The sequence below is a fragment of the Niastella yeongjuensis genome (genome assembly GCF_900110245.1).
GTDB lineage: Bacteria > Bacteroidota > Bacteroidia > Chitinophagales > Chitinophagaceae > Niastella > Niastella yeongjuensis.
In genome coordinates this window covers 173,014-288,356 of sequence record NZ_FOCZ01000008.1, presented here as the reverse complement: position 1 = coordinate 288,356, position 115,343 = coordinate 173,014, and the positions used below count along the sequence as shown (strand labels likewise).

Here is a 115,343-nt window from a genome sequence, read left to right as displayed (position 1 = left end):
AAATATGCATAGCGCCGGTTGAGTCTTTGGATGCTGAAGCAGAGATAGCCGGTAACTTTTCATTTCCCACCACGTAATTATTGCACTTAATAGTCAAAGGTACCAGTTTAGCATCCTGGTGCACATTATACATTTCCATCACGTGATAGGTTGGCGTCAGGATCATCTTTTCTTCATTGGTCAGCAGAACGGCCTGCAGTACGTTGATGGTTTGCGCCAGGTTGGCCATGCGTACCCGGTCGCTGTGGTTATGGAAAATATTCAGGGTAGCGCCGGCAATCATGGCATCGCGCATGGTGTTTTGCTGATACAGAAAACCCGGATTGGTACCTGGTTCCACATCGTACCAGCCGCCCCATTCATCCACTACCAGGGCTACCCGTTTTTCAGGATCGTATTTATCCATAATGGCGGAGTGCTTTGTTACCAGCGAATCCATAAACAGGGCCGATTGCATGGTCTCGAAATATTGTTGTTCGCTGAAATCAACAGCTGGTCCTTTTTTACGCCATTCTATTACTGAATAGTGATGCAGGGCAAGTCCACCCAGCATATTGAGCGGGATCTTTTTCATGAGCACTTCCGTCCAGTTATAATCTTTTGAATTGGCGCCCGAAGCTATCCGGAATATTTTGGTCTCGTTCGACCAGCCGGTCATAAAAGTGGCATACTGACGATATACGTCGGCGTAATGTTCTGGCGTCATATTTCCGCCACATCCCCAGGCTTCATTGCCCACACCCCAGTACGTTACATGCCAGGGCTTTTCCCGGCCATTCTGCTGACGCAGGTCACTCATGGGGCTTTTTCCGTTGAAGTTTACATACTGTACCCAATCGGTAAGGTCCTGCACGGTGCCACTGCCTACATTACCTGCGAGGTAGGGTTCTGTGCCGATCAGTTCGCACATATTTAAAAAATCGTGGGTACCGAAGCTGTTGTCTTCCGTAACACCACCCCACCAGGCATTGACCATACCGGGCCGCTTGTTTTTGGGGCCTATCCCATCTTTCCAATGATAGGTATCGGCAAAGCAGCCACCCGGCCAGCGCAGGTTGGCAATCTTCAATTTTTTCAATGCGTCTATAACATCATTGCGTACCCCATTGGTGTTGGGAATTTTGGTATTTCCTTCTCCCACATAAAAACCACCATAAATACAATGGCCCAGGTGCTCGGCAAAATGGCCATAGATCTGTTTGCTAATAGTAGTTTTAGCAGCATCTACATTAAAAACCAGGTTGTTTTGAGCATGTGTGTTAAAAGCGATCAGTGTTGTACAGGCAATAAGCAAACGTTTCATGTAAGCGCTTTAAGATGAATAATTAATGAATGTAAAGTATTGGTAGCGTATAGAAAGGATGACAGCAGTCAGCATAGCAATCGTTTTTTTTAGCACTGTGAAACTAAGACAAAACAGCATATCTGTCAATTGAACACTTATATTTTTTTGGGCAGAAGGCAGAGGGCAGAAGGCAGAAATTTGTTCGCGGCAGCTTTTGAGTGGTGTAAACGTTTTCAGTCCGAGTTCGTTAGTTATTTAGTTATTAAGTTCGTAGGTTATTGGGGTCTGGGTTATTGGTTATTGAGTTCTGGGTTATTTAGTTGTTAGGTTCATTGTTCTGAATACTTTGACGCGGTTACCGCGATGGCGGATGCCGTGTGGCAGTGCTTATGGCTGTTTCCTCTCTGCCTTCTGCCCTTTGCCTTCTGCCCATTGCCTTTCCCCTACTGCCCACTGCCCACTGCCCATTGCCTTTCCCCTACTGCCCTTTTTCTTAACTTTGCTACATGCAACCATCAGTGGCCCATATTAAAATAAAAAAGATCAATGCCGGTGAACAAACAGAGGTGGAGGATGAACTGGCCGTGGAAGAACCACTTGAAATACAGTTGGGCTGGCACCAATCTACCGGGTATGCACAAAAAAATATTTCCGTTACTATGCGTACCCCGGGTAATGATGCCGAACTGGCGGCCGGTTTCCTGTTTACGGAAGGTATTGTTCAACACATCGATCAAATACAACATATTCTGCCGCAGCAAAACAGCGTACTGGTTACCCTGAAACCCGGCGAAGTACCACAATTACAACAGGCCGAACGGAATTTCTTTACTACCTCCAGTTGTGGGGTTTGTGGTAAAACGGGCATCGATGCTATTAAGACGGCACCCGTATTTACCCAACCGCGGCCTGAACTGGTAGTACCTGCCTCTTTGTTTTATGGCCTGCAACATACCCTGCAACAAAAACAGGTGGTATTTGAAACCACAGGCGGATTACATGCTGCCGGTCTGTTCAATGTAAACGGCGATTGTGTATTGCTGCGTGAAGATGTTGGCCGTCATAATGCCGTTGATAAAGTAATCGGCGCGGCCATGCAACCTGGACTACTGCCTTTACACCAATATATTTTATTACTAAGCGGTCGTGCAGGTTTTGAGCTGATACAAAAAGCAGTGATGGCCGGCATACCTGTTATAGCTGCTGTTGGTGCGCCTTCCAGTATGGCCGTTCAAATGGCCATCGAGCACGATGTCACTTTGATTGGTTTTCTTCGTACTGATAGGTTTAATGTATATAGTGGTGGGGAGCGAATAAACTTAGATCCTCAAAAAATCGTTATTAAAGCAGAACCACGTTAGAATAACATGAGCGACAATAAAAACACGCCTGGTGCCGAAAATCCAGAACATTTCACCGGATTACACCTGGGGCATATCAAGAAATCTGCTGCCGGTATACCGGCGATTGTGGAAGCGCTAAAACAGGTAGTGGGTGAAGCTGGTGTTGCCCGTGGTTTAAAGGCGTTGAACCATATGAACCAGAAAGGCGGGTTCGATTGTCCCAGTTGTGCATGGCCCGATCCCGATGATGACCGTTCTACCCTGGGCGAATATTGCGAAAATGGCGCCAAAGCTGTTGCGGACGAAGCTACACTCAAAAAATTAACGCCCGAATTCTTTGCCCAAAACAGTGTACAGGAACTGGCGGCTTTAACGGATTATGAAATAGGCCGGAAAGGCCGTATTGCCCAACCCATGTTCCTGCCGCATGGCGGCACACACTATCAACCCATCACCTGGGACGATGCCTTTCATAAAATAGGCACCGCTCTAAATAAGTTATCCAGTCCTGATGAGGCCATCTTTTACACCTCGGGACGTACCAGCAACGAAGCCGCTTTTCTATACCAGCTTTTTGTACGGGCTTATGGCACCAACAACCTGCCCGATTGCAGTAACATGTGTCATGAAAGCAGTGGTGTAGCCCTGGGTGAATCACTGGGTATAGGCAAGGGTTCGGTAAAACTCGAAGACCTGTATGAAGCGGAAGTGATCATTATACTCGGACAAAACCCGGGCACCAACCATCCCCGCATGCTCACCGCTTTACAAAAAGCCAAGGCAAACGGGGCGCGCATTATTGCGGTTAATCCATTGCCCGAAACCGGACTGATGGGTTTCAACAACCCACAATCCGTAAAAGGATTACTGGGTATGGATACGCACCTCACCGATATTTTTCTACCGGTGATCATCAACGGTGATATGGCCCTGCTGAAAGCCATTGAATACCTGTTATGGCAATATGAGCAACGCGAACCTGGTAAAGTGTTCGATCGTTCTTTCATCGAGCATAATACCGCAGGCTTTACCGATTTCGTCAATGACCTGCAACAACAAAACCCCGAACAACTGGCACAGGCCTGCGGTATCTCCCTGACCCAGATCCAGGAAGTGGCTGACCTGCTTAAATATAAAACAAAGATCATCGCCTGCTGGGCCATGGGGCTTACACAACATGTAAATGCGGTTGATACCATCAAGGAAATAGTAAACCTGTTGCTGCTCAAAGGCAGCATAGGCAAACCCGGCGCCGGTACCTGTCCGGTACGGGGGCACAGCAATGTTCAGGGCGACCGCACCATGGGTATTTATGAAAAACCTTCGCAACAATTCCTGGATAACATTGCTGCCAACTTCCATTTCACACCTCCCAACAAACACGGGTACGATGTGGTGGAAGCCATCAAAGCCATGCATGGCGGCAAAGCATCCGTATTTATTGCCATGGGTGGTAATTTTCTATCCGCCACCCCTGATACCTTGTATACCGCTACCGCCCTGCGCAAATGTTCACTGACTGTACAAGTATCTACCAAGCTTAACCGAAGCCACCTCGTGCATGGTCATGAAGCACTGATACTGCCCTGCCTGGGCCGCAGCGATAAAGACCTGCTGAATGGGGAGGAACAAATTGTTTCGTGTGAGAATTCCATGGGAGTTATTCAATTATCGAAAGGCGTATTGACGCCGGTAAGCGATCAGTTGTTGAGTGAGCCGGTTATCGTTTGCCGGCTGGCCAAAGCCACGCTGGGGAACCACAGTCCGGTAAACTGGGATACATACTTACAACATTACGATCATATAAGAACAGATATCGAGCGCACCATCCCCGGGTTCGGTGATTATAACAAACGGTTGCGTGATCCGGGTGGATTTTACTTACCTAATTGCAACCGGGATGGCGCCTTTAATACGATATCGAAGAAAGCGCATTTTAATATCGCGCCTCTTCATACCATTCACCTGCACGAAGGTGAGTTGCTGATGATGACCATCCGCAGCCACGATCAGTTCAATACTACCATCTATGGGCTGAACGACCGGTACCGGGGTATTTATAACGAACGGCGGGTAATATTGATGAACCAGGGAGATATGAACAAGCGTACTTTAAAACAAGGGGATGTAGTTGATATTTTCAATCATCATGGGGGCGTAGAACGGGTAGCGCGCCAATTCATTGTAGTGCCCTATCCTATTCCGCCTTCCTGTACGGCTACCTATTTTCCAGAAACCAATGTGCTGGTACCGGTAAATAGTGTGGCGAAGAAGAGTAATACGCCGGTTTCCAAGGCGGTGGTGGTTACAGTGAGGAAAGTTAATTAAACAGGCTCTGTGACTCACGACCTTGCAAGGAAGTTTCCCACTCTACCAGCATATCCAGGGTGGCTTCCATATTAATGATCATCTTTTCGGTGCAGGTGATGAGGGTATCGAGGTAATAAGCGATGTGCGACATCACCTGAATACGGCTTTTACTTTTATCCTGTTCAGATTCCTTTTGCAACAACAGGTGAAAGTACTGATAGAATTCACCCACCTGGTTCAGGTAATCTTCAATAATACGGTGCATGGTAGCTACTTCTTCACTGTCTACCGACTGGTTAACGGCAAAGCTGTCGTTAAAATAACAGGCGTTCAAATTGCCAAGCAATAATTCCTGGCCATTGGTATCGTACTCATTTACCAGGTCCTGGAACGATTTCAGCAACTCCAGCAGGTGTTTGTAGTATTGCGCCGTAAAAGGTTCTGCACTGGCGTGGTGGCGACATTCCTGGTGAGTCTCTTTAATAAAAGCCAACAGGCGTTGTGCGTCCCGGCTGTCTTTTTGGGTAAGTTTCGTTAACAGGCGATGGATGATGGCATTGTCGAACAACTGTTCGTTCAGTGCACTGCCCAGTACATTCATTTCGGCATCACTCATGCGGTTGTAAGTACTGATAACGACTTGCTCGTATGTTTTTTCTTCAGCGCAAAAGGTAACAGGTTGCTCTTGCCTGAATTGCCTGGAGAAGCTGGTGTTGAAAGGAAAGCTGGACATAACAGTGATTTTTTAGTGAGCGAATGAAACCACATCACAATAATACAACGGCTACACAGCGGTTTGCAAGTATATAAACCTGTAATACATTTCGTTACTGGTTAATATACCAGCCTCTAATCATTATTATGTATGACGTAGGGGCTTTGTGGAAGTTTAATGGTGGGTATTTGTACACTTATAACGACAGAGTTTAAAAAGATATTGAGTAACCTTTCAAAATTGTTATAGCTAATTGATTTGCAACAAAAGGAATACCCAATCACCTTTAACGGTAATCACCTCAATGTAGTGATCATCGTCATTGTTAAAGTTTACAGGCCATAATATATTTGAAAAAAGGATAAAGAGACCAACCCGGTGACGTTTGAACAACTATATCAAAAGTATAGCCATGAAAATATCTCCTTTCAAAATTTCAACCAGATCGACCTTTCGCGATATAACCGCTTTACAGGTTTCAAGCCCGGAGTTTGAGCCCCATGGGTTTATTCCACCCCGGTTTACCTGCGACGGCGCCAATGTGAATCCTCCATTAGATATTGTTGATATTCCAGCAGTTACAAAATGCCTGGCGGTGATCATGGAAGACCCTGATGCGCCCATAAGGCCCTGGGTTCACTGGCTGGCCTGGAATATGCCGGTTACGCACCATATAAAGGAGGACAGTCCATTTAAAGAGCAGGGAATCAATGATTTCAGGGAGAACCGATACGGCGGTCCGTGTCCACCCTATGGGGTGCATCGCTACTTTTTTAAAGTATATGCCCTCGATACACAATTAACCCTTTCGCCCAGAACTGACAGGAAGGAACTGGAACGGGCTATGAGTGGACATGTGTTGGGATATGGGGAGTTAATTGGGAGGTATATGAGGAGGTAGTTTGCTAGTTTTAAGTTCAAAGTTTTAAGTTCAAAGTTTAAAGTTTTAAGTTTAAAGTTCCTGGTTATTAGTTCTCCTGTATTGGCTTACAGCTTGTGGCTTGAAGCTGTATTGCGGCTTATAGCTTGTAATTCCCCTTCCATCACCCTTGAAACCAAATGCATTCTAACATAACTTTTACCGACACCAGTAAACGCACAAAACTCCTCTACGGTAATTGATTCGCTTTTTGCTTTCCCCAAAAAGCTGCGTAAGTTCGTCATTACCTGCCGGGCTTCGGCATAACTGATCGTCATGATACGGGTGACATCAATGGCATGAATGAACCATTGTTTAAAAAATGGCTTTGTTGCATTGGGAATAGTACAAAAACAGGGAAGTTCTTTTGAGCGTAGACGCGTTTTTAAAACAGCAACGGGTGCCGTTACGGATAATTTCAAAACAAAGGGCATGCGGCGGTGTACGTTTATATAGTTTCGCCAATAACGGCTTTGCGCTTACAAATCAGAATGCCAGCCAGAACCTTTATTACAACCTTTACCGATACCTGAATGGTAAAGGCTAACACTAATTTACAACTTTTAGGTATATGCGGTGCAAAACCTATAGAACAATTGATAATAATCAATTCAGGCTAATGCTATTCTTGCCTCCCCCGGCCCCTCCGGTGGAGGGGAGAGTTGTTAATAATGATTTATCGCCTTAAGTTCTGGCATAATAATTATGTGATTTAACAGATACATACTTGGCGAAAAATGGAACCTACAAAACACGTTTTCAACGAAAAATTGCATTGGTATAAAGACGCCATTATTTACGAACTACACATCAAAGCATTTTGCGACAGCAATGGCGATGGCATTGGTGACTTTGGCGGCCTGATGCAAAAACTTGACTATTTACAGGAATTGGGTGTAAATGCGATCTGGTTATTACCTTTTTACCCTTCGCCCCTGCGCGATGATGGGTATGATATTGCAGATTATTACAACATCAACCAATCGTATGGCAATATTGCCCAGCTAAAAACCCTTTTACAGGAAGCTCACCAGCGTAACCTGAAAATTATTACCGAGCTGGTCATTAACCACACTTCTGACCAGCATCCCTGGTTTCAGCGGGCACGTTCAGCACCAAAAGGTTCTCCTGAAAGAAATTATTATGTCTGGACTGATGACCCTTCCCAATATAAAGATGTACGCATCATCTTCCAGGATTTTGAGGCCAGCAACTGGACCTGGGACCCCGTAGCGGAACAATATTACTGGCATCGCTTTTTTCATCACCAGCCCGATCTCAATTACGACAATCCGCTGGTGCAACAGGAAGTGTTCAACCTCATCGATTTCTGGTGCAATATGGGAGCAGATGGTTTCCGGTTAGACGCCGTGCCTTATCTGTACGAACGCGAAGGCACCAATGGGGAGAACCTGCCCGAAACCCATGCCTTCCTAAAACGGTTACGGGCACATGTTGACGCTAAATTCCCCGGCACCGTTTTACTGGCGGAAGCCAATATGTGGCCCGAAGATTCCGCCTCCTATTTTGGGGATGGCGATGAATGCCAAATGAACTATCACTTCCCGGTAATGCCCCGCATGTTTATGGCGCTGCAAATGGAAGACCGCTACCCCATTACCGATATATTTGATCAAACCCCCGCTATACCGGCCACCTGTCAATGGGCCATCTTTTTGCGTAACCACGACGAGCTTACGCTGGAAATGGTGACCGACGAAGAACGGGACTATATGTACAAAGTGTACGCAAAGGACCCCAAGGCACGTATCAACCTCGGCATCAGGCACCGGTTAGCGCCTTTGATGGAAAACAACAGAGAAAAAATTGAGTTGCTCAATTCGCTGCTGTTCTCCCTGCCCGGCACCCCGGTGATCTATTATGGCGATGAAATTGGAATGGGTGATAATTTTTACCTGGGTGACCGCGACGGTGTACGTACGCCCATGCAATGGTCGCCCGACCGCAATGCGGGTTTTTCGCATGCCAACCCACACCAATTGTATTTGCCCCTGATACTGGACCCGGAATACCATTACGAGTCGGTTAATGTGGAAATGCAACGCCGCAATACCTCCTCGCTTTTCTGGTTCATGAAACGCATGATCAACATGCGTAAAAAACACAAGGCTTTTGGACGGGGCGATCTCACTTTCCTGAATGTCGACAATCCCAAAGTGCTGTCCTTTTTGCGGAAGTATGAAGACGAAACGCTTTTAATAGTGGTGAACCTGTCGAAGTTTGCACAGGTAGCGGAAGTACCATTGGAAGGATATAAAGGCTTTGCCTTAATTGAATTGATGAGCCGGAATAAATTCCCGGCCATCGGCAAAGCGGAAACCTATTTCTTTACCCTGGCCCCACATACCTGGCTGTGGTTCTCGCTGGAAAAAGCACACCCTGAAATCGATCATCATAAAGTCATTCCTTTAATTCAGGTAAATCAGTTCAAAGACCTTGTCAATAAAGGCCCGAAGGCAGAAATGGAGAATGCTATTCTGCCGGGCTACCTTAAACAATCCAAATGGTTTACCGGCCGGTCGAAAGCCCTGTACAATGTAGAGATCATTAACCAGATGTTTGTACCCTCCTCGCCGGAGGCCCTGTTATTATTGATAGAAGTTACTTATGAAAGCGGCTTGCCGGAATTGTATCGGTTGACAGTAACTTTTGTTCAGAATGCCGTAGCAAAAAAACTGGAGAACAGTTTTCCGTATTCCATTATTGCCCATATGCATATAGGTGGGCAGCAAGGTATTTTATGCGATGCGGTGTATGTAACCACCTACCAGCAATGGCTTTTTCATTACCTGGTCAACAATGAAACACTGGCCGCCAAAGAAAACAACCAGATAAAGTTTTACAACAACGGAACCCTTGCTGCCTATGCAGCACAACACGATGATATAAAACCAAAAATATACGAAGGCAACCGCTATCAAAGCGCCATCACCTATGATAACAGTTTCTTTTTCACACTATACAGGCGGGTTGACTATTACATAAACCCCGATGCAGAAATAACCCACTTCCTCAGCGAACACGCGAAATTTGCGTACGTTCCGCCATTCCTGGGTGCTACCGAGTGGATCACTGATAAAGGCATGATCACCATAGGTATGATGCAGGTGATGATGGAGAACCATGGTAATGGCTACAGCTTTATGCAGGAACGCGTGTACAATTATATTGAAAGAATACTGGCGCTGAACCAGGAGCACCTGCCTACGTGGGAATCACTGGGAAACCTCACCGACCCGGTGGCCTATGATCAATTGCCACCCGCCCTGAAAGAACTGTTGAGCAGCCGAGCAGCTGAACAGGCACGCCTGATAGGCATGCGCACGGGTGAAATGCACCTGGCGCTGGCATCGGGCACTAACCTGAAAGATTTCAGGCCCGAAGAATTCTCCCTGCATTATCAACGGTCATTGTATTCGGCCATGGTATCGCTGGTGCGGGAAGTTTTTCAAAACCTGAAAAGAAATATTGGCCGCCTGCCAACCTCACTACAACCCGAAGCAGAAGAACTGCTTAAACACCGGGATGATGTGCTGAATGTTTTTAAAAAGATCTATAGTAAAAAGCTGGACGTACTGAAGATCCGCATCCACGGCTTTTACAACCTGAGCCAGGTATTACTGACCGGGAAAGATATTGCCATCCAGGGATATGGCGGCGATCCGCTTCGCCCTTATAGTGAAAGAAGACTGAAACGGTCACCCCTGCACGATGTGGCCACTATGCTGCGCTCCTTTCATAATGTAGTCTTTGAAGGGTTTCATGCAAACCATCATATCCAGGACAATATGCCTAAATATGTTCCCTTCCTGCGCATGTGGGCGCATTACATGGGTGGCTTTTTTATGAAAGCATATCTTGACACAGTAAAAGGACAAAAGTTTGTACCGGCAGATACCGCTGATTTCAGAGTAATGCTGCAAACTTATTTGTTGGAAAAATCATTGCTCGAATTGAATCATTCATTGAACGACGGACTGCATTCGATAATAATGCCGATGAGAACGATTAGGATAATCATTAAAGAAAGGCTATAGGGAGAGGGCAGAAGGCAGAGGGCAGAGGGCAGAGATGAAGGGCAGGCAACGGGCAATGGTGAATGGGCAATGGGGAAAGGCAGAGAGCAGAGATGAAAGCCACAGGTTATCACAAAATACAACAAAAGGGCGAGCCTCTCGACTCGCCCCCATCTAACGTTGGTAGCTTGCAGTTAATTAAAACCTATTATGCTATCAGCGTTTGCTTAACCAATCAGGTTTTCGCGTTAAGATAACAGTATTCTGTTTTTCCGGCAGTTAGTTTCTGTCCCGTTCTTGCCTCTAAATTTTCAAACAATACCGCAACAGTTTTACTAGCTTCCTCACTTAACGGATCTCCATCTGGTAATTCAGGTATGAATTTACAACATAAAAAAAGTTAAACCAATGACGGTGGTCATTGCTAAATATTCGAAATTAACTTATCATTTCAATGATTCTAGTCAAGATCACAGTACTTCTTTAATTTGTATCTGCTTAATCTACATTTAATTGTATTTTCTTGTCAACCAACTGGCCAGTAAAATCGTTATTAGCATAGTTGACTTACAAATAATCGGTAAATTACTGGTAAAATCCACTCGGTTTTGACGAAATTTTATGACAACATTCTGGACTGAAGATAGTATCCTTACCAATCAAAGCGAACACACTCCGCCCGCTGAGATATTCGATGCCTTTTGTCAGGCTATAGGATTTTATTATCAACAGAAAGGTTATAAGTATACAAAGAGCCGGCCAAAAGTAAAGATTGAATCGAAGGATCTTTTCGTTGAAATCAATTTCTGGAGCTCAAGAAGCAATATGGCGGGTAGCAGTGTTGGCCTCGAGATATTGCCTTACGTGGGTTCCAAAAAATTAAAAAAATGGATCAAGACCAATAAGACCGGACGCAACGAATACATTTACGGACCTACCAAATATGATTTCCGCCAACAGAATATCTATGGCGCCTCCGTTGATTTCTTTCTCGATCTCATTCTAAAAATTGATAAATACATTGCTGCCAACCTGAATATCGAAGACAATAAAAAGTTCATCGATAAACTGCTTGCTGAAAACAACGGTGAAATGATCATCGATAATGTTGCCTGCTATCTCACCATGACCAACGACCCTCGCTTATCTTCTTTTATTGAAGAACATGTGGATGGGCTTGGTACGGAGTTGGTGAGTAAACTAAAAGATATTGAAGCATCAAGACAACCGGGCAACGAGTTGATCAGTTAACTCAGAACTTCACATTTGTCCACTGGCTTTCATTCCCTGTTCTATCTACAGCTGTTATTCCCAGTCCCGTTAATTTATTTCTTCCTATTGTGTACGTACGATCGTGGCGATTGAGGATGGTGTAATTCCATTTGCCGGCGTACTGATAATATACCACATATCGAAACACATCCAGTTCGTTCGCATGCGTCCAGTTAATTCTAAGTGAATCACCTTCGAGGGATGTAGTAGCCTGTGGTGCATCGGGAGCTGTAGCATCGAGCCAGGGACTGGCAGGAACCAATGCCTGTTTTTTATAAGGCCCTTCCACTATCGCTTTTGCCAGGTTTGAATCCTTTGTTAATGATCCAATGCTCCAGTGTACTTCGCCACTGCTTTTGGGCAGGATGCCCCGCGTAACCATGATCTCGTTCATTATTTCGGTAGCATTGGCCTGGGTAGTATCGCGGCCTACACTCATACCCGGCCACAGGTGCCGGTCTTTTTTATTTTCACCCGACCACCAGCCTAATAAAACAGGATAGCTTACCGTAGGACTGTTGATCTTCCAATATAATTGTGGCGTAAAATAATCTATCCAGCCTTCGTTCAACCATAAACGGGCATCCGCATATAACTGGTTATACTGATCAAAACCTTCAACAATGGAAGGATAACCCGGGCGCCAGGTACCAAACGGACTGAGCCCAAACTTCACATATGGCTTTTCGGCCTTGATGTTTTTGTATAAGCTTTCAATAAAGCTGTTTACGCTGTTGCGGCGCCAATCACCCAGGCTAAGGGGACCGCCTTTGTCAACATATTCTTTATAACTGCCTGAATCGGGGAAGTCGGCATTGCCATTATAAGTTGGATAAGGATAAAAATAATCATCGAAGTGCACACCATCTATATCGTAGCGTTTTACGATATCCATCACTACGGCCATACCATGTTCCTGCGTACCTTTCTTTGATGGATCGAACCACCAGTGGCCGTCTTTCAACTTCACTACCAGCTCTGGCTTTTTCTTTACCAATGAAGTGTTACTCACTTCGCCACCAGCGGGAGAATGAGCCCGGTAAGGATTCAACCATACATGTAATTCCAGTCCGCGGTCATGGGCAGCTTCTATCCAGAATTGTAAAGGATCGTAGTAAGGATCAGGAGCCTTGCCCTGTTTACCGGTTAAAAAATATGACCAGGGCTCCAGGTTGCTTTGGTACAAAGCATCGGCCTGCGGCCTTACCTGAAAGATCACTGCATTGAAATTATGTGATTGTAAAAAATCGAGTAATTGAATGGCTTCCCGTTGTTGCTCTTCGGTGGTCAATCCGCGCCGGCTGGGCCAGTTAATATTGGAAACGGTGGCTACCCAGGCTGCTCTGAACTCCGACTGGGACTGGGAAGGTTGAGATATTTGGGATGATTGGGATTTTTGGGATGGCTGGGGTTGTTGGGTTGTTTGAGATGCCGGTTGTTGCGGGGCATCAGTTGTTTTGGTTGTTTTTTTGGATGAAGAACAGGCACTAATCAGAACTATCATCAGATAGCTCGTTACTAATAGGGTTACTTTATTAAACATAGTCGGCTCGCGGTTGAAAAAATTACCGGAGCGCTAAAAATAGAATAAAAAAGAATACAAGACCCAAGAAACAAGGCACAAGAAAAACAAATTAGAAGAACGCTTGCACCTTGCCTCCCGGACCCTGAACCTTTACTTTGTTTCTGGCAACACTTGTACCTGAATATTTTTATAGTATACTTTACTGTTGGGATCATGACCTTGTAAAGCAAAGGTGCCATGGGACAGTACACGGCCTTTCATATCGGCAGGGCGTTCTACATTATCCGGTTCAGTATATTCTACAGTTGTTTTACCATTTACTTTAATGGTCACTTTTTTTCCCTGCACAATGATCTCTTCGGTAAACCATACGTTGTCCTTCACCAATTGTTCTTTAACATCCTGTATGGCATACAAACCTCCGGTCCTGCGCCAGTCGGTATGGGAGTTATTTACCTGTACTTCATATCCTTTCGATGGCCAGCCTGATTCCTGGTAAGTGGTATGAAAATAGATACCGGAATTGGAGCCGGGTGTAGTTTTTACTTCAGCCTTAAAGTGAAAATTTTTGAAATCGTGGTTCTGCACATTTCCGTTATAAAACAGGTGGGCTACATTTCCGTGGGCAATGATCATTCCACTGTCAACCGTAAAAGTACCTGCATTATCTCCTACTTTCCAATCGGTAAGCGATTTGCCGTCAAAGAGGGAGATCCACCCTTTCGATTGCTTTTGCGCAAAGCCGCCAAAGGTGAATAAACAACAGGCAAGCGTTAAGCTATAAGATAAATTTCTCATTGTTATCGTTTGAATGAAGGTAAGTGTTTAGCAAAATAAAAAAGTCATCCCGATACTATCGGAATGACCTTTGTGTACCGGCTTTACGCCTTATGGTTTCTTTTTATTCTCTTTATACCGCTTGTCGGCCGTACCATCTTTTTTCAGATGTTTGGTAGTATCAGCGGCAGCATTCTTATTTGCCTTATAACGCATGTCGGGCGAGCCATCCTTTTTTGTAGGGGCAGCCTCTTTTTTAGCGGTCTGTTCTTTTTTAGCGCCTTCTTTTTTTGCAGGAGCTGTTTGGGCAAAGTTCATTCCTACGCAGGCGAGTAAGAAGCAAACAACAAAAACGAGTTTTTTCATGATGATTAATTTTTAAAGTGAAAGGACCAAATGATATGCATCAAAAATAAATCCAATTGACCAACCAAAAATTGCATTAACTTCCTATTAAAAAAATAACCTTGTCATCGGTAGCCGAACGTATACAAGACTTTAACAGTAACCGCCTGCCTTTTTATACAGGTCTGAAATACCAGGCCATGGCAAAGGACCCCTTTTACTTTTTCAGGGGTACCGCCCACCTGTTTTACGAGGACCTGGCCAGTGCCAATACTTTGCCAGCCGGGCCCCTTACCTGGGTATGCGGCGACCTCCACCTGGAGAACTTTGGCAGTTATAAAGGTGATAACCGGCTGGTGTACTTCGATCTGAACGATTTTGACGAAGCAGCCCTGGCGCCTGCTGCCTGGGAGCTGGCCCGTATGACGACCAGTATTTTTGTTGGCCTGAACACGATGGGTGTAGGAGCTCCCGAAGCCAAAAACATGGCCCTGCTTTTTCTGAAGTCCTATGCCCTGGTATTAAGCAGGGGCCGGTCGCGGTACATTGAACCACAAACCGCCAAAGGCATTGTACAATCTTTTCTTTTAAAAGTGGGGGAACGCAAACAAAAAGACCTGGTAAAAGAACGCACCATCCGAAAGAACGGGGATATCGGCCTGCTGGTAGATCGTAAGCGCCTGTTCCCCATCGATGATGAGGCGCTTACCAAAAGATTGTCGGAGTTTGTTGATGGCTGGATGGTGAATGTGCACCACCACCGCTTTCAGGTAATTGATGCTGGTTTTCGAATAGCCGGAACTGGCAGCCTGGGTGTAAAACGTTATCTTTTTTTACTGGAGCGTTTACATGGCGAACGGAAATACCTGTTGCTGGATATGAAACTATCCCTGCCCTCGTGTATGTATGTGCATTTCAAAAACCAGCAGCCTGCCTGGCAATCGGAGGCTGCCCGGGTGGTAGCAGTGCAGGAACGGATGCAGAATATTTCACCCGCCCTGTTACGACCGGTGCTTTTCAATAACGAATCGTATGTTATAAAAGAAATGCAGCCAACGGCTGATAAAATAAACTTTGCGACCTTGGAAAACAGGTTCGATGATATGAAGGAGGTGCTGGAAAATATGGCCCTGCTCACTGCTTCTGCCCAGTTAAGAAGTTCGGGCCGGCAGGGTTCGGCCATTGCTGATGAGCTGATGGCTTTTGCCCGCGACGAGGCCTGGATACCCGTTATTCTTGAATATGGCAGGCAATATGCCAACCAGGTTAAGGCCGATTACAACCAATACCTGGCGGCTTATACTGCCGGCTTTTTTGGAAAAATTGGTTAGCGATTGCCTACCCAGTGTGGGTAAATGGGCGTTTGCTCACTCACCGCATCCAATTGCAATACATGTTCCGGAGACAGGCTCCAGCCGATTGCATTCAGGTTTTCCAACAATTGGGTTTCATTGCGGGCGCCAATTACAATATTTGAAACGGTGGGTTTATTCAGCAGCCAGTTGATGGCCACCTGCGACACCGATTTGCCTGTTTCTCCAGCTATCTTGTCCAATACATCGATCACATTATACAGGTGTTCCTCTGCCACAGGCGGCGCTCCGGCCAGGCCACCGGCTTTAACACGTCCTTCCGGCAACGGATTGTTCCGTCTGATCTTTCCGGTTAAACGTCCCCAGCCCAGCGGGCTCCAAACCATCAGCCCCAATCCCTGGTCTTGTAACAAAGGCATCAATTCCTGTTCATAATCGCGCCCAATGAGGGAATAATAACCCTGGTAGATCACGTATTTCTCCAGGTTATGGCGTTCGGCTACCGACAATGATTTCATCAGTTGCCAGGCAGTAAAGTTGGAGGCACCAATGTATCTTACTTTTCCACTGGTAACGAGGTGGTCTAAAGTGCGCAGTGTTTCTTCAATTGGCGTTTCCTTATCAAAAGCATGTAAAAAATATACATCTATGTAATCGGTACCCAACCGTTTGAGGCTGTCTTCTGCTGCTTTTATCAGATGGTAACGGGATGAACTTCTATCGTTGGGTCCTTCGCCCATATTGAAGTGTCCCTTGGTAGCGAGGATCACGTTATTGCGGCGGCCCTTTATTGCCGCGCCTAAAATTTCTTCGGAAGCTCCCTGCGAGTAAACATTGGCGGTATCAAAAAAATTCATACCCCGTTCAATGCTGAGGTCCGCCAGGCGCGTTGCTTCCCGGATATCTGTTTCGCCCCAGGCTTTAAAGAATTCATTGGTACCACCAAATGTTGCTGTTCCCAAACTTAATACGGGTACTTTTAATCCCGACCGGCCTAAATTTCTGTATTCCATGTTTTGTGCTTTTAATTACTATCACAAAATTCAATACAGGACTGCCGGGAGTAAAGGACATTTATCACTAATATGGTGTGACAATTATCACGCGCTGGCGAGGCGGCTTAGGGTTTCGCGGGACACTCCCAGAAACGAGGCGATCAATGATTTAGGAACGCGTTGAAAAAGGCTGGGATAATTCGTGATCAGGTGTTCATACTGATCTTTAACGCTGCAACTGATCAAACATAATATGCGGCGTTGCATTTGAATATATTGATCTGTTGTTTTCTTTCTGAAGAAGTGTTCCATTTTCTGTAACTCGCGACAAAGCTTTTCGCGGTTTTGTAAAGTAATGAACAGGGTATCGCAGTCCTCCAGGCAATCTACCTGCAACGTGGCGGTTGTTTGGTTGTGGTAGGCCTGCGGGTCGGTGATCCAGCAGTGCTCCATCCCGAACTGAATGATGTGCTCTTTGCCTTCCGCATCTACATGGCATACTTTCATCAGCCCGCTGATGAGGTAATAATCATTGTGCACATACTCCCCTTCCCGGATGATGATCTGGTGTTTTTTGAATTTTTTGGAGGTGAAGTGTGACAGCACCAATGCAAACTCCTCATCGGTCAATGGTGCAAACTCTTCGATATGTTGGCGTAAAATGTTGCTCATAACCTGTAATTATTGGGTCTTTATCTGTTACTTCTTCTGATCACCAAAAAGTTAACCAGCACCTGAAAGACAATAAGCCCTATCATAAATGCCTCGAACACGGTGGCAGTGGAGGGGTTGTCTGTAAAGGCCAGCCAGATAGCCACTAATCCAAATACAGCCATAGCAATGGTATACAACATGATGGCGTTATACTTCGATGGCATGAACATCATGCCACAAAGGACCATCATGGCAAACCCATAGCCGCCTAAAACAATGTATTTATCCAGGTTTGAGTATAAGAACATACCTATACCCGTAAGTAAAATAACCAGGGCCACTGCTACAAAATTGGCGCTCATTTTCTCCTGTTTGTTCAACAGGAACTTGCCGTAGGCATTGAAACGGAGGAATAAATTACTGATGGGTTTTATGATCCAGGTTGAAAAGGCAAAGATGGCCAGCAATATGATCAGCGGGACAAGCACTGGCCGTAAGGCCGGGTTTTTATCAGCCAGCTGGTTCAGGGCCTGGTTGCCAAACCAAAATCCCAATAGAAAGAACCATTGGTATTTCGCTCCCATATTCCCCATCCAGAATGCATACTTCAGGAACAACCTGTATACCGGATTGGTTGCTTTCAGCGCTTCGATCATGCCTCTTTGTGCATAGTCGAAACCGGGATCGTTCTTCAAAGCTTCCTTGAAATGTTTCAACGCCTTTTTATGATCGCCTTTCTCCAGCAATCCCCAGCCGTAATTGGCATGGGTATAGGCGTTGTTGGGATCATTTCTCAATGCGCCTTCTATAGTGGCAAATGATTCTTCTTTTCTATTCAGCTTTATTAATACGGTACTTCTTACATTCAACGCCAGCAGGTCTTCTGGATCAATTTCCAGGGCCTGATTGGCCAGTCGCAACGATTCTTCATATTGCTTGCGGGCCAGTTTTATATTGGCGAACCAGGCAAAATAATCTGCCGTATAGGGATCGAGGGAGATAGCCTGTTGAATGCTTTTCTCCCCGTCGTCATACTTATCTTTTTGTATATCGATGCGCGATTTAATAAAGTATAAATGCGCCGTATCTGGTGAAAGTCCAATGGCATCTTCAATAATACTGGCCGACTCCTCTACTTTTTCCTGCGCCAGGTTCAACTCTGACAACAACGCCAGGTATTGAATATTGGTAGGTTCCTGTGCCAGTAGTTGTCTCAGGATCTTTTCTGCCGCGTCATATTTTCTTTGTTGAATCAGGATACCAACCTTCGAAAGACTATGCTCCGTCATGTCACTTTTTTATTTTTAAATAGGATAGGATATCATCGTACAAACCGGAATCATTGGCAAACATGGCAAAATTCTTGGCGGTCATGAACCATTCCTGGGTACTTGCTTTGTGTTTTTTAACGGCACTCAGGAGGTCTTTTGTTTCAATTGGTTTTACCACCCCATCGGTAAAGGAAGATTCCAGTTTGAGTTCTATGGCTATGTCAATGATGGCATCGATGTCGGCGCCGGAATAGTGTTCGGTCTTTTTCGCCAGCTGGACATAGTCGATGGAATCGATTGGTTTATTTTTAAGTTTTAACTGCAAGATAGATCCCCTGGTGGTTTCATCTGGCGGTGGTACAAATACAATACGATCGAAACGGCCGGGTCTTCTAAACGCGGGGTCCAGGTTCCAGGGTGTATTGGTAGCGCCAATGATCAGCACGCCTTCGTTGCTGGTATCGATGCCATCCAGCTCCTGTAAAAACTGGTTGATGAGGTGGCGGCCTGCTGATTGTTTCATATCGCTTCTACTGGCGCCCAGGGCGTCAATTTCATCGATAAACAAAATACAGGGGGTATTGTACCGGGCCAGTTCAAAGATCTCATGCAGGTTTTTCTCACTGTTGCCGATCCACATATCAAGGATATCATTCAATCCTACGCTGATGAATTTGGCATTTACCTGTCCGGCAGTTGCTTTTGCCAGGAAGGTCTTTCCGCATCCGGGCGGGCCGTATAATAAAATTCCACCGCCGATCTTTTTGCCATAGGCTTTATACAGATCTGGGTGCATCAATGGTTTTATGATCTTCAGTTCAATCTCTTTTTTTACGGCATCCATGCCGCCCACGTCACTGAAATTGATGGATGGCTTTTGTAAAAAACGGCTGTCGTACATTTCTTCTTCCTCTTCTGCATCTGGTTCCTGGCGGCCGCCCTTCACCCGTAACTGGCTATCCAGTTCTTCATCGAAGAAATTGGGGTCGAGGGCCAATACTTTTTTATAGGTTTCGACCGCCCGAGCAATGGAGTTTTCTTTTAGCAGCCCTTTAGCATACCAGGTCAGTGCCTCTATGTCATCGTGGCCGCTTTCAATAAATTCTTCCAGAATCACATTACAGGCGGAATAATTGCCTTTTTTATAGAAAACTTTGGCTAAGCCAATGGTAGCTTTTGTATCGCGACGTGATGATTTCAGGATCAGGGTGTATTCTGCTTCCGCTTCTTCCAGGTGGTTCAGCCCCAGCAATGTATCGGCCAGCAACAACCTCAATGGGGTGTTGTTGGGCGAATGCCGCAACGCTTCCCGCAAACTTTCAATAGTATTCTCGTTCATTATGCAATTTGTATTACAGTCGACGTATATATTATTAATAGAACGTTAAAACGGGCGAAATATACAAAATAGGCGGTTACGACTGTTATTTTACGGTGTAATAATGCTTAATTCTCCGGCAACGAATACCAGCGGCGGTACACCTTATTGAGGTAGGTAGCCAGTAGCACCAGCAACAATACCGCCCCGCCAATTTCTGCATACGCGAAATATTGCTCTACTTCTGCTCCATAATAGCTCCCATGTTGTCGATAATTTTGCTCTTTCTTTAATTCATAGATCAGATCCACCACCAGCAGGGGCAATACCGGTATCATAAAAATGAACAGATTGATCAGGATGCCATTCACTTTACTTCTTTTAGCAAGCGAGAACGTAAAGATGGTGCCCACAAAAAACAGGAGCGCGTAGCCAATCATTGAACCAATAAACATTTCAAAACCACCATTGGCCAATGACTCAATAAGCACCGTAAAAATAGTCAGCAATACACCAGTCAGCAGGGACAGGAAAAACGTACGCACGGTAGTATGTCTGAAAATAAAGACCAATAAAGAGATCACTAATGTAAAATAGTAAAACGACCGAATGATCAGCCCCAGGCTCGTATCAGAAAACGTGTCTTTTTTATTTGCGATGTTATATACACTGGTACTGATGTCAGCTATATGGTATTTCTTCCGTATTAATCCATTAGTGGTTTCTCCGGGTTCAACTTCTTCTCCATAACCAGGGTAGTATGAATTTGATTTGTTGAGGTATTTGTTTTGTAATTGCAACAATTCTTTGGCTATAGCAGTATTTTCACCAGATGCCGGTGGATTTCTGATCGACCGGTTATAGATCTCAAATGAAGATAAGAGCTTTTCTCTCGTATCACCATCCTCCATCCTATAAGCAGACACAAATAGCAGGTCGGGCGTTTGATAATCGAGGTACATGGTGTCATTTAATTTAACTACGCTATCTGCGTGCACCAGCCTGTCCTGAAAGGTAGCCGTATCCAGCTTATAAGATCCATGTGCAGGTATTACTGCCGGCTCTACAGGAGCCACTATCGTGTCATAATCCACTTCACGTGGGAGGCTGTCGGCTTTAACTTTTATATCTTTTACTGGAGCCACCGTATCATATTTCCAGGGTGTATTCAGGCGCTTATGCTCCAGCTGGCATATCCGGATATTCATGGTATTGATGTCATGTACCAATTCCTCATCGCCAAAAGCCACATTGGCCCGTATACATTCAACGGCCGGATAAACAAACGCCGATAAAACGATGATCCCCACACTAATAAAATACATCAGAAATGTTACCAGTGCGTGAAGCGGTTTGATATTCCCATACTTCTTGAACACATTGAACCGAAGCAGGTAAATGAGCCATACCGTCAATCCGATGATGTCAATGATAACTATAAAACCTATCCAGTAAGGCGCATGTGAATAGCCTGTAAGATCTATTGGCGCTACGAAACAAAGACCGGCCAGCAATAAATTATATAAAATCCCATAGTATAATACCAAATGCACCCGCGTGCTCCAGATAAGGGGTTTATTGAGTAATAATTTTTGTTCAGCTCTTTTTAGGAACCCTGGCATCAGGGGTCTGTTTATGTTCATGGGGAATAGTATTAAATAAAGCGTTTGGTTGAATGGGTAATGTCGCGGAAATAGGTAATGGGAATGTTACCTGTTACCAGCTTTGTTAAGATCTGCTGCGCCTGTAATTCTTTTGAAGTGATGGTGTAAAAACCGCCATTGAATTGCAGCTCACCGTTGCCGTTCAGGATGTTCAGCAAGGCTTCTCTATTGGCGGTAGTTTCCAATTCAATCACAAAAGCAGCGGCTGTTTTTTCCTGCTCACCTGTTCTGAATAAACAGGACCCATTTTTTATAAGCAGTACCGTATCGGCAATTTTTTCCACTTCATGCAACTGCTGTGAGCTGAGCAGAATACCCATAGGGTTGTGTACCGATTTGGCCATGAATCGCAGGTCGGTAAGAATGCTTTGCTGTGCATTGATATCGAGGTTGGCCAGCGGTTCATCGAGGATGAGTAAGCGCGGTTTTTGTAATAAGATGCGGGCTATTTCAAACCGGGTGCGGTAACCACTGCTGATCTGTGTCCAGGTAAGGTGCGCATAGGGCGTAAGATCCAGTCGCTCCAACATAAAATCGACCATGATCCTATTCTCCTCGCCGGTAATACCCGAAATAGCGGCCGCAAAATGCAGATTGTCTTTCAATAACCCATACCACCGGGGAATGCGTTGGGGAATAAACGCCAGGTGGTGTTTTATGTCGTAATGATCGGGATGTTCCAACAGTGGGAATTCGAGGTTTCCGCCATCCAATGCCAGTTGCCCGGCCATACAACGCAACAGGGTGGTTTTACCGTTCCCGTTCTCCCCTACCACGCCCAATACATCACCGGTATTTATCTGTATGCTGATGGGTTGCAGGCTAAAGTTTCCTGAACCGTATGTTTTGCTGATGTCCCGCGCCGTTACCAACCGGGTCGATTGATAAGCAAACCGCTCCGTAACGGTATTGATCTTATTCAACAGCTGTTGGGCTGATTCAAAAAATGATGCGGGTAATTCGCCCTGTTTATATTGCCGGTAAGACTGGCTTACCCGGATGGCTTCCTGTAACAATGCCCCGTCGGCGGTGTCGAGCGAGGCATCGAGTATTCTTCTTACAGCCAGGGAATGATCATTGTGCCGGAGGTACGATTGAATTTCTGCAATTCTTGTATGCATGGGGTTATTTGGTTGGCATAAAGATGCAAGAAATTGGTCAAATGTGCAAGCAGGCCCCCCACCAACCTCTCCGCCAGCTGGCGGAGAGGCAAGGAGGCGCTTGCTACTAATCAAGCCATAGCTCCGTTTATGCCAATGGTTTGTCCACTGATCCATTTGGCATCATCACTGGCCAGGAAAACGATCACTTTGGCTATATCATCTACTTCACCGAGGCGGTTAAACGCATTGAGCGAAGCCAGCCGATCGATCATTTCCTGTGTTTTTCCTTTTATAAATAATTCGGTATTGGTGGGACCGGGCAATACTGCATTTACGGTTATACCTCTGGCGCCCATTTCTTTGGCAAATACACGTGTTAGTTGTTCAACAGCACCTTTGGTGGCCACATAAGTTGCGTAAGTGGGGATCATGGCCCGGGTCAATGTGGTGGAAGTATTTATAATAGTTCCCCCATTGGCCAGTTTGGTGGCGGCTTCGCGCAGCGTATTGAAAGTGCCGCGTACATTCACTTCAAACTGACGGTTAAAATCTTCGTCGGTAGTGTCTTTCAACAGCTTTGTGATCATAATACCTGCATTGTTGATGAGCACGTCAATTCTGCCATAATGCGCAATGGCAGCATCGAACAGCGCGGTTACTTCGGCAGCCTTACTCACATCTGCTTTCAGGGCAATGGCATCGCCGCCCATGTCTTTTAACTCTTTTACTGTTTGGTCGGCTTCGGCCTGGTTGCCGGCATAATTGATAATTACTTTGGCGCCCTGACCGACTAATTTTTTGGCTACTGCGGCGCCAATACCTCTTGAAGCGCCGGTCACTAAAATTACTTTATTGCTTAACGAGTTCATAACTATGTAGTTTTTGTTTGTTGTTGTTTTGATTGTTGTTTATGATAAAGTGCAACTGCTGCTATTGATTAGCGCCGCCGTTCACCAGCAGGTGCTGACCATTTACAAAAGAAGACAGCGGGCTGGCAAAGAACTCAGCGATGTTGGCTACGTCTTCTACTTCAGCGAGGCGCCCCATGGGACAGCTATCGAGCAGTGATTTTCTCAGCTCGGGATAACTATTTGGATCAGCGAAGATACCGGAATGGTCTACGGCGAAAGGAATAATGGAATTAACTGTTACACCCCGATGGCCAATTTCTTGTGACAATACATTCACCAGGTAGCGGGGAACGGTTTTGCTGCCGCCGTATACGGCCATACCTTTTACCGGGAAGGCGGTGGTGCTGGAGGCTACGTAAATGATACGGCCATTGTCTTCTACGTTGAGTGCTGCCTGTTGCATAGTGAAGTAAGAGCCTTTTGAGTTGATGGAGAACAGGCGGTCAAACTGTTCTTCGGTAAATTCGGTAACCGGTGTTTCCACCATTTCAATACCGGCATTGGCAACGACGATATCAATTTTACCAAAGGCTTTTTTTGCTTCCTCAAACAGGCGTTTGATCTCCGCTACCTTGCTTACATCGGCCTGAATGGCAATAACCTGAACGCCCAGGGCTTTGATGTTCTTCACTACTTCTTCGGCCGAAGCCTTGTCGCGGGAATAGTTGATAACAATGTCGGCGCCTAAGGAGGCATAACGTTCTGCAATGGCTTTACCTAAACCTCTGGCTGATCCGGTAATTAAGGCAACTTTGTTTTTTAATGAAGTGCTCATAAGAAATGTTTTAAATGTTTGTATTTGTGTTTTGATTGTGTACGATTGATGACACAAAGTTGGCGCAGGAACGCCCCTTCACACGTACAAGGATTTAAGCAAGAGTTGCAAATATCTAAGGCCGGAAAAAATAAAGCGGGAAAAAAGTTCCCGACGATCCCGATAGAGATCGGTACGCCGGGACTTGAAAACGTCGGGATTTTATAGCTCTGATGTTACGTCTTCGCTACCTTTTGCTACCATCGACCGTTTTTATATGAGACCACCCGATGAAATATCTTATTAGTAACCTGGTGTTTGTGCCAGGTTCGGATTTGCCAGTATATCTGTTTTGGGTATTGGCCAGTATTGCATGAAAGGTAACCAGGCGCTTCCTTTCTGCGGTGCTACCGCAGCCATCAACCCATCGATGGCATCGGTGCGTTTCAGATCAAAAAAGCGGTGGCCCATTTCCGTAAAGAACTCCACCCTTCGTTCTTTCATAATGGCATTCAGCATGGCTGGTTTGTCTGAAGCAGTCGTTGTTGACAAGCCTGCCCGGTTACGGATCACATTTACATCGCTCTCCGCACTGTTGCCGCCTGTTATTTTATCCTGCCGGGCCCTTGCTTCGGCCCTGATCAGGTATTGTTCGGCCAGGCGAAAGACCGCCAGGTATTCATTAGCCGTAGTGCCGGCCCTTATTTTATATTTTGCCGGATAATAATAATCCATCGCCGGCGTACCAGATGTTGCCTTACCTACCCAGTTGGTATATCGCACATCATTGGTTTCAAAACTGTTCACCAGTAATGTCGACAACGTAGCATTGATCGCATGTGCGCCCGGTACCCAGTCGGGTTCCATCAAAAAATCCGGAGCATCGCTGACTGCGAAATTAACAGGCGCCAATCCCCAGATCATTTCCCGGCTGTGCTGACCAAACACCGCCGCCGGCGCTTCCAGTTGAAAGGTTACACCGCTGTTGATGATGGCACTTGCCTGCGCTTCCGCATTGGCCCAGTCTTTTGTATACAGGTAAACACGCGCCAGTAATGCGGTAACTGCATATTTATTCGGCCGGCCCCTGTCTAACGTTATATTGCCATTTGCATCCCGGTACTCTACCGGTAACAAAGTCTGTGCTTCTTTCAGGTCTTTTAGGATCTGGCTGTACACTTCATTTTGCGGGCTTCGTACCAATTGATTATTGAGGTGGTAATCCGAACTAATAGCGAGCGCCGCCTTCCCAAACAAATTCGTTAGATAGAAATACATAAAGCCCCGCAGAAACAACGCTTCTCCCAACCATTGATCACGCCTGAACAGGTTTGTATTATTCCTGATATTTTCGATAGCCACGTTGGCTACATAGATCTGTGAATAAAGTTGCGACCAGTACCAGCCACTGATACTTTCGTTCAGGGCATTGGTATAAAACGCCTGCTGAAAGTCCGTTGACCCTACCAGCCCTTTTACCGCAACCATGTCATCGGTGTACAGCGATGTACAACAGGGTATACCATACGACCCTTCGAAGAAGCGGGCATTCACAAACCTCGAATATATACCGCTTATTACCCCCGATGCTGCATTGTCATTGGCATAAGCCGCCGAACCGGTTATTTTATCTGTGGGCAATGGTACCTGCATATATTTCTTGCACCCTGTGCATACCACTACGCCCAGCAAAACGAGATATGTAAATCGACCGGACTTCATATTCATTTCATTTAAAGGCTAATGTTGATGCCACCAGTTAATACCTTCAATGGCGCCATAGCCGAATAGGACAGGTTTTCCGGATCAAGGTCTTTATACTTCGATATAGTGAGCAGGTTTTCGCCCTGCATATATATGGTCAGGCCAGACAGCCCTGCTTTTTTTTTCAACCAGTCCCGGTCAACCTTGTATGCCAGGTACAGGTTGCGCAACCGGGCGTATGCTGCGGGCTCATAAGCACCGGTGCTGGCCCTGTAAGTCAGTGTGCTTATACGACTAAGTATGGTTTGAGAAGCTTTTGCTACGTCTGTGACATCACCTTTCTTTTGCCAGCGTCTGAGCGCCGCTACCGGAAAGTTATTGTCGAAGGCTCCCGGCATTCCTATTTGCTGTGCCTGAAAATTAAGGCCCAGCCGGTTTATAAAAGTGAAAAGGAATTCGAGTGTAAACCGCTTCCAGGAAATACTGTTCCGCAAACCACCAATGTACTTCGGTGCCAGGTCCAGGTTTTCCGTTTTATCTTCATCCGTCAGTTGCTGTGGACTAAAGAAAGGCAAAAACTCACCCTGCTCACCTTTTGCATTGATAAAATTATGCGATCCTGTTTCGGGGTTCACCCCGGCATATTTATACAATCGTTTATTCCCCAGTGATTTTCCTACAACCAGGTTGCCATCAAACTCGTTCAATGCGTCGTTGCTGCCCGGAAACGAAATCAGTTTGTTGTTGTTCCAGGAAATATTGAACATTGTTTTCCACGTAAAATCTTTTGTATCGATGTTCCTGGTGGTGAGCATTATTTCCAACCCACGGTTCTGGACCAGCGCCGGTGAATTCAACCGGATGAGATTAAACCCTGTAACCGACGACAACTGCTGTGCCACCAGCTGATTGGTGCATTTATTATTATAGGCACTTATTTCCAGTACTATCCTTCCTTTAAAAAATCCCAGTTCAAGTCCCAGCTCTTTTTTCCGGTTCAACTCCCATTCCAGATCGGGATTAGGCAGAGCCAGTGGAAAAGCGATGGTACTCCCCTGGTATTGATTGGGCAACAGCTGATAGCGGTCCAGGTACTGGTAATCTGCTATGCCATCTCCCCCTGTGACGCCGATGCTTCCGCGCAGTTTGCCAAAACTGAGGAACCGCAGGTGCTGTTTAATAAATCCCTCCTCACTAAATATCCAGGCGGCACCTATGGAACCAAAATTCCCGAATGGTTTGTTTGGCCCAAACCGGGAAGAACCATCCCGGGTACCATTTAAATTAAGGATGTATTTCTGGTCCCACATATAATTGATGCGGGCAAAAAAACCAACCTGTTTATTAAGTGTTCTTACATATGTAGTAGTCACCTTATTCCCTGCTGCAGGATTTTCCAACAAGGCATCGGAAAAAAAACCGGTGCCGGTAATCGTGCTGCTATTCTGCAATCCATCCTGAACCCGCGCGCCGCCGGTAAGGGTGATGGTACCTTTCGGAAAGAGAGTCCCCGTATAAGAAATATAGGGATCCGCATTTACTATCCGGTTCGAAAACTGTTCCAGCGAACTGGTTGTTTGCGCGGCCGGCATATCGTTAGGATTAAAATAAGCTGTTGGCTTGGCCAGTAATTCCCGGCCCGAGATATGGTTGTATCCTAATGACAGATTAATATTAAATCCTTTGAACGGATTGTACTTAAGCATTGTGTTGGTCAGCAGGGTATTCACTACTGTTTTATCGGTCATATACAGGGGTGCTGCCGCACCGCCGCCTTCATCCCAGTTCAACTTTCCATCGGCGGTAAATAAGGGTGGCGCATTGGGCGCCTGTACCACCATCAGGTCGGTTGAAAAATCATACGGCACCATGTCGTTTACACTGGTAGAATAATTACTGGTCATACTCACCGTGAATTTCTGATTGGCAGTGCCGGTATTTAAATTGAAATTTAGTCCGCCATTTTGTAACGCGCCCTGCACGTGGTGAATACCGTATTGTTTGTTATAACCGGCCCCAATCATATAATTGGTATTGCCACTGCCGCCAGAAAAATTCACATCTGTTTTGGTTGTAAAAGCTTGCCGGCCCATCACTTCATCTAACCAGTTTGTATAGCGGGTAGTATCCCAGTTGCCGTTTATATCGTAATCGAATGCACCGGGTGTTGCTCCATCGTTCTTAAATGCTTCCCTTCGCAACATCAGGTAATCCTGGGTGTTCATCAGCTTTGGCGATACTCCTCTTACGCTTACCCCCGCATATGAATTTACTTCCAGGTGCGGCGTACCTGCTTTGCCTTTACGGGTGGTGATCAGTACTACACCATAAGCACCGCGGGAACCATAGATGGCAGTAGCGTCTGCATCTTTCAACACTTCCACACTTTCAATGATCGCCGGGTCAATATAATTCAGTGGATTGCCGCCAAACAATGCCATATTCAACAAGGGCAACCGCGCGCCGGCGGGATAGGTAACCCCATCGATCACAAACAAAGGCTGGTTCTCGTTGAATCCGCTTTGGCCTCTTACCTGTACGGTGAATGAACCGCCCGGCATACCGGTGTTTTGAGTAATAAACAAACCCGGCACCAGTCCCTGCAAAGCCTGTAATACGTTCGTTACCGGGTGTGTTTTAATATCCGCCGCTTTAACCGTTGTTACGTTACCTGTATTAAATCGTTTACTTACTTTCCCATAGGCAATCACCTGTGCTTCATCGAGCCGGGTGTCGTTTTCCTTCAAGGTGATCTGTAAAGCATTGCGCCCGCTCACGTCTACCGCTGTGTGTTCATATCCGGCATAGGATATATCCAGCCGGGCATTCCGCGGTATACTTCGTAATTCAAATGATCCTTTGGCATCGGTAGTGGTACCGCGGGTAGTATTGTTCAACACTACCGAAGCGCCCACCAGGGCTTCTCCCCGGCCCCGTACCGTTCCTCTCAGGTCCATCAACCCATCGTCTTCCGGCGGCGTTATGATCATTGCTGCCGGATAGGTCAATGGCTTTCGCTTTATTACAATGATATTCGAGATCATTGTATAGGTCACTGGCTGATCCTTGAAAACAATGCGCAGTACCTCCTGCAAGGGCGCATTGTTTACATGGATATTCACTGGCTTTGCATCACGCAACAATTCGTTAGTAAATATGAAATTGATCCCCGTCTGTTTTCTAATTGATAAAAAGACCTTGCTCAAAGGCATAGCCCTGCCCGTAAGCGTAACTGTTTGTGAGAAACCTGTTGCACTGATCATCAGACATACCGCGAGTAATATGATAGCTATGCGTTTCATGTTACCTGCTTACACTCACCTTTTTTCCGTTAATGGTAAAATGTATGCCCCCTGACTCTTCCATCACTTTTAGTAAAGTTGAAATGGGTACATTTTTAGGCAGTGTGCCGGTAATATGCTTGTCTATTTTGCCCACAAATACTATGTCCACATCATACCACCGGCTTACCTGCCTCATGACCGTCTCCATGTCCGTATTTTCAAACCAGAATAGGTTGTTTTTCCAGGCAATTATTTCGTCTGTCTGAACCGGGATGGGTTGGGATAGGTGGGATGACTGGGAGAGGGATACCTGTTCGCCAGGTCTCAGCATTTCCCATTCGCCATTCATCATCGACGACATTTTCACCTTTCCTTCCAGCAGCGTTGTTTTTATAACAGCCTCATCTTCGTACGCGTTAATGTTGAAATGCGTACCTAATACTTCCACCTCGCCCCCATTGACCAGTTTAACTTTGAATGGTTTGGTTGCGTTCTTCGCTACTTCGAAATAAGCTTCTCCCGTTAACTCCACCTTTCTTTCTTCGCCGGTAAATGTTACCGGATATTTCAAAGTGGATAAGGCATTTAACCACACCTTTGTTCCATCATTCAATTGTATACTTATTTTACCGCCCTTTGCTGTAGCCAGGGTGTTGTATAAAATGTTCCCGGTATTTTTCTTTACTGAATTATAGATCAACTCATCACCTGCAGCCTTACTAATATTGGCGCTGCCTTCTTCTGCCAGCTTTCCGTTTTGTGCATTGTCTACTATGATCTCCGATCCGTTCGTCAGTTTTAGAATGGTATGGGTACCTGTTGGGGCAGGAACATCTTCTTTCGATTGTTTGGCTACCGCAGGTTGACTGGTTGTTTTGCCTGCCGGTATCAGATAATAATATACTGCCATTGACAAACCGATCACGACAATTGCTGCTGCGGCAAACTTCATCCAACTGCCAAACCGCACTACCCTGCCGGCTTTTTGCAATGGATACAAATGCGCCCATTCGCCGGATGTTTCTGCCGAACCATTTGCCACGTCCCATTCTTCCTGCAACCATTCCTGAATAATGTCATTCTCTGCCGCCTGCTCAAAATAGCCAATGCATTCATTAAACTCCTCGTACGTACAGGTGTTAGCTGCGTACTTTTCCAACAAATACCTCAGTCTGGAGCGGTCGGGTTGCATGTGCTTTAATTAGGATACATTACAAGGACGCAGCAGCGGAAAGAAAGGACTGCCTGTTTGTAATATTTTTTTACTTTTTTAGAAAATGCATGATAACCAACATAATAGCCGTATCTGTATGGCGTTGGAGAAATTCTTTTATGTGGCGAAGTGTTTCAACCAGGTGATTTTTGACCGTGCTTTTTGATAATCCCAGCTTTTCGGCTATTTCTTCATGAGTAAGTCCTTCGTACCGGCTTAACTGAAAAATAGTCTGTTTCTGTGTAGACAATTGTTCAATAGCTGCCGACACCAGTCTGCGGCTTTCACTGGCGTCTATATGTTCTTCGGTACTGTTTTGGCTTTCGCTGATGTTTTTCCAAACCGCATGCTTCACTTTTGCTTCGGTGGTCATGCGCCGAAAATGGTCCATGACCTTGTTGCGGGCGATAATAAATAAGTAGCCGCCGAAATCTTCTACGTTAGCCATGGATGCCCGGTTGGTCCAGATCTTCAGAAAACTATCCTGTACCAGTTCTTCTGCCTGCGTTTGCGATTTGGTCATGCCAATTACAAATGCCAGCAATTTGGGTGTGTACCATTCAAACAACACCCTGAATGCTTCCTCGTCACCCGACGAAAGCCGTTGAACCAATGCTGCCTCTTGCTGTAATGTGTGATTGGACATGTGGGTGAAATGATTGGGCGCACAAAATACATGATTAATTTATTATACATATCTAATCCGCAACCCTATTTTCCCCGTCCTGTACTGTCTGCTAAAACATTCTACGTTGTATCTTCAATGTCTAATCAAATTGATCATGATAATCACCTCAAAGAAATTGGCATTGCTTGCTTTATGGTATGGCTGTAGCTTAACAGGAAACGCTCAAAACAATCGTTCTTCAGATACCAGTATTATAGCCGATGGCGCTGCTCCGCGCCTCATCTCCCGGCAATTCAGTTTTACTGAAGGCCCGGCCACCGACAGCAAAGGAAATATTTACTTTACCGATCAGCCCAATAACAAAATATGGAAATACAGCATCGACGGCAACCTGTCTGTTTTCCTCGACAGCGCCGGCCGTTCGAATGGCATGTATTTCGACAGAAAGGGCAACCTGATCTCCTGCGCCGATGAACAGAACCAGCTTTGGTCAATTGACCGGAATAAAAAAATTACCGTGCTCATCAATGACCTGAATGGGCAAAAGCTGAATGGCCCCAATGATGTGTGGGTATCGCCGGGCGGCAATATTTATTTCACCGATCCCTATTATCAGCGAAGCTGGTGGACGAGGACCAAACCCGACATGGAGGCCGAGAAGGTATATGTGCTGATGCGTGGAAGCAAAAACCCGCAACCATTAATTGACAGTATGAAACGCCCCAATGGCATTGTGGGCACACTCGATGGAAAGCAATTATACGTGTCAGACCTCAATGGAAATAAAACTTACCGTTATACCATCAATAAAGATGGTTCCTTAAGCGACGGCCAACTGTTTGCGAATATTGGCTCTGACGGCATGACGATCGATAACAAGGGGAATGTTTACCTCACCGGTAATGGCGTTACGGTGTTCAACAACCAGGGACAACAAATCGCGCATATCAATATCCCCGAAAAATGGACAGCCAATGTTGCATTTTACGGTAAACAACGAAACAAATTATTTATCACTGCATCCGAAGCTATTTATGAATTGGATATGAAAGTAAAAGGGGTTGAGTAACCGCTACATTATGACCACGATCATTACAGAAAGCATTCATCTGAATGCTTTTTTTTATTTAAATTTAAACTACCATTCATTACCAAAACTTTAAGCCAGTGCTATTCAATTCGCTTGCCTTTCTGGTGTTCCTGCCCATTGTTTTTGGCTTATACTGGTTTGTATTTAATAAGCGCCTGTCGTGGCAAAACGGGTTGTTGCTTATTGCCAGTTATTTCTTTTATGGCTGGTGGAGCTGGCAGTTTATGGCGCTGCTTGCCCTAAGCACCTTCCTTGATTATGTTTATGGCTTTTCTGTTGCCTCGCTTAACCGAAAAAGGGCCCGCCTTTTTTTATGGCTGAGCATTATCAATAACCTCGGTATTCTGGCCGTATTCAAGTATTACAACTTCTTTGCGCTGCAATTTCAACAGGGGTTTGACACGCTGGGACTACATATACACCCCACTTTACTGGAAGTAGCGCTGCCGATCGGCATTTCCTTTTACACCTTTCATGGCATGTCGTATGTATTTGACATTTATAGAGGCAGACAAAAACCTGTTACCAATTTTATTGAGTATGCGGTCTTTGTTTCCTTTTTTCCATTACTGGTAGCAGGGCCTATTGAACGGGCCACGCACCTGCTGCCCCAGATCCAGCAAAGGCGCAGCTTCAGTTACCGGCAGGCCGCCGAAGGATGCCGGTTGATCTTATGGGGCATGTTCAAAAAGGTAGTAGTGGCCGACAGTCTTGCCGGTATAGCCGATGGCATTTTTAATAATTACACGGAACATAACGGTCTTACCCTAATACTGGGCGCCATCGCTTTCTCCTTTCAGATCTATGGTGATTTCAGCGGGTATTCAGACATTGCCCTGGGTACTGCCAAATTATTCGGGTTTGAATTGTTGAGTAATTTCAAGTTCCCTTACTTTTCAAGAGACATCGCTGAGTTCTGGCGCCGGTGGCATATCTCCCTCTCTTCGTGGTTCAGGGATTACCTGTACATTCCTTTGGGTGGTTCAAAAGGCGGCAAACTCAAAGCGGTAAAAAATACCTTTATCATCTTTCTGGTCAGCGGGTTTTGGCATGGTGCCAGCTGGAATTTTATTGCCTGGGGTTTTATTCATGCCTGTGGGTTCCTGCCCCTTTTATTGATGAACCGAAACCGGACACACGTTAATGAAGTGGTGGCAGCCGACCGCCTGTTTCCCAATGGTAAAGAGCTGCTGCAAATGTTTACTACCTTTTGTTTTGTAACCTTTGCCTGGATCTTCTTCCGCATACACGATATCGCTGCGGCTTTAGATTACACAAAAAGCATTTTTACCAATTTCCATAACCAGGCTGAGGCGCTCTCGTACCTGTCTATTTTCCTTTATATAATACCACTGCTGGTGATAGACTGGCAGTTCAGAAGAAATGAAAGAAGATTGGAGATCAGAAAGCGGAACATCTTTATTGCCCTAAGCTCGAGGGTAGTGTTGTATGCTATCTATACATTGACGGCTATGTTCCTGCTGAATTCGATCATTCAAAAAGAAAATGTTTCATTCATTTATTTCCAGTTCTAATGAAGCAACTTATCATAAAAATAGTGAAGCTGTCTATTATCCCGGTGCTGGTGCTGTTGCTGATTGGAGTTCGCCAGGAACAGGACCGGATAGTGACTTATAAAAGGCAATTATTTGAGCAGAACAAGGGAAGTGTGCAATGCCTGGTAACAGGTACCAGCCATACGTTGAATGGAATAAATCCCACCTTAATGCCCATTAAAACCCTGAATCTTGCCGAAGAGGGCAAACCTATTGAACTGGACATGGAAATAATTGAGCAGAACCTGGACCAGTTGCCTCATTTAAAATACGTGATCTTCCCAATTGACTATTTCACTTTTTACTTTACCGGAATGCGGGAAGAGTCTGCCCCCAAACTGTATCACCACTGGAACCTGAAGAATGGATTTATAAAATCATATAAGTTAAAAAGATTTCACGCCCTTACCTGTGGTTTTTTGCTAAATGAACACAACACGAACGATCAAAATGATACCATTATGGGCTACCGGGCCGAATTTGCCGACCTGTCGAAAGCAGACCCTGATTACCGGTTACACAAGTACAAGCGAAAATTAATTGATTGGAACACCTACTGGATAGATACCAGCAGCGCCGGAAGGATCTATAAAAGGTTCGAAGCTTTTATTACCAAACTTCAACAAAAACAAATTCAAACCATACTGGTGACCATGCCGGTTTGCCGGCAGTTCTATCCTTACTTCGATACCAACCTGGTAAAAAAGAGCAATCAGTTGATAACCGACTTACTTCATAACACGAAGGCCAAATACATCAATCTGCAAAACGCGCCTTCCCTGTCAGCGGACAGCCTGTTCTTCGACATCGATCATTTAAACGACAAAGGTGCTACTATTGCCACTGCCATCATTAAAGATTCCATACTCAAAGTTTTTTCACCTGGATATCGCGAAACGCAATTCGCATCGGCGGGCCCACATGCACCTGAACGCCCAGATAACCGGAAAAGCGCCTATTGATGGTATCGTTGTCCGTTACATCGCTCATAAGCACGCCATTGATGTAATGCTGCAAATGATTGCCTTTTACCACAATGCGGTATTGGTTCCAGTCATCCACTTTGATCGCCGCTTTCAACTCCGCCGGGTTACCCAATGTTTCCACTACCTGTTTAGGTATCCATTGGTTGTTTTTGATCTGCGATTGTAAAGAATCAGGATTGATCTGTATGGTTGGAATGATTGTTTTCTCACCTTGAGAGGCCAGCGTGGTGCGTTTTCGTTCTTCATAATTGCTGCCGGTATAGGTATTGGGACCGTTCAGATCGGCCTGGTAACCACGCAGGGCATTGGGGGCGTCCGTCATTTTTTCACTGCGGTAATTGATGCCGCTGTTTCCCTTGGCAGATACTTTGTATTCACAGGTGAGCTCAAAATCATCGGGCATATTGCCCTGGTAGATGATAAAGCTATTCCTTTTCAACAACGTTTCCGGGGTTACCACGCCCACCAGGCAGCCACTATCAACCCGCCAGTAGGTGGGGTCCCCTACCCAATTGGTCAGCGTTTTTCCGTCGAAGATGCGAACAAAACCATCGTTGTTTTTTCCTGTAGCCTGTTTTGAGGTATGGCAACTAACTAATACTACAATTCCCAGGGCGAAGCTTATTATTTTGTGCATGGCTTAAAATTAAGCATTAAACCTGTTTATCAGTTCATCCTTGTATGTTAATCCTATAGGAATGGAGGTTCCATCAACCATTAACTGGTTTCCTTCTATATACCGGATGGCTTTAATGGAAACGATGTACGATTTATGTGTTCGGATAAACAAGGCAGCGGGCAGGTTCATTTCAATATTGCGAAGGGTTTCATTGGTAATGATCACCTTCCCCTGTTTTGTAAAGACCTTTACATAATCGCCCACGGAAGTAAAATAGCTGATCTCGGCAAAGTCGAGCTTGTACAGTTTTTTATCGGCCTTTATTACGATGAAGTCCTGGTCGTTATGGGTTTGTTTTCCCAGTTTGTCCCGTACTTTGTTAACCGCTTTTACAAACCGCTCAAAAGAGAACGGCTTTACGAGGTAATCGATCGCATCCAGATCGAACCCATCGATGGCGTATTCTGCATAGGCACTCGTAAAGATGACAGCGGGCGGCGCGGTGAGCGTTTTCAGCATATTTATACCCGAGAGCATGGGCATGTTGATATCGAGGAAGATCAACCTGATGTCGTGCTGTTTTAATGCCTCCAATGCTTCCAGGGCATTGTTACAGGTTTTTACCAGTTCAATCACCGGCAGGTCTTTGCAATAGGTTTCAATAATTTCCTGCGACAGTGGTTCATCATCCACTATCAATGATCTTATTTTCATTGGCTACTCGTTTTTTGCAGGGGAAGCTGTAATACTGCCCTGTATTTTTCTTTGGTATCGTTTATGGTCAGTTCATATTTTCCCCGGTACAATAATTCCAGTCTTCGTTTTACATTCTCCAGGCCCAGTCCCCGGAAGTTGTCATTCTCCACTTCATCTATCACGCCCTTGCTGTTCTCTACGGTCATCTGCAACAGATCCTCACTTATATTTATCAGTATGTGCACGAACGATTCATGAATGGTGGCCTTTATGCCATGTTTAAAACCGTTCTCGATAAATACCAGCAGCACCAACGGTGCTATGTAGCTGTTTGCGGCCTCACCGGTGACTGTACAAACAATCGAGGCATTATCCCGTGTACGCAGTCTTTGTAAATCTATGTAATTATTGATGTAATCAAGTTCTTTTTGCAGGGGCACCGCGTTCTCATTGCTTTCATAGATCATGTACCGCATTACTTCGGCCAGCTTCAGGATGCTATTGGGTGCCATGGTATCTTTTTTCAGCGCCAGCGAATAAATATTGTTTAAGCTGTTGAATAAGAAATGCGGATTGAGCTGCATTTTCAGGAACAGCAATTCGGTACTGGCTTTTTCTCTTTCCAGTTCAATAAGGCGAAACCAGGCCCGCGATAATTTTAATAAAGTGGTTATCGCCAGGTATACAAATCCAAACTGTACCAGCTGCCAAAATCCGAAGTTTGACACAAAGAAATAGTTGGGCAAAAAGAAATCGATCGCATGGCTATAGATGAAAATGTTCAATTGTGCTGTTCCCGCCAATAACGCCAGCACACACACGGCATACAGTCCATACTTGTTCCGGGCAAGCAGGCGGGGAATTAATACAAACCCATTGACGTACACGGCCAGTACAATGGTGATATGGAACACAGCCGTATAGATGTAATCAATGGTCTCGATGTTATTGGTGATAGAAAACGAATGAATGAGGTCATAATAGCTGACACTCCAAAACAGGATATGTTGTAACATCCTGTTTTGAAAAAGGTTATTTATGAATGGCCGCAATTTTCCCACCTGGTTAAGCTTTTTTGGTTAAGAACGCCGCATCATTGAACAGGTCCCTGCGATTGGCGTATTTCTTTATAAACTTCTGCAATTCTTCGGTAGAAGCGGTGATTACTTTATAGTTATTCAACTTCTCGTATTTAATCCTGATGGTATTTTGCTCTAATAACTTATCCATCAAATCTGTATTTAAAAAATATAATTCGAACCGGTTGCCGGTTATCTTAACTTTTGCATAGGTATGAACCGGCACAAACTGGGTCTCGAAAAAACTATTCTTTAAATTTAAATCATCCGGGAAGATATCTAAAAACAGGTTATCATCGAGCTGCGTTAAATGGGCCTGCATTTTCCGGGCTTCCCCATTTTCTGTACAGGTTAACAGATATGTTTTTTTGTTAATCAATTGCCCCTTTATTATCTCCTGTTTCTCCCTTTCCGGTTTGTTTTTATAAGGCGCCATTTCATGTTGCATCAGGTTTTCGAATTTCCAGGTATTTTTTGAGGTATCACCCCATACGCCTTCCAGGTTGTTATCGTAAACCAGGTCGTTTTCGGTATACAGGGGGTATAGAGAAAAAACACATCCGGGCAGAATAAACGCTCCTATCAGGAGCAGGATCAAAGCAATTTTTGTTTTCATTGTTTAATTTTTTTGTTACCCTAAAATAAAAACGAAGGCGCGGGGTGGTAAAATAAATCCGGCAAACAACAAAAAACGGGGGGTGAACTAATAAAAAAAGCCCCGACTGTATCGTCGGGGCTTCCATGATTATTTTTACTACAAACCTTGCAGGGTGCCATTGGGGCCTACCACCAGGGCTGGTTTGCGTAAGGCAATATGAACGGGCAGTTCTTCCAGCGGGTAAACGTCATCAGGATCGGCACGCGACAGATTTTCCACTTTTACATAACTGGTATCCAGGGCAAATGATTTTTCTCCCAATAAATTATATACGGCGGTAGAAGCCATTTGTAAAAAGGGATATTCATTTTCCTCCGTACACAAAGGATGATATACAATGACCCCTTTATCTTCCGGATCGTCACTTTCAAATGAAAAGCTGCACTCACTGGGATGAATACCTAATGCTTCAATTTTTTCTTCCAGAAAAAAGTCAATGGCCCGGGGTTCTTCCAGTGCCTGAATGTTCCAGCCTGGGATTTCCGGTGCCGTAGCTACCAGTTTTTCCACTTTGTCGAAGTGCATTGCTTTGCCATGGACCGTAATGGTAAATACGGGGGTATCTCCATTATTTGGCAGCACCAGTGTGTATTCAAAGAACTTGTAATAAGCGCGTAAATGCGTATTCAATTCATTCAGCCAGTAGGTGGCTTCTTTTTTAGATTTATTATTTAGGTCGAGGTATTCCTTATTGTTACGTGTGAACCACTCCCAAAAATGCCGCTTCGATAACCTGCTCATATCTTTTATTTATAATTGAAGGAAAGAGAATTCGGTCCCGGCCAGGCCGGAACCGAATTCTTACCCATTACAAAGATACGTCCAATATTCCTTCATTGCCCGGAACATCGGTCGCAATGGCAGTGATCTTAGTACCAGCCAGTTGGGTGTTCGCCTGGGTGGTGGTGTAGGTTCAATCAATACCATTGGAGTCTTGTACCGCATCTCCAGCTTCCAGCAGCGTGCCGCCGGCTGCGTCTATTTCAACCCGTAGACTCATATTCCTATTTCACGGACCTTATACCAAAAGGTGCTGGAGCAGTTGAATGTGATTGAGTGAATGAACACATCCAAATAAAAAAACCCCGTCCCAGTTAAGCCGGGATCGGGGTCGCTTGCACAAACAGAAACAGTTTAGAAAGCCCCTATCTCTGATAAAAATGTTGAATTGGCTACACCCCAAACAGTTGTAACAGTTATCCTGAAATACCTTGCGGCCATGGGTGTGGCAAACAAAAAGAATTGTTTTGGATTTACGGATGCCAGTTCATAAGTACCTGCCGGCTTCCAGTTGCTGCCGTCGGTACTTACATCTACATTGAATGCTTTGGGCGAACCATTGGTTACGTTTTGTCTGCGGGTTATTATCACTCCATTCAAGGTAATAGTAGTATGCATGTCGATAGAGACATGATGCGGCAACGGCGGTTCAAACCCATCCCACTGGCTTGTCCAGAAGGTAGTGGTATTGCCATCCAACACAAAGATGGCACGTCCGTTGTTTGGCCCTTCACCGGACGCTTCCTGGGAATCGAATTCGTTAATGGTCCAGTTGGTACGGTCAAGCGAAGGATCTTCAGCTTTCACTACAAAAAAAGCCGTGCTTTTCGAGGTGTTTATCGCATACCCATTGCCAACGCTTGCAATACCCAGCGGGATCATATAGTTATGATCTTTCTGTATTCTTTTCGAACTGATCTTAAAGGAAATGTTTTCACTGATGTTGCTGCCGTTCTTTATTACTGCAGTGGTAGCAGGGAATGAAAATACACTGTCGGGTATTTTCTCAAACAGCGGGAGCCCGGCCGTTTGTCGTGCAGCATTGATGGAATCCCATTTGGAATAATCCAGTTGAAAGGTTACGGGCACATCACCTGGAGCATGTGCGTAACCGGAGCCACCGAAGTAAGCATTTACATCAAACGAAAACAGGCTATCGGCCTGCCCCGTTGCCCGTTGAATAACAGAAATGGTGGTGTAGCCATTATCATCGGCTGTATTGCTCACTGCCTGTGACATATAAATTTTTACATCGCCGCCTTCTTCTGAAAAGGCTTTATCTTTTTTGCAACTGCCTATAACCAGCAGGAGGCAGCAGCTTAAAGATGGTATAATTAGTTTTTTCATTGGTTCTCTTTTTAATAAGCATTACAGTTTAGTGTCTTTACCATATATATTACCAACCTGGATTCTGCGGCGCCAATGCGGGGTTAAGCGTCAGCTGATCGATTGGCAATGGACGCAGGTAGAGTTTATCATACCAGGTCCTTGCTGTAATATCGGTATATACCCTGATGTAGTTATTGGCATCTACCTGAATGCTGCTGATCTGTGCAGCCGGATATTGCGCCCGGATGGCAGGTACCAGTTTCATCCCCAAAATGGTTTCGGGGTTCTCCAACAATTTACCTGCTTTCCAGCGTACCAGGTCATCGTAACGGAATCCTTCCCCTACCAGTTCAATCCTTCTTTCTCTTCTTATTTCATCTAACAACACGGGCACTCCGGGAAAATCTGATCTGGGGTCTTTCACTAATGAACCAACGACCATCGGGGTCATGCCAACGCGGTCACGGATCTTATTGATGGTATTATCGATCACGGTTTGATCGGCCTCACCCAGCTCTGCTTTAGCTTCGGCATAAATGAGTAACGTTTCTGCATAGCGGAAGATAAACAGGTCGAGGGTCGACTGGTTACTATTCCATTGTGCCGGATCAGGACTATAAGCTTTAACAGCACCATAACCTGTTACTATCGAAGGAATACGGGGCAGCGTCATCAGATCTTTTGAACCATCGGCATTGTTCTTGAAAGAAAAACCCCGGGTGGCAATGATCTGGGTGAACCGGGGATCTCGGTTTAATTGTTCCTGGTCTAATGAATCATCTCCTTTATACAAAGGACTTAACGAAGTTGGCAGGCCATCTGTACATAAAAATGAACGTACAAAGTTTTTGCTCAGTGCGGGCCATACGTTCGAGATATCGCGCGTGGTATTTTGCATATTCACGTCTTTGATATACCGCCGGGCCAGGATGGCTTCTTTGTTTCCTTTTAATTCTTCCTGAATGAATAAATTGTAATAGTCTGTTGATGGGTTGCCGGTTTTATAAATAGCGTAACGGCCGCTGTTTATTAATGCTTCCGATGCCGTAGCCGCTTCACGCAACCAGCTCTGTTCGCCGCCCAGTGCCCAGTATCTGCGATACGTACCTTCCCATAAACAGATGCGTGCTTTTAATGCCTGGGCCACGTCTTTGGTAACACGGCCGGCAAATTGTGTATTGGTAGCTTCGGCGACATTGGCTACTGCAAAGTTGAGATCGGCCAGTATAGAATCCATCACTACCGTATGCGGCTGACGAGGGCCGTACAATTGTGCTGTAGATGTATCGGTAAGGTCATTCGACAACCAGGGAACGGCGCCGAACAGTTTTACTTTTTGCCAGTATAAGATCGCTCTGAAAAAATGGGCCTCACCGGCGTAATATCCTTTTATCGTATTATCGGCTTCGGCCTTGTTATAGCGTTGTAAAAAATAATTTACGTTGCGAATAGCCGACCAGGTTGTCTGCGTCCAGCCACCACCGCTTGCCGGTATGGTAAGCTGGTTGGCCAGGAACTGGTCAATTTTTGCCTGTGCAAAATTATCTGAATTAAAATCATTGTACGCACTCTGGAAGCCCGGGTTTTGCGCCGGCAATGAATCATAAAACTGATTCAGGAACAACTTCAGGTCGTTCTCATTTTTAAAATAAGTAGGCTCGCTGATGGAGTCCTGTGGAAACCTGTCGAGGAAATCCTCCTTTTTACAGGCGCTGAAGGCTATTATAGAAACTACTATTATTGAAATGATCTTTTTCATTCTCCCTTGATGTTTGTTTTAAGAAATTACAGTCCCAACTGCAGTCCAAATGTTACAGCCCGGCTTAACGGATAAGCCGTAGCGCTCAGCAATTCCGGATCAAATCCTTCATGCAGTTTGGTGAACTCAAAAAGGTTCTGCCCGGTAACATACACTCTGGCGCGGTCCATTTTGAACTTCTTCAGGAAAGTAGATGGCACTGAATATCCGATGGTAGCCTGTTTCAGGCGGGTATACGCAGCATTCTGCAAATACTTTGTCTGCTGCTGATGATCGAACCCGGCGCCAAACTGCGTAAGCGGATAATATGCATTCGGGTTCTGCGGCGTCCAGCTATCCAATTGTGATTTTACCGGAACTCCCCATTCGTCATCGGCAAAGGCCCAGAAGTAAGTACCGCTTAACCAGTAATCTCTTTTAAGCACACCCTGGAAGAAAACAGTTACATCAAATCCTTTATAGTCGGCTGACAGGTTCAAACCAAAACGGTAACGCGGCGTATTGTTACCAATAATGCGCTGGTCACCAGGATCGGTCACAGTGTTTTTACCTACATCAATTTTACCATCGCCATTCAGGTCGTGGTATTTAATATCACCAGCTACCCAGCGGCTATAACCAAGACCGTTTTGAGAAGGGGATTTCTGCACCTCTTCCTGCGATTGGAAAAAGCCATCGGTTGTAAATCCCCAGATCTCACCAAACTTCATACCCTGATAAAAAACACCATTTCCTATAACCCCGGTTGGGTTAAGATCATATTTGGTAACGGTACTGCGGTAATCGGCCATATTAAACGCTACACTGTAATGCAGGTCGTGCATGGCTTTATCGCGCCAAACCAGGTTCAACTCCCAGCCTTTTGTTTTTAATTCAGCTGCATTGCGCGATGGTGGTGGCGTACCTAAGATTGCCGGCAATGGGAAGGAACCCACCAGCATGTCGCTGGTAGTACGGGTATAGCGATCGAAGGTGATATTGAGCCTGCTATCGAGCAGCGAGGCATCGGCACCGAGGTTGAAAGTGGTTACCTTTTCCCAGGTAAAATTGGCATTTACCAAACCGGGCGCCCCTACATAAGGACTGGTAAGATTGTTATCGAACACATATCCTGTTTGCCCAACCGGCATGGTAGCAATATACGGGTATGGCTTGGTGGTAGCCTGGTTGCCAAGCGTACCATAAGATGCCCGCACCTTTAATTGATCAACATATTTTGTAAGCGGGGCGAAGAATTTTTCTTCAGAGACCCGCCAGCCTCCTGATACGGAAGGTGCAAAAATATAGCGGTTGCCGCGTGGGAAACGTGACGTACCATCGTAGCGGCCATTCACCTCCAACAGGTATTTATTATCGAAGAAGTAGTTCACCCGGAAAAAGGAACCACTAACGGCCCACTGGTTCTGAGCCCCTCCTATTACCGGCGACGGATCGTAATTGGGTACCAAGCTGGGCATGGTAGGATCTATCAGGTTTTTGGCGGTTACATTAAAACCCTTGTTTTGTTTCAACTCCTCGTTATAACCGGCCATTGCCTTTACATAATGTTTTTTCGCAAACGTATTCTCATATTCAATATATCCATTCAAAGCATAATAGGTATCGGTACTATCGGTTTGATATAACCGGCTGGGGCTTGTCCAGGGATATGTACCCAGCAATACGCCATTTACGCCGTACTCATTAAATGCTTTATAATGTTGTGTTCTGTTGTTATTATAAAAATTCCAGGTGTAGTCGGCCACAATCCTTACATGGTTTACCGGTTTTATTACCACACCGCCAGACAGCCAGAGATCATTGATAGAATATTTCTGCCGGCCATTCAACGCCATTAAGGCAAACTGATTGGTAAAACTTCCCTGTCCGGAAAAGTGACCATCGGGATGATAGATGGGCATTATTGGTTTAAGGTCGGTAGGAATGAACCCGCTGGTCAGGGAACTGGTATCATTGAACTTGGTACCGTTAGGGGTATTGAGATCGGAATGGTTGAGCGCGGTTTTAAAGTTCAACTCCAGCCAGCTGGTTGCTTTTGTATTCACTTTCAGCGTGGCGTTATACCGGTTATATTCCTGGTGCGCTTCCTTTAACAACCCTTTCTGGTTATAATATCCCAGGCTTGCCATATAGGTTGTTTTGCCTTCTCCGCCAGATACCGACAGGTTATGATTCGTCATGGGTTGCCAGCCGGGATATAATTCTTTTATCCAGTCGGTATTGCCTACATACCTGTAAAAACTGGGATTAGCCGGGTCAACGTATACATTTGGATTATTAGCCGGATCTTTATAATAAGCCAGCGCCATGATAGAATCCTGGTCGGTAAAGTTTTGATAAGTACCGCCGGAAGAATTTCTTTGTGCGGCCCTGAACATATTGATGTATTCCGGACCAGTGAGGTATTCGGGCATGCGTGTAGGACGCGATATGGTGTAGTTACCCGAGTAGCTCATCTTCATGCCTGCATTGGGTCTTCCTTTTTTTGTAGTGATGAGGATTACGCCATAGGCAGCACGGCCTCCATAAATGGCAGCAGAGGCAGCATCTTTCAACACCGTTACATCTGCCACATCATCGGGACTGATAAGATTGGGGTCCATTACCACGCCATCCACCAACACCAGCGGCGCTGCATTGGTAGGATCTAATGAACCGTTTCCGCGAATGCTGAACGACCCACCCTGTCCTGGTGCTCCGTTATTCAAATCCACATTCAAACCGGGAACGGTACCCTGCAGGCCCTGCGCCAGGTTCACCAGTGGCCGGCTTTCGAGTTGTTTTGAACTAACATTGGAAATGGCGCCGGTAAGGTTACCGACTTTCTGGGTACCATATCCTATCACCACCACTTCATTCAAATTCTTCTTCGATAATTCCAGGGTAATGTTAAAGGTTTCTTCCTTGCCTACCGGTATTTCTACGGTTACATAACTCACGGCAGAGATCACCAGTACATCCTTTTCTTCTGCCGGGAGGGTAAATTGTCCGGTAGCATTGGTGGTGGTACCAATGGTAGAATTCTTTATAGTTATATTAACGCCGGCGAGCGGATTCCCTTCGGCATCTTTCACTGTACCTTTCACGGGTTTTGCCAACCGGTCAGCGGTTGGCGGTTTTGGCGCTTTCAACTCAATGATCACATGCTTCTCAACAATGCTGTATACCAATGGCTGGTTCGCCAAACATTTGTCGAGCGCTACATTCAACGGTGCGTTCTTTACATCGATGTCTACCTTGCCGGTATTCTCCAGCAGTTCGAGCGTGTAAAAGAAACGGTATCCCGTTTGTTTTTGTATTTCCCTGAAAACGGAAGCCAACGGTGCCTGCTTTTTCGTAAGCGTTACCGTTTGGGATATTCCGTTTGCACTTACCTGCATAAAGCCGGCAAACAATAAAAAGGCGGTTAGTTTCATGAGCCGCAACGTTTTGGTTAGGTACCCGCTGCCCATTGGCATGGGTTTAAATAGATCCCTAAAAAGCATAGCTTTGTTCAGTTTTGGGTTAAACAATGTTTACTCAATCTCCCCCGATCTATCGGGGGAGTCATCTTGCAGTTCTGCTATGAGTTGTACATGGTTGACCCAGGCTATTCGCCGGGTTCCGCTCCACCGGAATCCGGTTTTTGTTGGGTCAACACTATCTTACCGGAGCCATTAAGGCGCCACAATTACTTTTTTTCCTGTTATAGAAGTTTTGATACCGCCTGCTTTTTCCAGCATCTCCAGTACCTGTGAAATATTTACATTACGGGAGATAGCGCCAGCAAAATGGAGGGAGATCTTTCCTTTGTATTCAACCTCTACATCGTACCAGCGACTGATCTGTCGCATCACGGTCTCTATAGTAGCTCCATTAAACTGAAAGGAACCGTTTTTCCAGGCCATTACTTCTTCCAGGTCAGCTGTTAGAACCGGGATGTTGTTGGATGATTGGGATACGGATGCCTGTTCCCCGGGTTTTATTATAGCTGACTCAGCTTTTTTGGTGATTTTAACAGCCCCTTCCAGCAAGGTTGTTTTGATAGTTTCCTCATCATCATAGGCGTTTATATTAAATTGAGTGCCCAGTACTTTCACAGCGGTCCCATTATTCATTTTTACCGTGAATGGCATAGCGGCATTTTTCTTTACTTCAAAATAGGCCTCACCGGTTATCTCTACATTTCTTTCATTGCCGGTAAACGCAGTGGGGAAACGGATGGAAGAGGCTGCATTCAGCCAAACGGTGCTTCCATCGGGCAGCACCAGTTGATATTGTCCGCCACGGGGAGTGCTTAGGGTGTTATAGGTGAGTGGGGGTGTTCCGCTTTTGGCAGCTTCATTATACAACAACTGTCCGTCATTCAGTTTTACTACCCGGGTATTTCCCTGTTGTGTCAGGGTTCCGGGATGGGCACTGTCGAGAATAATAGTGGTGCCGTTTCCAAGAGTAAGCAGGGCTTTGTTGCCACCGGGAAGCACATCGTTCTTTAACTCGTTTTTCGGCTGCTCCTGCACTACCGGCGGTTTTGGCGGAATTGTCGAACGGTTCAACCACATAAATGTACCGGTGCCCAACAACAGCAGTACCGCCGCTGCAGCCAGCCAGCTCCTGTTACGGCGGAAGTTATGGGTTGGTTTAGCTGGTACGGCCGGCGTTTCCGTTTCCAGGATCGACTGTAACCGCAGCGACAACCGTTCATTGAGCGCGCCGTCAACCGGACGAACAGCATCTTTTTGGACAGCCAGCTGCCGCCCGATCATTTCATCTGCCTGTTCTTTGTAGGCCTCGTCTTTTAACAGGTCCATCAGCTGGTCCACCTCTGCTGGCGAGCAGTTATTATCCAGGTATTTCCGGAACAGCGTGGCAAATAACAGGGAGTTGTCCAAAATATAATTTTAATAAAGACGCACGGCCGGAAAAAAGTATCGGCTGGAAAGTAATTTTTTTTTAACAAAAGCTTTACGCTGGAGTAATATTGATTGGTGGCGCTATTGGCGGTTCCAAAGATAAAACAGGGCTACGCTGATGGTGGTTATTTCATAATGTTTGGATACATACGACCGGATGGCCTCGCGGGCATTGGCCATATGGTCTTTAAGCGTAGAAAGTGAAATACCCATGATTTCGCTGGCCTCTTTATAAGAACAGCCTTCTATTTTGCACAGCTCAAAAGCGCGGCGGCGCTGCTGGGGAAGCGATTTGATGGCTTTTTGGAGAATGTCGGCATTTTCGCGGTCAAGCAGGGCCTCCTCAATATAACTGTATTCGTACGAAGCGGCAGCCTTGATAGCGGCATACAGCGCATGATCCCGGTCGAGTTTTCGAAAAAAATCGTACACCCGGTTACGGCTTGCAGCAAACAGATATCCGCCAAAACTGGTGTCGATCCGGATGGTTTCACGCTTTTGCCAGATACTGGAAAAGACATCCTGCACCAGCTCTTCCGCCGTTAATCCGTCTTTTACCAGGGCGAGGATATTATAATACAACCGCTCCGCATACGCCTGGTACAAAAGCGTAAATGCCGCTTCACTACCGGCCTGTAATTGCACCAGCAAGGCGCTCTCATCATATGGTATGTTGGGTTCCAAGGTTATCAAGAATCGTTTTCAATAAGTCAAATGTAATAAAAGGTGACAAAGTTGTAGATTTTGTAACTATCGGCCACTCAGGAATATAATATTTTGTTGCAACACAGCATTTTACAAATGTACTTTTCACATTATTAAAAAGAAATGTTTCAAGTTCAGGGTTGCCGCGACGCGGTGTATTGCTTGCTCCGCCAACTGGCGGATGCCGCTTTTAACTGTTTTCTCCATAGTTTTGTAAGGCAATATACATATATGAGTTCGCTGCTTAAAGACCTATACTCCCCCGCATTTTATGACCGGTTGTCCGGTTCATTCAGCCATACCCTGGATGGGTTTGATAAAAAGAAATTCAAACGTTCCCTGTTTACGGATGCTTTCGAGTCGATGGAATTGAAAGAACGGATGAAACATACCGCCCGGTGTATGCACCAATTTATGCCCGGTACATTCGGTAAGGCCTCCCTTACCATTATCAATAAGGTCCTGGACCGCTGGAAAAGCCATGAATTTCCGAAGGGTGGTCTGGAGCACATGTTCTTACCTGATTATATTGAAACATATGGGTTGAATGACTATAACAACTCCGTAAAGGCGCTGGAACAGGTTACCCAGTACATCAGCTGTGAGTTTGCGGTAAGACCATTCCTGCTTAATTATTACGAACCCATGCTTGCGCAAATGGTGCGGTGGTCAACCCATAAAAACGAAACGGTACGCCGGCTGGCGAGTGAAGGTTCCCGTCCGCGTTTGCCCTGGGCCATGAGCATACCTGACTTGAAGAAAGATCCCCGTGTAGTGCTGCCCATTTTCGAGAACCTGAAAAACGATCCTTCCGAAACGGTTCGCCGCAGTGTGGCCAACAGCCTCAATGATATTGCCAAGGACCATCCCGACCTGGTTATTACCATCGCCGGTAAATGGAAAGGCATCAGTGCAGAAGTAGATGCAGTGATCAAACATGGCAGCCGGACCCTGCTAAAAAAAGGACATGCAGGCATTTTATCACATTACGGACTGGAAAGTAAACAGCTTGCGCTGTCGCAACTGAAAGTACAAACACCCACGGTGTCGATAGGCGACTCTTTACGCTTTCAGTTCACTGTTAAAAATAATGGCAAGGCGGTTCAAACCGTGCGGCTTGAATATGGGATTTATTACCTGAAAGCAAATGGGACCCTGGCCCGGAAAGTTTTCAAGATCAGCGAACGCCTGTTTCAACCAGGTGAATCGATGACCATCGATCGCAGCCAGTCGTTTAAACTGATAACAACAAGGGTTTTCTATCCCGGCGCCCACCAGGTATCGGTAATTGTTAATGGTGAAGAAAAAGCTGCGGCTGATTTTGTATTGAAGCAATGAATTACTGTTGTCCATTCAGGATCTGCATGATCTCCTGCATATGCATAACCAATTCTTTTTGTTTTGTGATGGCCAAAGGAGTTATCAGGGTATCTACCTGGTTGTTAGACGCCTGGTTTAAGGTATGGAACACCTTAAGACCTTTTTCCGACAACGCCAGCAGGGAAACCCGGGCGTCGGTAGAAAAGTTCTCTTTGCTAATAAGGCCATCCTTTTCAAACTTCTTTAAAATACGGCTGACATAGCCTTTATCCATACTTAAGGTGGAAACAATTTGAGAGGCGCTTATTTGTCTTCCGGTATAGATCTCATAGAGTATGCGTGCTTCTGCAAGCGAATAATTGCTATCCAGCAGATGCCCATCCAGTAAACCGATCAACCGGGTATAGAACCGGTTAAACTCACGGATATCCTGTATCAATTTAGTTTTGTCTTTCATATACTGGTTGACATTGTCAATCAATTATTTTCCTTCTTTAGGCAGGTGCAGGTCATAACGTCTTTCGGTGAGGGGTTTGCCAAAAGACCGGGAAGGTTTTTCTTCTGTTAGTTTAAACCCAAAGCGGGTGTACAGGCTAATAGCGGCAAGTTGTTCATCGGTAGTCCATAGATAGGCGTGACTTACACCGCACTGTTTCATGAAATCGATAAATCCAGTCATCAGTTTCTTACCCAGACCGACGCCTCTATACTCGGGTAAAAAGATAAAGTAGCGAAGTTGCACCGCGGCTGGCCGATGTTGTGCCAATAGAAAACCTACTTTTTTGCCTTCATGTTCACACATCCAGATGCGGTCTTTCCCGGGATCATAGTCGTGGCCAAATTCGCCCAGGCCGCTCAACACATACGATTCAAAGCTCAATCCGTACCCGTTCTCTTTGGTATACAAATCGCCATGCAGATAGGCTACGTAACCAAGGTCACCCGGCAGTAATTGAGTTCTGATAGTAATGTCATCCAATGCAATTGTCTTCATAATATTTCCCTTTTCTCCATACAAAGGAAATAAAATAAGTTGACAATGGCAACTATTTTTAACCAAGGGTTAAATAGAAAAAGGCTGACCGATTAAGCGGACAGCCCTTTTTTATGTGAAGGCTAACTATCAATAATTTGGATTCTGCGCCAGATTAGGGTTCAGATCGCGTTGTGTTTGTGGAATGGGCCACCAATAATCTCTGGCTGCATTGAACTTGCGGGTTTCAATGGCGGCTCCTTTATAATTATAAATGGTTGCATTTAAAGCCACTTCCGCAGTTTTCCATCTTCTCAGATCATTATAGTATAAAGCTTCGCCTGCAAATTCGATCCGGCGTTCGTGTCTGATGATCTCCCGTAACTGGTCTTTGGTAAAACCGGAAACAATATTAGGCATACCGGCTCTTTTACGTACTTTGTTGATGGCATCATACACGGTGGCATCAGGACCGGCAAATTCATTCTGCGCTTCTGCATACATCAACAAAATATCAGCATAACGTAAGATGATGAAATTGGTTTCCGACTGGCCATCTTTCAAATCTGACATACCTGCAGGTGGCGTTCCATTATCGTAGATGCTATACTTCTTCATGCCGTATCCGGTAATGGCAAAACGGCTGTCTGTAACCTTTACGCCCATATAAACATCACCCGGGTAAACGATCGTTGCGTACAAACGCGGGTCGCGGTTGTCGTATGGTTTTGTAGGATCATACCCCGAAGCAGGATCTGTAATAGGTAACCCGCTCTTCATTTCATAAGCATTGGCCAGATCGAGCAGAGGTGCATTGGAGTTATACTGGCGGCAAATAAGGTCAAATGAATTGCCCTGATCGGGGTACATGTATTGTACATCGAACATTACTTCCTGATTGTTTTCATAGGCGGGTAAAAACAATTCGCGGTAACCAGGGTATAAAGCGTATCCTGCAGCAGATGCCATGTCCATTACAGCCTTTGCAGCATTGGCGGCATTCTTCCATTTGTTATTATCACTGCCCGTATTAAGTAAAGGACTGGCTTCAAAAAGCAATACCCTTGCTTTCAGCCCTAACGCGGCCCCTTTTGTTGCTTTTCCTATGTCGGCGGAGGCGTTTTTAGCAGGCAAAACCAACGCCGCACTGTCAAGATCACTTAGGATCTGGGCAACAACCTGTGCGCGGGGAGTGCGTTCCAAACTGGCCTGGGTAACAGGATCGGGTGGATCGAGGATCAAAGGCACATCACCATAGTGCACCTGTAACATGTAATAATATAATGCCCTTAAAAATTGTACTTCGCCCCGCATACGTTTCTTTAAAGCTTCGTCCATGTTCACCGGGCCTGATTTTACCAGGAAGGTATTGCAACGGCCAATTCCTCCATAACAACTGGCCCAGCGGTTTGTAATGATCCCGCCCGTAGTGGGTGATTGCTGCCCTTTGGCAATAGAATTAAATCCCTGGTCATTTCCATAGGTATACGCATTGGGTGAAGCAGCTTCTTCAAATAACGGAATAGCCGTGCTGCCATACAGGCCTGCTCCCCGCATGGAGGAATAACAGGCAGTAAGACCCGCGGTTACTGCTTCGGGTGTAGTCCAGAAGGTACTTTCAACATAACGGTCGGTTGGTTTTGTATCCAGCAGTGACTTGTTGCAACCAGCCAGTATATATCCGGTTATAGTAATTATTAAAACAAACTTTTTCATATCAGCAATATTTTAATTCAGGTTATTAAAAAGTAACATTCACCCCGCCGCTTAATGTCTTCAGCATTGGATAATGATACAAAGTAGAAGCGTTCACAACAGACTCGATATCGAAATCTTTGTACTTCGTAAACGTTAACCAGTTCTCTGCATTGACAAATACATTTACCCTGTTGATCTTTACTTTTGATAACCATTTGGCTGGCACGGCATAACTGAGTTGGATATTTTTCATCCGCAGGTAAGAACCATCACGCAACCAGAAAGTAGATGATTGGAAATTGTCCTGGTTACCGGTGCTTTCAGTAACGATGGGCAGGCGCGCATTGGGGTTATCGGGTGTCCATGCATCAGTAGCCCATTCCCAGGTAGCATTGGCACCATTGTTAAATGGAAAAGCAAGGTTGGCAGTGGGATAAATTTTGATCCCCGCTACACCCTGGAAAAATCCACTGAGTGAAAATCCTTTATAGCCTACATTAAAGCCAAAGCCAAATGTATACTTAGGCATGATAGAGGAATTTTTAACCACAATGCGGTCATCACCATTGATGATATTGTTTTTATCCTGGTCCTTGTATTTAATATAACCGGCTTTGGTAGCGTTGCTTTGAAAAGCGCTGGCTGCCACCTCGGCATCGCTTTGGAAAATGCCATCCGCTTCCAGCAAATAATAGGCATTCATTTGCGTGCCCGCTTTGGTGATGGTAGATAAGTTGGTGCCATCATTATATAGGATCTGGCCACCCAGGTCAACTACGCTGTTTTTATTATAGGCAATGTTACCGTTCACTTCATAATCTACCTGACCTATTTTATCGTGGTAACCCAGGGTTACTTCAATACCGCTGTTATCAACGGAACCTACATTCTTTTGCGGACCATTCAGGTTACCCACCTGGGCAGGCAGGTTCACCTGTCGCAGAATTCCATTGGTACGCTTCTTATACCAGTCAAGCGTAAGATTGATACGGTTGTTCCACAGAGCAAGATCGGTACCTACATCATAGGTAGTGGTAGACTCCCAGCTAATGGTAGGGTCGGCATAACCAATTACAGCTGCGCCAGACGACAACACCTTGTTATAACTGTAATCCTGCGACAGCAGCACTGATGGTTCATAGCTGTACAATGGAACGGCCTGGTTACCTAACTTGCCGGCAGATACCCGCAGTTTCAACAGATCGATGAACTTCGACTGAAAGAATGATTCCCGGTCAATGCGCCAGCCTGCAGAAGCAGCCGGATAAAAACCCCAGCGACGGCCGTCTGCAAAACGGGAAGAGCCATCATTCCGGAAGGACACTTCAAACAGATATTTTCCATCATAATCATAATTGAGCCGGCCGAAGTAAGATTCCAGTACATCTTTTGTATCATGTCCCCCAATGGCATTCCGTATAGTGCCCGCATCGAGCGCCGTCAACGTGCCATCCAGGTAGCCGACCATGGTAGCAGAATACGTATCGGTGCTAAAGTTGTCATAGCTGGCGCCCACCATTACCGACAAATTGTGCAGCTCTTTAAATTTATGCTGCCAGTTCAACGTATTGTAAAAGTGGATGTTCATGTCGTTATAATCCGTTTTGGCCGAACGGGGGGCAGTCGTTGGACTGTTCCAGTTGGTGGCAGCCAGTGTTTTTGGATTAAAGGTTTGCATGCGGGGCGTAAACTGATCGAGCAAACCATCATATTTATCTACACCAAACTTGATATTGTATTTGATATCGAAAGGCAGTTTGTATTCGGCAAATACGGTTGACAGGAACCGCTGGATCTTTTTATTACTTAATCCATTAAAAGAAAGCATCCGGGGATGTTCCCAGTTATTACGGCCGGGTGTACGCAGCCACGAGTTGCCATACCTACCATCGGCCAGCTGATCGGTAAGGATGGGCAGCGTGCGGAATAAATATTGCCAGATGCTGTTGTATAACGGTTCGGTGTAATTGCGGTAATAACCATCGAGGGTCAATCCTACCTTCAGTTTACTGTTTACATTGAAAGAAGTATTGAGTCCCAGCGAATATTTATTTTCATGATTACCCGGTCCGAACAGGATGCCATCTCTGTCTAAATAGCCTAAAGAAAGTCGGTATTGCCCTTTATCTGAGCTACCTGAAATGTTCAGATCGTGTTTTTGAATAGTACCGTTGCCCAGGGCAATATCGAACCAGTTATTGGAAGGATAGGTAATAGGGTCGCCCGCCATACCGGCTTCATATTCTGCGATCTCGGCATCGGAATAATCAGGTGTTTGTTTGCCACCGTTCTTTACCGCCTGATTTTTCAATTTCATATAAGCAATAGGGTCCCAGATGGCATCAGGTAAATACGTTGCCTTTTGCAACCCGTTATAATAACTATAATTCACCCGCGAGGCTCCTTTACCGGTTTTAGTGGTAACCAGTATAACGCCATTGGCGGCCCTTGATCCATAAATGGCGGCAGACGCATCTTTTAATACGGTGATTGATTCGATATCATTGGGATTGAGTTCATCCATTGAATATTCAATACCATCTACCAGTACCAGCGGATCATTTTCATTAAGGGTACCCACACCACGGATGCGAATGGTTGAACGGTCTACCCCCGGCTGGCTGTTACCAAGATTTACATACAGGCCCGGCATACCTTTCAATGCATTACTAACGTTGGTAATAGGTTGTCCTTCTTTATCGGCCATATTTAGCGTGGTGATGGCACCCGTAAGATTTACTTTCTTTTGGGTACCATACCCTACCACTACAACCGAATTCAGGGCTTTACTATCTTCTTCGAGTTTTATTATACCAGCATTGGCCCCGCTTACGGTTATCTCTTTATCAAGATATCCTATATAAGAAATAACAAGTTTGCTGCCGGCGTTGGCACGAATGGTAAAAGAGCCGTCTGTGTTGGTAGAGACTCCCTGCCCTGTTCCGGCAACCTGAATAGTTACCCCCGGCATAGGTGTTCCGTCTTTGGCTGAGGTTATTTTTCCGGAGATGGTTTGTTGCTGGGCCTGTAGCGAGCAGGTTGTTGAGAGTAGTACGGCAATACAAAGCAAAGCAGTAGCTAGTCGTCTTACGACGAGCAATCGTTGAAAGTCAGTCATTTCCTTAGGTTTTTATTAATTCGTATACACAGGAAGCAGGATCCCGTTATTCAGGTTAATTTATCAAGCGTATTACGGTTTCGTATACTCTTAGTTCCTTTCCATTACTTAATCTTTCGTTTTGGTTTCATTTTGTTTACTGAGCAATAATAATGAAACATTTTGAAACTTAAGATTAGAATATTCGAAATAGAAAGAAATATCTCCGGAAATGCATGAGCAAACGATTGCGTAAAATAAAAAAAGCCTTTCCGATTTAACCGGAAAGGCCCTGGCTGGAATGGGTTACTTTACTTATTGCTTTTTTTCATTGATACCATATAAGCCCTGTAATATGCAGGAATCATTTTTTGTTCTTATACGGCTGCCATACGCTTCTAATTTATTGGATACAAGGGTCAGGTCTTTTGTTTTAAGGTTTCCTTTATAAGACATTCGAATACCTGCTTTTTTATTGGCAAATAAGGTGAACTGAACAAGGATCTCCCCCGTGTCTTTTACTGCAGCCAATTGTTTTATTACCACATCATCGGCGCCTTTAATAAAGTCGGCCAACGTATCGATATTGATCATGGCCGGAATTTTGTTTTGATCGGTCAACAAAATAATCTGGAGAGGCTGTACAGGGCCATCATACTTTTTATATTCATCCGGATGGTATTCTTTGAATTCCCCTTCTGTTTGATACGTTTTATTATCAACGGGGTTTACATAGGCCTTCTTTCCTATCAGGCTGTCAGGATTGTCTGTTGCGATGATTTGTTTGGTTGATTCAGTTTCTTTGGTTGATTTGTTCTCTTTGCAGGAAGTCAAAATAACCAATATGGTTGCAAGTGCTAACGACGCTTTTTTCATCAGGGTTTGTTTTTACCGGCTCAAAATAGTCCTTTTCGCATTCCCGTTTGCGTTTTATTGTAAACTTATCATTACATCTGCTCTATTAGTAACTCAGATACGCAATGGAACTGTGCAGATGATTTCATACTGACTTCCAGAAAAAATAATTCTTTACTTATATCGCTGAATACCAATCGCTCTTTTAAAAAATCAGAAATAATATTTCACTGCGCAGGTTGTCTGCGCTACTGTTCATTTAATTGCAGGCTGGAGTGATAGAGTATTTGAAGTGATGGATGCCATTGAAGCCGGAACAAACGCCATCAATGCAATTAAGAATATAACATTATAAAAACTAAAAGAATTGTAAGTGTCGTTAGAATAGAGTTACTTCGACTTCCAATCGCAAACCGAACTTTATTCGCCTTTTACCTTACAATTTTTTACCTGATCACTTTAATGAAATTGAGCCGTTTCGGTACTATTGCTCATGGCAACTGTAGATGATATACCCTGTTGAATAATATTCTGCACGGTATCAAAATAACCGGTACCTACGAAGCTCTGGTGTTTTACTGCTTTAAATCCTTCTGCCTGAAGTGCAAACTCTTTTTGCTGCAATTCAGAAAAACCTGCCATTCCCTTTTCTTTATACGACCTCGATAATTCGAACATGGAGGTATTCAATGCATGAAAACCGGCCAGGGTTATAAACTGGAACCTGAAACCCAGGGCAGCCAGTTCCTCGCGGAAAGTTTCCATTTCTTCCACACTTAAGTGCTCCCGCCAGTTAAAGGACGGAGAGCAATTGTATGCCAGTAGCTTTCCGGGAAAGCGTTCATGAATACCCTGCGCAAATTCTTTTGCCATGCCAAGATCCGGATGCGATGTTTCCATCCAGAGCAGATCAGCATACGGCGCATAAGCAATGCCGCGTGCTATGCATTGTTGCAACCCATTTCGTACATAATAAAAGCCTTCACCGGTTCTTTTGCCGGTAACAAAGGGCTGGTCCCTTTCATCAATATCACAAGTCAATAAATTGGCCGCTTCCGCATCTGTTCTTGCTATCACAAGGGTTGAAGCATTCATTACATCTGCTGCCAGGCGTGCCGCCACCAGCTTGTTAATGGCTTCCTGGGTCGGCACCAGTACTTTACCACCAAGATGCCCGCATTTTTTTACACTCGACAGCTGGTCTTCAAAATGAACCCCGGAGGCACCGGCTTCAATCATAGCCTTCATTAATTCAAATGCATTCAGATTGCCGCCAAAACCAGCTTCGGCATCTGCTACGATCGGGCACATCCAATCGGTAGTTGTTATACCATTTACTGAATCTACCTGTTCACAACGAAGCAATGCATTATTAATACGCTTAACAACATCAGGAACCGAATTTACAGGATATAAAGATTGATCGGGATACATAGTCCCCGCTGCATTGGCATCTGCAGCTACCTGCCAGCCGCTTAAATAAATGGCATCTAAACCAGCGGCTACTTCCTGTATAGCCTGATTTCCCGTTAGTGCCCCCAGCGCCGCCACATATGGTTGTGTATGTAATAAATTCCAAAGCTTTTGGGCACCCTGGCTGGCCAGGGAATATTCAATGTTTATTCTGCCTCTCAGTTTTAAAACTTCCGCAGCAGTGTAAGGACGCTCAATTCCAATCCATCTTGGGTGATTTTCCCATTCGCTTGTCATTTGCAATATTTGTTGATCCTTCGACATAAACTGAATTTTATTAAGTGATGATGTAATGCAGTTCTGTTCAGGCATACTTATAGGCAGCAGGCTTCTCTTCCAGCTCTTCTATATTGTTAAGCTGTACCTGGCAGGCTTTATCTTCCCTGTTTAAAAGAATGGCATCATAAGCCGACAAAGTGAGAAACTCCTCAAACGTGTCACTTACTACCTGCCTGTTGAATAAACAGATCGCCTGCACAAATTGCCCCTGCTGGTATTGTAATGAACCGACCATTTGTTTTATTTTTTCAATTTCTTCATCCCGCCAGCGTTCATATAAGTCCTGGCTGAATACCCGTCCATCGACAAGCGTGGTATGATTTTGTAACCATTGCCACAGCTGTGTTCTCGATATTTCGGCTGTTGCCGCATCTTCCATACAATTATAAATGGCGGCTGCACCATTGCCACGCAACCAGCTTTCCAGGTACAGAATACCAATGGATATATTGGTACGGATACCTTCTTCTGTTACAGTTCCTGCCGGCACCTGCAGCAGGTCTGCTTCGGTGCAACTAAAATCCTCCCTCTTCCGATGTAACTGGTTGGCAGCTGGCATGTGGGCATTAAATATTTCCAACGCAACAGGCACCAAACCCGGATGCGCTACCCAGGTACCGTCGTGCCCGTCGTTAACTTCCCGAAGTTTATCGGCCTTTACTTTTTCAAAGGCCATTTCATTGGCAGTAACATCATTCCTGACGGGTATTTGTGCAGCCATGCCACCAATTGCATGCGCCTGTCTTTTATGGCAGGTTTGTATTACCAGCTGTGTATACATCCGCATACAAGGAACCGTCATGGTTACCTGTGCCCGGTCAGGAAAAACATAGCCTTGTCTGTTCCTGAATTTTTTAATGAAGGAAAAGATATAATCCCACCGGCCACAGTTCATACCGGCTGAATGCTCCTTTAGTTCCCATAATATTTCATGAAGCTGAAACACTGCCAGGATGGTTTCTACCAGCACCGTAGCTTTGATAGTTCCCTGCGGGATACCGCAATAATCCTGGGCAAATTCAAACACCTTATTCCACAGCCGGGCCTCTTTATAACTTTCCAGTTTGGGTAAATAGAAATAAGGACCGGTGCCACTTTGAAGCAGCGTTCTCGCATTGTGATAGAAGTACAGGCCAAAATCAACCAGGCTGGCGCTAACTGGTTCGCCATCGATCAGTATATGTTTTTCTTCCAAATGCCAGCCCCTGGGGCGCACCATCATCGTGGCTGTCTTTTCATTTAACCGGTATTCCTTCCCATTTTCATTAACATAACTAATGGTTCTGTTAATGGCGTCTTTCAGATTGATCTGCCCATGAATGGTATTATCCCAGGCTGGGGTATTACTGTCTTCAAAATCGGCCATAAATATACTGGCGCCTGAGTTCAGCGCATTAATGATCATCTTTCTTTCCACCGGGCCCGTTATCTCCACTCTTCTATCCAACAAATCTGCAGGTACTTCAGCAATGGTCCAGTCGCCTTCCCTGATAGCTGCCGTTTCATTGTGAAAATGAGGTTTCCATCCATGGTTGAGTTGATGCTGGATGGTGGTTCTTTCCATTAATAAAATTTTACGGGCCTGGTTGAAGCGTCGTTGCAGTTCTACTAAAAACTGTAATGCATCATTGGTAAGTATGTTTTCGTAAGCACCGGGTAAAGGCGCTGCAATTTTCCAGGCGGTACCGAGATCATGCGAGGGTTGTTTTGAAAGATTTCTCATACGCCTAATTTTATACTAATATAGAAAAATATATCGAAAGCGAAATTTTCGCTAATAAATTTATTTTCGGCATTTTTAGTTTTTGGCTTATTTTGCCAGTATGATCTCAGAAAACGAAAGCATCCGCCTCATCTTTGGTTTAAAGGTAAAAGCACTCCGGCAGGAAAAAGGACTGTCGTACCAGCAACTGGCCGATAAAACCGGGTTGTCGCTCTCTTATGTGCATGATATAGAAACCGGAAAAAAATTTCCCAAGTCTGACAAGATCATTGTGCTGGCAAAAACATTGGGCGTTGATTACGATTACCTTGTTTCCTTGCGTGCCAGTAAAAAACTACAGCCGATCATCGACCTGATCAATTCAGATTTTATCAACGCCATTCCCTGGGAGCATTTTGGTTTAACACCTGCCGCTTTACTCGATCTTTTTTCCAATACACCCGATAAGGTCACGGCATTCATCAGCACGTTGTTACAAATTTCAAGAAGCTATCAACTGTCAAAAGAGAGCTTTTATAAAGCGGCACTGAGATCGTACCAGCATTTGAGGGATAATTATTTTGAGGAAATAGAAGAAGCCGTACAAAAATTCAGGACCCAGTTTGAACTGGAAGATATGATCCCCCTGGAAGAGGACCGGCTTGTATCTATACTACAACGTTTTGACATAAAGATCAATAAAAAGAAGATGGGGAATATGGAAGCGCTGAATAAACTGCGCTCGTATTATTCCTTAAAAACAAAAACGCTGTTCCTGAATAAAGGCCTAAGTAAAGCACAGGAATTATTTTTAATAGCGAGGGAGCTGGGTTTCCAGTTTCAGCAACTTACCGACCGGCCATATGATACGGTGAATAACCACAGTTCTTCATTTGATACCATGCTGAATAATTTCAAAGCATCGTATTTCGCCGTAGCCCTGTTAATGCCTGAAGAACTTTTTACAGAAGATATTAAACGGATCATAACACAGCCGAAATGGAGCCCTAAATCATGGATGGACCTTATATCTTCTTACAATGTAACGCCAGAGATGATGATGCAACGGTTAACCAATATTTTACCCAGGCATTTTGGTATTGAGAACCTGTTCTTTTTAAGAATGAATGGTAACAAAGAAGAAAACCGGTTCGAAATGACCAAAGAGTTGCATTTGTCACAATTGCACAATCCCTACGCCAATGCGTTACATGAACACTATTGTCACCGCTGGGTCTCTATCAAATCTATTAAGCGGGTGGGAGAACTTGCCAATAACAAAAAATACCGGTCGCCTATTATAGAAGCACAAATTTCGGAATACTGGCAAACACACAATAAATATTTATGCATAACTATTGCGAAACCAGTTGTAAAAGAAGAACCGGATGCTGTCAGCGTAACCATTGGATTGTTGATAGATCAAAAACTGCAGTATACCATGCCTTTTGTTAAAGACCCAGCTATTCCGGCCTTTATGGTGCATACTACCTGTGAAAGATGCGGTCTTATGGATTGTAAAGAGCGGGTTGCCCAGCCTACTGTGATCATTGAAATGGAAAAGGAAAAGAAGAAAGAAGCTGCCATGCAATTGCTGGACGCTCTATAGTATTCAAAGAGCCTAACAAGTCTCATTTTCAGTATTATCAACATAATCGACCGCAAAATTACTGTCGGCCGCCAGTAAGATACAGCCAAGTAAGATAATGAGCGTTGAACGCATACACATAAATAACTAGATGTAGTATGCGTAAAATAGCGGATTCACATTAATTAATCCACAACAACTTCCGTTGTAGGGGTTTTGAGGGGGTAGTATTCTTAAGATTCGGAGCATTGTAGTGTTTTTGATATGCCACGTGTTTTGGTAAGAAATTGTTTTAATGGCAATTTCAGTACCATTTCCAAACTAAAAAAGAAAACTTATGTTCCCTCAAAGCAAACCATCATGGCCATGGAAGGCCCTTGCCTTCCTATGCATGGCCCTGGTCCAATTTTCCTGTAAAAGAGCTATTTCGCCCGAACAAGGATCTACAATCGCCCGGGCTGCCAATGAAACAGTAAACATCTGGCTTACCACCGGCGACAAATCGAAATTGTTGCAACCGCAGACGGCCATTAATTTCGCTGCCGATGGTGGTACTAACCCCACTACCATTACAGTGAACGAGTCGGTTACCTACCAAACCGTAGATGGTTTTGGCTGGACCCTCACCGGCGGAAGCGCCGGCCTCATTAATGGTCTTGGCGCCAATCAAACCACTTTCCTGAATGAAGTATTCGGCCCCTCTCAGGTAGCTTCCAGCTTTGTCCGTGTCAGCATGGGCGCTTCCGACCTGAGCGCATACACGTTTACTTATGATGACATGCCCGCTGGTCAAACAGACGTAAACCTGAACAACTTCAACCTGAACGCTGAACAGCAGGACATGATCCCCGTGTTAAAAAGGATCATTGCCATCAACCCCGCTGTTAAGATCCTGGCCACCCCCTGGACCGCACCGGTTTGGATGAAGGTGAATACAACCGGCAATGGCGGTTTTACCGGCGGTAGTCTGAACACCGCTTATTATGATGCGTATGCCCGGTATTTTGTTAAATACATACAGGCCATGCAGGCACAGGGTATTCCTATTTATGCGGTATGTCCGCAGAACGAGCCCCTCAATCCTTACAACAATCCGTCAATGGTAATGCAGGCCAACGAGCAGGCTAACTTTATCAAGAATTATCTGGGGCCTCAGTTCCGCAACAATGGCATCAGCGCGAAAATCATCATTTATGATCACAACTGCGACCGGCCCGATTATCCAACAGCGATCCTGGGCGATGCCACCGCCAGCCAGTATGTAGATGGTTCTGCGTTTCACTTATACGGCGGCGATATTAGCGCGCTCTCTACTGTGCATAATTCGTTCCCTAACAAAAATATCTATTTCACCGAGCAGTGGATCGGTGGTCCCGGCAACTTTGGCGGCGACCTTAGCTGGCATGTGAACAACGTGATCATCGGTTCCACCAGAAATTGGAGCAGAGTGGCCCTGGAATGGAACCTGGCAGCTGATCCAAACTATTATCCGCATACAAACGGTGGCTGTTCCAGTTGTCTGGGTGCCGTTACCATTTCTGGCAATAACTATTCACGCAACGCCTCCTATTATATTGTTGCACACGCGTCGCAGTTTGTAAAACCGGGCGCTGTACGTATTTCTTCCAACATCGCCGGAAGTATACAGAACGTAGCATTCAAAAACACCGATGGCTCTACCGTGCTGCTTGCACTGAACACCTCGGGTTCAAGCCAGACGTTCAAAGTAAAATCGGGCGACCAATCATTCACCTATACATTAGCAGGGGGTGCCGTAGCTACCTTTAAATGGGCAGGCTCTCCAACTGGCGGCGGTGGTGATGGCGGCAATGGCGGAAATGGCGGCAACGGCAGCGGAGCGCCTATTGGCCAAACCATTACCCTGAAAGGTTTTAACAACCAGTATGTAAGCGGCGAAAATGGAACACAACCCATGAACTGTAACCGCCCCACTGCACAGGGATGGGAACAATTCCTGGTGGTAGATGCCGGAGATGGAAAGATCGCGTTACAAAGCCAGGGCAAATATGTTTCCAGTGAAAATGGTGCTGCCCCCATTACCTGTAACAGACTTACCATCGATGCCTGGGAGAAGTTTACCTGGACAGTATTAGCAGATGGCAACATTGCTCTTCAGGGTAATAACGGCATGTACATCAGTTGCGAGAATGGAACCAAGGCCATGACCTGCAATCGCCCCTCCGTTAGTGGCTGGGAAGCATTCCGGGTTAATCAATAATTAAAACAGTCAACATGAGAAAACATTCATTGCGCATGCTGGTAGGCACCAGCGCATTTATCGCATTTTCGCTTTTCTTCAATTCCTGTAAAAAGGATATGCATAGCGGTGACACAACGGCCCAAACAGAAGTGGTTACACCCAGGGCGGTGAATTATCAACTCATCTGGAACGATGAGTTCGATGGCACCAATGTGAACACTAATAACTGGAATATAGATAATGGAAACCCCAATGTGAACCACGAGCTGGAATACTACCAGGCAGCCAATGCTACCGTAACAGGCGGCAACCTGGTGATCACAGCAAGACAGCAAAGCATGGGCGGCCAGCCTTATACATCTGCCAAGCTCAGTACTTATGGCAAGTTTTCCGTTACCTACGGCCGGATAGAGGCACGCATGAAGCTGCCGATGGTACAAGGCACCTGGCCTGCATTCTGGATGTTGGGCAACAATATCAACACTGGTGCGGGCTGGCCCCAATGCGGTGAAATTGATATTATGGAGCATGTTAACACTTCCAACAACACCCTTGGCACCATGCACTGGAACAGCGGCGGACATGTGCAATATGGCAACAGTACAACTACTACCCCCGGTGACTTCCACGTATATGCAGTGGAGTGGGATAATTCCAGCATCAGGTGGTATGTTGACAATACGTTGTACGTGACCGGCAATATTGCCAACAATATCAATAACACCGGCGCTTTTCATCTGCCTTTCTTTATCATACTTAACCTGGCAATTGGCGGCGATCTGCCCGGTTCTGCCGTTAACACCGGCGCTCTGCCTACATCGATGCTGGTTGACTATGTTCGGGTATACAGTTTGAATACTTCATCTGCACCGCCCATTGGACAAACCATTACCCTTAAAGGTCCCAACAATATGTATGTGAGCAGTGAGAACGGTACCCAGGCTATGACCTGTAACCGCCCCACCCCACAAGGCTGGGAACAGTTTCTGGTAGTGGATGCCGGCGGTGGCAAAGTGGCACTGCAAAGCATGAACAAATATGTTTCCAGTGAAAATGGAGTGAACCCAATTACCTGCAACAGAGCAACCATCCAGGGATGGGAACAGTTTAACTGGATCTCTAATTCGGATGGCACTATTTCCCTTCAGGGCAATAATGGCTTATTTGTAAGCAGTGAAAATGGCACGCAACCAATGACGTGCAACCGTACCACCATCGATGGATGGGAAAAATTCCGCGTAAACCAGTAATATTTATAGTCCTCCCGACACATCGGGAGGACTTCTTATTTATGAACAGTATGGTGAAGTTTATCTGGCTGTTGATGTTATTGGGCATGAACACGTGCATTGCACAGAACCTTCCGGAAAAATTGCAATTGTCAGTAACAAGCGGTTATAGCCAGGAAAATTTAAGCTGGTCCATTGCAGGTAATGCCAATGGACAAAACCCCAATATCCTATCTGAACTTGGATGGAAAAATGTTGGCGGCCCTATAAGCGGTATGCAATTACAGTATAACTTTTTTAACCGCTGGCAGCTGGAAGGCGAATACGAGCACACCTTCTTTTTAACCGGCAAGGTATCCGATACAGATTATGGGGGCAACAATCGCACGAATACCACATATGCACAACAGTTCAATGCAGGCAAAGGTGGCGCTGATCGCTGGTCGGCAGGTTTGGCATATCAGCTAATGGTGACCAATAAACTTTCAATTGCTCCATCGGCTGGATATGGTTTGTTTCATCAGGCGCTTTATTTATCGGGAGCTTCCGATCTTAACAGCACTTACAAAACTAAATGGAGAGGCCTTTACGCACAAGTGTTGTGTTCAACCGAAATAACTAAGCAATTATTCATGGATGCCGGTTTCCGTTATAGCCAGGTACAATACCGGGCCAGTGCCAACTGGAACCTGATCAGGGAGTTCAGCCACCCGGAAAGCTTCCGGCATACAGCCAATGGCTATGGAATAAACCTACACACGACTGTCTTATACCACGCTTCTGCTATACACTCAATAGGCATCAAGGGAAGCTATGCCAACTGGCAAACCGGCCGTGGCGTTGATGAACTCTATTTAGCCAATGGCGGATCGGAACAAACACAATTGAATGAGGTACAATCTGCAGGCTGGCAGCTGATGGTGGAATGGCGGATAGCGATAAATTGAGTTGACAAAATGCGAGGTCATTTCGCAATAGTTCTACAACCGCTGGGGTCAAAGGCACCAGCAATAGTTTTGAATGGCATCGTGAATGTGATCAGGTAAATCAATCCGGAGATGACATACAATAAAAACGGCTGTCCACATCGGCGGACAGCCGTTATTATTTATAAAAGTTTCTAACTCACTCAACTTCCCGGCACCAGCTGGATCCAGTTCACGTTTACATTCCCGGTATTGAATACAATCCGGATCTTGTGGTATGAATTGGTTGCAAAGCTGCCGATACTTCCCAGGTCGAAGGTTGTCCACACAGACCAGCTGCCCGTATTAGGCAGTGTGATTGCCGGCCCGGCAACGCCATCAATTTCCAGGTGTGCCTGCATATTGTTATTAGGGTTGGCCACTCTTATTTGCAAATGGGGGGAACCTGCAGCAACCGGCACTTCCTGCCATTCCAGCCACTCATTATTTTGTATCCAGCCTATCTGGAAGGCGCCGTTATTATCGCTGGTAGCCGCAATAGCAATGTTGCCATTACGGTAAAAATTGGTTTTACCGTTACCACCGGCCGCACCGCCAAAATAATCACAGCCTTCTGCTTCCAGTCTGAAGGTAGCCGGGAAAGGATCATGACTGTGTTTGCGTAATATATTGATGCGCTGGTTGGGATAATCATAACCTGTTTGATCGTAGGTTAATGAATTGTTATTGGCGTCTATATTTCTTGCACGCCACATAGCGGCTTCTTCTTCATAATCGGTAAAGCCTTCACACAAGGTTAACAAGGCACCCGATTCCACAGTACCGGTAAGGCCGTTATCAAAAGTTTGCCCGTGATTGGGATTAATGTAGGTATTGACACCAGGATGCTGAAACTGAGGAACAGCCACACCAATAGAAGTACCGTTGAATGAAGTCAATGAAAAACTTTTATTAGGCGGCGTAAACCAACTCTCCTTGTCATCGGCAATACCCGGGTTGTTACAGGTAGGGTCATTGGTAAAGAAATCCTGTGACAGGATGATATATGGATTAAACCCAAAGTCGGCCTGGCATTTTTGTCTTACATAGGTCAGCGCCCGGGAAGCATTACCGTTCACATTGGTAAGGAACGTATTGGTATTGCCTGTCCAGATTATAATGATAGGGCGGCCGTTTATTTTAAAACGGTTGGCATCGGGTACCGTCTGGAAAAATACCTTGTAATTATAATCGTAGATATACTTCCAGTTACTGGTATCGGCCATGTCAAATTTCTGTGCATACCCGTATCCACGTCCATTTGCCATATTCCACTGGGCAACCCAGGACGCCGCATTATCGTCGAAGGCAGCCAGCTTAAGCTGGTTGGTAAGGCCACGGGCATTGATGGCATTGATCATGGGTGTAATTTTCGTGGGACTTCCATTGGTGTTAGGCTGGGAACCGGTAAGGTTTGGACAAACAAAATCAACACCGGCCTGGGCTAACTGTGCTACCCATTCGTCCCAGGTAGCATTTGGATTATTCGGGTCGGGGTTGTACAGCGAAATGTTTTGCCTCGTTGGCTGCCTGACAGGCCCACCCAGTTGTGAGCTGTATTGAAACCCGCAGGTAACCCCGAGGTACTGGTTCGGCCCTGCCGAACGAGCGTTAGGCAGATTGTTGTTGTTTTCATCGGAAGATGGCAGTTTGTTTTCCTGGGTCTTTAAACAACCTGCTAAAAGTACAGCAAGGGCCAATTGGCCTGATAGGATTAGTTTTTTCATAAAAAGGTTTAAAAATCTAATAAGAACATTAACTGTACCAAGTTAAAAATGTGGGGTTAATAAAAGATTAACAAGGTGATTAATAGGCACATCTGCAAAGTGTCGATGTTAATACGCCAAAACAACATGGCGGAATTAGTGTTAATTGAACAATTTATTTTTAACTTGCGTTGGCATATTATTTTATGTTTTAATAGATGGCAAACAAATCGACCGTAGAAACCGATGTTATACTGATAGGCGCAGGAATTATGAGCGCTACGCTGGGCATGTTGTTGAAACAGTTGAATCCTGCGTTAAGGATTGAGATAGTAGAACGACTGGACAGCGCAGCAGCCGAAAGTTCTGATGCATGGAACAATGCCGGAACAGGCCACTCCGCCTTTTGTGAATTAAATTATACCCCTCAAAAAGAAAATGGATCCATTGATATTTCGAAAGCAATTAAAATTGCGGATTCGTTCGAGGTATCAAAACAGTTCTGGGCTTTCCTGGTAGACAACCAGATCATCAAACTTCCTGATCTATTCATCAAACCTATTCCTCATATGAGTTTTGTATGGGGCGAAAAGAACGTAAGCTATTTGCGGAAGCGCTATGAAGCACTGCAAAGCTGTCACCTGTTCGAGGGGATGAAATATTCGGAAGATGCCAACGTAATCAGCCAATGGGTGCCACTGGTTATCGAAGGAAGAAAACCGGATGAGCCTATTGCTGCTACAAAAATGGACCTTGGTACTGATGTCAACTTTGGTACACTGACAAAGAATTTGCTGGAAGGTCTTGGTGCGATGGAAAATGTGAACATTAAATTCAAGCAGTCAGTTACCGGCCTGAAGAAGAAAAACAATAAATGGAACGTACGGGTGGTGAATGAAGAAAACAACAACTACCACACTATAAGCGCATCATTTGTGTTTATCGGTGCAGGTGGCGGATCACTTCCTTTATTGCTAAAATCAAAGATCCCGGAATCCAAAGGCTTTGGCGGATTTCCTGTAAGCGGACAATGGTTGCGTTGTACCAATCCGGCCATTATTAAGCAACACGCTGCTAAAGTGTATGGCGCTGCGGCAGTTGGCTCCCCTCCTATGTCTGTTCCTCACCTGGATACCAGGTGGATAAAAGGGAAAAGGGAATTGTTGTTCGGCCCCTATGCAGGGTTTACTACAAAGTTTTTAAAGAGCGGGTCATGGCTCGATCTTATAAAATCTATAAAATTCAGTAATATCAAGGCAATGATATTTGCTGGTGCGCGTAATCTTCCATTAACGAAATACCTGATCGATCAGGTAAGGTTAACACCAGATGCGCGGCTCGATGCACTGCGTGAATATTATCCGAATGCCCGTAAAGAAGACTGGGAATTGGCCGTAGCCGGTTACCGGGTACAGGTGATCAAGAAAGATGAAGAAGAAGGCGGTGTACTCGAATTCGGTACCGAAGTGGTAAGTGCTGCCGATGGAAGTATCGCTGCCCTGCTTGGTGCATCCCCCGGTGCCTCCACCGCAGTTTCCATCATGATAGACCTGGTTCACAAGTGTTTCAGCAATCAGGTAAACAGCATCGAATGGCAAAAGAAACTCAAAGAAATGATCCCTTCTTACGGCAAGTCTTTGAGCAAGGACCCCGCCCTTGCGCAGCAGGTGCGTGCTCATACCAGTAAAGTATTGCGATTACATAAACTTCCATAAGTAATTGAAATAAATAAAAAACCTCCTCCGGTTAAGCCAGGGGAGGTTTTTTTATAGTGTTAGGCTATCCTAATTATTGGGAACCGGTCCAAAATACAAGGTACAATAGGCAGGATTATCACCAACGATCGTAGAAGATTGTTCAGCTACATCGTCATAAGAAAACGCATATTGCAGGCGATTGTATGACACACCGGGCGCATGCCAGAACGCCGAATAATAATTATAGGGTGCTGTTTTATAAAATTTCGACACATCCTCCGGATATTGGATCTGATCAACTGCAGCATCTGTAAATAGGCTGTGCCGGTTTAAGGCAGCCACAAATGTCACACGCAAAGAATTATCCAGCTCATGACCTGCCTGCCCATCCAGTGACGAATTATTGAAAGCCCCGGTACCTGCATTTCCACCCAATACATCCGATGTAGTTGGTTTAATGGGCAGGGTTCCGCCTTTTACAACGGTTTTTCCATTTACCGTTTGGGTTTGGGTGAAATTGAATATGTTGTTGTTGTCAACCCGTCCGCGGATAACCAGATTTTGATCTGTTTTGCCAACATTTCCCTTGCCTAAGATCATTACCAGGTCTTTACTTTTATAATTCGTCCAGATGCTGTCTATATAGGTTTGAAAATGTTGGTAAGAAGCCGTCTGGGTAAATATTTTATTACCCGATTCATCCTCCATAGCGCCCGGATTAACGATGTCCTGAAAAAAGGGCCTTATGCACTGGTTATAGTCTGTCGGCTTACTAAAGTCCTTAAAAGCCTGAATCGTATTTTTATGGCTCATGAGTTCCCCTGTTCTTTGTACGGTCCCATTTGATCCCTGGAGGGCGTTCAGCTCAAAGCCTACAGAAAGGGCATAGGCATCAACCCGGGAGGTGTTTACAAAAACCCGCGCACTGCCGCCGTTGTCATAATAAGTGAATTCCATAAAATCAAAAACGGTCCCATAATTCTGGTCTTTGGCATTGGTGCTCTTAGTGGGTGCAGCCAGGCTGGTACCACCGGGATTAACATAATAATAAAGCGGCTTACCAATCGAAAACAGGATGCGTCCACTTTGTATAAAGGGAATAGGTATGGAATGTCGGCCTGTAGCCGGATCAACTGGCATATCCGACATTTTTGTACCGATAACGATAAACTTACCGCCGTCAGTTGGATTATTTGGATTAACCACCTGCGGCAGGGCGCTCAAATTGTTCAGCAGAACCGTTTTGCCGGTCTTCAGGTCGATATAGGCATTTTGGCCGTTGGCGCCAGTGGTTTTTCCCATTACACCAACATACAATTGATCGTCTTTGTAGTCAGTAGGGTTGGAATTCACAATCTCGAGGTGAACGCCGCCCTTTGCATAATCATCGTAATTGATGGGGCCAAGGGGGTCTGGTGCCTTACCGTTATCTTTTTTACAACTTGCTAAAATGATAATGGGTAGCAGTACGTAAAGAATAGCTTTAGTTTTCATAATACTGGATAAATTAAAGTAGCAACATCGGTCGACAAATATGATGCCACACACATATTAAAATAATCATAACTTATCCGCCCCCGTAAGTTTGGTAACATATTCGTAACGGTCGAATTTTATGGAATGTAGAGGCGTATGCATCTAAGTCCTTTTTTAAGCGTACAAACCAGCTAAAAATGATGAAAAAGTATTTCTTTACAACACTTGCGATCTTTGGATTAATGGCCAATTCAGGCAAGGCCCAGCAAATTGATACATTACTGGATGTGGGGGGATACCGGCTCTTTTTTCACATCATAAAAGGCAAAGGGATGCCGATCTTATTTCACAACGGATCGGGAGCAGATGTAACTATTTGGGACACTATTTTAAAGCCAATAGCTGCTGTTACACATGCAACGCTCATTACTTATGACCGCGCCGGTTTTGGAAAAAGCGAGTTGGACTCCAGTAACCAGGAACTGGACAAACATGGAATTCAACAAGGTTTGCAGGGACTGGAAACGGCGCTTAAAAAATTAGGCTATAATGGTAAAATCATGTTGATAGCATCTTCCTATGGGGGCTTTTATGCAGCACTCCAAGCAGCAAAACAACCGGCAACGGTAAAATCTGTAGTGTTGGTCGATGCCAATCATGTTGGCTGGTTTACCGATACCTATGTTGCTGATGAAATGAAAGACAGAATAAAGGATTCGGCGACAGTAAAAAAACAGAACCTGGGCTTTTACTACCAGTCCCTGAATCTCCAGAATACGGTTGAGCTATTGAAAAAAACGCCCTTCCCGGCAACCGTCCCTGTCATTGATATAGTTTCGGAAATCAATTTTCCTGATTCGGTCAGGTCTACAAGATGGAGCATCAGTCAGAAGCAGTTTGTAGCTGCGCAGCCTAACCGTCAGGGTATTACTGCCCACGGATGCCGTCATGTTATTTTTAAAGATAATCCAGCCCTTGTCGTTAATGCAGTTGTAAAAGCTTATACCGGTGCGGTGGGTAAAGAACAAGGTAATGAAATAATGAAGCGGTTTATTTCCTATAGCCTGGAAGCACTCAATCATACGCCCTGTTCAACAAAATGATTACCTGGGCTGAAATTTCATGATAGGTCTTTGGTTTTTAATGACTAAGAGCTGAATTTAGCGAATTTTCCTACAAGATGCAAAGACAATGAAAAGCCGGCACCACCATTGACCAGGCAAAGTTTTTCCAATTGGTGCCCGGAATATGATAATTTCGCGCCTTAAATGAAATAAAGCAGTTGAGAGATAATAGTCACAGCAGGATATCCTATTTTTCTGATAAGACGATCAATGACATTGAATTACCTGAACGTTTTACTTTTCCTTTTTATTATGAGCCCCATCCTTTAACAAAAATAGCAGCTGCAGAACTGCAACATTATCTCGAAACACAAACCCATCTTGATCATAATTTTGGACTAAGCACTAATGCAGAAGGAGTGGCTATCGGCAAAATGTTTGGCGTTCTGGTGGTGCAGGATCCGCAAGGTAAAGTGGGGTATCTCTCCGCTTTCTCGGGTAAACTGGCAGACTCAAACGATCATCCAAGATTTGTTCCGCCAGTCTTCGATATGCTGGTCGAAAACAGTTTTTTTCTCCAGGGGATAGAGATCATTAATGCTATCAATGCCCGCGTTGAGGAAATTGAGTCGAATAAAAACTACCAACAGCTAAAGACAGATGTTCAAAAATTATCAGCACAGTCCTTACAGGAAATTTCAGCTTTCAAAAATCAATTAAAAAGCAATAAAGAGCGCCGCAGGCAGCTCCGTGACAAACATAAGAATAGCCTGGGTCCGCAGGAGTATGCAGTGATTGAAGCAGACCTTATAAAGCAGAGCTTGCATGACAAACATCAACTTGCCGTTTTCACTAACAATTGGGAACAGACTCTTGCAACTGCGCAAACCAGGCTGGCTTCATTTGAAAATGACGTCGAACGTTTAAAAAATGAACGCAGGGAAAAATCGGCAGCCCTGCAACAACAGCTTTTCGACCAGTATGTATTTTTAAACAAAGACGGTCAACACAAAAGTTTACAGGAGATCTTCAGCACCACTGCTTTTGGTAAACCGCCCGGCGGCGCAGGCGAATGCGCCACTCCCAAACTATTGCAATACGCATTTGCGAATAGTTATAAGCCACTTGCTATGGCGGAGTTTTGGTGGGGCGCTGCGCCAAAATCTGAGATCAGAAAACATAAACAATATTACCCCGCCTGTACCGGCAAGTGCAAACCTATTCTGGCACATATGCTGGAAGGAATACCTGTTGAAGAAAATCCATTTTTACGTATTCCGGAAGATAGACGCAAGCTTGAAATAGTTTATGAAGATGAAAGCATTGTTGTTGTGAATAAGCCAGCCGGATTACTTTCTGTTCCCGGAGTAAAGATCAAAGAATCTGTATACACCCGGCTAAAAGATCAATTAGGAGAAACTGAGCCGCTTATTGTTCACCGGCTCGATATGGATACCTCTGGTCTGTTAGTGGTTGCCAAAACGCAATACGCACACAAGCATCTCCAAAGACAATTCATGAAGGGCATGGTAAGAAAACGTTACCGGGCATTACTTTCAAAAGAGCTTGAGCAGTCAGAAGGTGAGATCGAATTGCCTTTGCGCCCTGATCCCTTAAACAGGCCAAGGCAACTGGTTTGTTTTAAAAACGGGAAAAAAAGCATTACCAGGTGGAAAGCGATAAAAAGATACAACGCTATGACCAAAGTTGATTTTTGGCCGCTTACCGGAAGAACGCATCAATTGCGGATGCACTCGGCGCATGAACTGGGTCTTAATGCCCCCATTGTTGGCGACGACCTGTATGGTATGGCAGCTAAAAGAATGTATCTCCACGCTGCTCATATTGAATTCACACATCCAACCACCAAAGAAAAGATCAGCTTTGAAGCCCCAGAGGGTTTTTGATTGCTTTATCCTGTTCGGCTTTTTTAAATTCTATACACGCCAAACCCCAGTTGTTTAACGCATCAAAAACAGTTTGAAGAGACCGGCCTAAAGAAGTTAACTGGTACTCAACGCGTGGTGGAACTTCCGGATAAACTTCCCGGGTAATAATTCCATCCTGCTCCATTTCACGCAACTGAGCAGTCAGTGTCTTTTCTGAAATATCTTTCAGCTCGGTATTGATGAGGGAATATCTTACCGACTCGCCTTTTTTCAATACATCATAGATCCTGAGTTTCCACTTTCCGCTGATCATGACCAACGCCATTTCAACCGCACATGCATCTGGGTTTGTTAACCAGTTTGCTCTTAGAGTTCTGTTATATGCCAACTATTGTGATTTATTGCAAAAATACAGTAAGATTCTGTGCTCAAAATTAAAAGCCAGTGTCACTGTTCTGTCAAAAGGTTGGTTTTATGGAATTTTTACAATTTGATAAATGCCTGTAAATGAGCAATACGAACCTTGAAGTAAGGTAGCGAACCTAGATGTAAGTTATTGGAACTGAATCAAATACCCTGGAGCTTTGTGGTCACAAAAAGCGTTTTACGCAAGAACTACAATGAAAAACAATTCTTTATTCGATCCCTACAACCTGGGATCACAACAATTGACCAACCGGGTAGTAATGGCCCCAATGACCAGAACACGTACATCAGCAGGCGATACTCCTAATGCTTTGATAGCAAAATATTATGGACAACGTGCAAGTGCCGGATTGATTATTTCTGAAGCCACCGATATAGCACCTCATGGCAAAGGCTATTTGTGGACGCCCGGCATCTTCACAGATGCACAAGTTGCAGGATGGAAACTGGTAACCACTGAAGTTCATAGGAATGGTGGTAAAATTTTTATGCAGATCTGGCATGTAGGCCGGATGTCACATATTTCCATGATGCCTGGTGGGCAGGCGCCATGGGGTGTTACCAATGAACGGGCTGCCGATTCCGATGTATTTGCACATGATGCCAGTGGCCGGTTGACCTTTGTGCGGGCAAGTACCCCGAGACAGCTTGAAACCGAAGAGTTGCCGGCACTCATAACGGATTTCAGACAGGCCTTCCGCAATGCAGCAGAAGCCGGATTTGATGGCATCGAGCTTCATGCAGCCAATGGTTACCTGTTTGAACAATTCATGAATGCAAGCCTCAATACCCGCAGCGATGAATATGGAGGCCAATCTCTCGAAAACAGGACCCGCTTTTTGCTTAACGTAGTTGATGCTGCTATACAGGAATTGGGTGCCGGTAATGTCGGAGTCAGGCTTTCTCCATTTGGACATTACAACAGCATGCCAAACGATCCTAACGGCGAAGCCACCTATTTCTATTTATGTTCTGAACTGAATCGCAGGGGCATTGGTTACATCCATCTCCTTTATCAATTGATGCCTAAAGGAAACATGGAGCAGGTTACTAAATTCGAAGAGACGCACCTGCCGGATGAATTTGTTAAAAAGACGCGCGAGATCTTTAACGGCACCATTATCTGGTGCGGGAGCTTTACAAAAGAAGCTGCACAAACAGCATTGGCTACCGGCTGGGTAGACCTGATTGCCTTTGGCCGGCCCTTTATAGGTAACCCCGACCTGGTAGCCCGTTTTAAAAACAACTGGCCACTGGTGGAAGCAGATCGTTCTGCCTATTACACCAGGAACGGCGAAATTGGTTTCACCGACTTTCCTAATTATAACCTTTTTTAGCCCCAATATATCGAAGCATTTCAATGTATCAATTAAACAGCCCCGTTATGAACCGCTTATTACCTCCCCCTCTTTTTCTTTTATTATCGTTCTTCATTATAACCCTTATCAATGCGTGCACCAGCCGGGCTAACCAGAACGAACCGGAAAGCCCTGCAGCCATTGCGGCTGCACCGGGCATTCCTGCAGATGTTCATATTGTTAGCCCGGGAGCCATTAATCAATTGATCGAGATCGCAGGTACCCTTGCTGCCAACCAGGAAGTGTCCGTCTCCAGCGAGCTGACCAAAAAAGTGGTGAACGTTCCCGTGAAAGAAGGACATACAGTACCCAAAGGCGCCCTGCTTTTTCAATTAGACGATGCAGATCTGCAAGCCCAACTGGAGCGGCTTCATCAACAGGAAAAACTGGCAGCACTCAACGAAGGCCGCCTGAAAGACCTGATAGCACACGATGCCGCTTCACAACAGGACTATGACCAGGCTGCTACCAATTTGGCGGTGATAAAAGCAGAGATCAGACAACAGGAAACCACCATCGATAAAACCCGCATCCGGGCACCTTTCGCCGGAAAGATCGGTATCATTCGCACGTATCCCGGCGCGCTGGTTGCGCCCAATGTACCACTTACGACAATCGTGGATGATGCACAGATAAAAGTGGAGTTTGCTGTTCCTGAAAAGTACGCCAACCTGGTTAATCCGGGCAGCCGGCAGGTGTTCACGGTTGAAGGTGACAGCACGCAATTCAATGCTACCGTGACCTCCAAGGAATCGTTTGTAGATCATACTACCAGAACCCTGTTGGTAAGAGCTATAACGCCTAACCCCGGCGGTAAACTAGTGGCCGGACAAAGCGCCCATTTGTCCATTGCCCTGCATACCACCAATGATGCCCTACAAATACCAAGTCAAAGTCTGATGCCTTCTTCACAGGGATACTCCGTTTTTCTGCTGAAAAATGGCAAAGCGCAGCTCACGCCGGTAACAGTGGGCCAGCGTGATGCAGTGCTTGTGCAGATCACCAGTGGAATGCAGGCAGGCGATACCGTTATTGTAAGTAACCAGTTGCGTTTGTCGCCCGGTTCAGCTATTCGCATTATTAATCTCAAATAAAAGAATAAGGCTTAAGCCTCGTACCCTCTTTTACTTTTTCAAATAATTTTATGAGCGCCCTTTCACAAATGAGCATCTCCAGGCCGGTACTGGCGGGGGTGATGTCAGTTCTATTGATCTTATTTGGCATAGTGGGTTATACGTTCCTGGGTACCCGTGAGTACCCGGTAACCGATTCGCCCGTAGTGACCGTAACCACTGTTTACCCCGGTGCAAGTGCCGATATTATAGCTTCGCAGGTAACCAAACCGTTGGAGGAAGCCATTGCGGAAGCCAACGGCATTCGTGCACTTTCTTCAATAAGCCGGGAGCAGGTGAGCATCATCACGGTTGAATTTAACCTGAATGCCGACCTGGAAGCAGCCGCCAATGATGTGCGTGACAAGGTTTCCAAATCACGCCAGCAATTACCTGTAGACATTGAACCTTCCATCGTGGAAAAATCAGGTCCGCCCGATTTCCTGGTGTTCCTGAACGTGCAAAGCGATACCAAAAGCCTGGAAGACATTACCGACCTCGTGAACGTCGATATCAAAGAGCGGTTGCAATCGATACCCGGTGTACGGTTGGCGTATTCGTATGCAGAACGCAAGCGCGCCATGCGGCTGCGTATGGACCCGGTAAAGCTTTCTTCGTACGGGCTTTCTCCTGCCGACATTCAGGCTGCACTACAACGTGAGAATGTGGATCTGCCCAGTGGCCGTATTGAAGGACAGCAAACGGAAATGACCTTACGCACCCTGGGCCGGCTGGTGACGGAAGAAGATTTCAATAACATGATCATCAGCGAAAAGAACGGCGCCATCGTTCGTTTCAGGGATGTAGGCCAGGCCATCATGGGTTCACAGAATGAACGCACGGCGCTGATCGTAGCAGAAGGAAACAGAGCCCGTTATGGCGTGGGTATGGGTGTACTGGCACAACGCGGTGCCAATTCTCTCGCCATCGTTGATGAATTCAACAAACGTTTTCAAGAGATCCTCAAAACGGCGCCGAAGGAATATCACATCAACCTGGGTAAAGATTACACCGCCCCTGTAAGGAATGCCCTTTCTGAAGTGAAAGAAACCCTGATACTCGCATTCGGACTGGTGACCATCATCATTTTCATTTTCCTGCGCGACTGGCGCAGTACGCTGATCCCGCTGGTAGCCATCCCGGTGTCGATTGTCTCTGCCTTCTTTATCATGTACATCATGAATTACTCCATCAATGTGCTTACCCTGCTGGGGCTGGTACTGGCCATTGGGCTGGTGGTTGACGATGCTATTGTGGTACTCGAGAACATTTATTCGAAAATAGAAGCTGGCATGACACCGCTGGAAGCGGCACGGAAGGGTTCAAACGAAATATACTTTGCTGTAATATCCACCACTATTACGCTGGGGGCGGTGTTCCTCCCCATCGTGTTTCTCGGCGGTATTACCGGTAAACTGTTTAAAGAGTTTGTGGTAGTGGTAGCCGGCTCTGTAGTGATCTCCGCATTCGTGGCCCTTACCCTGTCGCCCATGATGAGCGCTTACCTGCTGAAAGCAGGCGCCCACCACAGCTGGCTGTACCGTAAAACGGAACCCTTCTTTGTAAAATTGAATAACAGCTATGAAAGGCTGCTGAAAGGCTTCATGCGATATCGTTGGCTGGGCTTCGCCTTGCTCATTCTTTCGTTTGGTATCGCCTGGCGGCTGGCGCCTAAATTGCCATCAGAACTGGCTCCCCTGGAAGATCGATCGATGCTGGGCCTGGTGGTAATTGGGCCAGAAGGCGCTTCCTTTGAAAGCATGGAAGCATCTATGAAAGAGATCAGCAATTATGTTTCTGATTCCATTCCCGATCAGTATCACAATTTAACCTATAGTGCAGTGGCGGCAGGCATAGGCTCGTTGGCGCAACCAGTGAACACTGGATATGTATCGATCTACCTGGAAGAACCGCATAACCGTAAAAGCGGTATGACGCAGCAACAGGTGTATGAAAAACTGATGGCCGCCAGCACCCGGTTCCGCAATGTGATGGTTATACCGATCCAGTTACCCACTATCAGTGGCTCTTCATCCAGTCAGCCGATTGAATATGTAGTTCAGGCACCCGATCTGAAACAACTGATAACAGTAATGCCCAAACTCACCGGTGCTATTGGCAGCAGTAACAAGCTGCGTTTCGTAAATCCTGACTTCAAAGTGAACAGACCTGAGATCAGTATTTCCATCGATCGCCAGCGGGCCGCCCAGTTAGGCATCTCAACCCAGGAGATCGGTCGTTCCCTGCAGCTGGCACTGAGCGGACGCCGCTATGGCTACTTTATCTACAACGACCGCCAATATGAAGTGATCGGTCAACTGGAACGGGCTGAACGTTCTACCCCCGAAAACCTGCGTTCTATATTTCTGAAATCATCCAATAACGAAATGGTACCATTAGACAACCTGGTGTCGTTACAGGAAGGGATTAGTCCACCCGCCATTTACCGGTACAACCAAAGTTACAGCGTAACCATACAGGCTACGCCGGCGCCGGGTGTAAGCATGGGAGAAGCGTTGAATGAGATGGACCGCATCACAAAAGCAACCCTGCCTGCAGGATTCAGCACCACACTGGCAGGCCAAAGCCGTGATTATAAGGAAAGCAGTTCGAGCCTGGTGTTTGCATTCATCTTCGCCATAATCCTCATTTACCTGGTTCTGGCGGCGCAGTTTGAAAGTCTGGTCGATCCGTTCATCATTCTGCTTACCGTACCCATGGCCGTAACAGGTGCCCTTATCAGCCTGTGGGTAAGCGATAGCTCTATCAATATTTTCAGTCAGATCGGCATGATCATGCTGATCGGTTTGATCACGAAGAACGGGATCCTGATCGTAGAATTTGCCAACCAGCGGAAAAAAGAAGGCCTGAGTGTACAGGAAGCTGTAATCTCGGCAGCCGCCTCCCGCTTCAGACCCATTTTAATGACTACCCTGGCCATGATCTTCGGCGCACTGCCCATTGCACTCAGTTTGGGTAACTCCTCCGGCAGCCGTGCTTCACTGGGTATTGTAGTAGTAGGCGGACTGGTATTCGCCGGTATCCTTACCCTTTTTGTGATCCCTGCCGTGTACAGCTATTTTAGCCGGAAAGCAAAACCTGTGCATGCTTTAACTTATCTCCTCCTGTTTGCAACACTTACCCCGTTTGCAGGCAATGCGCAGCAGGAAAAAAGCATCAGTTTATCCAATGCCGTACAGCTGGCAAAACAATACAACCGAACTTTAAAAGTCAATGTGTTGGACATTTCCATTGCCGGCGAGCAGGTACGGGTAGCGAAAAGCCTTTCGTTGCCAGCAGTACAACTGGGGGCCCAGTACCTGCATTACTTTGCGTTGCCCGCGTTCTTTGGATTTGGAGCAACCGACAATACCGGTAAAGTTCCCTATGACCGTTTTGGCGGCCGGGACCAGTTTTCGGGCGTGATCAGCGCCAGTTATCCGCTCTATAATCCCATAGCGGCCCCAACACGCAAAGCAGCGCAATTACAGCAACAGGTATCCCGGGAACTGTACCGGCAATCAGCTATTGATGTAGTGGCTGAAGTACAACAAACCTACCTCGGCATACTGGTGTTGGCAGAACGGTTGAAACTGCAACAGGAAAGCCTCTTGCGTAATGAAAAAGCGCTGGCCGATGCCAGGTCGTTGCTGGCCCAGGGCCGGGGCCTGCGTGTTGATACGTTAAGGGCTTATACCGCAGTGGAAAACCTGAAACCGGATCTGCTCAAAATCAACTATGCTATTGAAACAGGCAAACAACAATTGATCACCTTCATGGGAATGGATTCGCTTACGCAGATCACCCTCACCGATTCACTGGCTGCCATTGCACCCATAGCTATTCCTGCAGAAAATGAATTATACAGTCAGGCATTGCAGCAGCGGCCCGATTTGCAGGTTTTGCTATTACAACAACAGGTAAGTGAACAGAAAACGACGCTGGCCAAAGCAACCCGGTTGCCAGTGGTGTCTGCAATAGCACAATATCAGTTGCAAACACAAACGCGTCAATTTGATTTCGTACATACCAACTGGCCTTCCACTCCTTTTGCCGGGGCACAGGTAGTATTACCATTGTTCACGGGCTTTAGCAACCAGGCAAAGATCCGGCAGGCGGAACTGGCGCAGACCCAATCAGGCATCAGGGTCACCGAAGCACAACAGGCGCTGAAGACAATGGTAAAACAGGTGATCGCTCATTTAAAGGAAACATACGACCGCATGCAAACGCAATTGAAAGTAAAAGAAACAGCCTTGCAGGGATACGATATTGTGCAATACCGGTATGCAAAGGGCGTAACCTCCCGGCTCGATTTAACCGATGCAGAACTGGCTTTAACAGCCGCACAATTAAATTATCTGGAAGCTGTGTTTGATTATCGCAGCGCAATCATAGAATTAGCACGAACAAGTGGTAACGAAGGTTTAATCAAGTAGACGTACAAGAAAAATGAGGAGTTCCCCCGGATTCATCAACCGGGGGATTTTTTTTAGATACCCCGACCGTATCATTTTCCTTATTTTCGATGTACAATCCAACTTAACTACGATTATGCGCAAATTACTGTTCCTGCTATTGCTTATTGCCGGCAGCCAAAACCTCTTCAGCCAAACACCTGCCTTTATTACCGATAGTCTGGATGGTTACATCCGCCAGGGAATGAAAGACTGGAACGTACCGGGGTTAGCCATTGTAATTGTAAAAGATGGTCAGGTTGCTTTTATGAGAGGCTATGGGGTGGCAGATACGGCTACCCGCCAAGCCGTTGATGAGAACACCTTGTTTATGATTGCCAGCAATACCAAATTGTTTACCGGTACCGCACTCAGCCAGCTGGAATATGACAAAAAATTGTCGCTGGATGATAAATTCACCAAATACTTTCCCGGGTTTAAATTATATGAAGCCACCACCACCAGTTTGTTAACAGTACGCGACCTGTTGAGCCATCGCATTGGCACCAAAACCTTTCAGGGTGATTTTACCTTTTGGAACAGCCGCCTTACCTCACAACAGATCATGGATAAAATGAAACTGCTGAAACCTGAAGCCGGTTTTCGCAGCCATTACGGGTATTGCAACAGTTGCTTTTTAGCGGCAGGCGAAGTAATTCCCAAAATAACCGGTCAGTCGTGGCAAAAGTACATCCAGGACAGTATACTAACGCCTTTGCAAATGACGCATACCTTTACCAGCATACACAATCTGACTGATACCCGTCTGTTGTCGAAACCTTATACAACCAGTTTCACCGGCCAATTGAACCAGGTGCCCTGGGACGATTGGGATAACCTGGCACCAGCTGCCTCTTTGATCAGCAATGTGAGCGATATGTCGCACTGGCTGTTGTTTCAACTCGATAGTGGCCGTTATGAAGGAAAACGGGTGATGCCTTTTAGTGTGTTACAAAAAACACGCGATATCAATACCCCCATTACCAGCCGGAAATCATCGGTAGTACCAACCCACATCGCAGGATATGGATTAGGCCTTATAGTGGGCGATTACAACGGCCGGCAGGTTTACTGGCATACAGGCGGTGCTGCAGGCATGGTAAGCGTGGTATGTTTTGTTCCTGAAGAAAAGCTGGGTATCGCAGTGCTTACGAACAACGACAATCAGGGTTTATATGGCGCCTTGCGGGCCCAGGTGCTGGATGCCTATACCGGCATGCCCTATCAAAACAGAAGTAAAAAATACCTGACGGATTTTAATAATACTATGGCCGACACCCTGAAAACCATTCACGGCTGGCAGGATCGCGTAAAAGGCGCAGCACCTTCACTACCCTTAACGTCCTATGTGGGCCATTATACAAACGGATTGTACGGGTCACTGGATGTTAAACTGAGGGCCGATAAAAAAAGTTTATCGGTGAAATTCAACAGCCATGCAAATTTAACCGCTACCCTTTCGTATATGGATTCGAATGAGTGGCTGCTGCAATATGACAATATCGAATACGGTATCTTTTCTGTACAATTCAAGATCAGTGGAAATAAAGTAATCTCCATCGAAACCAAAGAAAGTGATTTTGTGGAAGAAGATCCTTATGTGTTTGTGAAGCAGCCATAGCTCTTATTTAAAGCTATACTTATAGAAAATACTGTCAACTGCCATTCGTGAAAAATTAGCAGGCAACGAGTCGACAGTCACCTGATGAAAATGATTTTTTTCATAAAAGCGATGGGCGGCATGAAACTTATCGGTTGTACCGAGAAAGATTTCCTGCAGCCCTTTTTCTTTTGCCCAGGAGAGCAGTGTGTTCAGCAGCGCCTGAGCTACACCAAATTCTTTGCCCCGGTAATCTTTATGAACAAACATTTTTCGCAGGGCGCCCTGCTGGTCGCCTATATCTGACAATGCAATGGTGCCTATTACGGTGTTGTCAATGATCGCTGCCCAGAAGTTTCCAGTGCCCTGCTGGTAATAACCGGGAATATCCTGCAGATCGGGCTGGTCGGCGGCTGTTATTGCTACGTTGAATTCTTCAGTTTGAATCGGAAGGATCAGATCGATTATTGATTGTTTATAATTGTCGGTATACACAGCTATTTTATAATTCATGGGCGAAATGTACAAAAAAGCAACTATTTATGGCGGCTTGCGTTTTGAGAGTAATAGAATTAGTTTTGGAATCAAATACATGAACAAACCAATTAGCCATGCCTATTTTGTATGAACTGAACCCATATTATCCAGGAACAGACTTAAGTGAACAAGCCAGGACCATAAGAGATTTTGTTAATACCTGTTTTAAATATGAGCCGGTTCGAAAATTCATTGATCAATTCCCGGTACTTGAACCAATAAGTATCTATATTCTGAAAAGCGCCATCTTAGCAGGATACTGGAACTCTTATTATGGCTTTAACTGGACAAAGGAACAGGAGATCAGCTTTTGGCAGCTTGTTTATGAAAAAAGGCATCCCCAAAGCGGCGCTGCCATATTAACACTTGCAGAATCATACAGAGGAAATGGAATTAAAACGCTGCATGAGGTAATTGACCTATACTTTGATGCCATTAATATTGATCTTCAGCATTACTTCTCTTTAACACAAGATGGAGGAGACGAACTGGAAGAATTAAGAAAAGATCCTGAACTCAATAAAAGGTTCCTGCTTATTGAACTGAATATTTGGGAGAACCTGTACGATTACTCATTAGCAGATATTGAGGAAGAAACTCCATATATTATCCAAAGGTGTAAGGGAGATGCAAACCTGGAAAGTTTTGTAAAGTCAAAAATTGAAGAATTGATTAAAAGAAAAAGCACTTCTGGCAATGTATAGATGTTAATTTTTTCTGATCCGGTCCTGTTCATCCAGTGTGCCTGCGCCCTGTTTTCTGGCACGCGTTGCAGCGGTTCCAAAAGACCGGGAATATGTTAATTTGATAATGGGTGAATGCCCTGATTCGGGATTGTACGTTACCTCGCTTTTCCCGTTAAAGGCATCTTCACTCAACTTACCATAAAAACTCCTGTATTTGATGGTACTGAAAACATCCGAAATCGACAACTGAAAAGTTCCTTTGTTGTTGTTCAGGTCTTTTCGGATGCCGGCATTGACCGCGCCAAAGGAATTCACTTTCACCGTGCCGTCGTAGGAAGATGAATTGAACCAGCCCGAAATCTCCATCGTAAATAGCCGGGGCAGTGTAAAACTTTGTGTAAAGTTGGCTGAATAAGCGACATATTTCTTTTCAGCCGGTATCTTTGGATAGGTCGCCCTGAAATGGCGCCAGCTGCCCAGCATGGTATAACTCATACTCCACCACCTGGTCACCTTCCACGGCAGACTGGCCTGCAAGGTTCCGTTGTTCTGAAAATCAAGGTTCTGCGGGGATAAGTACATCAGGTCGCCCGAAGGGCTCGATGTGAGTTGGTACCGGGCGATAGGCCGATCGTCTCTGCTTACTAACAAAGAGAAAGAAAAGCGCTTATAGCTATAACCCAATTTCAGGTTATTGGTGATACAAGGTTTCAACAAGGGATTGCCGGTAAAAACCGACATTGGATCATTATAGGCCACAAACGAAGAAAGGTCATTGTAGGAAGGCCGGCTGATGCGCCTGGTGTAGGATACCTGCCATGTTGAATTTTCACTAAACCGGCCCTGCAGTAACAGGTTGGGAAATAAAGTACCAAGCCTTCTATCGATGGGTTTTTCACCGGGAATATGATTATCGATGAGGGTATGAGAATATTCATACCGGGCGCCCACCGTTAGCGAAGCCGTGGGACTTAATTGCATATTCACCGAAGCATAAGCAGCCCCGATGCATTCCTTCATCACAAGATCATTGGTGGTTTCGGGGCGTGTTACCCAGGTATTGCCCACCAGGCTTTCAATACCTGAAACACTCCCATTTCTGGTTAAAGAGCCTTTGATGCCAGTTTCCAGTTTTGTCTTCTTGCTTACTTGTTTCTGGTAGTCGGCCTTCGCCATACCAACCTGTATAATGGTGTTGGCAAAACCTTTTTGATTGGGTGAAAAAAGCGTATCATTATTGGTACCGGCCAGGTTACCATGCTCATCAATAAAAATGCTGTGTACGTTAGTGGGGTTTCCATTTTTATAATGAATATAATCCACTTCCATACTTAATTGGTTCCCTGCCCCGATTGTCCGCTCGATGTAGATTGAATTGACAATACTCTGCCAGCGGTTACGGAGATTGATATTACCGGTGAACAGCAATAATGAATCGGGCATAATGGTCATTTCCCGCCGGTTAAAAGAAGCAGCGCTGATGTGCAGGCTACTATATTGAATGCCGCCACCAATGGTTGTGCGCGGGTTGATCGGCCAATCGACGCCTACTGAAGCATCGTGGTTATTCTGGGTAGGCTTTCGGGTATTCCAGAACAAACCGTGCATCTCTCCGCCCAGTACCGGAAAATCCTGGGTGCCTGCACCAAACAGGTGGTTATAACTCCGGTCGCGGGAATAGGTGTAAGTACCATGTACAGCTAATGTTTTTTCATTGTGTGAAAGATTCAAATTACCATTTGCCTTTTCGCCCCAGCCATAGCCCGCAGTAAATGAAACAGAACCATTGGTACCTGCCTTCCGGTTTTCCTTCAATACGATATTGATCATACCTGCGCTGCCCGATGCCTCGTATTTGGCAGGAGGCGTAGTCATTAATTCGATCTTTTCAATGTTATCCGCGCTCATCCCATTCAGCAGGGTGACCACCTGCTCCATCGGCATCCGCATCACCTTGCCGTTGATCATCACCACAACCCCTGTTTTACCGTTCAGGGCAATGCCGTTGTTCCGGTAATCGATCACGACACCCGGCGATCGTTCCAGCAACTGCAGGGCTGTGCTGCCTTTGGTCAATACACTGCTCTCCACATTTACCACTGTACCAAAGACCTGCTGCTGCAACAGGGGTTTCTCCGCCCGCACAATTACCTGCCCCAGTTCCCTGGCGTTTTCCCGCAGAACCTGCGTACCAAAATCTCTCCCCGGTTGAGCACTACTCCATTCAAATGGAGCTGATTCCCATGTATGGAAACCAACACTGCTTAAACGTAGCCGGTACATCCCGGGCAATAAATTATCCAGTTGAAAACTCCCTTTGTCATCGGTAAGCGTTGCTTTGGCAAGTGATGTGTCCGCCACTTTCAACAGCAGTACATTGGCAAAGGCGATAGGTTGTCCGCTGACGGTAGTAAGCTTACCGGTTACCTGGCCCCAAATAGCAGGTGCAAACAGCAGCCAAAGGGGCAGCAATACAATCTTCATACAATTATTCAATTAAAGTGGTAGTGCAGATGCAGAACAAAGAAAGTATTGCCGGGAAAAGTAAAAAAGCAGGAATGACTACGGGTAGGATATAATTGATGAAATGCAGAAAAGCCATGGAAAAGTACAGGGTATAGGAACAGCTAACTTATGGTTTAAGCGCTAAAAAATTCCCTGGTCTGTTTAAGCCTTGTGGAATTAACCCACATTTTTCCGCTTCTAAAGTAGATATGGGTTCTACATGAATCAGCTCTGGTATTTGAATGAGTCTAACCTTGTCAACAGGGTTGTCCATATAGGTTGCATAAGAAATCAAATTGTCCCTTCTTTCAATATCTTCGCCATGGAAGTGAAAATGATTTATTTCTTTATCTTTTATGGAGCAAATATAAATACAGTGCTTCTCCTGGTATATAAAAATCAAATGATCCTTGTACCATTCCATTAACAGACAATAACATCCAAATACAGGGTTATAGGTTTCAGGCTCCCAGCTGAGTGAAAAATTATCTTCATATATTCTTACAAGATGATTATCCCTTATACTCGATTGAAACCAGGCTATTTTATCACCGGCAATTGAAATATCATTGGGATATATATAACACTCATCTTCGGATTCATTTGTCCAGGTTATTTTCTTTCTTCCATTCTCAGTAACAATCTGGGGTGCTATAATAACTCTTTCCTGCTCTCTTTGTAATATTTCCAATACCTTATTTAATTTATCCATTTTTTTAGTTTTATCTACTTATCAATAGCTACGCACAGAATCCTCATCGATCAGCAGTTTTTTATAGATGGGATGAGACAGAACATCCATATAATCCATGCGCCGCCCGGCAATTTTTAGGTTGCGGGAAACCAAACGAATGCCGTGACTGTAATCTACATACCAGTTGACATGGCCGCCATACAGTGGTTGAATTGGCTTTCCGTTCAGCTGGTGCCATCCATATATTACTACGTTTTTACCGGTGATTTTACTACTGCTCACCACATCTTTTTTTATGCCGGCTATCAGCCCTTTTTTCCCTTTACGCTGTCCCTCAATGATCAGGTGATGATGCCAGAAAGTGATGGCGCTATCGCGGTATGCATATAGAGGGACTGGTTCCAGCATTACAGCGGCTTGTGTATAGATGTCATTCACCATTTTGCGGGTAGGCAGAAAGCAGTGTAAACTGTCGGCAATGGCTTGTGCGGTCATAGGCGTTAGCGGAATCCTTGCCCAGTTTGTTTTGCTTCCAACGCTAAGGTAATCTGGAGTAACATAAAAGACTGCCCTGATCTTTCGGCCTGAGCTATCTGTGATGGAAGTATGAACAGGTTTTAGCTTTCTTAGAAACGGGGGCAGGTTCCCTGCTAAAATCTGCTGTCGGGCAATGGGCTCCCGCTGATCCCACTTCATACTGTCAGCCATTTGATAAAATTCGCGACCAGTCATAGAGCCGGGTGGTCTTGAAGGCAATGGAAGCCGGTGACAGGAAGTAAGCAATAGGACTAAAGCAATAATTCGAAGCATGGACACAAGCTAGATTATTAATGCGAAATTAAAGTCAATTATTGGAGACAACAAGGACTTGTAAAGCTTTTTTTACACCAGTAAAACCCTCTTCTTTTGAAACAACAGCATCGACATTTAAGGAGCTGGCAAGTGTCTGTTTAGTGATCTCCATCGAGTATACCAGGATCTTAATACAAGGCCAGGTCTTTTTCAATATTTTGATCGTTTCATGACCGTTTAACACAGGCATATTAAGATCGAGGATGCATATATCCGGCAGATTATCCATTGATAATTTATCTAACAGTTCCCGTCCATTACACGCCTCTATTACAATAGCATAATCCCAAAGCGTAAGGCCATATAATAAGTATTCCCGGATGATGTTATGGTCATCAACTATAGCAATTTTAGTTTTTCTATTTTGGGCGTGATCCATATTTCAAGGTTTTTTTGTTTATTGAAGAAAAAGGCCCTCCCCAGACGAGGGAAGGCCGTACCATTAAACATATACCTACAATAAAGTACCATATCGAGAGAGTTGCTCATAAATTATATCGATCTTTAATCGCTCACATTCGGACAGTATTCCGCCAATTACTGCCAGCTGAAATTCCGGTATACTGAAGTTGTAACGGGGGCAGATTTCCGCAAACATAATTCCAGCCTCAATTATTTCTATTGCTTTATTATGATCTACGCCTGCGTTAACCAAAACATTAGTTAAATAGACTGCGTGGTCTAGTACACTAGCACTTTGCCGGTGAAACCGCTGATCTATTACTCTTAAGAATTGATCTTCGAAAAAATCTGATGGAACTTTTATACTACAACCAAATATATCGGCGGTGGCGAACAAACTACACGCCAAAGCAACTTTAAAATCATGCAGCTTGCTTAAATTTAAATCGCCCACACTACTGTAAATAAACGAAAACATTTGATCTAAGACCGCATTCGTATCGAGCGTTTTACCACCAACAAAATACTGTTCCTTAAACTTGTGGACTACCCAATAAAACCGATCCCGAAAATATCTTTCACCATCTTTTGTTTTAACGGGTAATTTTTGTTGCAATCTATCATCGATAGATTTAATAAAGGATTCCATAATTTCAAAGTTCATAGACAAGTGGTTTAATATGAAGTCATAAAAGACTAAAAATTGTGCTTTCGCAACAACTCACGCACGAAAGACTGGCTTGCATCTTCCTTATCAAAAAATGTATACAATTGATCTGCTAAGGTATCGGCATTAAAGAATCCAGCGAGGTGAAAAGGGATACCTTTAGAATCGTCAGCAACCAAATGTGCAACTTGTATGTGCACATTACTGTATATGGAGGACAAGCGATTATTATTGGTCACAATAACTAATTTAGCTGCTTTGGCACCTGCATGTTGAAGGTTTCCGGAATTCAGGTGATCACCGGTCATTCCAAATCGTGTTTTAAATTTTTTAAACCGGTCATTAGCCCAGAAGATAAGAAACTCATCCCAGGAACTGGAGTTATAAATATTCATTTTAGATTCCTCAAATTCATCCCAGTCTGTTAAATGATGGTGATAGTCGTAATGAAATTCAATAGCCCAACCTGTTATTTCATGTAGCATATCTATATATGCAAATAAATTTCTCCGTTGGACAAAACGGTAAAGCGGCTGTAGGATTATGTCAGCTATACAGGCTGTATAGAGTAACAATGATCGATCAGTTTTTTGTGTCGGCAGATGTGAAGTGTTGTTCATTCTAATAATTATAAAGTCAATAATGGAATCATGTCATTTCCGGAATGGCAGCAAATAAGGCCGGGACGACGACAAGGACAAAACCGCCCCGGCCAGGCTGTTTAAAAATAGCACACAGCGTTTAAGAGTTACGGATAAACGGGCCATTGCTTCTATTAACTATACCCATACCAATACTACGATTTTACCTTTCAAAACAACAGTGGCTCGGGCCGCGTTTGGTTTCGTAGGTAGATTTCAACATCCTCAAACATTACTTCCGAAACTCATGGTCACTCTTTCGCACAAGCGCTATATTTTATCAACCTGAAATAAAATTACGGAGCTGTTTTAACGTAAAAAACGCCATTTGGCGTTTTTTTTAACAATGGAATTTTCTAAGATTAGCAGTAAAAGGTATCTACCCAATGCTTTTCTCTATAATGAGCGAGCCAATTAATTTCTATTGTAGACATCAATAAGAATCAAACATGAGGTAAATGGAGAAATGATCATTGTAGAATAATATTAAACTCATTTCCTCGCTTTTAATTTGAGCCGATTCAGAGTTCTGGGCGATACTCCCAAAAATGACGCAAGATGTTTCAGTTGAATTCGACTAATCAATTCCGGGTAATTATTCAGTAAAAACTTATACCGCTCTATGGGTGCAGGTAATAATAATATATCATTTCGTTCTTCACTTAAGATGTAATACTTTTCTGTTAGAACGCCACGTTGCACATTAAACTCCTGAAAACGGATATAAATATCCTGTAATTCGCTATAAGTAATGTAGTGTAGTGAACAATTTTCGAGTGCCTGGATCGATTCTAAACTTGGCATTTGTTTTAAAAAACTTCTTACTGCAAAAACCACATCATTTTCTTTCATGAACCATTTGCAAACTTCATTGCCATCTTTTAAATAAAAAGATCTGAGTAACCCTTCATCTACAAAATAAACATGCCTACACACTTCTCCGGCACGTAATATAAAATCATTCCTTTTAAGGATTTTTGATTTCAAAATTTTTGATAGATGACTGATTAACTCAGGAGACATGGGATGGACTCCGTTGAGGAAGTTTAAAATCTTCATAAGATAATTATTAAATGGTTATTGAATCAGGATAAAACGTTGCTTGGTTCAATTAGTTATTTGCAGAGGGTAAAACAGGCTTTAGCATAGAATTAAGCATCACGAAGTCATTTCGTGATTACACAAAATTGATCTGCAATAAGCGGGTAACGATTGGGAGGGGTAACGTTAACGACCAGTCAATTCGGTTATCGTAACAAAGAGATCGTTAACATTTTGTTAGCTAATATAAATAAAAATCCTGTACACCATTCAAATTATGGTAAAAAATTATCGGCATTAAACTATTTTAATGCCACATACTGACCTAACGTTATCGCAGCATTGATAAAATGGTAATTTTCTTATTACCAGCCTGCGTGGCCCAGGATTTTCCCTCGACCCGGTTCAATTAATCTCGTTAAAGAAGGTTCTTTTATTTTAAAGTATTTCAGTATTAACAAACAGCTTCTTATTGAGTCATGAGAGTTCTGAAAAAATGAACAAATTCAGGAAGCACATCGCTGCTTTTTCCTTTTAACCAGTACCCATTTTTCTTCTTCAGAGCAAGTCCGGAAAAGTAATTTTCATTGGGGTTTATATCTACTATAATACCCTGTCTGCTTAATACGCTTTCCACGATCCGTTGTGGCAGGGTTGTAGCACCAGATGTACCCACAATCAATAACAGCCCTGTTTCTTTTGCTACCCGCATTGAACTGTCCAGTTTGAAATACTTCTCGTTATATCTTTCATCAAACCAAAGCACATGCGGTCTCAAATAATTTCCGCATTTCGGACATTTTAATAATTCAATTTGTGCGGAAGTTAATTCCTGGTCTTTTTCAATCGGAATTTGCGGATAAGGATAAAGTTCACTGCTGCATTCATTGCCACAACGTGCATTTTCAAGTGTGCCATGAATTAAAAATGTCCTTTCTTTTGATGAATGCGCCTTGAAATGCAATCCATCAACGTTTTGCGTAATTAACCTGAACCTGTCCGCGAAAAGGTCCTCCAGTTCTGTAATGGCAAAATGTCCCGTATTAGGAAGCGCTTTTAAACAAATATTGAACCGGTACAGGAACCATCTCCACACTTCCAACGGTTTCCTGAGAAACATTTCATAGGTCCCCATTTCTTCGGGCATATAATTAACTGAACCAATTGTCCAGAATCCATCTTTATCCCGAAACGTGGGAATGCCACTGTCCGCTGATAAACCAGCCCCGGTAAGAATAGTCAGTCGCCGTGATTTTTCATAGAATTCTTTAAGCCGCTCTTGTAATACGGTATCGATGTATGTCATCCGGATGTTAGGATACTTTTTAAATTATAGAAAATTTAAAAACAATATAAAGCAAAATAAGCCGATGGTCCTAACACTACAAATATTCTCCCCTAATGCTAACTGAAAGCATCAGGTAAAAATGGGAGTGAGAGAGTCCCAGTATAAATTGATTGACAGCTGATTATGACTCACACCCCAACTTTAAACAGCTATAATTAATTGAAATACATACATTTAACCGACACCTTACCCACTTTTGTTCGGGATTCGTTCGGGTTTTCATTGGGTTTACGCCGGGTTTACTTCGGGTGTTCCCGAACAAACCCCGAACAAGACCCGAACAAGATCAGAAGCAAACCAGGCTCATACCAGGCGCAATCCCGAAATGGCAGGTTGGGGACAATAATAATTTACCCCCCAATTTTTACTAAATGTCCCCCCTCCTTCTATAAATATTAATTGAGATTTGCTTTACCTGTCAAATTTCAATTATTGTAGAGAGGCTACCATTTAACTAATATCAAAAAGCCATTATGAAAAAATTACGTTTAATCATTATTGTTTTTCTTTCTGTTATAATGGGTACATCCTGTAAGAAAGCAGTTACACAAAACAATTCAGCAACTAGCAAAGCAGAAACTGAGCTCAGTTGGGTAACCATCCTGCCCACCACTTCATTTAGTACTTACAGCACCTATTGGAACAATCTATATCCATGGGGTTCAGATCACAATGGATCAGCTCGTATGAGAAGCCAGAATATTGCCACGTCCAGTGGAGTCCTGACTATGACGGCATACCCTGGAACTGTTAGTGATAAACCAGCCATTCATTACTTTTCTGGCACTTGTTATGCCAAACAACAGGTAAACGTTAGCTCGTCATGGCCTAAATGGCGGGTCTCCGGTGAGTTTCAGTGCCCTTCTGTTAAAGGCACCTGGCCGGCTTTCTGGTTAAACGGCGCCAATCAATGGCCGCCCGAAAGTGACATTATGGAGTTTAAAGGAAGTACAACCAACTGGACAAACACCTACAAAAACGAAAATGGCCAGTGGTCAAGTGTTGGTACAACGATTTCAGGACCGGCTAACTGGCATACGTATACCGCCTATCTAACAAGAATTGGTACTACTAATAACGTAAGCATTGAATATTGGATCGATGGATCGAAAGTATCAACACAAACCGGGCAAAACTTCGTTAATGAACCACTTAACTTAATTATTGACCTTCAAATGGAAGGTTCATCAGGTACTCCCGGCCCAACAGGCAATACCGTTATGCGCGCGAGAAATGTAACCATTCAAAGAAGCGCTACATTGTAAAAACACAATCAAATACCAGCTTCTCTATCTTACTATTTGATACGGGTTAAGCCAGGTCTTTTACAAGCGCCTGGCTTATTTTTCATCAGTTATTTTTTTAAATCCTCAATAAAAGAACGCTTCTTTGACGACCTTGCCGTTCTTTACATGAAATACGCCAACCATACTGAAGAATTCGCCGGCAACGATTGGTTCGCTGCAGGAATAACTATGTAACGCTTCCATGCTGGCCCTGGTAAAAGGCCGTCATCCATATAACATCAACTTATCTTTCACGAAAGACTAACCTAAAATATTTCCCCCATGTCTCTATTTTCAGTAAATTGTTAATGTGTTATATAATAAGGAGTTATTATGCCGACAAAAATGACCCATTATTCGAACGTTTTAAAATTCTGGAGAGCGATTGAAACTTTTGATCTTCCGGATGTACCAGTTCCTAAATTGAAGGACGAGAAGGTATTCACAGAACTGTGGTTGGGTGACACATTTCCCTGGGAAAGTGGGAAATTCTTAAAGACCAAAGGAAAACGCTGGAAACATACCTTGTATTTTTTCTGCACCCCAAAACAATCAGTGGTTGATTGGCTCACCATCTTAGCGCCCTCCCCTCAAAATACGAATCAGGAGCCATTAACCGATATTACCTGTTTGGCGGCCCTTGTGCTGGATGACAACGGTATGCCTGCAGAAAGAACCTACATCAGGGCTTCATTTGCTTATGGATTAAAAATATTGAAGGAAGGTAAAAGCTTTGAAGAATTGCCAGACCTCCTAAAAAAAGCCCATTCGGAATTTATATTACGGTTTCAAATAAAGCCCGCGGCTGAAGAAAATGAACCAGAATACGAAGATGATAATTATGAAGAAGAAAACAGTGAGGATACCAGCGAAAACGAAGATAGCTATGAGGAAGAAAATGTAAGCAGGTCCTTTGTTACCTGGACGGAATTGGAAAAAGAATTAGATGATCTTGATGAATTAGTGAATGGAAAATTACCAATGGAGTTGCCAATCCTGTGTGTCTCGGAAGAAGTGTATGAACAGGCTACCCTGGAAGCGCCTTTCCTGAACAGCTTTTACCGGGATGATCTTAATAACCTGATCAACCAGCATAAAGACCTGGGGATCCCCCTTTCTACTTACTTAACCGGCGAGATTAATATAAATGAGCGATACAATTTACAGAACAGGGAACTAATGCTTAAATGTATCGATCCGAAATTTCAAACCCCGGGTCGCTGGCCGTCGAAGCCGGAACATGGCTTGTACAGTGCGCAGCAAGCGGCCCTTCATTACTGCATTCCAATTTTAAAAAACGGTGACGCACTGATGGGTATAAATGGACCGCCGGGTACTGGTAAAACGACTTTATTAAGAGAAATTATAGTAGATGTAATCGTAAGCAGGGCCAAAAAATTACTGGCCACAGATATAAATAAATTGTTTTCCACTAAACGGATCGAAGTAGCAGAATACATTGGATATTATGAACCCAATAGCGACGTATTTGGGAATAACGGCATATTGGTTGCCAGTAACAATAATACTGCCGTGGAGAATATTTCCAAAGAGTTACCGCTCCTAAAAAATATAGACGCAGATGCCTTTAGCGATGCCGGTTATTTTTCCGAAATCGCCCAACACCTTCATCCGGCTGATTCATGTTGGGCTCTTTTAAGCTCAGTGCTTGGCAATAGCAAGAATCGAGGCATTTTTATCAATGCCTTTTGGTTCAATAAGGGGAATGGCTTTAATGCCTACTTGAAGGCCCAATACGAATTCCCTTCACAGCGGGAGGAACATCTCGATCGTTATGAACAGGTTGTCGAAGAACTAAAATCCCTGCTTGAAGCATACAAGACCTTTCAAACCGAAGCATCTGCACATCATGAGACACTGCAGGAATTACTCTTTGGCAATAGAAAGAACCAAAAGCTGGAAAAGAAATATGAAAAACAAGCAAAGACCTTACAAGAGAAATACAACATTCCAGCCCGGAATTTGCCGGATCGTTCTTTCTCTACGCTCCCAATAGAAGAAATTCATAAACTAACACCTTATTCCTCTGACGAGATAAACAGGTTAAGAAGCAAGATCTTTTTAAAAAGCCTGGAATTACACGAATGTGCTGTTCACGTGAATGCAAAATATTTCAGGTCAAACCTGAACGCATTCATCGCTATGTTGCAGGGGAATAATGCCGAATTAATAAAGAATGATTTAACGTCAGTTTTATGGAACACCTTCTTTTTTTGTGTTCCGTTAGTCTCTACAACATTGGCCTCTGTTCAACGACAGTTTAATAACACAGGAAAAGGAGGAATAGGCTGGTTGTTGCTTGATGAGGCAGGCCAGGCAACACCCCAATCGGCATGCGGAGCTATTTGGCGATCGAAAAGATGTATAATAATTGGCGACACATTACAGATACCGCCTATTGTAACGATGCCTAAAGGCCTGGAAAGAATGCTAAAGGAAAAACATAACGTGAAGGATAATTGCTGGCTGCCATCAACACATTCTGCCCAGTTTTTGGCAGACAGGATTACCCCTATCGGAACCTATGTAGGAACCGATGATAAAGAGGTATGGACGGGTATCCCTTTAAGAGCCCACAGGCGTTGTAATGAACCTATGTTCTCCATCTCCAATCAAATAGCTTATGAGGGCCAAATGGTAAAAGTGACACCTGATCAGCCAATTAATATTTCGCTGAAAAGTTGTTGGGTAGATGTACAGGGAATAGAACTAATAACCGGAAATGTTTTGAGGGAAGAAATGGAAGCTTTAAAAAGTATGATCATGGATATTCCTTTAACTGTACAGAGAAAAGGGATATATGTTATTTCTCCTTTTAAAACAATCGCTGAATATTGCAAAGAGGAATTTAAAAAGCCTATTGAATGCGGTACCATTCATACTTTTCAGGGTAAGGAATCAGACATCGTATTTCTGGTATTAGGAACCGGTCCGCAAAATCATGGCGCCAGAAAATGGGCTTCTGAAATTCCTAACATGCTCAACGTAGCAGTTACAAGAGCTAAAAAAAGGCTTTATGTAATAGGAAACAGGCAACTTTGGAGTGCATGCACTTATTATGATACGCTTGCACAAATACTACCCGTTATAAAATATAAACACCAGAAATTGTTTTGATCACCAATTTTCATTTACTAATCGTCACCTTAAAATAACTCCTGGTTAAATACGACATCAGGTAATTGCCCATTATATATGTACCGGGCTTGCGGAGCCGGTTGGGTGAAAGCCATTTTACTGTTGGATTGCTGAAACCGGCCGCTTTAAATAACGCTATCCAGGTGCCGGGTTTCTGATGTTTATGCCATTCAATGGTAGGCGTGAAAATATTTTTCATTCCTATATCCTTGAAAAAATTAACACAGGAACAATCAGTCACGATTAAAACACCCTCTTTTTTCATTATCCGGAATACATTTTCAAAAATGGATAAATAGGTTTTGTAGCTGGTATCGCTATGCAGCAAATGTATGCCAGCCTCTTCGTCGAGATGGTTAACAGAATTATGCATGATCACTACATCATATGTTTCAGTCTCTGTCTGTCGCAGGTATTCCTGTAATGTATAGGTAGCCAGTTCAACAGGCAGGGATGCAGGAAAATCCTTTCGCAATTCATAAAAACCCTTTATCATTCCATTTGTAGAACCGGCGTTCTCCGGCTCCAGACATACCGCTCTTTTGGCTCCCTTAACAGCCGCATAATAGGAGAGTAAGCCACTGCCGCCGCCCACATCCAACACTTCTCTCTCCGCCAGTGTAACATTTTTGAAAAGGATGTCCAGGTAAAACTGCAGGTTTGCTTTGCTGGAATACATTTTCCTTTTGACCACCAGGTCAAAAAACTCATCAATAGATGTCTGTTTCATGGTAATAAACTTTCTTTTTTGTAATGGTGCGGGTGTGGAGGATGCAAACGGCTCCGCCTATCAAAATCCAGTAGTTGGATGTAGACAAGAATGATAATACTCAAAGATACTGAAATAAAAAGAACCTTCAGGTTCTACGACCTAAAGGTTCCTTTATAGTGACAGATCATTTATGACCGTTAATAAAAGAATTGTTCCTTCACAATTTTATTGTTTGTTACCTGGAAGATGCCAACTTCTTCGAGTGACATACGTGGCTTGCCTTTGAATGTGACCTCCTGTTTAAGGACTACACTGAAGAACTCACCGGCAACGATCGGTTCGCTGCAGGTATAACTGTGTAACGTTTCCATGGCGGCCCTACGGGCAATTCCTTTTGCTTTGACTCCTTCCAAACCATGCGTTAAGATGGCCATCCCCATCGCTGCTGCCTTTTCGGGCTCCTGGCATACGACGTTTTCATCATAGAGACTGTCTTGAATTTCAATAAATTTCCGTTGATTGGCCAATTCGTGATAACGGGCTGCTGCTTCCTGAGTTGTCATATTATTTTTATTTGTTTGACTTTATAAAGATAAAGGGGGCGAGTGACAACCCTATGTCAGCAGGGATTGGGTTTTTAATCGGACTAAGAAAGACTATTCTGCATCGACTCCGAAAAAACCTGTTTTACATTTTCGTGCAAATTTTGTGTTTTTATATAGCCATAGAAGGAATCAAAGGGAAAGGAATGGAGTCGAACCGATGCTTTACTTGCACTGTTTCATCATTCCGGTAATTTACTAAATGTCTCAAACTCCTTCAGGCAATTTGGACAAAGACAATTTTCATAATTTTCTTTTAAATAGTCCAACTGCCGGGTTGACAGCTGAACTTCTTCACACCAACATCCTCTTGACTCGTTCTGACAATTAAACGCCGTTTCGCATTTTGAACATTTCTTTATCATTTCAACATTTTATCTTTTGTAACAAAACTACAATAGTTTTTTATTTGGCCAAACTATTTAAGCGATTGCTTAATTTTGTACAATTCCTGTTCTCGAATCGATATGAATAAGATCCTGAGACTCCTTTTCTGGGGTAATTATTTTGTTGGCTTTTTGGCTATTGCTTTCAATATTGAAGCAGCTGTGCAGTTAAAAATGCCATATAATTCGCTACGTTATTACGCGCTGCTATTCATGTTACCAGTGATTTATTACACCTACGCATATCAGCATCAGCCGATCAACACGGAAAAAACTGACCCGAGAAGCCGGTGGTATGCCAGGCACCGGCGTTTTATTCATTATAGTCAAATGATATTGCTTGCTTTGTCAGTCATTATTGCTATAAGCTTGTCTTTCTCATATTTTGATCACATACAGCGCCTGCCATTCATTTACTGGGCATTTCCCGGCTTTATTTTATTTACTGCAGTTTTATATTACGGCCTGCTGCCCGGATTTATGAATTTAAGAAGGGTGGGCTGGTTAAAAGCCTTTGTGATTGGCTTTGTATGGGCAGGCTACGCCAATCTCGCGCCAATAATAATGACTAGTATCGAGAAAGGGAACATTTATCCCGATTCCATACTATGGTTATTCCTCTTTGTAAAAAACTGGATGTTCTGCACTGTAAACGCCATAATTTTCGATATCAAGGATTACCCAACAGATGCCAACAAACAACTCAAAACCTTTGTTGTACGGTTTGGGCTCCGGCATACCATCTTTTTCATTCTTATCCCCCTGCTCGGTATCGGATTGTTATCACTGCTGTTTTTTACAGTTTATAGAGGGATTATGCCTGTCAGAATCTTTATTAACTGCCTGCCGTTTGTGTTAATGTTGTATGTAGTTTACACCATGCGGAAAAGGCATAGCCTGATATATTACCTGGTGCTGATCGATGGCGCGTTATTATTCAAAGCCATGTGCGGCATTTTAGCGATGGCCATTGCAGCCTGATGGTAACAAAGGTTATAAAACATACAATGTGAATGTAATGCAGCCGAACAATTATGATCATGTATCCGGTATTTATGAACCGCTGGCACGGTTAATATTTGGCTCTGCCCTCAGCGATTCCCAGTTCAGTTTTCTTCCTTATAACTTCCCAGGACCCAGAATCGCAATTGTAGGCGGTGGTGCGGGGACTATTCTGGAGGAATTAGGAAAGCTGAAAACCGCTCCTTTATCGATCACATTTATTGAGATATCAGAAAAAATGCTACGTAAGGCAAAGAAAAAGAATGTGGGATGCCATAAAATAAAATTTGTTCACGGCGATGTTGAGCAATTTAAAGCAGATGACTCCTTTGATGTTGTTATAACCCCGTTCCTTTTCGACAATTTCACCGCTGATAAAGCAAAGCGGGTCTTCAATCACTTAAACGGCATGTTACCTATAGGGGGCATATGGCTTTTTACCGATTTTTATATTTCTGTTGAATCTCCAGTGTGGCAAAAGTTTTTGTTGACCCTTATGTATTGCTTTTTCAAAATATTAGCACGGGTTGAGGCCAATCAACTTCCGGATATGGCCTCCCTGTTTGCAGAAGCAGCGTATAATTGTGAACAGGAGCACTTCTTTTACAGCAACTTTATACGTTCGGCCTTATACCATAAAACAGGGCCGGTAAACTTATAATAGATTATAATAACGCCGGCCCTGCCGCCAGTATTGCTTGTTTATGGTTTAGTCATAAACAGGCGTTACGGTAAAATTAAACTGAATGCGGGAATCATCATCCGTGCACATTAACCTGACGATTTCTTTACCTGTAATTTCAGTTATCTTTTTTTCCCATAATGCATCCGCAAAATCATCGTTTCCACTAAAAGCGCCGTCATATTCAAGAATATCTGCCCGTATACCAATTTTGGCCTTGTCGTCATTCTTATCAACGGTGAAAACAATTTTTTTACCAAGTGCATATTGCTCACCTGAGTTTAAATTAATGGGATGGTCTTCAGTTCCTTTGGTAAAGGTCCAGGGCATCGGTATGGGCAACCCGGTTTGTTTGATGCTGTTATTAATTATGATTGGATTATTGAACTTGTCTTCATCCAGTATATCTTTTCCATTTCCGCTAAAAGCCCTGATGCGTACCATGGCCTTTACTTCTTCGCCGCCGCTTTCATCATCAGCATTAATACACTGTACATTATCCCAGGTTACTGCATATTTGGATGCCCGGGGTGCACATTGCCTGCTTGTAAAATCGGTGATCATGTTGGCGCCTACGTTTTCCTGGTCAAGCGTTCGCAGGGTATAGGAAATGGGTTGTTCATCATCGTGCCCCGTAAAATATTTATCGATCCGCTCCTTCAATTCCTGTAGTGAAGAAGCATTTACCGCCTGGGCGCTGTATACGGGATTACCACCAACAGCTACCAATTCCACCGATGTATTCTGTAATACACTTTGTTGCTTCATATTAAAATTCGCCTTTCCGCCTGCAAATAGAAAGTCGGCATGCCCTTCGATATCTATACCTACTTCATCAAACGACTCATCGCTCTGGAACATCACCTGCAACATTCTGCCATAGGTCATACTGTCTACATATACCCAGTTAGGATTGATGTCTTTTGCAGCCACCGCATCCTTTGCAGTAGGTTGCTCTTCTTTGGTTACAAAAAAATCCGTTGGCTCGTGTACATTATCGTTTACACTAATGGTATAATAAGCCTGGTATACTTCAAGAAAATATTTATGGCTTTTACTATTGTTTTTATAGTCTATCTGGTGACTGCCACCTGCAGTGAGAAAGTACCCGCTGCCGCCTGTGCGGACAAAGAGATCTTCTTCGCTATATACTTCAAATTTTTGTCCGTATGAACGGGCACTCCCCTCCCCTGTCTTTGTTTTTACAATATCAACAATGGCCTGTCTAACGGTGCCTTTGGTAGGGTTTTGCACAACAATGGCCGCCTTATTAAAATGTACGCCATCTACATTTATACTTAAAGGCTTACGGCCAAAGGGCAACGGTTTATAGTCACCATTGGCAATGCTTTCATAGGGATAGATAACGCCGGGATAGAGTTTGTCGAAATTCGAATTGAGTATAACCGGGTCTTTGGTATGTACATTGCCCTGCCACTGGATGATCTCGCAATTCCATTGCTGGTCCTTCTGTTCCGGCAGTTTCCCTATTTTTTTGATATTGCCTGTCTCCTGACTGTTCCGTTTCGCGGTAACCTTTACCACACCGCCCCCTTTCAATTTTACATTTTGGGAAAAGAGCGTTTCAGCTTTGGCAATAGTAAATTTAAAGGCAGGCTTCTTTTTGGCAGCGCCGGTCAATGGCACCAGGCTCTTTCGGAGCGCGGGTTTAAAATTCAAGGCATCCATGTTCTTCAATGGTGTTACCATGTTGTTGGTTTTTAATGTTAAAAAAATGATTAATGCGATGGTTTTTCTCAAAGGAGAGGAAGTGTGCCGTGGTTGTTCAAAATTGATGGAACCGGCTAAACCTAACAAGGTGCGCTAAACGGAATATAGAAGTGTTACCGACGGTCATTTTTTCCGTTATTTAACGGAACCTGACTGTTGGATAAACGGAAAGAAAATAGTAGATTGATTTGGCAAATGCAGGTCTGTACAGCATCAGCACGTAAATTGGTGATCAGCCTGCCTCCTTTCTTCCAAGGTCCTGCTCGCAACCGTTATGCATGCTCCATAATTTTGGGTGAATAAACCAGCTTTTAAACCATTAAAAACAATCGAATGAAAAGGTTCTTCATTATGGCCTGTGGCGCTGCCCTGGGCGTTGCACTCACACTGTTTTTCAGTTACCTGACCTCGCAACCAACTATTATTAACAAACCCGCTCCGATAACCCCCTGCGAATGTTGTTACGAGTCCTTTTTCGGATTAACCATGCAGGAATTTATGGATGGAGTTGGCAGATATGGCAAAACACGGCCTCAGTTGCTGGGCCCCGACAATAAGGATGCCCGTGCCTGCTGGTATTCCATTGACACGCTCAAAAAATATATCTGCCAGATAGAGAAGTATTCGCACAAACTACATATCGATACCCAAAAACTGGGCATCCGGTTTTTTTATGCCGTTTACCCGGAAAATATACCAAACGTCAGATACAGGAACCACCATACGCTTTTCATGGTGCCTACACAGTTTGTTAATGGAGCGAATGTTGATTTTGACCCAAGGTATACATTGAAAGCGGGCATCAAACCCCAAAGCGCTGTTCTGCGGCAGGTGCCGCTAACAGAAAAGCCCTTAATATTAGGCAGTCTTTCTGCGGATGATTCTTTTTCCAATCCTGAGATAGATATGGGAAAAAACCAGGGCCAGCTTTGCCCCCCGATCTGCTCCGAAGAAGCAGCAGGACTGCTTGATTATATTGATAAACAGTATGGATCAACGTCATCTTCGAACCAGTGATAAACGGTCACCAATTTCCTGTTACATGAATCAATACATCACTTATTTTGAAATAGCCGCATTTACAGCTTCACTGGCAGCATGGGGAACCATAAAAAAAAGCAGGTACCTGCGCTGGTTCCCCCTGCTGCTTTTTATCATAGTTTCACTGGAAACTTATGAAACGTTCTTCAGGGTAAAAAAAAATATCCTGAATGCCCTGGCCTATAATATACAGATACCGCTACAACACCTGTTGTACCTGATGATCCTGTACTTTGCCATGGAAAAAAAATCGTTTAAAAAATTCCCCCTCATTGCTTCCATTGCGTATGTATTGTTTGCAGTAGTGACAGCTGTCTTTTTTACAGACAAAGATCACTTCAATGTACTTGCTTATTCATTAGGTTCAGTACTTATTATCATCTCTATTATTCTAAAGTTCTATGAAATGCTGCAGCATCCGGCCGCGTTAGACTTCCTGAAAGATCCGTTTTTTTATATGCTGTTTGCTTTTCTGTTGTTCAATATGGGTACCCTTCCCTTATTCGTTATGGGGAATTGGCTGTACTACACGAAGGGGTTTGCATCAATTGTGCATATGTTGATAGTTGTAACGAGCATATTGAATTATATTTTGTACAGCACCTATTCAATTGCCTTTATATGGATGATGCGCAAGAATGGTACCTCCTGATAGAAACGGCCTCTGTTATTATGATCGCTTTGGCACTTACCATATTTGCCGTAATGATCATTTACCGGAAAAGAAAAATGGAACACATAAAGGAAATAGACAGAATGAATGAAACCTTTGCCCGGGAATTATTACAAACCCAATTGGAAGTGCAACAGCAGACCATGCAGCATATTGGCCGGGAAATACATGATAACGTGGGGCAGAAATTAACCCTGGCCGCATTATATACCTCACAGGTAGATACAGCCGATCCGGCGCATCAAAAGAAAATGGATGCCATTTCATCAATTATTGATGAATCATTGAGCGATCTGCGAAGTCTGTCAAAAAACCTCACCGACGTCAACTATTTTCATACCGATCTGTATCAACTCATCCATAATGAATGCGCCAGGATGGAAGGTACGGGCCGATGTACCGTGCACCTGCAACCCTTCCATATTCCTGTAAAAGCAGGTCATGCTGTTAAAAATGTAACACTGCGCATTTTGCAGGAATTTTTGCAGAACAGCCTGAAACATGCCGATTGTACGGTACTGACCGTTGCACTTAAACAGGAAACAGACGGGTTAGAGTTATATGTGACAGACAATGGAAAAGGATTTATAATAGAAAGGCAGAACGGACCGGGCATTGGCCTGAGCAATATGCGTAAAAGGGCTGAGATCATTCATGCGCGGTTTACTATCGAAAGCACTGTAGGCAAAGGAACAAGCATGCGATTATTTATTCCGGACACTGAAATAAACTTATAATATGGAATACAGCATTGTAGTAGTGGATGATCATATTCTTATTGCAGAAGCCTTATCGGGCATAATACAAAAGTTCAGGCAATATCATGTCTTATATGAAGTGGAAAACGGGAAAATGCTGATAGAAAAATTCAGACACCCTAAAAACATACCCGATATTGTGCTGCTCGACATCAATATGCCGCATATGGATGGTTTTGAAACAGCCAAATGGTTAACCCAATACCACCCCGCCATTCTTATTCTGGCACTTTCCATGCAGGATGAAGAGGAAACCCTGATCAAAATGGTACGTTATGGAGCTAAAGGGTACCTGCTTAAAAATGTTCGTCCGCCCGAACTGGAAAAAGCGCTGGATGCAGTGGTGCAGAAAGGATATTATTACCCTGACTGGATAACCCATAAATTGTTGCTGAATTTATCAAGTGGCAAAGAACAAAACATGGCCATCCAATTGAACGAACGGGAACTGGTATTTCTTCAATATGCAGCATCGGAACTTACCTACAAAGAGATCGGCGAAAAAATGTTTTGCAGTCCACGAACGGTTGAAAGCTACAGGGATGGACTATTTGAAAAATTTGGGCAAAAAACCAGAATCGGACTGGTAATATATGCCCTGAAACAAGGGATCATAAAATTATAATGTTATTGATCTCACCGGTTCCCCCGACGGTAAGGCCGGGGCACATAATACCTGATTTATTGTACCAATAGAACAGACCCTCTGAACCGTTTGCTATTCCCTAAAATATCGGTGAGCGTGATCATCCAAACGTAATTTCCCGCAGGTTGTATCCTGCCATTAAACGTCCCATCCCATCCCCTGCCGGCATCTTTTGATTTATACACCAACTGGCCCCACCGGTTAAAGATCTGCATGTCGAAACTTTTGATAAATGCTGGTTCTTTTACCCTGAAAACATCATTCATTCCATCCCTGTTGGGCGTAAATGCATTCGGCATAAACAGTTCGCAGAGACCCCTTATTATTGTAATTTCATCGCTTACCGTTTCGCATTGATTGGTTAAAGTAACTTTATAGGTACCAGGTTGCGTAACAGTATAGGTGGCTCCCTTCGATCCATCCTGCCAAACAATGGCGGCATTGTCGGCTTCGGGTTTAAGAACAATGACTGTTTTATCACATAGCATAGTATCTTTTCCGAGGAAGGGATTCAATACCAGGTATCTGACACGAATGGTATCAGTAGCACTGCAACCATTCTGGCCGCTTACTGTTACCCAATATGTACCTGCTTCACTTGTGCTGATAGTATTCGTATTGGCGCCATTGTTCCATAAATAAGTAGCATTGGCACTATATGCATCCAATGTAACCGTACTTCCCTTGCAGATAGCAGTGTCATTGCCAAGGTTAAACGGAGGCGCTGGTTTATAACTTACATTTAGGGTATCTGAAGCTGTGCACCCGTCTTTTTGAGCCTGCAGCCAGTAAGTACCTGCCTGGGTTATAACCATTGAATCGGCATGCGAACCATTCTGCCACAGGTAGGTTGATGCACTCACAGGCCGCAGCAGCTTTTTTTCTCCTTCGCAAAGGATGATATCACTTCCCAAATTAAATACTGGTGAGGGCTTGAAGGTGATGTTTATATTATCACTGGCAGTACTTTTACCATTGGTTACCGTTACCGAATAAGCCCCTGGTTGTTTTACCGTAATGCTGCTATCGACAGCACCCGTATTCCACAGATAGGTGGTACCTCTCGGTTGATTACGGGCAGTTAGCACAACCGAATCACCCTGGCAAAGAGTAGTATCATTTCCTAATTCAACAGTAAGTATCAAAGGAGCGCTCTTTAAGATGGAGACAGTCCCTGTGGTCCCATTGGTAACACAAATCTCAGGTATGTCATCAATATCAAGATCCTCTATAGTTACATAAGCCGGGTTGTTCCCTGCAGCATAGTCCATTTTAGGAGCAAAAGAAAGTATGCCTCCGGCTGTTGTATTTTCAAATACAGATACTGAAGCTGAAGTAGTAGCGGTAGCTACCAGATCGGGCTTTGCATCGCCTGTTATATCTGCTATGGCTATGCCAATAGGAGAATTAACCATCAGGTCCTGTTTGGAGCCAAAAGAAATAGCCCCTGTTGTACTGGTGTTTGTAAATAAAGAAACAGTGGAGGAGGCAAAATTACTGACAGCCATGTCAGCTTTTCCATCTCCATTCAAATCGCCCATGGTTATTACTTCCGGTTTACTGCCTGCTACATAATCCTGCCTGCCTGTTAATGCAACATTACCGGGTGTGCTGTTGTTGCGAAAAACGGAAACGCTGGCCGATCCGTTATTAGAAACAGCAATGTCGGGTTTGCCGTCGCCGTCCATATCTCCTACAAAAACTTCGTGGGGATTATCACCGGTATTATAAACAACGGCCGGGGCAAAAGTAGGCCACCAGGTGGTATTGGTGGGACAGGTATTCAGGTATACCGAAATAGTTCCATGACTTGTATTGGTAACCGGGTCAACGATCCTATTGCCGTCGGCCATTACCAGATCGGGTTTTCCGTCGCCATCCACGTCATTGATGGCTACTCCAAACGGTACGCTTGATGGCCCTGCCGGAAAATCGAATCTGTTAAAGGTATACGCCATTGGGTTCGGGATGTTTAAATGAATTGAAAATTGATTAGCCAAAACGGAACTAAGCGCAATGTCGGGTTTGCCATCCCCATTGATGTCACCAATAGCGAGCTTTTCAAGTCCATTTAAGGCTGGCCATACATTTTCATACATGTACGTATTACCTGGAGTACGTGAATTTTCTAAAACGGAAACACACAACATACCCTTGTTGGCAACCACCAGATCAGGGTAACCATCAACATCCACATCACTGGCTACCAGGCCTAAAAAATTGCTGGGAGAAAATGTACCATATTGAAAATCCCGTTTGGCGTATGATGCCGGGGTGAGACTGGCACCGGCGATAATATTAAAAGGTAACTTCGAATAAGCAGTAAGATAACTTCTGGTGACCGTTATATAACCATAAGTTGCGCCGGCCGGAACGGTAACGGTAAGGCTGCCAGCTGTTGCAGCGGTTACTACCGCGCGCATAGCGCCGAAAAAAACAATGTTATCCGTTGTTGTGGTGCTGAAGTTACTGCCATTGATCACTACCGTTGCACCTGCCGGTGCAGCTAATGGAGTAAACGAACTAATAGATGGCTGTGCAAAAAGCGGCGACGCAAAGAATATGACCAGGAAGATAACCGGAAATCGTTTAAAGATTATCTTCAGTTCGCTACAGGGCATGGGTGTATGGTTTGTAATTTAAGGGTTAACCCGCATTGCGGTTAGAGGACAATATTAAATAAAAAAAAGTTTTAAAAAGGTGGATTAAACAAAAGAGCCCAGCTAATCAGTTTGCGCGCCTTACCTAATAGTTCCAACGTGCACACTTATTGCCAAAAACCACACGCCTATACGCCAAAACGACACACTTATTGGAGAAAATTGCATTTGACGGAACCTTAAAATATCTTTGTTCCCGGCAATAAAACATGCTTGTCCCCACATTCTGCCAACATGAGAAAAATAACCCTATACCTGCTCCTTGGTATATGCTTCCTGGCGTGTAAAAAGGAGGATGTCATTGTAGTGAATCCTTCCCAGCGTGAAGCATTGAAGATCGATACAGTTATAAATGATTCCACCCTTGTTTTAACCTGGAGAAAATTCACAGGTACCCATTTCAAACAATACCGAATTGCCCGGGTGGCAACTTACCTGAAGAACGATAAGTTCGCGCCGGTATATGATTCTGTCTTTACCAGTACAGACATCAATGTAACCAGCTTTACAGAAACCAACATGCCGCTGGCTAAAGACATTAACTATTATCTGATTATTGACAGGGACACCGTACCATCAAATTCGCAGGCTCCCGGTGTTACTTACCAACGGCCCCATAGCGTATTGAGTTGTCAACCCACCGATGTACTATTCAGCAAAGCACAAAAGAAACTTTATATTATCGAACAGCAGAAGATACATATAGTTGATATAAGTGGAAGGCCGCTGCTTTCAAAAGAATTTCCTACCACCATTGGTTACTGTACCCTGGGTACTTATAACGGCAGCAATGAATTGTATGTACCGTTGAACGATGGCTGGGTTGAGATACTCGATGCCGCTACCCTGGAATTGAAAGACAGGATCTATGTAGCCGGCTTTGGCATTGGCTCAGTATTGGCGTTGAACGGTAAATTATATGTTTCCTCTTCCGACAATGCTTCCAGTGGTTATGCTGATTGCGTAAAAATATTCGATCGCGCTTCTAAAACGCTGGTGGCGCGAACCGGTTATTACGATCAAACCAGGCTGGTTGCCCTGGAGGGAACAGCTGTTGAAATGATCGATCTCACCATTCACCAATTCCCCATCAGTCTTTTTTATTACTCGTTTACGACCGATGGTATTCCGTTGGTTAAAAAAGAAGACACTTACCATATGGACTACACCATGGATCCTGCTATTGTACGGTCGTTCCCCGATGGCAGCCGGTTCATTACCTCAGGTTCCGGTAACATCTTTAATAAATCGCTTGTGTTTGATCGCTATTTAAAACAGTATCCCAGTAATGCTGATTCTTATACAGATTTCGCATTCAATAGTGATGGATCAATAATTTATGCTGCTAATGGCCCGTTAAAGAAAATAGATATCTTCAGGTACCCTTCTACAACCAATACAGGCAATTACCCAACCAAATTCACCCCTTACAAACTGTTCAGGGATGATAATTCACTGATCTCGGTTAGCAAGGCCAGTTCATTCCAGCAAACCTTCATCCTGATAGAAAATATTAAACTGTAACCCATGAAACCTAAATTCCCGGTTCAACCACTCGTTTGCCTGGCGCTGGTTACCCTGACTGTGGCCTGTAAAAAAACCAATATCATCAACGTACAGCAACCCGCTGCCTGTTTCTCAACGGATATCCATGCCATCTATAGCACCTATATTGGGCCAGGTGACGCTGCCTATATCGATTCTGTTTTTTACTTCCGCAATTGTTCAGACTCAACGGCCAACATTACTTATTTGTGGGATTTTGGTGATGGTAACACCTCTACCGAAAGAAATCCGGCACACCGTTATTCAAAACGTGGAAGATATACCGTTACCCTGGAAGTAAACGACAATAACCAGGCTACCGATACTATTCAGAAGACCCTAACCGTGATCTCTGGGTATAAGGAAATAACTTTTGGGGAAGGCCACGATGCCGATCCTGTTGCCATTGATGAAACAGCCGCCGGTGACTTTTTATTACTCGGCTCTACCGGGTATGATGCCGGCTTTTTTCTGATGCAGCTCGACAGTTTATTGCAGCAAAAAGGACAGCTCCAATATTTGCCAGCCAGTTACCGGCTCACCACCATGAAGCCTACCAGTGATGGCAATTATATTTTTACCGGTACCACCACAGGTTTCACCAGGAATAATGAATTGATCAAACTGAAACCCGATGGCTCCTTCATCTGGAACAGGATCTCCACTGCTGCCGATGATTATTATTTAAGTGTTACTCCATCGCCTGATGGCGGTTATGTAGCGGTGAGCTCATACCCTGCAAAGGATCAGAATAATTTTACTGTAGAGGGTGCCCGGGTAAAGAAATTCGATGCCAATGGTGATATGCAATGGGACCGGTCGCTGTATGGCGAAGGTATGGAGAACGCCAAAGAGGTGGTAGTTGAGCAGGATGCAGTGATCGTTGCCGGTAGAAAGAGATCGACCGCCTGTTCCTATTGCGATTCGGTAATGATTGTCAAATTGAATAGTTCCGGTGACCTTGTTTGGAAAAATACTGTTTTTGGCGGATTGAATTTTTACCTTGGCTTTATGCGCATTATTAAACACAGCGCTGGTAATTACGTAGTGGCCACCGGAGGCGCCCGGGGTATTTTTGTTTTTTCACCTGCTGGTCTCTTCATCGATCGCAAACTGGTTCCCGATCCCATTACAGCCATTTGCAATACAAGCGATGGCAACCTGGCGGTTTTACAAACATTCACCGAGAATGGATTTCGTGGAACCGTTAGTAAAATAAAAATGGATGGCACCCAATTATGGTACATTATACCAAACGGCATTCAGTCATTTGCCGATAGCTGGCCCATCTCTATACAGCCATTACGAAAGGACGGTATACTGGCTATGATGCGCCGGGTAAATAGAACTGCGATCAACTATGACAACTATAATGTAATGTCGTTTTTGCCGGTAAGAGAAAATGGGGTGCTCAAATAAATGTTCTCTATAACAAAAAAGGGAATGACCACAACTGATCATTCCCTTTTCTATTCTTATATTTTTTTAATCTAAAGCTGTCAATACTTAAAGCGCCACTTTTTTCGCAGCCCTCATCGCCGCCACTTCTTCAGCCGCATGCTCCGTTGCCCAGTTTTGCAAGGCTGCCAGGGCCGGCCCTAATGCTTTCCCCTTCTCAGAGATTCTGTAATAGACTTCCGGCGGAAACGTATTCCTTTCTTCCCGGATAATTACCCCATCCTCCTCCATTTGTTTCAGTTGTTCCAGCAATACCTTTTTGGCAACCTTCGGAATATTTCGCCAAAGCTCCGTAAAGCGCACCTCTTCCTCGTGAAAAAGATGAAACAGGATCACCGGCTTCCATTTGCCCGACAATACGTCCAGCGCCACATTTAATCCACAGTATTTAAAACGATCATAATCCATGGTTACCAAAAAGTGAACAGGTTACAAAAAAGTCAACTTCATGAAAACGTTCCCCTATCGGCTGACATTTGTAACAACAAAATTAAATGAATTTTATGATGCAAATACAATTAATACGCCATGCAACGCTCTTGATGCATATCAATGGCAAAAACCTGCTGGCAGACCCATTCCTGGCCGATGTCGGCACGTTCCCTCCTATCCCCTTTACAACCAATCAAACTCCCATTCCCCTGGTAGCATTGCCAGCAGGAATAACTGCGGCAGGAGTGGTTGCCAAAACAGATGCGGTGCTGGTCACCCATATGCACCAGGACCACTGGGACCCACATACCCAGGAACTGCTTCCTAAAAATACGCCAGTTTATTGCCAGCCTGCTGATGAAGCCACCGTACGTAATGAACAAGGCTTTACCAACGCGATGCCTGTAGGCGATACTGCTACCTGGAATGGCGTTACCATCCACCGCACCAACGGCCGCCACGGCGCCCCTGGGATTGCAGAAAAAATAGGACCTGTATCCGGCTACGTATTAAACGATGTTTACATTGCCGGCGACACCATCTGGTGCGATGATGTTAAACAGGCTATAGATACTTATCATCCCAAACACATCATTGTAAACGGAGGCGGTGGCCGCATGGACTTAGACCAAAGCGGAGGCCATCCCATTGTTATGAATATTAAGGATGTAATCACTGTATGTAAATATGCGCCCGAAGCGAAGGTATACGTGGTACATCTTGAAAATACCAACCACAGCCGTGAAACCCGTGCTGATATCAAAAAAGCAATTGCAGAAGCTGGTTTATCCGCACAATGCTTTGTACCAGCAGATGGAGAAACGTTCCTTACAGTATAACACCAATGGAAACTTTCACCAAAATAAAAAACGGCAGCGAAACACCTTCTTCGCTGCCGTCCGGTGAAGCTGAAAGGAAAGGCATACCTCCCACCTGCGCCTCACGTTTTCGCCAATGCCAGATCACAAGAATAGCTAATATGTTACAGATCGTGAGAAATCCCAGATTATACAAGAACCTCGTATTCCATTATATTTGCGCTCAAACTAATAATTTAAATGCGATTAATTAATCTTGTTTCTGGTATGATATTGGCCCTGGCGCTGACAGGATGCAGTAGTAAGAAAGATAAGGATAGCGGCGGATGTTCCACTGTAGCGGAAGATGATGCCAAAATGCAGAGTTATATTAGTGCCAATGGCATTACAGCTACCAAACATGCTAGTGGAATGTATTACCAGATCATTGAGCCGGGCAATGGAGCAACCCCCACCATTAATTCAACTGTGACGGCAAACTATACAGGTAAATTCACCAATAATACTTCCTTCGATTCAGGAGAAGCAAGTTTTCCATTGGGAAATGTAATTGTAGGCTGGCAAATAGGTATTCCCCTTCTCAAACAGGGAGGAAAGATAAAATTGATCATTCCGCCTTACCTGGGTTATGGGTGTGATAATTACAGCAGCATTCCAGGCAACTCCATATTAGTATTTGATGTGGAATTACTGGACGTCAAATAAACCAACAACTCCTAACCTTATTCCAGCTGTTTAAACTGTAAATCACTAAATCGCACTTCTCCATCACCATAGGCAAAAAGGCCCGGCATCACACTCAAAAAATCGTACAGGGTATTGTGATGATAACCCGATATGTCCATGCCCCAAGTTTCTTTTTTCCAGTTTTTTCCATCATAGCTATAGTAGCCGGTTATGATATTGTGGTTGTTATGAATTTTCAACCACAGCGTATTCTTTCCACTATGTTCACTTCCGCCTCTTTGCTGGGCCTTTCGCCAACGAAGCGTTCGTTTGCTGTCGAAGCCTGCGCCTACATAAAAATCGGCGTTGTAAAACAATACGATTCCTGCCACAGCAGCAGCATCTTTTTCAATTTTAACGCTGATCTCGTAATTGTGCGCATCAGCAACAAAGAGCAGCGGATTAGATTCGTGAGGTGTTGCGCCCTGAGCTTTTAAAGTGAGCACATCCTTGTTAACGGAAATTCTCGTGGAATCATACTTTTTGTAAAACCGCCAGTCAAGCCCAATACGAAACTCATTCAGTCGTGCTAATCGGTTTATGGGATTTCCATTAATTATGGGTTTGCGTAACGGCATTTCTATTCCGGTTCCGGTTGGCGCCTTTAGCCATCCATCACTGGTAATTTCAACCGGTTCAAGCAGCGTCTGCCTGCCCAGCGTTTGAAAACCGTTTTCATACGCGTGATAAACAATCCACCATTTGCCATCCGGAGCATCGATGAGTGAACCATGTCCCTTCGACCACCATCTGTCAGCAGCCTGGTAGGTGTGTATTAGCGGATTGTTAGGTGCATTTTCCCAGGGGCCATTGATTGATTTGGAACGGGCTACTACAACCATATGCGATGTGGGAGGACCTGCAGTTCCTCCTTCGGCATTCAGATAGTAATAATAGGCCCCAATTTTTTTAAGTTTGGGTCCTTCCAGTGACATCCCTTCTGTATCCCATTGTTCGGGGTATTGCCAGCCGCTGTACACCTTTTCAACAGCTCCAACGATGGAAAGGCCATCGCTTGACAATTTTACCCGGTTGCCGCCACTTAAAAACAGCCAACGCTGTCCCGTTTCATCAACGATATGACAAGGATCGATCCCCCCTACTTTTAAATCGATCGGCTTGCTCCAGGGTCCGTAAGGACTATCTGCATACACCACATAATTGCTGCGACCCGTTCCGGCAACTGTAAAATAAATATAGAATTTGCCTTCATATTTAGAAATATCAGCGGCCCAACCCGGGCCTAAATAAGTGGTAAGTGCATAGCTGATGGGTTCCCAATTCACAAGGTCTGTAGAATGCCACACAGTAAGACCGGGCACATAATCGAAAGCAGAATGTGTCATGTAATAATCCTTTCCATCACGCATGATGGTGGGATCGGGGTAATCTCCGCCAAGTATGGGATTCTTAAAAGAATCTTTTTTGACTGTCGACTGGCCATTAGCTATAGAAAAGAAGAAAAAAAAGAAAGCAGATAGCGATAAAATGTGAAAGAGTTTGTTTGAGCAATGTATCATCAAATATCTTTTAAGTCTAATTGAAAATCAACTTCCTGCCTGGATATAAGGCACCTTCTCAAATATCTTTCTTTCAGCGCCCCGCGGATCATCTTCCAAATGAGACGGTACATTAAACACCATTGTTTGTCGCCGCGGCAATTTATATTGTTCCCATTTAGGTATGCTGTTATTATTGGGATTACCGGTACGGGCGAACGCAATAAAGGTCTGGCTCATGATGTCAGCCATTTTTTGTGCCTGAGGCCCAATGGCCGTTGCACCGGGTTTATCGATATTGTCAAACACCAGTTGAATATCTGATGCATGAGGAGCCCCGAACTTTCCATTGTCTTTTGGCGTTGCCCAGTCCAATTGATAAGCATAAGTAGGCGCGCCGGATTTAGCACGTTCTTCAGCTTCAATGATAGCTCCCCGCCAGGATCTCGATGCCGTAGTGATCTTAAAAAATATGTCGCCCGGGGACAGCTGGGGGTATAATTTCCGATATTCATTTATTACCATTTCAGGCTGAATATCAACACGCATATTGGGTATCAGCTTTTCAGGCATTTGTTCCCATGTCATTGTAAAATTTGTCGGATCGCCGCCCAGGAAAGCCTTTGTTTCATCATGCGTATTTCCAATGATCATTGGAATGTGCGATGATTGGGCCGGAGCATCGGGATAAAAGGGATGCCGTAGTAATGATCGCTCATCCAGGACAGGCCCGAAATACACGCCGCCAAATGAAAGAACCGGATCTTTGGTGTTAAGGACTTCTACAATTTTTTGAAAAGGTATTGTCCGGATTTCATCTATCCTTTCGGGAGAAATTTTCAATGCATCTAAAATTGCCCGCGCTCTTAATGTTGCATTTAACGGCCCGCTTGCCGTTATCTGTTGACCGCTCATTGTTATTGCCTTTTGAAATAAGTCTTTTGCAGCAGGCATTGCCATCATAGTAGCAATTTTTGCTCCCCCACCCGATTGTCCGAATACCATTATATTCCCGGGATCGCCACCAAATTCTTCGATATTATCCCGCACCCATTTTAATGCCATAATAATATCGAGTTGACCTGCATTTCCGGAATCCGCGAGTTCATCTTTACCGAAACGGGCGAGATACAGATAACCAAAGGCATTTAGCCGGTGGTTGATCGATACCACCACTACATCACCCCGATTACAAAGACGAACTCCATCATAAAGTGGACTGGAACCTGAGCCTCCTGAATATGCGCCTCCATGTATGTAAAACAGTACAGGGCGCTTTTTTTTATCCCGGAGACCAGGAGTAAAAACATTTAGGAATAAACAGTCTTCGCTCATATTTCCTCCCCGCTGGCCTCCCTGTGGTGAAGATGCGCCATAGTCAACCGCATCTACAATGCCGCTCCATTTTTCTGGAGCAAGCGGTGACATAAAACGCCTTTTGGAAGTATCTGCGCCGTATCGTACCCCTTTAAAGACATTGATACCATTGTCCGTATAACCACGGATTTGTCCATAGATAGTTGTGGCAACAGGAGATTCGGCATTAAACGTAACTGAGGCGAAGGAAGGAATTGTAATCAGACCACTGGCTGCGATTCCTGAAGTTACAATGGCTGACTGTCGTAAGAATGTACGGCGATTAATTTCTGGCATGCAATCTATTTTTAAACGTATGTTTTACCTATATCAAAGCCATTGTGCCTTTGAAAAAGCCCATCGACTCGGCAAGTCCCGGCAGGGGGTCCTGCATATCCTTTTCAAATTCGAAGCTGCACACTCCCTTGTAGTTCACCTGGCGTAATGCCTTCATGAACCCTTCAAAATCAATAACCCCTCGTCCGATCTCTATCGTCTTTGCGTCCCTGGTATTTGCGGTCACGTCTTTAATATGAAGATCAAAAAGCCGGTCCTTATAAGCTTTTACAGCCCGAGCCGGGTCTACCCCCGCCCTGGTAGCATGACCAATGTCCAGGCAAAGGCCCATACGGGGATCCCGGTCTTTGATTCGATCATATACCTGCTGGGGACCAGGGTATAATTCATCTTCGGGACCGTGATTGTGGATGGCAAGACGGATGTTCAGCAATTTTACTTTTGTTTCTGCATAATCCAGCAGATCGTAGGTGGGTACGCCAACGATCATGTTCACCCCCACTTTCTTTGCATAGTCAAATGCCTGATCAACTGCTTCCTTGCTCTTCATATAGATCACCCCCACAGTATAAATGTTGATCCCGTTTTGTTGAAACTCGCTCACCACTGAGCGGATCTTTTCATCACTGCTTGATAAAGGGAGATATACGTCTTTCAGGGACAGATTGGAAACATCCAGCCGCTTCATCATTGTAATTGCAGCCGCCATTTCAATTTTGGAAAAAGTATATCCCGCAATACCAAGGGACAAATTGGGCTTTTTCAGCGCTGCGGATGCAGCAATACCTGCCAAAGGGACCTGCATGGCAGCAGTAGCAAGCCCAAGC

General features: G+C 44.6%; 90 protein-coding genes (2 of these 90 only partly in view). 34 read left to right on the top strand and 56 right to left on the bottom strand.

Annotated features, from left to right (window positions below):
• Positions 1-1,303, bottom strand: partial view of an alpha-N-arabinofuranosidase gene (locus BMX95_RS22405; protein WP_081197730.1) — the 5' portion only. The gene continues 233 nt to the left of window position 1, outside the view; 1,303 of the gene's 1,536 nt are visible here — the first part of the coding sequence; its start codon is at positions 1,301-1,303; its stop codon lies beyond the left edge, outside the window.
• A gap of 488 nt (positions 1,304-1,791) precedes the next feature.
• Between BMX95_RS22405 and fdhD the strand changes: the two genes are divergently transcribed.
• Together fdhD and BMX95_RS22395 are read left to right on the top strand one after the other, a co-directional pair.
• Positions 1,792-2,646 (top strand): formate dehydrogenase accessory sulfurtransferase FdhD, encoded by an 855-nt coding sequence (gene fdhD, locus BMX95_RS22400; RefSeq protein WP_081197731.1) that lies wholly within the window; start codon positions 1,792-1,794, stop codon positions 2,644-2,646.
• A 6-nt stretch (positions 2,647-2,652) separates the two neighbouring features.
• A complete protein-coding gene (locus BMX95_RS22395) occupies positions 2,653-4,956 on the top strand; it encodes an FdhF/YdeP family oxidoreductase (RefSeq protein WP_081197732.1) in 2,304 nt (767 codons plus the stop codon).
• On the opposite strand, the gene BMX95_RS22390 is transcribed toward BMX95_RS22395, so the two are convergent.
• Positions 4,949-5,671, bottom strand: a complete 723-nt coding sequence (locus tag BMX95_RS22390) for a hypothetical protein (RefSeq protein WP_081197733.1) — start codon at positions 5,669-5,671, stop codon at positions 4,949-4,951. The genes BMX95_RS22395 and BMX95_RS22390 overlap by 8 nt on opposite strands.
• Positions 5,672-6,065: 394 nt before the next feature.
• Between BMX95_RS22390 and BMX95_RS22385 the strand changes: the two genes are divergently transcribed.
• Entirely contained in the window at positions 6,066-6,554 is a 489-nt protein-coding gene (locus tag BMX95_RS22385; RefSeq protein WP_081197831.1) for a YbhB/YbcL family Raf kinase inhibitor-like protein, read from the top strand.
• 86 nt (positions 6,555-6,640) lie between these two features.
• On the opposite strand, the gene BMX95_RS22380 is transcribed toward BMX95_RS22385, so the two are convergent.
• Positions 6,641-7,006, bottom strand: coding sequence for a hypothetical protein (locus tag BMX95_RS22380; RefSeq protein ID WP_081197734.1), 366 nt, complete (start codon positions 7,004-7,006; stop codon positions 6,641-6,643).
• A 303-nt stretch (positions 7,007-7,309) separates the two neighbouring features.
• Here BMX95_RS22380 and treS point away from each other — a divergent pair, with 303 nt between their 5' ends.
• Together treS and BMX95_RS22370 are read left to right on the top strand one after the other, a co-directional pair.
• The gene (treS, locus tag BMX95_RS22375) at positions 7,310-10,630 is read left to right on the top strand and encodes a maltose alpha-D-glucosyltransferase (protein WP_081197735.1); all 3,321 of its coding nucleotides are present in this window, start codon (positions 7,310-7,312) and stop codon (positions 10,628-10,630) included.
• Between the two features lie 600 nt (positions 10,631-11,230).
• A complete protein-coding gene (locus BMX95_RS22370) occupies positions 11,231-11,860 on the top strand; it encodes a hypothetical protein (protein ID WP_081197736.1) in 630 nt (209 codons plus the stop codon).
• A 1-nt stretch (position 11,861) separates the two neighbouring features.
• On the opposite strand, the gene BMX95_RS22365 is transcribed toward BMX95_RS22370, so the two are convergent.
• The 3 genes from BMX95_RS22365 to BMX95_RS22355 form a co-directional block, all read right to left on the bottom strand.
• Positions 11,862-13,385, bottom strand: coding sequence for a glycoside hydrolase family 10-like protein (locus BMX95_RS22365; RefSeq protein ID WP_165758816.1), 1,524 nt, complete (start codon positions 13,383-13,385; stop codon positions 11,862-11,864).
• Positions 13,386-13,556: 171 nt separating this feature from the next.
• A complete protein-coding gene (locus BMX95_RS22360; protein WP_081197738.1) occupies positions 13,557-14,204 on the bottom strand; it encodes a 3-keto-disaccharide hydrolase in 648 nt (215 codons plus the stop codon).
• Between the two features lie 90 nt (positions 14,205-14,294).
• Positions 14,295-14,549: a hypothetical protein gene (locus BMX95_RS22355; RefSeq protein ID WP_081197739.1), complete on the bottom strand. Its 255-nt coding sequence runs from the start codon at positions 14,547-14,549 to the stop codon at positions 14,295-14,297.
• 101 nt (positions 14,550-14,650) lie between these two features.
• Here BMX95_RS22355 and BMX95_RS22350 point away from each other — a divergent pair, with 101 nt between their 5' ends.
• On the top strand, positions 14,651-15,859 hold the full coding sequence (locus BMX95_RS22350; protein WP_081197740.1) for a DUF2252 domain-containing protein: 1,209 nt from the start codon (positions 14,651-14,653) through the stop codon (positions 15,857-15,859).
• Here the strand turns inward: BMX95_RS22350 and BMX95_RS22345 are convergent.
• The 12 genes from BMX95_RS22345 to BMX95_RS22290 all read right to left on the bottom strand — a co-directional run bounded on the left by BMX95_RS22345 (position 15,856) and on the right by BMX95_RS22290 (position 31,358).
• Positions 15,856-16,854, bottom strand: a complete 999-nt coding sequence (locus BMX95_RS22345) for an aldo/keto reductase (protein WP_081197741.1) — start codon at positions 16,852-16,854, stop codon at positions 15,856-15,858. The two genes, BMX95_RS22350 and BMX95_RS22345, sit on opposite strands and share 4 nt — an antisense overlap.
• Positions 16,855-16,941: 87 nt before the next feature.
• Entirely contained in the window at positions 16,942-17,508 is a 567-nt protein-coding gene (locus BMX95_RS22340) for a Crp/Fnr family transcriptional regulator (protein WP_081197742.1), read from the bottom strand.
• A gap of 20 nt (positions 17,509-17,528) precedes the next feature.
• Positions 17,529-18,779 carry a tetratricopeptide repeat protein gene (locus BMX95_RS22335; protein WP_081197743.1) on the bottom strand — a complete coding sequence of 417 codons (1,251 nt, stop codon included), beginning with the start codon at positions 18,777-18,779 and terminating at the stop codon, positions 17,529-17,531.
• Position 18,780: 1 nt separating this feature from the next.
• Complete coding sequence (locus BMX95_RS22330; RefSeq protein ID WP_081197744.1) at positions 18,781-20,100, bottom strand: ATP-binding protein; 1,320 nt, start codon at positions 20,098-20,100, stop codon at positions 18,781-18,783.
• A 107-nt stretch (positions 20,101-20,207) separates the two neighbouring features.
• A complete protein-coding gene (locus BMX95_RS22325) occupies positions 20,208-21,722 on the bottom strand; it encodes a hypothetical protein (protein ID WP_081197745.1) in 1,515 nt (504 codons plus the stop codon).
• 11 nt (positions 21,723-21,733) lie between these two features.
• Positions 21,734-22,864: an ABC transporter ATP-binding protein gene (locus tag BMX95_RS22320; RefSeq protein ID WP_165758817.1), complete on the bottom strand. Its 1,131-nt coding sequence runs from the start codon at positions 22,862-22,864 to the stop codon at positions 21,734-21,736.
• A gap of 110 nt (positions 22,865-22,974) precedes the next feature.
• On the bottom strand, positions 22,975-23,715 hold the full coding sequence (locus BMX95_RS22315) for an SDR family oxidoreductase (protein WP_081197747.1): 741 nt from the start codon (positions 23,713-23,715) through the stop codon (positions 22,975-22,977).
• A gap of 61 nt (positions 23,716-23,776) precedes the next feature.
• Complete coding sequence (locus BMX95_RS22310) at positions 23,777-24,532, bottom strand: SDR family oxidoreductase (RefSeq protein ID WP_081197748.1); 756 nt, start codon at positions 24,530-24,532, stop codon at positions 23,777-23,779.
• Positions 24,533-24,814: 282 nt separating this feature from the next.
• Positions 24,815-26,233, bottom strand: coding sequence for a RagB/SusD family nutrient uptake outer membrane protein (locus BMX95_RS22305; RefSeq protein ID WP_165758818.1), 1,419 nt, complete (start codon positions 26,231-26,233; stop codon positions 24,815-24,817).
• An 11-nt stretch (positions 26,234-26,244) separates the two neighbouring features.
• Complete coding sequence (locus BMX95_RS22300; protein ID WP_081197750.1) at positions 26,245-29,517, bottom strand: SusC/RagA family TonB-linked outer membrane protein; 3,273 nt, start codon at positions 29,515-29,517, stop codon at positions 26,245-26,247.
• Between the two features lies 1 nt (position 29,518).
• On the bottom strand, positions 29,519-30,691 hold the full coding sequence (locus BMX95_RS22295) for a FecR family protein (RefSeq protein ID WP_081197751.1): 1,173 nt from the start codon (positions 30,689-30,691) through the stop codon (positions 29,519-29,521).
• Between the two features lie 70 nt (positions 30,692-30,761).
• Entirely contained in the window at positions 30,762-31,358 is a 597-nt protein-coding gene (locus BMX95_RS22290) for an RNA polymerase sigma factor (protein ID WP_081197752.1), read from the bottom strand.
• 136 nt (positions 31,359-31,494) lie between these two features.
• On the opposite strand from BMX95_RS22290, the gene BMX95_RS22285 reads away from it, so the two are divergent.
• The 3 genes from BMX95_RS22285 (at position 31,495) to BMX95_RS22275 (ending at position 34,948) form a co-directional block, all read left to right on the top strand.
• Positions 31,495-32,409: an SMP-30/gluconolactonase/LRE family protein gene (locus BMX95_RS22285; RefSeq protein ID WP_081197832.1), complete on the top strand. Its 915-nt coding sequence runs from the start codon at positions 31,495-31,497 to the stop codon at positions 32,407-32,409.
• A 98-nt stretch (positions 32,410-32,507) separates the two neighbouring features.
• Positions 32,508-33,965 (top strand): MBOAT family O-acyltransferase, encoded by a 1,458-nt coding sequence (locus BMX95_RS22280; protein WP_081197753.1) that lies wholly within the window; start codon positions 32,508-32,510, stop codon positions 33,963-33,965.
• Positions 33,965-34,948 carry a hypothetical protein gene (locus tag BMX95_RS22275; protein WP_177193710.1) on the top strand — a complete coding sequence of 328 codons (984 nt, stop codon included), beginning with the start codon at positions 33,965-33,967 and terminating at the stop codon, positions 34,946-34,948. Before BMX95_RS22280 ends, BMX95_RS22275 begins: the two co-directional genes overlap by 1 nt.
• Here BMX95_RS22275 and BMX95_RS22270 read toward each other — a convergent pair.
• The 10 genes from BMX95_RS22270 to BMX95_RS22225 form a co-directional block, all read right to left on the bottom strand.
• The gene (locus tag BMX95_RS22270) at positions 34,854-35,609 is read right to left on the bottom strand and encodes a 3-keto-disaccharide hydrolase (RefSeq protein ID WP_081197754.1); all 756 of its coding nucleotides are present in this window, start codon (positions 35,607-35,609) and stop codon (positions 34,854-34,856) included. The two genes, BMX95_RS22275 and BMX95_RS22270, sit on opposite strands and share 95 nt — an antisense overlap.
• 9 nt (positions 35,610-35,618) lie before the next feature.
• Complete coding sequence (locus tag BMX95_RS22265; RefSeq protein ID WP_081197755.1) at positions 35,619-36,305, bottom strand: LytR/AlgR family response regulator transcription factor; 687 nt, start codon at positions 36,303-36,305, stop codon at positions 35,619-35,621.
• Positions 36,302-37,303 (bottom strand): sensor histidine kinase, encoded by a 1,002-nt coding sequence (locus BMX95_RS22260; protein WP_081197756.1) that lies wholly within the window; start codon positions 37,301-37,303, stop codon positions 36,302-36,304. The genes BMX95_RS22265 and BMX95_RS22260 overlap by 4 nt, the downstream gene beginning before the upstream one ends.
• Positions 37,304-37,352: 49 nt before the next feature.
• Positions 37,353-37,982 (bottom strand): hypothetical protein, encoded by a 630-nt coding sequence (locus BMX95_RS22255; protein WP_081197757.1) that lies wholly within the window; start codon positions 37,980-37,982, stop codon positions 37,353-37,355.
• A 138-nt stretch (positions 37,983-38,120) separates the two neighbouring features.
• Entirely contained in the window at positions 38,121-38,765 is a 645-nt protein-coding gene (locus BMX95_RS22250; RefSeq protein ID WP_081197758.1) for a hypothetical protein, read from the bottom strand.
• Positions 38,766-39,158: 393 nt separating this feature from the next.
• On the bottom strand, positions 39,159-40,151 hold the full coding sequence (locus BMX95_RS22245) for a discoidin domain-containing protein (RefSeq protein ID WP_081197759.1): 993 nt from the start codon (positions 40,149-40,151) through the stop codon (positions 39,159-39,161).
• Between the two features lie 49 nt (positions 40,152-40,200).
• Positions 40,201-41,892 carry a RagB/SusD family nutrient uptake outer membrane protein gene (locus tag BMX95_RS22240; protein ID WP_081197760.1) on the bottom strand — a complete coding sequence of 564 codons (1,692 nt, stop codon included), beginning with the start codon at positions 41,890-41,892 and terminating at the stop codon, positions 40,201-40,203.
• Between the two features lie 26 nt (positions 41,893-41,918).
• The gene (locus BMX95_RS22235; RefSeq protein ID WP_207631490.1) at positions 41,919-45,308 is read right to left on the bottom strand and encodes a TonB-dependent receptor; all 3,390 of its coding nucleotides are present in this window, start codon (positions 45,306-45,308) and stop codon (positions 41,919-41,921) included.
• A 240-nt stretch (positions 45,309-45,548) separates the two neighbouring features.
• Positions 45,549-46,763 (bottom strand): FecR family protein, encoded by a 1,215-nt coding sequence (locus BMX95_RS22230; RefSeq protein ID WP_081197761.1) that lies wholly within the window; start codon positions 46,761-46,763, stop codon positions 45,549-45,551.
• A 102-nt stretch (positions 46,764-46,865) separates the two neighbouring features.
• Positions 46,866-47,468, bottom strand: coding sequence for an RNA polymerase sigma factor (locus tag BMX95_RS22225; protein ID WP_165758819.1), 603 nt, complete (start codon positions 47,466-47,468; stop codon positions 46,866-46,868).
• A gap of 252 nt (positions 47,469-47,720) precedes the next feature.
• On the opposite strand from BMX95_RS22225, the gene BMX95_RS22220 reads away from it, so the two are divergent.
• Entirely contained in the window at positions 47,721-48,827 is a 1,107-nt protein-coding gene (locus BMX95_RS22220; RefSeq protein ID WP_081197834.1) for a DNA alkylation repair protein, read from the top strand.
• Position 48,828: 1 nt separating this feature from the next.
• Here BMX95_RS22220 and BMX95_RS22215 read toward each other — a convergent pair whose 3' ends face one another.
• The 7 genes from BMX95_RS22215 to aceB form a co-directional block, all read right to left on the bottom strand.
• Entirely contained in the window at positions 48,829-49,266 is a 438-nt protein-coding gene (locus tag BMX95_RS22215; RefSeq protein WP_081197763.1) for a MarR family winged helix-turn-helix transcriptional regulator, read from the bottom strand.
• Positions 49,267-49,290: 24 nt separating this feature from the next.
• On the bottom strand, positions 49,291-49,803 hold the full coding sequence (locus BMX95_RS22210; RefSeq protein WP_081197835.1) for a GNAT family N-acetyltransferase: 513 nt from the start codon (positions 49,801-49,803) through the stop codon (positions 49,291-49,293).
• A 129-nt stretch (positions 49,804-49,932) separates the two neighbouring features.
• A complete protein-coding gene (locus BMX95_RS22205; RefSeq protein ID WP_081197764.1) occupies positions 49,933-51,498 on the bottom strand; it encodes a RagB/SusD family nutrient uptake outer membrane protein in 1,566 nt (521 codons plus the stop codon).
• Positions 51,499-51,523: 25 nt separating this feature from the next.
• A complete protein-coding gene (locus BMX95_RS22200) occupies positions 51,524-54,598 on the bottom strand; it encodes a SusC/RagA family TonB-linked outer membrane protein (RefSeq protein ID WP_081197765.1) in 3,075 nt (1,024 codons plus the stop codon).
• Positions 54,599-54,892: 294 nt separating this feature from the next.
• Positions 54,893-55,453: a hypothetical protein gene (locus BMX95_RS22195; RefSeq protein WP_081197766.1), complete on the bottom strand. Its 561-nt coding sequence runs from the start codon at positions 55,451-55,453 to the stop codon at positions 54,893-54,895.
• Between the two features lie 438 nt (positions 55,454-55,891).
• Positions 55,892-57,169 carry an isocitrate lyase gene (gene aceA / locus BMX95_RS22190; protein WP_081197836.1) on the bottom strand — a complete coding sequence of 426 codons (1,278 nt, stop codon included), beginning with the start codon at positions 57,167-57,169 and terminating at the stop codon, positions 55,892-55,894.
• A gap of 40 nt (positions 57,170-57,209) precedes the next feature.
• Entirely contained in the window at positions 57,210-58,907 is a 1,698-nt protein-coding gene (gene aceB / locus BMX95_RS22185) for a malate synthase A (protein WP_081197767.1), read from the bottom strand.
• Between the two features lie 100 nt (positions 58,908-59,007).
• Here aceB and BMX95_RS22180 point away from each other — a divergent pair, with 100 nt between their 5' ends.
• The 4 genes from BMX95_RS22180 to BMX95_RS22165 all read left to right on the top strand — a co-directional run bounded on the left by BMX95_RS22180 (position 59,008) and on the right by BMX95_RS22165 (position 64,871).
• Positions 59,008-60,495, top strand: coding sequence for a helix-turn-helix domain-containing protein (locus BMX95_RS22180; protein ID WP_081197768.1), 1,488 nt, complete (start codon positions 59,008-59,010; stop codon positions 60,493-60,495).
• Positions 60,496-60,811: 316 nt separating this feature from the next.
• Positions 60,812-62,713, top strand: a complete 1,902-nt coding sequence (locus BMX95_RS22175; protein ID WP_081197769.1) for a glycoside hydrolase family 30 beta sandwich domain-containing protein — start codon at positions 60,812-60,814, stop codon at positions 62,711-62,713.
• Between the two features lie 14 nt (positions 62,714-62,727).
• The gene (locus BMX95_RS22170) at positions 62,728-63,945 is read left to right on the top strand and encodes a family 16 glycosylhydrolase (protein WP_081197770.1); all 1,218 of its coding nucleotides are present in this window, start codon (positions 62,728-62,730) and stop codon (positions 63,943-63,945) included.
• 50 nt (positions 63,946-63,995) lie between these two features.
• Complete coding sequence (locus tag BMX95_RS22165) at positions 63,996-64,871, top strand: hypothetical protein (protein WP_081197771.1); 876 nt, start codon at positions 63,996-63,998, stop codon at positions 64,869-64,871.
• Between the two features lie 182 nt (positions 64,872-65,053).
• Here the strand turns inward: BMX95_RS22165 and BMX95_RS22160 are convergent, their stop codons facing one another.
• The gene (locus tag BMX95_RS22160; RefSeq protein WP_081197772.1) at positions 65,054-66,616 is read right to left on the bottom strand and encodes a DUF5010 domain-containing protein; all 1,563 of its coding nucleotides are present in this window, start codon (positions 66,614-66,616) and stop codon (positions 65,054-65,056) included.
• A gap of 197 nt (positions 66,617-66,813) precedes the next feature.
• Between BMX95_RS22160 and BMX95_RS22155 the strand changes: the two genes are divergently transcribed.
• Positions 66,814-68,310, top strand: coding sequence for a malate:quinone oxidoreductase (locus tag BMX95_RS22155; RefSeq protein ID WP_081197773.1), 1,497 nt, complete (start codon positions 66,814-66,816; stop codon positions 68,308-68,310).
• Between the two features lie 69 nt (positions 68,311-68,379).
• Here the strand turns inward: BMX95_RS22155 and BMX95_RS22150 are convergent, their stop codons facing one another.
• Positions 68,380-69,786, bottom strand: a complete 1,407-nt coding sequence (locus BMX95_RS22150) for a beta-1,3-glucanase family protein (RefSeq protein WP_081197774.1) — start codon at positions 69,784-69,786, stop codon at positions 68,380-68,382.
• Between the two features lie 179 nt (positions 69,787-69,965).
• Here BMX95_RS22150 and BMX95_RS22145 point away from each other — a divergent pair, with 179 nt between their 5' ends.
• Together BMX95_RS22145 and BMX95_RS22140 are read left to right on the top strand one after the other, a co-directional pair.
• On the top strand, positions 69,966-70,871 hold the full coding sequence (locus BMX95_RS22145) for an alpha/beta fold hydrolase (protein ID WP_081197775.1): 906 nt from the start codon (positions 69,966-69,968) through the stop codon (positions 70,869-70,871).
• 179 nt (positions 70,872-71,050) lie between these two features.
• Positions 71,051-72,739: an RluA family pseudouridine synthase gene (locus tag BMX95_RS22140; RefSeq protein WP_081197776.1), complete on the top strand. Its 1,689-nt coding sequence runs from the start codon at positions 71,051-71,053 to the stop codon at positions 72,737-72,739.
• Here BMX95_RS22140 and BMX95_RS22135 read toward each other — a convergent pair.
• The gene (locus BMX95_RS22135; RefSeq protein WP_242672997.1) at positions 72,711-73,034 is read right to left on the bottom strand and encodes a winged helix-turn-helix transcriptional regulator; all 324 of its coding nucleotides are present in this window, start codon (positions 73,032-73,034) and stop codon (positions 72,711-72,713) included. The genes BMX95_RS22140 and BMX95_RS22135 overlap by 29 nt on opposite strands.
• 307 nt (positions 73,035-73,341) lie before the next feature.
• Between BMX95_RS22135 and BMX95_RS22130 the strand changes: the two genes are divergently transcribed.
• The 4 genes from BMX95_RS22130 (at position 73,342) to BMX95_RS22115 (ending at position 81,695) form a co-directional block, all read left to right on the top strand.
• Positions 73,342-74,484 carry an alkene reductase gene (locus BMX95_RS22130; RefSeq protein ID WP_081197778.1) on the top strand — a complete coding sequence of 381 codons (1,143 nt, stop codon included), beginning with the start codon at positions 73,342-73,344 and terminating at the stop codon, positions 74,482-74,484.
• Between the two features lie 47 nt (positions 74,485-74,531).
• Complete coding sequence (locus BMX95_RS22125; RefSeq protein ID WP_081197837.1) at positions 74,532-75,599, top strand: efflux RND transporter periplasmic adaptor subunit; 1,068 nt, start codon at positions 74,532-74,534, stop codon at positions 75,597-75,599.
• Between the two features lie 50 nt (positions 75,600-75,649).
• Positions 75,650-80,056: an efflux RND transporter permease subunit gene (locus BMX95_RS22120; RefSeq protein ID WP_081197779.1), complete on the top strand. Its 4,407-nt coding sequence runs from the start codon at positions 75,650-75,652 to the stop codon at positions 80,054-80,056.
• A gap of 115 nt (positions 80,057-80,171) precedes the next feature.
• Positions 80,172-81,695 (top strand): serine hydrolase, encoded by a 1,524-nt coding sequence (locus BMX95_RS22115; protein ID WP_081197838.1) that lies wholly within the window; start codon positions 80,172-80,174, stop codon positions 81,693-81,695.
• Between the two features lie 3 nt (positions 81,696-81,698).
• On the opposite strand, the gene BMX95_RS22110 is transcribed toward BMX95_RS22115, so the two are convergent.
• Entirely contained in the window at positions 81,699-82,187 is a 489-nt protein-coding gene (locus BMX95_RS22110; RefSeq protein WP_081197780.1) for a GNAT family N-acetyltransferase, read from the bottom strand.
• 98 nt (positions 82,188-82,285) lie between these two features.
• Here BMX95_RS22110 and BMX95_RS22105 point away from each other — a divergent pair, with 98 nt between their 5' ends.
• Positions 82,286-82,915: a hypothetical protein gene (locus BMX95_RS22105; protein ID WP_081197781.1), complete on the top strand. Its 630-nt coding sequence runs from the start codon at positions 82,286-82,288 to the stop codon at positions 82,913-82,915.
• Between the two features lie 3 nt (positions 82,916-82,918).
• Here the strand turns inward: BMX95_RS22105 and BMX95_RS22100 are convergent, their stop codons facing one another.
• The 8 genes from BMX95_RS22100 to BMX95_RS22065 all read right to left on the bottom strand — a co-directional run bounded on the left by BMX95_RS22100 (position 82,919) and on the right by BMX95_RS22065 (position 91,005).
• Positions 82,919-85,381 carry an outer membrane beta-barrel family protein gene (locus BMX95_RS22100; RefSeq protein ID WP_081197782.1) on the bottom strand — a complete coding sequence of 821 codons (2,463 nt, stop codon included), beginning with the start codon at positions 85,379-85,381 and terminating at the stop codon, positions 82,919-82,921.
• Positions 85,382-85,529: 148 nt separating this feature from the next.
• Positions 85,530-86,114, bottom strand: coding sequence for a hypothetical protein (locus BMX95_RS22095; RefSeq protein WP_081197783.1), 585 nt, complete (start codon positions 86,112-86,114; stop codon positions 85,530-85,532).
• A 21-nt stretch (positions 86,115-86,135) separates the two neighbouring features.
• Positions 86,136-86,906, bottom strand: a complete 771-nt coding sequence (locus BMX95_RS22090; protein WP_133053850.1) for a hypothetical protein — start codon at positions 86,904-86,906, stop codon at positions 86,136-86,138.
• Between the two features lie 34 nt (positions 86,907-86,940).
• The gene (locus BMX95_RS22085; RefSeq protein WP_081197785.1) at positions 86,941-87,327 is read right to left on the bottom strand and encodes a response regulator; all 387 of its coding nucleotides are present in this window, start codon (positions 87,325-87,327) and stop codon (positions 86,941-86,943) included.
• Positions 87,328-87,402: 75 nt separating this feature from the next.
• Entirely contained in the window at positions 87,403-88,014 is a 612-nt protein-coding gene (locus BMX95_RS22080; RefSeq protein ID WP_081197786.1) for a hypothetical protein, read from the bottom strand.
• A 32-nt stretch (positions 88,015-88,046) separates the two neighbouring features.
• Positions 88,047-88,637: a hypothetical protein gene (locus BMX95_RS22075; RefSeq protein WP_133053851.1), complete on the bottom strand. Its 591-nt coding sequence runs from the start codon at positions 88,635-88,637 to the stop codon at positions 88,047-88,049.
• A 513-nt stretch (positions 88,638-89,150) separates the two neighbouring features.
• Positions 89,151-89,717 carry a Crp/Fnr family transcriptional regulator gene (locus BMX95_RS22070; protein ID WP_081197788.1) on the bottom strand — a complete coding sequence of 189 codons (567 nt, stop codon included), beginning with the start codon at positions 89,715-89,717 and terminating at the stop codon, positions 89,151-89,153.
• 451 nt (positions 89,718-90,168) lie between these two features.
• Complete coding sequence (locus tag BMX95_RS22065) at positions 90,169-91,005, bottom strand: SIR2 family NAD-dependent protein deacylase (protein WP_081197789.1); 837 nt, start codon at positions 91,003-91,005, stop codon at positions 90,169-90,171.
• Between the two features lie 515 nt (positions 91,006-91,520).
• On the opposite strand from BMX95_RS22065, the gene BMX95_RS22060 reads away from it, so the two are divergent.
• Both BMX95_RS22060 and BMX95_RS22055 read left to right on the top strand, forming a co-directional pair.
• Positions 91,521-92,312, top strand: coding sequence for a LamG domain-containing protein (locus BMX95_RS22060; protein WP_081197790.1), 792 nt, complete (start codon positions 91,521-91,523; stop codon positions 92,310-92,312).
• A gap of 354 nt (positions 92,313-92,666) precedes the next feature.
• The gene (locus tag BMX95_RS22055) at positions 92,667-95,471 is read left to right on the top strand and encodes an AAA domain-containing protein (RefSeq protein ID WP_081197791.1); all 2,805 of its coding nucleotides are present in this window, start codon (positions 92,667-92,669) and stop codon (positions 95,469-95,471) included.
• Positions 95,472-95,481: 10 nt separating this feature from the next.
• Here BMX95_RS22055 and BMX95_RS22050 read toward each other — a convergent pair whose 3' ends face one another.
• The 3 genes from BMX95_RS22050 to BMX95_RS35870 form a co-directional block, all read right to left on the bottom strand.
• Entirely contained in the window at positions 95,482-96,222 is a 741-nt protein-coding gene (locus BMX95_RS22050; RefSeq protein ID WP_081197792.1) for a class I SAM-dependent methyltransferase, read from the bottom strand.
• 179 nt (positions 96,223-96,401) lie between these two features.
• Complete coding sequence (locus BMX95_RS22045; RefSeq protein WP_081197793.1) at positions 96,402-96,767, bottom strand: SnoaL-like domain-containing protein; 366 nt, start codon at positions 96,765-96,767, stop codon at positions 96,402-96,404.
• 221 nt (positions 96,768-96,988) lie between these two features.
• Complete coding sequence (locus BMX95_RS35870; protein ID WP_081197794.1) at positions 96,989-97,171, bottom strand: cysteine-rich CWC family protein; 183 nt, start codon at positions 97,169-97,171, stop codon at positions 96,989-96,991.
• A 501-nt stretch (positions 97,172-97,672) separates the two neighbouring features.
• Here BMX95_RS35870 and BMX95_RS35525 point away from each other — a divergent pair.
• Positions 97,673-98,173: a UbiA family prenyltransferase gene (locus tag BMX95_RS35525; RefSeq protein ID WP_244898119.1), complete on the top strand. Its 501-nt coding sequence runs from the start codon at positions 97,673-97,675 to the stop codon at positions 98,171-98,173.
• Between the two features lie 37 nt (positions 98,174-98,210).
• Positions 98,211-98,855 (top strand): class I SAM-dependent methyltransferase, encoded by a 645-nt coding sequence (locus BMX95_RS22030; protein WP_242672999.1) that lies wholly within the window; start codon positions 98,211-98,213, stop codon positions 98,853-98,855.
• A gap of 48 nt (positions 98,856-98,903) precedes the next feature.
• Here BMX95_RS22030 and BMX95_RS22025 read toward each other — a convergent pair whose 3' ends face one another.
• Positions 98,904-100,586, bottom strand: a complete 1,683-nt coding sequence (locus BMX95_RS22025) for a thiol-activated cytolysin family protein (RefSeq protein ID WP_090519564.1) — start codon at positions 100,584-100,586, stop codon at positions 98,904-98,906.
• A gap of 354 nt (positions 100,587-100,940) precedes the next feature.
• Here BMX95_RS22025 and BMX95_RS22020 point away from each other — a divergent pair, with 354 nt between their 5' ends.
• From BMX95_RS22020 to BMX95_RS22005, 4 genes are read left to right on the top strand one after another with little or no spacing between them, the layout of a single operon-like run.
• Complete coding sequence (locus BMX95_RS22020; RefSeq protein ID WP_081197798.1) at positions 100,941-101,624, top strand: hypothetical protein; 684 nt, start codon at positions 100,941-100,943, stop codon at positions 101,622-101,624.
• A 25-nt stretch (positions 101,625-101,649) separates the two neighbouring features.
• Positions 101,650-102,300 carry a hypothetical protein gene (locus tag BMX95_RS22015; protein ID WP_081197799.1) on the top strand — a complete coding sequence of 217 codons (651 nt, stop codon included), beginning with the start codon at positions 101,650-101,652 and terminating at the stop codon, positions 102,298-102,300.
• On the top strand, positions 102,270-103,058 hold the full coding sequence (locus BMX95_RS22010; protein ID WP_081197800.1) for a sensor histidine kinase: 789 nt from the start codon (positions 102,270-102,272) through the stop codon (positions 103,056-103,058). The genes BMX95_RS22015 and BMX95_RS22010 overlap by 31 nt, the downstream gene beginning before the upstream one ends.
• A gap of 1 nt (position 103,059) precedes the next feature.
• Positions 103,060-103,704, top strand: coding sequence for a response regulator transcription factor (locus tag BMX95_RS22005; protein ID WP_081197801.1), 645 nt, complete (start codon positions 103,060-103,062; stop codon positions 103,702-103,704).
• A 56-nt stretch (positions 103,705-103,760) separates the two neighbouring features.
• On the opposite strand, the gene BMX95_RS22000 is transcribed toward BMX95_RS22005, so the two are convergent.
• Positions 103,761-106,346, bottom strand: coding sequence for an FG-GAP-like repeat-containing protein (locus tag BMX95_RS22000; RefSeq protein ID WP_081197802.1), 2,586 nt, complete (start codon positions 106,344-106,346; stop codon positions 103,761-103,763).
• 273 nt (positions 106,347-106,619) lie between these two features.
• Between BMX95_RS22000 and BMX95_RS21995 the strand changes: the two genes are divergently transcribed.
• A complete protein-coding gene (locus BMX95_RS21995; RefSeq protein ID WP_081197803.1) occupies positions 106,620-107,909 on the top strand; it encodes a YncE family protein in 1,290 nt (429 codons plus the stop codon).
• 3 nt (positions 107,910-107,912) lie between these two features.
• Positions 107,913-109,349, top strand: a complete 1,437-nt coding sequence (locus BMX95_RS21990) for a PKD domain-containing protein (RefSeq protein WP_081197804.1) — start codon at positions 107,913-107,915, stop codon at positions 109,347-109,349.
• A gap of 87 nt (positions 109,350-109,436) precedes the next feature.
• On the opposite strand, the gene BMX95_RS21985 is transcribed toward BMX95_RS21990, so the two are convergent.
• A complete protein-coding gene (locus BMX95_RS21985) occupies positions 109,437-109,796 on the bottom strand; it encodes a winged helix-turn-helix transcriptional regulator (protein ID WP_081197805.1) in 360 nt (119 codons plus the stop codon).
• Between the two features lie 95 nt (positions 109,797-109,891).
• On the opposite strand from BMX95_RS21985, the gene BMX95_RS21980 reads away from it, so the two are divergent.
• A complete protein-coding gene (locus BMX95_RS21980; RefSeq protein ID WP_165758820.1) occupies positions 109,892-110,659 on the top strand; it encodes an MBL fold metallo-hydrolase in 768 nt (255 codons plus the stop codon).
• Positions 110,660-110,878: 219 nt separating this feature from the next.
• Positions 110,879-111,343 carry an FKBP-type peptidyl-prolyl cis-trans isomerase gene (locus BMX95_RS21975; RefSeq protein WP_081197807.1) on the top strand — a complete coding sequence of 155 codons (465 nt, stop codon included), beginning with the start codon at positions 110,879-110,881 and terminating at the stop codon, positions 111,341-111,343.
• A 17-nt stretch (positions 111,344-111,360) separates the two neighbouring features.
• Here the strand turns inward: BMX95_RS21975 and BMX95_RS21970 are convergent, their stop codons facing one another.
• The 3 genes in view from BMX95_RS21970 to BMX95_RS21960 are tightly spaced (at most 28 nt apart) and all read right to left on the bottom strand, a layout consistent with a single transcriptional unit that may run on beyond the window.
• The gene (locus tag BMX95_RS21970) at positions 111,361-112,884 is read right to left on the bottom strand and encodes a family 43 glycosylhydrolase (RefSeq protein ID WP_081197808.1); all 1,524 of its coding nucleotides are present in this window, start codon (positions 112,882-112,884) and stop codon (positions 111,361-111,363) included.
• 27 nt (positions 112,885-112,911) lie between these two features.
• The gene (locus tag BMX95_RS21965) at positions 112,912-114,516 is read right to left on the bottom strand and encodes a carboxylesterase/lipase family protein (protein ID WP_081197809.1); all 1,605 of its coding nucleotides are present in this window, start codon (positions 114,514-114,516) and stop codon (positions 112,912-112,914) included.
• Positions 114,517-114,544: 28 nt separating this feature from the next.
• A protein-coding gene (locus BMX95_RS21960; RefSeq protein ID WP_081197810.1) for a sugar phosphate isomerase/epimerase family protein crosses the window boundary here: on the bottom strand, positions 114,545-115,343 show its 3' portion. 35 nt of this gene lie beyond the right edge of the window; only the last 799 of its 834 coding nucleotides appear in the window; its start codon lies off the right edge, out of view; the stop codon is at positions 114,545-114,547.

Coding starts and splice junctions, on each gene's coding strand:
- fdhD (WP_081197731.1), top strand. CDS start 1,792: ATGCAACCATCAGTGGCCCATATTAAAATAAAAAAGATCAATGCCGGT.
- BMX95_RS22395 (WP_081197732.1), top strand. CDS start 2,653: ATGAGCGACAATAAAAACACGCCTGGTGCCGAAAATCCAGAACATTTC.
- BMX95_RS22390 (WP_081197733.1), bottom strand. CDS start 5,671: ATGTCCAGCTTTCCTTTCAACACCAGCTTCTCCAGGCAATTCAGGCAA.
- BMX95_RS22385 (WP_081197831.1), top strand. CDS start 6,066: ATGAAAATATCTCCTTTCAAAATTTCAACCAGATCGACCTTTCGCGAT.
- BMX95_RS22380 (WP_081197734.1), bottom strand. CDS start 7,006: ATGCCCTTTGTTTTGAAATTATCCGTAACGGCACCCGTTGCTGTTTTA.
- treS (WP_081197735.1), top strand. CDS start 7,310: ATGGAACCTACAAAACACGTTTTCAACGAAAAATTGCATTGGTATAAA.
- BMX95_RS22370 (WP_081197736.1), top strand. CDS start 11,231: ATGACAACATTCTGGACTGAAGATAGTATCCTTACCAATCAAAGCGAA.
- BMX95_RS22365 (WP_165758816.1), bottom strand. CDS start 13,385: ATGATAGTTCTGATTAGTGCCTGTTCTTCATCCAAAAAAACAACCAAA.
- BMX95_RS22360 (WP_081197738.1), bottom strand. CDS start 14,204: ATGAGAAATTTATCTTATAGCTTAACGCTTGCCTGTTGTTTATTCACC.
- BMX95_RS22355 (WP_081197739.1), bottom strand. CDS start 14,549: ATGAAAAAACTCGTTTTTGTTGTTTGCTTCTTACTCGCCTGCGTAGGA.
- BMX95_RS22345 (WP_081197741.1), bottom strand. CDS start 16,854: ATGGAATACAGAAATTTAGGCCGGTCGGGATTAAAAGTACCCGTATTA.
- BMX95_RS22340 (WP_081197742.1), bottom strand. CDS start 17,508: ATGAGCAACATTTTACGCCAACATATCGAAGAGTTTGCACCATTGACC.
- BMX95_RS22335 (WP_081197743.1), bottom strand. CDS start 18,779: ATGACGGAGCATAGTCTTTCGAAGGTTGGTATCCTGATTCAACAAAGA.
- BMX95_RS22330 (WP_081197744.1), bottom strand. CDS start 20,100: ATGAACGAGAATACTATTGAAAGTTTGCGGGAAGCGTTGCGGCATTCG.
- BMX95_RS22325 (WP_081197745.1), bottom strand. CDS start 21,722: ATGAACATAAACAGACCCCTGATGCCAGGGTTCCTAAAAAGAGCTGAA.
- BMX95_RS22320 (WP_165758817.1), bottom strand. CDS start 22,864: ATGCATACAAGAATTGCAGAAATTCAATCGTACCTCCGGCACAATGAT.
- BMX95_RS22315 (WP_081197747.1), bottom strand. CDS start 23,715: ATGAACTCGTTAAGCAATAAAGTAATTTTAGTGACCGGCGCTTCAAGA.
- BMX95_RS22310 (WP_081197748.1), bottom strand. CDS start 24,532: ATGAGCACTTCATTAAAAAACAAAGTTGCCTTAATTACCGGATCAGCC.
- BMX95_RS22305 (WP_165758818.1), bottom strand. CDS start 26,233: ATGAAGTCCGGTCGATTTACATATCTCGTTTTGCTGGGCGTAGTGGTA.
- BMX95_RS22300 (WP_081197750.1), bottom strand. CDS start 29,517: ATGAAACGCATAGCTATCATATTACTCGCGGTATGTCTGATGATCAGT.
- BMX95_RS22295 (WP_081197751.1), bottom strand. CDS start 30,691: ATGCAACCCGACCGCTCCAGACTGAGGTATTTGTTGGAAAAGTACGCA.
- BMX95_RS22290 (WP_081197752.1), bottom strand. CDS start 31,358: ATGTCCAATCACACATTACAGCAAGAGGCAGCATTGGTTCAACGGCTT.
- BMX95_RS22285 (WP_081197832.1), top strand. CDS start 31,495: ATGATAATCACCTCAAAGAAATTGGCATTGCTTGCTTTATGGTATGGC.
- BMX95_RS22275 (WP_177193710.1), top strand. CDS start 33,965: ATGAAGCAACTTATCATAAAAATAGTGAAGCTGTCTATTATCCCGGTG.
- BMX95_RS22270 (WP_081197754.1), bottom strand. CDS start 35,609: ATGCACAAAATAATAAGCTTCGCCCTGGGAATTGTAGTATTAGTTAGT.
- BMX95_RS22265 (WP_081197755.1), bottom strand. CDS start 36,305: ATGAAAATAAGATCATTGATAGTGGATGATGAACCACTGTCGCAGGAA.
- BMX95_RS22260 (WP_081197756.1), bottom strand. CDS start 37,303: ATGTTACAACATATCCTGTTTTGGAGTGTCAGCTATTATGACCTCATT.
- BMX95_RS22255 (WP_081197757.1), bottom strand. CDS start 37,982: ATGAAAACAAAAATTGCTTTGATCCTGCTCCTGATAGGAGCGTTTATT.
- BMX95_RS22250 (WP_081197758.1), bottom strand. CDS start 38,765: ATGAGCAGGTTATCGAAGCGGCATTTTTGGGAGTGGTTCACACGTAAC.
- BMX95_RS22245 (WP_081197759.1), bottom strand. CDS start 40,151: ATGAAAAAACTAATTATACCATCTTTAAGCTGCTGCCTCCTGCTGGTT.
- BMX95_RS22240 (WP_081197760.1), bottom strand. CDS start 41,892: ATGAAAAAGATCATTTCAATAATAGTAGTTTCTATAATAGCCTTCAGC.
- BMX95_RS22235 (WP_207631490.1), bottom strand. CDS start 45,308: ATGAAACTAACCGCCTTTTTATTGTTTGCCGGCTTTATGCAGGTAAGT.
- BMX95_RS22220 (WP_081197834.1), top strand. CDS start 47,721: ATGAGTTCGCTGCTTAAAGACCTATACTCCCCCGCATTTTATGACCGG.
- BMX95_RS22215 (WP_081197763.1), bottom strand. CDS start 49,266: ATGAAAGACAAAACTAAATTGATACAGGATATCCGTGAGTTTAACCGG.
- BMX95_RS22210 (WP_081197835.1), bottom strand. CDS start 49,803: ATGAAGACAATTGCATTGGATGACATTACTATCAGAACTCAATTACTG.
- BMX95_RS22205 (WP_081197764.1), bottom strand. CDS start 51,498: ATGAAAAAGTTTGTTTTAATAATTACTATAACCGGATATATACTGGCT.
- BMX95_RS22200 (WP_081197765.1), bottom strand. CDS start 54,598: ATGACTGACTTTCAACGATTGCTCGTCGTAAGACGACTAGCTACTGCT.
- BMX95_RS22195 (WP_081197766.1), bottom strand. CDS start 55,453: ATGAAAAAAGCGTCGTTAGCACTTGCAACCATATTGGTTATTTTGACT.
- aceA (WP_081197836.1), bottom strand. CDS start 57,169: ATGTCGAAGGATCAACAAATATTGCAAATGACAAGCGAATGGGAAAAT.
- aceB (WP_081197767.1), bottom strand. CDS start 58,907: ATGAGAAATCTTTCAAAACAACCCTCGCATGATCTCGGTACCGCCTGG.
- BMX95_RS22180 (WP_081197768.1), top strand. CDS start 59,008: ATGATCTCAGAAAACGAAAGCATCCGCCTCATCTTTGGTTTAAAGGTA.
- BMX95_RS22175 (WP_081197769.1), top strand. CDS start 60,812: ATGTTCCCTCAAAGCAAACCATCATGGCCATGGAAGGCCCTTGCCTTC.
- BMX95_RS22170 (WP_081197770.1), top strand. CDS start 62,728: ATGAGAAAACATTCATTGCGCATGCTGGTAGGCACCAGCGCATTTATC.
- BMX95_RS22165 (WP_081197771.1), top strand. CDS start 63,996: ATGGTGAAGTTTATCTGGCTGTTGATGTTATTGGGCATGAACACGTGC.
- BMX95_RS22160 (WP_081197772.1), bottom strand. CDS start 66,616: ATGAAAAAACTAATCCTATCAGGCCAATTGGCCCTTGCTGTACTTTTA.
- BMX95_RS22155 (WP_081197773.1), top strand. CDS start 66,814: ATGGCAAACAAATCGACCGTAGAAACCGATGTTATACTGATAGGCGCA.
- BMX95_RS22150 (WP_081197774.1), bottom strand. CDS start 69,786: ATGAAAACTAAAGCTATTCTTTACGTACTGCTACCCATTATCATTTTA.
- BMX95_RS22145 (WP_081197775.1), top strand. CDS start 69,966: ATGATGAAAAAGTATTTCTTTACAACACTTGCGATCTTTGGATTAATG.
- BMX95_RS22135 (WP_242672997.1), bottom strand. CDS start 73,034: ATGATCAGCGGAAAGTGGAAACTCAGGATCTATGATGTATTGAAAAAA.
- BMX95_RS22130 (WP_081197778.1), top strand. CDS start 73,342: ATGAAAAACAATTCTTTATTCGATCCCTACAACCTGGGATCACAACAA.
- BMX95_RS22125 (WP_081197837.1), top strand. CDS start 74,532: ATGAACCGCTTATTACCTCCCCCTCTTTTTCTTTTATTATCGTTCTTC.
- BMX95_RS22120 (WP_081197779.1), top strand. CDS start 75,650: ATGAGCGCCCTTTCACAAATGAGCATCTCCAGGCCGGTACTGGCGGGG.
- BMX95_RS22115 (WP_081197838.1), top strand. CDS start 80,172: ATGCGCAAATTACTGTTCCTGCTATTGCTTATTGCCGGCAGCCAAAAC.
- BMX95_RS22110 (WP_081197780.1), bottom strand. CDS start 82,187: ATGAATTATAAAATAGCTGTGTATACCGACAATTATAAACAATCAATA.
- BMX95_RS22105 (WP_081197781.1), top strand. CDS start 82,286: ATGCCTATTTTGTATGAACTGAACCCATATTATCCAGGAACAGACTTA.
- BMX95_RS22100 (WP_081197782.1), bottom strand. CDS start 85,381: ATGAAGATTGTATTGCTGCCCCTTTGGCTGCTGTTTGCACCTGCTATT.
- BMX95_RS22095 (WP_081197783.1), bottom strand. CDS start 86,114: ATGGATAAATTAAATAAGGTATTGGAAATATTACAAAGAGAGCAGGAA.
- BMX95_RS22090 (WP_133053850.1), bottom strand. CDS start 86,906: ATGCTTCGAATTATTGCTTTAGTCCTATTGCTTACTTCCTGTCACCGG.
- BMX95_RS22085 (WP_081197785.1), bottom strand. CDS start 87,327: ATGGATCACGCCCAAAATAGAAAAACTAAAATTGCTATAGTTGATGAC.
- BMX95_RS22080 (WP_081197786.1), bottom strand. CDS start 88,014: ATGAACTTTGAAATTATGGAATCCTTTATTAAATCTATCGATGATAGA.
- BMX95_RS22075 (WP_133053851.1), bottom strand. CDS start 88,637: ATGAACAACACTTCACATCTGCCGACACAAAAAACTGATCGATCATTG.
- BMX95_RS22070 (WP_081197788.1), bottom strand. CDS start 89,717: ATGAAGATTTTAAACTTCCTCAACGGAGTCCATCCCATGTCTCCTGAG.
- BMX95_RS22065 (WP_081197789.1), bottom strand. CDS start 91,005: ATGACATACATCGATACCGTATTACAAGAGCGGCTTAAAGAATTCTAT.
- BMX95_RS22060 (WP_081197790.1), top strand. CDS start 91,521: ATGAAAAAATTACGTTTAATCATTATTGTTTTTCTTTCTGTTATAATG.
- BMX95_RS22055 (WP_081197791.1), top strand. CDS start 92,667: ATGCCGACAAAAATGACCCATTATTCGAACGTTTTAAAATTCTGGAGA.
- BMX95_RS22050 (WP_081197792.1), bottom strand. CDS start 96,222: ATGAAACAGACATCTATTGATGAGTTTTTTGACCTGGTGGTCAAAAGG.
- BMX95_RS22045 (WP_081197793.1), bottom strand. CDS start 96,767: ATGACAACTCAGGAAGCAGCAGCCCGTTATCACGAATTGGCCAATCAA.
- BMX95_RS35870 (WP_081197794.1), bottom strand. CDS start 97,171: ATGATAAAGAAATGTTCAAAATGCGAAACGGCGTTTAATTGTCAGAAC.
- BMX95_RS35525 (WP_244898119.1), top strand. CDS start 97,673: ATGAATTTAAGAAGGGTGGGCTGGTTAAAAGCCTTTGTGATTGGCTTT.
- BMX95_RS22030 (WP_242672999.1), top strand. CDS start 98,211: ATGCAGCCGAACAATTATGATCATGTATCCGGTATTTATGAACCGCTG.
- BMX95_RS22025 (WP_090519564.1), bottom strand. CDS start 100,586: ATGGTAACACCATTGAAGAACATGGATGCCTTGAATTTTAAACCCGCG.
- BMX95_RS22020 (WP_081197798.1), top strand. CDS start 100,941: ATGAAAAGGTTCTTCATTATGGCCTGTGGCGCTGCCCTGGGCGTTGCA.
- BMX95_RS22015 (WP_081197799.1), top strand. CDS start 101,650: ATGAATCAATACATCACTTATTTTGAAATAGCCGCATTTACAGCTTCA.
- BMX95_RS22010 (WP_081197800.1), top strand. CDS start 102,270: ATGGATGATGCGCAAGAATGGTACCTCCTGATAGAAACGGCCTCTGTT.
- BMX95_RS22005 (WP_081197801.1), top strand. CDS start 103,060: ATGGAATACAGCATTGTAGTAGTGGATGATCATATTCTTATTGCAGAA.
- BMX95_RS22000 (WP_081197802.1), bottom strand. CDS start 106,346: ATGCCCTGTAGCGAACTGAAGATAATCTTTAAACGATTTCCGGTTATC.
- BMX95_RS21995 (WP_081197803.1), top strand. CDS start 106,620: ATGAGAAAAATAACCCTATACCTGCTCCTTGGTATATGCTTCCTGGCG.
- BMX95_RS21990 (WP_081197804.1), top strand. CDS start 107,913: ATGAAACCTAAATTCCCGGTTCAACCACTCGTTTGCCTGGCGCTGGTT.
- BMX95_RS21985 (WP_081197805.1), bottom strand. CDS start 109,796: ATGGATTATGATCGTTTTAAATACTGTGGATTAAATGTGGCGCTGGAC.
- BMX95_RS21980 (WP_165758820.1), top strand. CDS start 109,892: ATGATGCAAATACAATTAATACGCCATGCAACGCTCTTGATGCATATC.
- BMX95_RS21975 (WP_081197807.1), top strand. CDS start 110,879: ATGCGATTAATTAATCTTGTTTCTGGTATGATATTGGCCCTGGCGCTG.
- BMX95_RS21970 (WP_081197808.1), bottom strand. CDS start 112,884: ATGATACATTGCTCAAACAAACTCTTTCACATTTTATCGCTATCTGCT.
- BMX95_RS21965 (WP_081197809.1), bottom strand. CDS start 114,516: ATGCCAGAAATTAATCGCCGTACATTCTTACGACAGTCAGCCATTGTA.